Consider the following 113,032-nt stretch of genomic DNA (forward strand, 5'->3'; position numbering starts at 1 on the left):
AAGGCCGTGCCCTCCACGGGTCGGCATTGGGTCAGGCGGGAACCAGAGTGGGTGCGCTGGGAGCGCTCACGGTCGGTTCGTCGTGGAGCACGATGATCACGTCGGGCTCGGGCGCCAGATCCAGCTGGTTCGCGTCCACAAAGCCCAGGGGCTCACTCGGCACGTCCTGCGTGGCCACCGTCTGGGTGAACACATTGGCCTGCTGCTCGATGCTGGGGGTGGGCTCGGTGGTGGATGCCGACGGTTCGGTCGCCACATCCGTCGATGCCTGCACCGGCGCCGGCGTCGAATCCTGCACCGGGTCCTGCGCCACCACCCCGGTGTCCACCGGCGCCGCAGACGCTGCCAGCTCCTCCTGCACCCAGTCGGGAAGTTCCACCCCTTCGGCCGCAAACATCACGTCGCCCGCGGTCGTGGTGCCGCCATCGGTGAAGGTCACGGTGGTGGTGCCGAACACCACGTTGCCGTTGTTCAGCTCCGGGCTCCCCTCGCTTTGCATACCGATGCTCTCCACGCCCTGGTCCGTCAGCGACATCCACTCGCCCTCGTCCTGCACACCGTTGTTGTTGTGGTCCTGCAGCAAGCCAAACTGATCCCACTGTTCATCGCTGGCCGTCAGGCGACCATCACCATCGGTGTCAAACGCCGCCAACCCTTCCAGGTCGGTCCGCGCGCCGGGCTTGTAGCTCACGAAGCTGGTTTCGTCGGGGTCGGTGATGAGCCCGTCCCCGTCCTTGTCAAACGCCAGCACCGCGTCGGTGGGCGCCACCCAGCCGATGCGCTCGGGCGTGCCGTCCAGGTTCACGTCCATGGTGCGCATGGAGTAGTTGGGCGGCAGCAAGTCCAGGCCATTGCCGTTCATGTCCACCACGATGGGCGGGTAGCCGTTGTTGGCGTTGCCCCAGCCCACCGCTTGCACATTGATGGTGTAGGTGGTGGAAGCGCCCCGGCTGTCCGTCGCGGTCACCGTGAAGCTGTCCAGACCCGTGTAGCTCGTCACATCCGTCACGATGTACTGCCAGGCGGCGTAGGCGTTGTGCCCGTTGCTGCTGGCATCGCGGACCAGGTAGTTGGTGTTGGCGCCGTCCAGGTGGTCCGGGTCTACGCCCGGCAATTGCACCGTGGACCCCATGCCACTGTTGTAGCGGTCCCAATCGTAGGTGGGCTGGGCGCCCATGAGCTGGGCGCTGGACAGGTAGCGCGGCGTGCTCAGCGGCGCGTAGTAGTTGATGAAGACGTTGCCGTGGTCCGGTTTGTGGTTGAACTGCACGGTGAACGTCACCGCATCACCATCCGGGTCGTGGGCGTAGATGCGCCCATTGGCGCGCGTGCGGTCGCTGACGGGTTCGGTGCGCACAAAGTAGGGATCGATCCCCTCGTCCCAATGCGGGAAGTAGCCATACGCCAGGGTGGCGTTGGCCCGCCCCAGCCAGGCCGCGCCCAGAATGTCCACGCTGTCGATCACCGGCGCCCGGTTTTCGCGCTCCAGGTCGATGTGTGCCGTGGCCCAGGTGGTGCCGCCCTCGCCGTCGTTCGCGCGGTACTGGAAAGAAGCCGCTCCGTAGTAGTCGTGCTGGGGCGTGAACGTGACCACGCCGTTGTTGAGCGAAACCGTGCCATGGCTGGCGCTGCCCACCTGATCCACCTGCAGGCTGGTCAGGCCCGAGGCGTCGGGGTCGCTGTCGTTGCGCAGCAGCTCCGACACGTTGATCTCCATGCGCACGTCTTCGTAGCCCTGAAAGGCATCGTCCACCGCGACCGGGTTGACGTTGACCCGCTCGTAGTCAATGTCCACGTGGCCCACGGTCTCGCCCCCGTCCGGGTCGCGTACGGTGTACTCGAAGCTGCCGTATTGCGCGGGGTCCCAGTCGTCATAGCCCCCTGCGGGCACGAACTGGATGCGTCCATCGGGCAGCATCGTCACCGTGCCGTTCTCGGCGCCTCCCACCGCCACGATCTGCAGCCCGGCGGGGTTCTCCACGTCGGTATCGTTGGCCAGCAGGGCGGGCGCCGTGAAGGTGTAGGTGTTGTCGCGCTTGCCCAGCACCAGCTCGTCGTTCACCACCGGCAGATCGTTGACGGACGCGTAGTCCAGCGTCATGGTGGTGGTGCTCTCGCCCCCCACGCCATCGCTCACGGTGTAGCTGAAGCTGGCCTGGCCGTAGAAGTTGAGCGTGGGCGTGAAGGTGATGTGGCCTTGCGCATCCATGGCCACCGTGCCGTGGGTGGCGCCGCCCACGCTGGTGATGCGGAGCTCGTCGTGGGCGTTGTCCACGTCGTGGTCGTTGGCCAGCAGGTCGGCGGCCGACAGCGTGACCACCGTGTCCTCGTCAACGTCGGCCTGCTCGGCCTGCAGGCGCGGCGCGTCGTTCACCGGGGTGACGTCCAGCGTCACCGTGGCCAGGCTTTGCCCGCCCGCGCCATCGTCCACCAGATAGTCGAACTGCGCGGGGCCAAAGTAGTCGGCATCGGGAATGAAGCGGATGCGCCCGTCGGGCAGCAGCTCCACGCTGCCGTTCTGGGCACCCCCCACCTGGGTGATGCGCAGCTCGCCGTGCGCGTTGTCCACGTCGCTGTCGTTGGCCAGCAGATCGGCCTGGGTGTAGATCAGCACGTTGTCTTCCGCGATGACCGCCTCTTCACCCTGCACGTCCGGCGCATCGTTGACCGGCGCCAGGTTGAGCACCACCGTGGTGCTCACCTGCCCGCCCGCGCCATCGTCCACCCGGTAGTCAAACGAGGCCGGGCCGAAGTAGTTCAGGTCGGGTGTGAAGCGCACCTGCCCGTCGACGATTTCCACCGTGCCGTGCTGCGCGTTGCCCACGGCGCTGATGGTGAGCGTCTGCACGCCGGTCTGGTTCAGCGTGGGGTCGGTGTCGATGTCGCTGTCGTTGGCCAGCAGCACATCAAACGGGAAGTTCAGCACCACGTCTTCGTCGCTGCCCACCAGCTCGCCCTGCACCACCGGCAGGTCATTGACCTGCAGGATGCTGAGGTTGACCTCGGCGCGCACCTGCTCGTGCCCGTCGCTGACCCAGTAGGCGTAGCCGGCGGGGCCGTTGTAGTTGGGCGTGGGCACGAAGCGCACGCTGCCATCGGGCTGCAGGAACACCGTGCCGCCACTGGCCTCGCCCACGCGGCTGATGCGCAGGCTGTCGCCATCGATGTCGCGGTCGTTGCGCAGCAGGCTGCCGGCGGTGAAGAGCAGCTCGGCGTCTTCGCTGCCGCTGGCGCTTTCGCCCCGGGCCTCGGGCGTGTCGTTCACCGCCTGCACCAGGATGCTGGTGGTGCCGGTGTGCGTCAGGCCGTACATGTCCTGCACGGTGTAGCTGAAGGTGGCGATGCCGTTGTAGTTGGGGTCGGGGATGAAGACCAGCTCGCCGTTGAGGATGCCGACCTGGCCGTGTGTGGCCTCGCCCACCGAGATGATGCGCAGGCCGTTGAAGTAGTCACCGCTGCTGCCCCGGGGCACGGGGTTGGGCGTGCTGTCGTTGGCCAACAGGTCTTGCGCGCTGAAGCGCAGGCCCTGGTCTTCGGTGCCCTGGAGCTGGTCGCCCTGCGCGGTGGGGTAGTCCAGCACCAGGTCTTCGCCGGCCTGCAGCACGGCCGATGTGTCGCCGCTCTCTTGCGCGCCAAAGCCCGGGGGCAGCGCGCTGGCGCCGCCAGGGCCTGCATCGGTGGCCGCTGGCTCGCTGATGAGTTCGGGGGTTTCGGTGCGGGGCGTCTGCAGGGCGCTGTCCCCGTCTGTGCCGCCCTCGCTCGCGCTCACGCTGCCCGTGCTGCCCGTGCTGCCCGTGGCGGCGGGCCAAGTGGTGCCGCCGGGGGCGATGGTCTGGCCGTTGGCGTCGGTCCAGCCACCGGGGCTCGGGGGCGGTGCGAAGGGTTCGGCCTGGCGGTTGACCAGGAAGGAGCCGTTGATGCCCCAGTCGTAGGTGCTGTCGCCGCCGCCTTCGCCCTGGGTGTCCGCGCTGCCCTCGCCCGCATGGCTGATGAGGGGCAAGGCCCCGGCCCCCAGGGCCAGCGCCATGGCCGCGAGCTGGGCGTCGCTGAACAGGTTGTTGCCGTCCAGGCTCTGCACCATGCCGCTGGTGACGTTCACGCTGCCCCCACCGGCTCCGATGGGCACGAACACGATGGGGTTGCGCCCGCGTGGGATCTGCGGGCCGTTGGGGTTGGCCCCCATGGCCGCCGGGGCGGGCACGGTGTTGATCTGCCCCGCACCCAGGGTCTGCTCGGTCTGCTCGCTGCTGTTCTCGATGGTGTGGTCGTCGAACCCATACATCAGGAAGCTGTTTTCGTCGATGAGCACGTCCCCGCCGTCGCTGTCTTCTTCGCCGCCGTGGGTGTGGGCTTCGCTGTTGTCGTAGGTGCCCAGCGCGGTGGCGTACAGCACGGTGGCCACGCCGTAGTCCAGCTGCAGGATGCCGCCGGCCACTTCCTGGTACATCACGGGCGGCCAGTTCGGCTCCAGGCTCTGGCACAGCAGCAGGTAGTCGCGCATGATGTCGCTCTGCCCGGGCACGCTGTCGCCGTCCCAGGCCATGCCCGAGCTGTCGTACACGCGCTGGCGCTCGGTGCCGTCGGCCTCGGTCCAGCGCAGCACGAGCTGGCCGGCGCTGCCTTCGAAGTTGAAGCCGTCGGGATCGAAGTAGTAGCCCACGCTGGGCAGGTGTTGCGCGGCCGCCCCGGCCTGGGGCGCGCTCATGCCGGCTTGCTGGGCCATGTGGGCCAGGGCTTCGGCCCAGTGCGCGGCCGTGCTGCCCCCGCCTTCGTCGTCCTGTGTGGTGTTGACCACCACCTGGCCGTTGGCGTCGATGTGCACTTCGGCTTCGCCGATGCTGGGGTCGATGTCGGCGGGGAAGAGCGCGGAAACGATCGTGATCACCGCGGCAATGATCTGTCCGTACACCGGAATGAAGGCCGCTGCCGCGGCCACCGCGCCCCAGGGGTTCTCCTCGATGTTGTCCAGGGCGATGATCAGGTTGAGGATGGGCACCACCTGCCCCGCGCTCACGCCCAGGGACTGGCCGATGGCTGAGTCGGCAATGGCCGAACTCACGATGTTGCTGCCTTCGCCCAACAGGGAGCCCACGGCATTGCCGAGCTGGATGCCGCCGCTGAGGACTTGCAGGGCGTTGTCGTTCTCGATGCCGCCCACCAGGCTGATCAGGCCACCGAGCGCGCCCCCGGCGCCACCCAGGTTGCCCGGCAGGGCTCCAGCGCTGAGGTTGTCGATCTGGTTGTACAGGTTCACCAGGGTGTTGAGGCGCTGCGCGTCGTTGAGCTGGCTCCAGTTCTCCAGGCCCACCACCGAGTTCAGGAGGCTCAGGCCCGTATCGGCCTGCTGGAGCTGATCGAGTTCTTCCCGGCTCCACTGCTGCCCATAGGCATCGGTGATGACTTCTTGACCGGCCAGGTTGGTGAACACGGTGGTCTGGCCATAGCCTTCGCTGAGGTAGCCGACCACGTCACCCTCTTGGTTGGTGACCATGCTGGTGCCGTCGGGCAGGCCGATGACGTTGAGCGCGGCGGGGTCGAGCCCACTGCCCTGCAGGCCTAGGGTCAGTGCTTCGGTCTGGGCCTCACCCAGGATGTCGAGCACGCTGGGCCAGTCTTGCTCGGGCGCGGCGTCTCCCGCTGGCACCGGGGTGTCTCCCGCTGGCACCGGGGTGTCTCCGTAACCGTTGACGACCCCGCTATCGGTTGTCACGCCTTCTGCGCCATCGGCGATCACGGCGATGGGGTCTCCGGGTTCGGGTGGGGTGCCGATGTCGGGCAGCGGTTGGTTGAAGCTGTCGTCCGCGCCGGACCCTGGCGCGGGCGGCCCCATCTCGTCTGGCGACAGGGCCTCATGGGTCACCGGGTCGATGGCGATGCGCAGACCTGTGAAGCTGTCGAGGTAGTAGGCCTGTATCTCGATGACCTCGCCGCTGGCGCCATCGATGGTGCGCTCGGTGACGGTACGCCCGCCTTCTCCATCGGGCACGCTGGTTCTCATCAGGGTATTGCCCTGAGCATCGGTTTGCAGGTGGGTGATTTCTCCGGTGCGGGTGTTGGTGGTCTCGGTGCTGCCGTCTGGCCTGTGAATGGTCAGGTTGTCTCCCACGCGAACCGGCACGTTGAGTGTGGCGCCTGCGGGGATTTTGGTGACATCGTCGTACTGCGGATTGGCGGCAAGAAGGTCGTTGACCGTGATCGGATTGCCACTGTTCCCTTGAAGCAGAACGATGTCTGAGAGTGTTCCGCCTGGACTCAGGACAACGGTGTGCGCGCCGGTACCGTCAACGAAGGTATTGGAATCCGGGCGCGGCGGTGGAGTTGGCGTGGTTGGCGCTGAATTTTCACCCGTGTCTTGCGTAACTGGTTCTGAATGATGGAGCCCCTCATTGGAATAGTCGGCAGCATTCAGACCAGGAAGCGCGTGCGGGAGGGTTTCTTCTATAGGTGGGGTGACATGGGTTGTTATCGGCTTACCATTTTCATCCTCTCCATAGATATAGCCGCTCCCAATTGGAATTGCGCCCGGCCTCGGTGTGAACGTTTGATCGGTTACCGAGCCCAGAAGACGAACCTCTACGATAGCGCCGGTCTGAGGGTCTTTATAGGTATTAACCTGAAAGGTGCCACCACCAGTGGCATTTTCATAGTGAACAGACCCGGGTTGATAGCCGCTAATGCTAAGGTCATTTCTAAGATTGAATTCTGCGGGAGTGATATCTGGATCAATTCCATTTGCCCGAATCGTCCCCTTGACAACCTCAATTGCGATATCAGAATTCACAACCGGGAGAATTGGCCCACCCGAACCCATCCCCATATTAGGGTTTTTCGTATACACGAAAGTGAATGGCAATCCATCTTTGTCAGTTGACTGGAGGACCCAATATGGCGCACCATTTTCGCCTACATATGTAGGAGGCAAGTCAATCGCAGCACTAAAATCCGGGGCATTATTTTGAATATACTGGTCATAACCGGCACTTTGCCCCAAGTAGTTGGCCGCCAACGATGAAGCTACCGGACCAATAACGGCAACATACGGATTCGAACTGGCTCCCCATATAAGCGTACCAAGTATGCCCCCACCAGCAGAACCCAACGCCCCACCAGTTGCCACGTAAGTATTAACATCTCGTCCTTGAACCAAGGTACCAACGACGGTTGCCGCATCGTGGATATATCCAATTGGTGCCGCATTCGCCACGGTGGTGCCAACTGCGATGATCACATTTGACGAATGGCCATTATCAGTGAGCAAATCCAGCGGAGCAGTAGCGTCTGCAACGATATTGTTAGCGCCCTGAACAAGATCAAGCACTTGATCTTGAGTTTGCTCCGCGCTCAGTGCAGCATCCCCTCCAAGGACGTAAATTGGAGAGGACGAGGTTGACTCAGCCATTATGATGCCCTACCTTCTACTTGAGTAAACAATACTCGAACTGCATAACCAACGATGAGTGCAGCCAGCGCATATCGAAATGGCGCAAAAATGCCAAAGTATGTTTTATAAGCGCCCCCAATAAATCCCGTAGGCGGCAGAAACAACACAATCAACCCCACCAATAGCAAAATAGAGATATTAACTTTAAGGTTAAATATTCCATCGACCTTCTTAAGGATGCCCGCTTGATTAACGTCGTACAAAGCCATAGATTTTGCCGCAAGAAACACACTAGGAATCGTGAAAAATATCGAGACCAACAACTGAGAGTAGGGGACGTGGAATGCTCGATTTTGCACCTCATAGAACCAAGCTCCCGGAACAACTCTGCTCATAAATTCCGAAATGCCCCGCACAAACGACTGTGCAGACTCAACCTCTGAAATGGAAAGAAAGTAGACAGACAAGTGAATAAAAAAAATCACTACAGAAAATAATCCGCCACCCCACAATATTTTTCTATCGTAGGGAGTTTTTTTGATCATTTGTTTTTTCATCAGTCAATATCAAACAAGGTTGCACTATCAAACCAAATAGTCCCCAAATCAATTGGGAATCTGTAGAGGCATTCAAGCGCCAGCGCCACCGCGGGGGACCGCCAGCCTCTTACGGAGCCGTCGAGTATGTGCAAAGGTTTGCAATGATCTCCAGATGTTACAGAAGTAACATCTCACCCCTGTCAAACTTGACAGGGTCAGGTTGACATTCCGACAACTCCATCCCTGCGTTTCCCGAGCTCAGTCCGTTGATACCCCGGTCGTAGGCGTCGTCGCCCTCGCCTGCATTGCTGCCCGTCGCTGACCCAGTAGGCGTAGTCATAGAGGGTGGCGGCATTCGCCGGAGAAGGCTGTGACCAGCGGGGCCGATCAGGGCAAACCCTTATGTCGGCAGCAGCCGGCTGTTACCCCGGCCACCAACCGCGCTTCAACAATCGTCTCCCGATCCCCCCACACCACCAGGAGACTCCCATGGGCAAGAAACTGTTGATGATCTGCGGCGACTACTGCGAAGACTACGAAACCATGGTGCCGTTCCAGGCGCTGCAGGCGATGGGCCACACGGTGCACGCCGTGGCGCCCGACAAGAAGGCCGGCGACTTCATCCTCACCGCCATCCACGACTTCGAAGGCGCACAGACCTACAGCGAAAAGCCAGGCCACCGCTTCACGCTCAACGCCAGCTTCGCCGACGTGAAGCCCGAGACCTACGACGGTCTGGTGATTCCCGGTGGGCGTGGCCCCGAGTACCTGCGCATGCACGCCAGCGTGGTGGCGCTGGTCAAACACTTCACCGGCGGCGGCAAACCGGTGGCCGCCATCTGCCACGGCGCGCAGCTGCTGGCGGCCACGGGCGACATCAAGGGCCGCACCATCTCGGCCTACCCCGCCTGCCAGGTGGAGGTGGAACTCGCGGGCGCGATCTACGCCCACATCGCGGTGGACCAGGCCGTGACCGACGGCCCCTTCGTCACCGCCCCCGCCTGGCCGGCCCACCCGGCCTGGATCGCGCAGTTCCTGGCGGTGTTGGGCACGACAATCACACATTGATGCGCATCCCCCGTGTGAAGCCGCCGACCAGGCAGCTTCGTCCGCCAACGCAGGAGTGTCACCATGTGTGAAGTCTTCATCAGCGCCGACCCCGAGAGCTACGCCAGCCGCACCCGCTCGGTGCGGCTGCACGGGGTGGTCACCAGCATCCGGCTGGAAAACCTCTACTGGGACGTGCTCACCGAGATCGGCGAGCGCGACGGCATGGCGGTGGTGCAGCTGATTGAGAAGCTGTACGACGAGCTGGTGGCCGCGCGCGGCGGAGTGGGCAACTTCGCGTCCTTCCTGCGCGTGAGCGCGTTGCGCTACATGGCGCTGCAGGCGCACGATCGCATCCCCATGGACAACGCGGTGCCGATCCGCTCGCTGGACGCGCGCGCCGTGCTGCACGCGCTGCCCTCGCACTGGGCGCTGCCGCCCGCGACGGCGTCGGGCACGGTGGTGGCACTGCGGCGCAAGGGTTGACGCTGCCGCGGCGCGGCCGTCGGTGGGCGCAGGCGACACCCGGCGCTGTGCGCGCGGGCGGTGGGCCGCTACAGTGTGGGCGATCCGTCCCCCAACCCGCAGCCTGTTCCACCCCCATGACCCTCTGGAAAAAACCCCTCTCTGTCAAAGAACTCACCGCCATCCACGTGGGCACCGCCGTGCAGCACCTGGGCATCGAATTCCTGGAGGTCGGCGACGACTTCATCCGCGCGCGGGTGCCGGTGGACACCCGCACCAAACAGCCCTACGGCCTGCTGCACGGCGGCGTGAGCGTGGTGCTGGCCGAGACGCTGGGCTCGTGCGGCGCGGCCTACAGCTGCCCCGAAGGCCACCGCGCCGTGGGCCTGGACATCAACGCCAACCACCTCAAGGGCGCCACCAGCGGCTGGGTCACCGGCGTCACGCGGCCAGTGCACATCGGGCGCACCACCCAGGTCTGGCAGATCGATCTGACCAACGACGCGGGCGAGCTGACCTGCGTCTCGCGCATCACCATGGCGGTGCTGGCGCCGCGCTGAACCAGGCGGGGAGACATCGCCCGGGGTCCGGTCGTTTCGTTTTCTTTTTTTTGTCCGCTGAGGGAGAACACCGTGCATCTGTCTTTTGGTTCCGCATGGGCATCGGGCTTGAAGCCCGCATTTGTCGGGCTCTGCGCGGCCCTGGTGCTGGCGCTGGCCGCCTGTGGCGGCGGCAGCAGCGCCAGCACCGACACCGCCACGGGCGGCACGGGCACCGGCAACAGCAGCGCCCTGCCCACGCAATGCACCGGATCGTGCAACGCGGCCACCCCGGTGGCGCCCACCGTCTCCGGCACCGGGGGCGAAGGCAACGTCACCCTGTACAGCACGAGTGCGAGCAACGGCGGCGCCTGCGGCTACGGTTCCACGAACATCCAGTCCTACGCCGCCATCCACGCCAACGTGGCGGCCGGCGACGGCCAGGGGCCATGGCAGCACGGCAAGGTCTGCGGCCAGTGCGCCGAAGTCACCGTGCTCACCTCGCAGGGCCTCAAGACCACCACCGTGCGCATCGTGGACAAGTGCCCGGACGACCACTGCGGCATCGACCTGGGTGGCACCGCCCCCAGCGCGGTGATGGCCGACGGTTTCGGGCGCTACGCGGGCCAGTGGCGCTTCGTGGCCTGCGGCGGCCACCCCGGCGTGTCCGACGGCGCGCCCACGCTGAACGTCAAGGACGGCAGCAACCCCTGGTGGTCGCGCGTGCGCGTGCACAACCCCGCCACCGGGGTGGCTTCGATCGACTACCAGGACACCGGCAGTTCGGCGCAGGGCAGCTTCGCCTTCGACACCACCAACGTCGAGAACGCGTACGAGGTCCCCGTCGCTGCGGTGCTGCAGTCCAGCGCCGCGACGTTCCTGATCACGGTGAACTACGTCGATGGCACGAAGGCGACCGTGCAGCTCAGCCCCGCGCAACTCGGCGCGGCCAGCGCGAGCTACCCGCTCCACTGAGGGGGAATGAGGACGTCCGGCCGGGCGACCGACGCGGGCGGGTGGGACTGCAAGGCTTGACATTTTTCCCCGTTCGCGCCGATAAGCTGGACGTACAGTTCGATGAACCTCACCGACCCCGCCATGGACCCCAACCCGCTCTCGCACAACGACGACCTCGGCCACTACCTGTCCATCATGGTGGAGCAAGGGGCGTCCGACCTGTTCCTCTCCAGCGGCGCTGCGCCTTCGATCAAGGTACAGGGGGTGGTCAAACGCCTGTCCGAAGCGGTGCTCGACGCCTCCCGCGTGCAGCGGCTGGCCTATTCGGTCATGCGCGAGACACAGATCCGCGACTTCGAATCCACGCTCGAATGCGACCTGGCCATTACCATCGAGGGCCTGGGCCGCTTCCGTGTGAACGTCTACCGCCAGCGCGGCGACGTGGCGGTGGTGGTGCGGCACATCAACGCGCAGATTCCGACGCTGGAGTCGCTCAAGCTGCCGGCGGTGCTCAAGAAGCTGTCCATGCTCAAGCGCGGGCTGGTGCTGGTGGTGGGGGCCGCGGGGTCGGGCAAGTCCACCACGCTGGCCGCGATGCTCAACCACCGCAACCAGTCCACCAGCGGCCACATCCTGACGGTGGAAGACCCGATGGAGTTCGAACACGCCCACGGCAAATCCATCGTCGACCAGCGCGAGGTCGGGCTGGACACCCAGTCGTTCGACGAAGCCCTGCGCCACGCCATGCGCGAGGCGCCCGACGTGATCATGATCGGCGAGATCCGCGACCGCGAAACCATGCAACACGCCATGGCCTACGCCGAGACCGGGCACCTGTGCGTGTCCACCCTGCACGCGAACAACGCCAACCAGGCGGTGCAACGCGTGCTGAACTTCTTTCCCGAAGCCGCGCACCGCCAGGTGCTGATGGACCTGTCGCTCAACCTCAAGGGCGTGGTGGGCCAGCGGCTGATCCGTGGCGCCGTGGGCAAGCTGGTGCCCGCGGTGGAGGTGATGCTGCTCTCGCCCTACATCGCCGATCTGATCCAGAAGGGCCAGACCGACGAGATCAAGGAAGCGATGGCCAAGAGCAACGAGCTGGGCATGGCCACCTTCGACCAGTCGCTCTACGACCTGTACCAGCAGGGCGAGATCACCGCCGAGCAGGCGGTGGACAACGCCGACTCGCGCACCGACCTGTCGCTGCGCATCCGGCTGAACGCGGGCAAACGGCCGGACACGCAGGGCCTGCGCATCGACTGATCGCTCAGTCGATCTTCACGTACTCGTAGTCCACCGGCTGCTGGTTGATGCCCATGCGCGGAGGCGCGATCCAGCTGGCGTATGCACCGGCCTGGTGGCAGGGCTTCATGAGCGAGTGGATGAAAGCGATGTCGTCGCCGTTGGGCAACCACTCGTCCTTCAGCGCGGCCCAGCTCTCGGCGCCCAGCAGCTCGCCAGCGGGGCTGATGGCGTGGCCGGCGAACTCGCCGATCTTGCGGTTGAAACCCTTGTGCGGCTGGGTGAAGCGGAAGTGGATACCTGCTTTCTCGATGGCCTTGTTCCAGCGATCGATGCCGCCTTGGCAGTCGGCGATGTAGTCGTCGAGCAGGCGGCTGTTGATGGCGCGCAGCGCGGGCACGTCCTCGGTCACGAGGCGGCCGTCGACCACGCGGGTCACGGCGTAGGTGGCGTCCTGCAGCTGGTGGTCGTCGCCCGTGAGCTTGGCTTCGTTGAAGCGACCCTTGAGGCCAGCGCTGAAAGCGTCGGCGGCGTTGGACGAGATCTCGGAGCCGAACAGGTCGCGCGTCACGCTCATGTGGAAGTTGGCCTTGCGCTGCAGCAGCGGCAAGTCCACCACGCCCAGCTTGCGGATCGCTTCGGTGTCAAAGGGGTCGGTGATGCCGGCCTTGTTCATGGCGGCGCAGGTGGCCTCGATGGTGCGGCCCACGCCGGTCTCGCCCACGAAGAGGTGGTGCGCTTCTTCGGTCAGCATGAAGCGGCAGCTGCGGCTCAGCGGGTCGAAGCCGCTCTCGGCCAGCGCGGCTAGCTGCATCTTGCCGTCGCGGTCGGTGAAGTAGGTGAACATGAAGAACGACAACCAGTCCGGCGTGCGCTCGTTGAAGGCCCCGAGGATGCGCGGGTTGTCCTGCTGGCCGCTGCGGCGCTCCAGCAGAGCCTGGGCCTCTTCGCGGCCGTCCTTGCCGAAGTGCTTCACCAGCAGGTAGACCATGGCCCAGAGGTGGCGGCCTTCTTCCACGTTCACCTGGAACAGGTTGCGCATGTCGTACAGGCTGGGCGCGGTCTTGCCCAGGTAGCGCTGCTGCTCCACCGAGGCCGGCTCGGTGTCGGCCTGCACCACGATCAGCCGCTTGAGCAGCGCGCGGTACTCGCCCGGCACCTCCTGCCAGACCGGCTCGCCCTTGTGCTTGCCGTGCGGGATGGTGCGGCCTTCGACCTTGGGCGCCAGCAGGATGCCCCAGCGGTACTCGGGCATCTTCACGTAGCCGAACTTGGCCCAGCCGGCCGGGTCCACGCCCACGGCGGTGCGCAGGTACACGTCGGCTTCCTGGAAGCCGTCGGGCCCCATGTCCTGCCACCAGTCCAGGTAGCCGGGGTGCCAGCTTTCCAGCGCACGCAGCAAGGTGCGGTCCGAGGACAGGTCCACGTTGTTGGGAATGGCGTCGTCGTAGCTGACTTCCACGAAACGGTCGCTGTTCACCGATTCCGGGGCTTCGATCAAGGTGTCTTCTGAACTCATGGGGTCTCCTGGGTGGATTCAATGCACTTTAATGCCTTCTTCGGAGCAGGCGATGCGTACTATCCTGCTTATTTTCGGGCGCAGGTTTGCGCCAGATCAAATGCAGCCCAGAAATGGATACCGGGCGCCCGGGCCCCGCCCAGCCGTTACCCCGGTGGAAGTGTGAAGGCGCTCAGCGGGCCCGTTCGCAGCGGCCCTGCGCCGTCGCCAGGCCCCGGAAATCGCTGGTCCAGGTCAGGGTGGCGGTGTCGATCTGGATGCGCTCGTTGTCCAGCGCCGTGAGGATCAGCGTGCCCTGCACCGTGAACGTGTAGACCGGTATGCCGTCGATGTGCACGCTGCGCACGCGCTGCTGGTCGTAGGCAATCTCCACGCCGCGCAGCCAGGGCGTGCGCGCGGGCAGATAGACCGCCTCGCAGACCAGGCCGACGCGCTGCGTGCCTTCCCCCGGGCGGCCCGGTGCGTCAGCGATCTGGGCCGTGGCCTGGGCGCTGGCCAGCGCCAGTGTGGCCCAGAGCATCGGGGCCACCAGCGTGCAGCGCACCGCGTTCACTCGGCTGCCCCGCGCGCCAGGCGTTCGCTCTTCCAGTACACGTCGTCACCACCGTTCATGCGGTTGAGCACGCGCGCGAGCACGAACATCAGGTCCGAGAGCCGGTTGAGGTACTGGCGCGGGGTTTCCCGCAGGGTCTCGTCAAGCCCCAGCGCGACCACCGCGCGCTCGGCGCGGCGCGCCACGGTGCGGCACACATGGGCCTGGGCCGCCGCGCGGTTGCCCGCGGGCAGGATGAACTCCTGCAGGCGCGGCAGCTGCTCGTTGTAGGTGGCCAGCGCTTCGTCCAAGGCGAGCACCGCGTCCGACTTGAGCAGCTCGAACCCCGGGATGGAGAGCTCGCCGCCGAGGTTGAACAGCTGGTGCTGGATCTCCACCAGCAGCGCGCGCACGTCATCGGCCATGTCTTCGCACAGCAGCACGCCGATGTGCGAGTTGAGTTCGTCCACGTCGCCCATGGCGTGCACGCGCAGGCTGTGTTTGGACACCCGGGTGTTGTCGCCCAGGCCGGTGGTGCCCGCGTCCCCGGTGCGGGTGGCGATCTGCGTCAGGCGGTTGCCCATGGGGTCTCCTTCGTCGGTGGGGTGCGAATCCCGCATTGTGCGGGGGATTCGGCAGCCGTTACAGCGGGCTGGGAAATGTGTCTGAGGCAAGCATCCTGTCAGCGAGGCAACCGCAGGCAAAACCATTCGCCCTGCCGGCCTTTTTCCCTTGAAATGGGCCAGCCCGTCGCCTCTGGACGGGCTCACTTTCAACACTCAAGGAGCAAGATCCCATGTTCGACCGAAAACGAATCGCCCTGTTTGAAGCCCGCAGCGTCATGCTGTTCGCCACCCTCACGCTGGGCACGGCCGGCGCCACATTCGCCCAGGACTCCACACTGCCCGACGCCCCGGCCAACAACAGCGAAATCAGCGCCGCGTTCGCCACCGCCGACAAGGACGCCAGCGGCTCGCTCAGCCGCGAAGAGGCCAAGAGCCTGCCCGCCGTGGCGGAAAGCTTCGCACAGATCGATGTCAACAAGGACGGCGCCATTTCCATGGCCGAATTCATGCGGGCCATGAAGGGCTCCAAAGGCTGACGGCCTGAACCACCCCGGTACCGCGCCGGCCATCGGGGGCTCTGCGCGGGGCGGGTGTCGGTGCACAACCCCGGCGGTAAACTGGGCGGCCCCAGGATTGGCCCAGAACGGAGACCGCCATGAACGCCCCCGAAAACCTCGCCCATCTGACCCCTGAAATCCGGCAGCGCCCGGTACCGCCCGGGCTCATGGCCGCGCTGCAGACCCGTTTCGCCGCCCAGTGCTCCACCGCCCAGGCCGTGCGCGAACAGCATGGTCGCGACGAGTCGGTGTACGACGTGCCGCCACCCGCCGCGGTGGTGTTCGCCCAGAGCACGCAGGACGTGGCCGACGCGGTGAAACTGGCCGCCGCACACCGCGTGCCGGTGATCCCGTTTGGCGTGGGCTCCTCGCTCGAAGGCCACCTGCTCGCGGTGCAGGGCGGCATCAGCATCGACGTCAGCCGCATGGACCAGGTGCTGTCCATCAACGCCGAAGACCTGACCGTGACGGTGCAGCCCGGCGTGACGCGCAAGGCCGTGAACGAAGCGGTCAAAAGCGAGGGCCTTTTCTTCCCCATCGACCCCGGCGCGGACGCCTCCATCGGCGGCATGGCGGCCACGCGCGCCAGCGGCACCAACGCCGTGCGCTACGGCACCATGCGCGAGAACGTGCTGGCGCTCGAAGTAGTCACCGCCAGCGGCGAAGTGATCCGCACCGGCACGCGCGCCAAGAAGAGCAGCGCGGGCTACGACCTCACGCGCCTGATGGTGGGCAGCGAAGGCACGTTGGGCGTGATCACCGAAGTCACGCTCAAGCTCTACCCGCTGCCCGAAGCGATCTCGGCCGCGACCTGCTCGTTCCCCACCATTGAAGCGGCGGTGCGTACGGTCATCCAGGTGATCCAGCTGGGTGTGCCGATCGCGCGCTGCGAGCTGATCGACGCCAACACCGTGCGCATGGTCAACACGCACAGCAAACTCGGCCTGCGCGAAGAACACATGCTGCTCATGGAGTTCCACGGCTCGCCCGCGAGCGTGAAGGAGCAGGCCGAAACCGTTCAGGAGATCGCCACCGACTTCGGCGGCAACGAGTTCCAGTGGGCCACCACACCCGAAGAGCGCACCCGTCTGTGGACCGCGCGGCACAACGCCTACTTCGCCGCGATCCAGAGCAAGCCGGGCTGCCGCGCCATCAGCACCGACACCTGCGTGCCGATCAGCCGCCTGGCCGACTGCCTGCTCGACTCGGTGGCCGAGGCCGACGCCAGCGGCATCCCCTACTTCCTGGTCGGCCACGTGGGCGACGGCAACTTCCACTTCGGCTACCTGATCGACCCGGCCATCGCTGAAGAGCGCGAACGTGCCGAGGGGTTGAACCACCAGCTGGTGGCCCGGGCGCTCAGCCTGGAAGGCACCTGCACCGGCGAGCATGGCGTGGGCCTGCACAAGATGGACTTCCTGCTCACCGAGGCCGGCACGGGCGCGGTGGACATGATGCGCAGCATCAAGCGCGCGCTCGACCCGGACAACATCCTCAACCCCGGCAAGATCTTCACGCTCTGAGAGAGCGCTGTGCGGATGCTGCACCGCGTCTTGCGTGCGTCCCCCGAATGGGGTATCAGGGCAGCTTCGCCGCCCGCGCCATGGCCCGTCGCGAGGGCCGCAGCACACCCCGATTGGCTATACTTGAATACCAAATGTGTACCTGAAACACAGGGAGGTTGCCCGCCATGAACCGTTTGTTTTTTTCCCTGCTGCTGGTTGCTGTCACGGCCAGCGCGCAGACGCCCGAACCGGGCAGCACCGTGCGCATCTGCGACGCATCGGGCTGCTCCGACCGTCCACGCAACTCGTCCAGCTTCCAGGTGGAACCCAGCGACCCCGTCGCCGAGCAGCGTCTGGCCGCCCTCACCGTGCTGGCCGACAAAGACCCACGCGCGGCCTTCGACCTCGGCCTGCGCTATTTCCGCGGCGACGGCGTGGAAAAGAACAGCTACCAGGCCCTGCAGTGGATGCGCAACGCGGGCGAGCGTGGTGTGGTGGGCGCCCAGCTGGCGCTCGGTCGTTTCTATCTGATGGGGCTGGAGGAGATGGGCTCCGACCCCGCAGAGGCCGAAACCTGGTTGACCATGGCCGCGGCCAAGGGCAGCAAGGAGGCCAAAAAGCTGCTCGCGGAAGCCACGGCCGCCAAAAAGGACGAGCAGCGGTATTACCAGTGGCGGGAGGCGCACCGCAAATCCTGGGCCGGCTACTGGTACACCGGCTACACCTACTACTGGCATTGGGGGCCCAGCGGCTGGTACGACCGCTGAAGCCCTGCCCATTCACACACCTCAAGCATCCGTCCATCAAGAAAGAAAGTAGCTTCATATGAGCCATACCTCGACCACTCTCCGCTGGGCCGCTCTGGCCACCTCGCTGGCCCTGGCCGGCTGCGTCACCCCGGGTGGCGGCATCGTGTCCACCGGTGGCAGCCCCACCGCCACCACCGGTTCGGCTGGCGGCAGCACCAGCGTCAACGCCAACAGCGGCCTGGAGCGCTGCGATTCGCCGCTGGGCACGCTGGCCGTGGACGATGGTCGCGGCAAGGAGTGGTACGCCAGCTTCGGCGCCGCCACCCAGGTCACCACCATTGAGCCGCTGATCCGTCTGGCGGTGCAGCAGTCGAACTGCTTCGTGATCACCTCGATCGGCAACAACCGCACCGAGAGCAAGATCTCCGCGATCACCGACAAGCAACGCAACTCGGGCGAATTCCGCGCAGGCTCCAAGCAGCAAAAGGGTCAGCGCGTCGCCGCCGACTACTACCTGGAACCCGCCGTGATCATCGACAACGAGTCCACCGGCCAGCTCGCCGGCACGCTCGGTGGCCTGCTCGGCGGCCGCAACCGCAACCTGGCCGTGCTCGCTGGCGGCCTGGAGAGCAAGGCCTCCGTGGTCACCATGACCCTGCTGGACATCCGCTCGGGTGTGCAGATTGCCATCTCCGAAGGCAATGCCACGGCCACCAACTACGGCGCGGCCCTCGGCGCCTTCGGCCCCAGCGCCGGTGGCACACTCGGTGGCTTCTCACGCACCCCGGCCGGCAAGGCCACCGTGGCCGCGTTCACCGACGCCTACAACAACATGGTGATTTCGCTGCGCAACTACAAGGCACAGGAAGTCAAGGGCGGCCTGGGCCGCGGTGGTCAGCTCAAAGTCGGGAACTGAACCCCCACGCTCCGCCGCTGTGCGAGTCGCTGCCCCCCGAGGGGGCTGATCCGCCTTGGGGCGGCCCGGCGGCGGATCGTCGCCCCCCCTGCGCCGCTTCCCCCCAGGGGGACGATGCCCTTGGGCCGGCGGAGCCGGACCTTCGGCATCTGCTGAGGGGCTTCCCCTCCATCGAACAAGGCCTCCTTCTGGAGGCCTTGTTTTTTGGGTTGTACCTGGAATTGACTTGGGTCTGATGTGTCTCTTGCCCCGATGACTGGAAGCGCAATCGGCGCGCCAGTGTTTTGCCCAGAGGTGCCGACGATCCGGCTCCGCCGGTCAAAGGGCGCCGTCCCCCTTGGGGGAAGCCGCGCAGCGGCGCAGGGGGCTACTTCCTCAGTTTATCGATCAGCCCATTGAGCTCGTCGAGCGAACCGAACTGGATCGCCAGCTCGCCCTGCTCTTCCACCCGGCCGTGGCGCTTGACGCGTTTTTTTACCCGCACCTCCACCTCGGCGGTCAGCAGGTCCGACAGTTCTTCTTCGACGCGTTTGATGTCGCGCGATTTCTCTTTTTTCAGCTTCTGCGGCGCCAGTTCAAACTCGGCGCTGAGTTTCTTCACCAGGCTCTCGGCCTCGCGCACCGACATCTTTTTGGCCGCGATCTGGTTGCCGGCCGTGATCTGGGTGGCCTTGTCCAACGTCAGCAGCGCACGCGCATGGCCCATGTCCAGGTCGCCCGCCATCAGCATGGTCTGCACCGGCTCGGCCAGTTGCAACAGGCGCAGCAGGTTGCTCGCCGCGCTGCGCGAACGGCCCACGGCCTGGGCCGCCTGTTCGTGAGTGAGCCCAAACTCCTTTACCAGACGTTGTAAACCCTGGGCTTCTTCCAACGGGTTGAGGTCTTCACGCTGGATGTTCTCGATCAGCGCCATGGCCGCAGCGGCCTCGTTCGGCACATCGCGCACCAGCACCGGCACGCTGTCCAGCCCCGCGAGCCGGGAGGCGCGGAAGCGCCGCTCGCCCGCGATGATCTCGTACTTGCCAGCGTTCGGGCCATCGACCAGCTTGCGCACCAGGATCGGCTGCATGATGCCCTGGGCCTTGATCGACTCGGCCAGCTCGTACAGCGCGCCCTCGTCCATGCGCGTGCGCGGCTGGTAGACGCCCGCCACGAGCTCGGTCAATGGCAGGCTGGTCGGCGTCTGGTTGCGCTCGTTTTCCTGCGCGTCGGGCGAAGTGGCTTCCGCCACTTTGGGGCCCAGCAGGGCTTCGAGTCCGCGGCCTAGGCCTTTGGGTTTTTTGGTGACCATGGCATTTCCTGAGCGTCAGTGTTTGTTCTGTTGAGCTTGTGCGTGCAAGGAAGGTTGTCGGGCAAACCACCGACGGAACCAGGCACGCTGCAAGAAATAAGCGACACCAACCGCCAGCAGGACCAGCAGCCAGTTGGTTTGGGAGAAATCCGGTTGATCGGTGCGCACCGGCAGTTTGGTGGCTTCCACCAGGAATGCCACCTCCACCACAGACAGCGCCAACAGCCCGGGGCTGCTCCACAGGGGCAGGCGATAGGTCGTTTCAGTCCGCACAGCTGGGCGCCTGCGACGCAGGCGCAACACCACACCACACACGACGCCGGCCAGGATGGCCGCCAGAAAGAGCTTGCCAAAAAACAGGGCGACCGGAATACCGGTCAAAGACAGCACGCCCGCGAAGGCCTCGGCCACGACGGACACGATCCCGAATGTCGTGTCGAAAAATCCCGTGCGCGTCGAATTCACACCTGCGTGCGCCGGTGTCTTGTCGGACCACAGCTTCAAGCGCATGCGCCACCTTCCAACTCGGCCAGCAGCCCTCGTCCTTCAGGCCAAGCCCCCAAACCCGACTCGGCATTGATGTGCCCCCGCTCGCCAAGATCGACCAAGCGGGAGCCCCAACTCTCGGCCAGACCCTGCACGCGCTCGAAGCTGCAATACGGGTCGTTGCGACTGCCCACCAGGATGCTCGGGAACGGCAGGCGCTGACGCACGATGGGTGACCAGCTGGGCAGCACGCCGCGCAGTTCCTCGCGCTCGGCGTCACCGGGGGCGACCAGCAGCGCACTCTGCACCCGTGCAGTGCTGCGCGAGACCTCGGCCCAGGCGGCGGTCAGGATGCAGCCCAGGCTGTGGGCCACCAGCACCACCGGGCCATCGGTGCCCAGGATCACATCTTCCAGCCGCGCGATCCAGTCGCCGCGCCGGGGACGCATCCAGTCGTGCTGGTCCACGCGGCGGTAGCCGTACAAGGCTTCCCAGCGGCTCTGCCAATGGTCTGGCCCGCTGCTTTGCCAGCCGGGCAGGATGAGGACGTTGTCTGGTTTCACGTGAAACAGTCGCCGGTCACAGCGCCCGGATGCGCTCGACCATTTCGGTGGCGAAGGAGACGAAAGCCTGGCTCCCGCGCGCCGCCGGGTCGAACACCACGCCGGGCAGGCCGTAGCTCGGCGCTTCGGCCAGGCGCACGTTGCGCGGGATCACGGTGTCGAACACCTTGTCGCCGAAGTGGGCCTTGAGCTGGTCGCTCACCTGCATCTGCAGGGTGATGCGCGGGTCGAACATGACGCGCAGCAGGCCGATGATCTGCAGGTCGGGGTTGAGGTTGGCGTGCACCTGCTTGATGGTGTTGACCAGATCGGTCAGGCCTTCGAGCGCGAAGTATTCGCACTGCATGGGCACGATCACCCCGTGCGCAGCGCACAGGCCGTTGAGGGTGAGCATGGACAGGCTGGGCGGGCAATCCACCAGCACGAAGTCGTAGTCGGCGTCGACCGCTGCGAGTGCGGCTTTCAGGCGCTTGTCGCGCCGCTCCAGCTCCACCAGTTCCACCTCGGCCCCGGCCAGTTCGCGGTTGGCGCCAAGCACGTGGTAGCCACACTTCTCCGACAGCACAGCCGCCTCCGCCACCGTGGCGGACTCCAGCAGCACGTCGTACACCGTCAGTTCCAGGCTGCGTTTGTCCACGCCCGAGCCCATGGTGGCGTTGCCCTGCGGGTCCAGGTCCACCATGAGCACGCGCTGCCCCACCTTGGCCAGGCCGGCGGCGAGGTTGACGGTGGTGGTGGTCTTGCCGACGCCGCCCTTCTGATTGGCGACACAGAAAATCTTAGCCATGCATGGCCCCCAGGCAGGTCACTTCGGGTACCGCACCACCGCTCAAAGAGGCGCGCGCGGCTTGGGACGACCCGGCACCCCGCACGCCGTGGCGTGCTTTCATGGCGGCAGGGCTCATTTGGTGATGGCCAGCTTGATGCCGAAACCAATCAGGAAAATGCCGGCGAGTTTTTCCAGCGTGCGCGCGATCCGGGGGTTTGCCCGCATGCGTTCGGCCAGATGGTGCGTCAGCAGCACCACGATCAGGCCGTACAGAAAGGTGAGCACGGCGATGGTGGCGGCCATGGCGCCGAAGGTGAGCAGCCCCTGGTGGTTCGCCGGGTCGACAAACAGCGGGAAGAAGGCCATGTAGAACACGATGGCCTTGGGGTTGAGCAGGGTGATGGTGAGCGCCTGCTGGAAGTACTGGCGCGGGCGGATGTTGAGCACGGGTTTGGCGCCGGGCTTGGCGGTGAGCATCCGGAAGCCCAGCCAGGCGAGGTAGGCCGCGCCCAGCCATTGCACGGCGCTGAAGGCCGTGGGGTAGGCCGCGAGCAGGGCCGCCACACCGGCCACCGCCATCCACATCAGCACCTGGTCGCCCGCAATGAGGCCGAAGGTGGCCGCCAGCCCGCCGCGGACGCCGCCCTTGCCGGTGGAGGTGATGAGTGCGAGGTTGCCCGGGCCGGGAATGGCCAGGAACAAAACAATGGCGGCGACAAACGCGCCGTAATCTGCGATGCCGAACATGTGAAAACCCCGGGAGTTGAGGGGCTGAGTTTACGTGACTGCCCTGCTCTTCTTCTGTGTGTCTTTGCTTGCGTTGCGTTTTGCGTTGCGTTTTGCGCTCGCGGCGTGTTCGCAGAGGTGGTTGGTCCGGCTGGGATTGCTCCGGCCCACGCTCGCGGGCAGATGCTTTTGGCGTGCTGCCGGGCTGGCGTCAAGACCTGTTTTGCGCACCCGCTCTGTGGCAACCGCGAATCGGGCCTGCACCCTCCCACCCAAACCAACCACCCCCAGTGACAGAAGGGTCACCCAACAGGCGTCCAAAGGACGCCCACAACCGCCACTCACAGGACGGTAGTGGCCATTCGCGGCCGCCACAATAAGAGGCGTGTCAGCCCGGCGTTGACGAAGCGACGCCAGCGAACAAATCAGTCAGCCCGCGAGCGTGGGCCGGAGAACGCGCATGACGCCACCGGCCTGACGCGAGGTGCAACGAGCGAAACGCGGGGGAAGAGAAGGACTCAGACCGAAGGAGACGGACGAAGCCACACGATGCAACGCTCCGCATCCAGCCCCGGCACCACCAACTGTTCCACGTGAAACACCGCCACCGAAGCCGGCAACGCAGCGATCTCTTCAGAAGGATGTTTGCCCTTCATCGCCATCCACACCGCCCCCGGTTTCAGCGCCGGCGAAGACCAGGCCGTGAAATCCACCAGCGAAGCAAAGGCCCGCGAGCAGACCACATCGAAGCCGGCGCCCTCTTCCGCCCTCAACGATTCCACCCGCGCGTGCACACCCCGCAGGTTCGGCAGTTTCAGGGCAGCGGCCGCCTGCTGGATGAACGCGGCCTTCTTGCCCACCGTGTCCACGCACGTCACGTCGATCTGCGGACAGGTGATGGCGATCACCACCCCCGGCAGCCCGCCACCCGAGCCCACGTCCAGCAACTTCACCGGCTGACCGCCGGTCTGGCGCAGCAGCGGGCCGATGGCGGCCAGGCTGTCCAGCAGGTGGTACGTCATCATCTCGGCAGGGTCGCGCACAGCGGTCAGGTTGTAGACCTTGTTCCACTTCTGCAGCAACGCCAGGTAGTCCAGCAGCAGGCTCACCTGCTCGTCGCTCAGTTGCAAGCCCAGGGCTCGAAGACCGGAAGTCAGCACATCCTGGCTCATGCCTCGGCGCCTTCCACCGTCACAGTGGCAAAACCCTTGAAGCCGCCCTTCTTCAGGTGGATCAGCAGCAGCGAGATGCTGGCCGGCGTGATGCCCGAGATGCGCGAGGCCTGCCCCAAGGTTTCGGGCCGGTGTTTGGCCAGCTTCTGCCGTGCCTCGAACGAGAGCGCCGTCACCTGCAGGTAGTCCAGATCAACCGGCAGTTTCAGACCCTCGTAGTGCGACGCCCGCTCCACCTCATCCTTCTGGCGGTCGATGTAGCCCGAGTATTTGGCGGCAATCTCCACCTGCTCCACCACCGGCTCGTACAGCTCTCCCAGTGTTTCACGTGAAACCACCGGGCGGGCATCGGCGTCGTCGGCCCGGGCGGCCGGGTGGTACTTGCCACCGCCCATGCCCAGCAGATCGGCGTAACCCACGGCCGGGCGACGCAGCAGGTCGAACAGGTTGTGTTCGTGTTCAATCGCCTTGCCCAGCACCCGCTCGCTCTCCGCCGCCGGCAGGTTGCGCGGGTTCACCCAGGTCGATTTCAGGCGCTCGGTTTCCCGCGCCACGGCATCGCGCTTGCGGCTGAAGGCGTCCCAGCGCGCATCGTCCACCAAGCCCATCTGGCGACCGGCTTCGGTCAGGCGCATGTCGGCGTTGTCTTCGCGCAGCTGCAGGCGGAACTCGGCCCGGCTGGTGAACATGCGATAGGGCTCGGTCACGCCCTGGGTCACGAGGTCGTCCACCAGCACACCCAGGTAAGCCTCGTCGCGGCGCGGCAGCCAGGGCGCTTCGCCTTTCACCTGCAGCGCGGCGTTGAGCCCGGCGAACAGACCCTGGGCGGCGGCTTCTTCGTAGCCCGTAGTCCCGTTGATCTGGCCGGCGAAGAACAGGCCCTGGATCTGTTTCGTCTCGAAGCTGTTCTTGAGCGAGCGCGGGTCGAAGTAGTCGTATTCGATGGCGTAGCCCGGGCGCAGGATGTGGGCGTTCTCCAGCCCCGGCATGCTGCGCACCAGCGCGTACTGGATGTCGAACGGCAGGCTGGTGCTGATGCCGTTGGGGTAGACCTCGTGGGTCGTCAGGCCCTCGGGCTCCAGGAAGATCTGGTGGCTGTCCTTGTCGGCGAAGCGGTTGATCTTGTCTTCCACGCTCGGGCAGTAGCGCGGGCCCACGCCCTCGATCTTGCCCGTGAACATGGGGCTGCGGTCGAAGCCACTGCGGATGATCTCGTGTGTGCGCAGGTTGGTGTGGGTGATCCAGCACGGCACCTGCTTCGGGTGAGGTACCGATTGCCCCATGAAGCTGAACACCGGCACCGGCTGGTCGGGGTTCATGCCACCGGGCACGCCGTCGCCCGGTTGTTCCTGGCACTTGGAATAGTCGATGCTGCGGCCGTCGATGCGCGGCGGGGTGCCAGTCTTCAGGCGCGCCTGCGGCAGCTTCAGCTCCTTCAGCCGGGCCGACAAGCTGATGGCGGGCGGATCACCGGCGCGGCCGGCGGCGTAGTTGTTCAGGCCGACGTGGATCTTGCCATCGAGAAAGGTGCCTGCGGTCAGTACCACGGTGCGGCTGCGGAATTTGATGCCCACCTGCGTGACGGCGCCCACCACCCGATCGCCTTCGACCATCAGGTCGTCCACCGCCTGCTGGAACAGCCACAGGTTCGGCTGGTTCTCCAGCATGCGACGGATCGCGGCCTTGTACAAAATGCGGTCGGCCTGGGCGCGGGTGGCGCGCACAGCCGGGCCTTTGCTGCTGTTGAGGATGCGGAACTGGATGCCGCCCTCGTCCGTGGCCAGCGCCATCGCCCCGCCCAGCGCGTCCACCTCTTTCACCAGGTGGCCCTTGCCGATGCCGCCGATGCTGGGGTTGCAGCTCATCTGCCCCAGCGTCTCGATGTTGTGCGTGAGCAGCAGCGTGGCGCAGCCCATGCGCGCGGCGGCGAGCGCGGCCTCGGTGCCGGCGTGGCCACCGCCGACGACGATGACATCAAATTCTTGTGGGTACAACATGGTGAAAGCTCCAGGGCACGGCGGCTGGCGCGCTGCCCGACAATGCGGATGCGGTGTGTTTCACGTGAAACACCCGCCGCCCGGCCGGCGTCTGGCTCGGGCAACCCGCAATTGTCCCATCAATGCCCCTTCGCCGCCCACCCGTGCCCAGCACCACCCCACGCGCAACCGGCGAACCGGCGCTGGCCGCCCTGCCCGGCCTCGGCCCGAAGTCGCAGGCCATGCTGGCAGCGGCCGGCATTCCCGATCTGACCACGCTGCGGCGGCTGGGATCGGTGGCCGCCTACGCCCGGGTGAAGCGCAGCGACCCACGCGCCAGCCTCAACCTGCTCTGGGGGCTCGAAGCGGCGCTCACCGGCCTGCCCTGGCAGACCGTGGCACGCGAGCACCGCACCAGCCTGTTGCTGGCGCTGGACGCGCTGGAAGAATTCGGCGCGCCGAAGACACCACGCCGCTGAGCGCTGAACCGGGCGCCTTTCGCCCAGACCCGCACACCCGCCCGCGGCCAAGCCCGAAAACCCTCTGGCTCCGAGGCGGACACCCCAGCCCCACAATCGGAACATCCACGCGGCCCACCGGGCCGCCCATCGACGGCCCGCACCGCCGCGCGCACCACCAAGACCCACGCATGACCACCGCCACCCCCATCCCCCTCCTCGTTTTCGCCGGCAGCAGCCGCGCCCAGTCCTGGAACCGCAAGCTCGCCAGGGTCGCGGCCGACGCCGCCCGCGCCGCCGGCGCCCAGGTCACCCACCTGGAGCTGGGCGACTTCGATCTGCCGCTCTACAACGGCGACCTGGAAGCGCGCGGCATCCCACGCGACGTGATCCGCCTGAAGGAAATCTTCCACACCCACCCGGCCTGGCTGGTGGTTTCACCCGAGTACAACGGCAGCTACACCGGCCTGCTGAAAAACACCATCGACTGGGTGTCGCGCCCCGTCAAAGACGACCCGCTGTGGGCCAACGGCGGCAAGCCCTTTGCCGGCAAGGTGGTGGGCATGCTCTCGGCCTCGCCCGGCGCACTCGGCGGCCTGCGCAGCCTGAGCCACCTGGCGCCGCTGCTGATGAACCTGCAGTGCTGGGTGTCGCCCAAACAATTCGCGCTGTCCAAGGCTGGCGAAGCGTTTGATGCAGACGGACAACTGATCGCAGAGGCCGCCCGCACCAGCGTGCAAGGCGTGGTGGACCAAGTACTCAACGCCGCCCGCCGCTTTGCAGACTGAGACATCGGAGCGCGACCCACAACGCATGAAGTGACCCTCCCCAGGGCACCGCCGGGCCGGCTTCGCCGGACGGCCAGTGCCGCCCCCTCGGGGGGTCGCGCGCAGCGCGGCGGGGGTGTTCTGTCTAAGGCACTTTTGCGTGCAACAGGATCTGCTCGCCCAGCAGCTCGTAGTTGCCGCCGAAGTGGTGGTCGCCCTTGAGCTGCACCGGCGTCACCAGTTCGGTCGAGGTCGTGGGGCAGATGGTGTCGCGGTCGTCGCTGCCGTAGAGGCAGGTGGTGGTGGCGGCCGACAAGCTGGCCAGCTCGGGTTTGAGCCGCAGACCCAGGTGGTTGCGCACCACCCAGTTGGACAGTTTGAATTCGAACGAAGCCTTCTCGCCCGGCCCGATCAGCACCGTGTGCGCCACCAGGCTGCGGGACGCGCTGGACATGCGGTTCAGCGCGAACGGCAGCACGTCGGCCCCCTGGGAATAGCCGATCAGTACCACCCGGCTCTTCTTCCATTGCACGGCGTAGTGCCGCAACAGCCTGTCGAGGTCGCTGGCCAATCCCTGCGGCGTGCGTTGCTTCCAGAAATAGCGCAGCGAATCCAGCCCGACCACCGGCACGCCGCGAGTGGCCATGACGGCCGCCACCTTCTTGTCCAGGCCAGCCCAGCCGCCATCCCCCGACACCAGCACAGCAAACACGTCGGACGGCACGCTGGACGGCACCTCCACCAGCGGCAGGTCGGCGATGTCGCTGCCCGCGCCCTGCGGCTTGACCACCACCCCCGCCGCGAGCTTGCGGTAGGCGGCCTGGTAGGCCGTCAGCCCGCCCTTGCCGGACAGCACGCCGTGTTCGGTGGCCCCCGCCAGCGGCACCAGCTCGGCCCCGGGCACCTGGGCCACGAAGGCCTGGGCGGCCCCGGCCTCGCACACCTTGTCGTCGCTCCCGTGCAAGGCGATCCAGGGCGCTCGCAGCTTCTCGGCAGGCAACAAAGTGAGGGCACGCTTGTCGGCCTGCTGCCTGAAATGAACGCCCTCGCCTTTGCACAAGGGCTTGGCAAACACCAGCTCGGGGCAGAAACCCGCCGACAAGGCGCCGCCAAACGTGCCTTCGGGCGCCTGAGCGATCAAGGCGTAGGCCAGGCTGGCGCCCGAGCCCTGCCCCACCAGCAGCGGCGGGTAATAAGCCTTCAGACGCGCATAGCCTTGCAGGAAGTGCGACAGGTTCTCGAAATCGCCGTCGGGCAGCGCGCAGTCGCCGCCGTCTTTCTCCAGCAGGGCCAGCAGCTGCGGCGTGTTCACGCCCGCCACCACCGCGCCCTGCTCCACCAGCGGCCTGGCCAGCGCGGCCATGGCGGGCGTCCAGCCCGCTTCACCCGAGAGCAGGATGGCGAACGACTTCACCTCGCCCTTGGGCCGGTAGAGCGACACGTCCTTGAAGCGGCCGTGCGAGATTTTTTCCTGCGCCTGGACCAGACCCGGCGCGGTCAGCGCACAACAAAACGCCAGCAAGGCGGTGGCAAAGGTGTTCATTTGGACATGACCCGTCGGAAGCCGCCGGCGATCAAAGCGGCGATGTCGGTGAGGATGATGAAAGGCGCCAGCCCGCCCGGCGCGGTGAGGTAACGGGGCTCCCAGACCGGATCGAACTTCGCCTTGAAGGCGCGCAGACCCTGGAAGTTGTAGAAGTTCTCGCCGTGGTTGAACAGCAGGCGCGCCAGGCGCTGCCAGTTGGGCGCCAGCGGGTGCTGGGCCATGCCCGCCAGCGGCACCATGCCGAGGTTGAAGCGCTGGAAGCCCTGGGCCTGGAAGTGCAGGATCACCTGGGCAAACAGGAAATCCATCGAACTGCGCGGCGCGTCGGGCAGCTGGCGCATCAGGTCCACGCTGGCCTCGATCTTCTGGTCGGTGCACATCAGGGTGGCAAACGCCACCGCCCGCCCGGCCTGCCGCACCAGCGCCACCGGCTGGCCCAGCACGTAGTCGCGCTGGAACGCGCCGAGCGAAAAAGCCTTCTCGGCCGTGTTGTGGTCGTTCAGCCAGGCGTCTGAAATCGCCTGCAACTCGTCGAACACCGGCGCCGCCGCACCGGGCGCCAGCACCTCGAAACTCAGGCCTTCGCGCTGCGCACGCGCCACGCCGTGGCGCAGATTGGAGCGCTGCTTGCCCTGCAGGCTGAAGCCGGGCAGGTCCACCAGCGCGCACTCGCCCAGCTTGTAGACACGCAGGCCGGCGTCCAGGTAGACCGGCAGCGCCTCGGGGCGCACCTGGTAGAACGCGGCCCGCCCGCCGGACTCGCGGGCCTGCTCGACGAAGCGCCACACCAGCTCGGGCCACTCGCTCGCAGGCCCCACCGGGTCGTACAACGCCACCCAGGAGCGGCCGCGCCGCCCGAACATGACAAACGCGCGCTGCGACTCGGAGACCATCAGACTCTTGTCGCCCATCATCACCAGCCCCGCGCCCGCCACCCCTTGCGCACGCACGATGCGCGCCGCCTGGTCCAGATCGCTGGCGCTGGGCTTGATCAGCGCCGGGTGGGGCCGGCGCAACAGCTGAACCAGGGCGACGATGAGGGCCAGCAACGCCACCGCCACCATGGCCCGCAGCGAGCGCGGCGCGTGGCCATCGAAGGCGAACTGCCACCAGACCTGGTTCACGTAGGCGACGTCGCGGTAGACGAAAAACAGCAGGGCACCGGTGGCCGCCACCACCACGGCCACCGCGGCCAGCCAGCCGCTGGTGAAGGCCTGCGAAAACAGCGCCGCCTTGCGGTTGAACTGCCGGCGCGACAGCGCCAGGCTCGCCGTCAGCACGCTGAGCAACACCGCTTCGGACACCGCGATGCCCTTGGGCAGGCAGAGCACCAGACTCACCAGCGCCAGGATCAGGCCAGCCCACCAGGAGGCGTCGAGCCGCAGAAACATGCCCCGGGCCACGAACAGCAGCGCCAGCCCGATGATGCTGCCCAGAAAGTGCGCCGCTTCGACGATGGGCAGCGGCATCAGCTGCGCGAGCGCGGCGGTTGCGTCTTCGCTGGCCGGCGTCACGCCCGACACCAGCAGCATCACGCCGATCACGAAGGTGAAGGCCGACAGCAGCAGCGGCGACAGACTGGCCGCCGCCCGCACCACCGGCGTGGCGGCACCGCGCTGCAGCTCGGACAGCACCAGCAAGGTCAGCGCCAGCACCAGCGGCAACAGGTGGTAGACAGCGCGGTAGAGCACCAGCGCGCTCACCAGCTGGTGGGCGGGCACCTGGTGGCCCAGGGCCAGCAGCATCACTGCCTCGAACACCCCCAGGCCGCCCGGCACGTGGCTGATCACCCCCAGGGCAATGGCCAGCGCATAGAAGCCCACGAAGGCGGGGAAACCGATCGCTCCCTCAGGCAGCAAGACCCAGAGCGCGGCCGCGGCCGCCACCACGTCCAGGGCCGAGGCCAGCAGCTGCTGGGCCGCGATCGACGCGCTCGGCAGGCGCAGCGACCATCCGGCCAGACGCAGATCGTCACCACCGCCACGACACACCCCGACGAACCCCGCCGCCGCCAGCAGCACCGCCACACCCAGGGCCTTCAGCAGCCCGGCCGACAGCCCCACCATGGCCGCCACCGCACCGGCGCCCCACACCACCGCGGCCGCCCCCACCACCACGATGCCGACGCCAAAACCGACGGCGTTGAACGCGATGGCGCGGGAAATCAGCCCCGCCTCCAGCCCCGCCGCACCATACAGGCGCATGCGCACCGCGCCGCCCGTGAGCACGCCCAGCCCCATGGTGTTGGACAGCGCAAAGGCGATGAAAGAGGTCTCGGCCACCACGCGGTAGGGCAGCCGGGCGCCCGCGTATTGCAGGGCGGAGCGGTCGTACAAGGTCAGCGCCAGAAAGCTCAGCGCCGTGGCCAGCACCGACAGCAGCAAGGTGGCCGGCGGCGTGCCGCGCACCGCCTCGACGATGGCGCCGTAGCTGAGTTCGGCCATCACCTTGTGCGCCGCCTGCACCAGCAGCGCGCCCAGCAGCAGGGCCAGCGCGGCGTACAGCCACAGGCGCCAGCGCGTCAGTCGGGCGAGCAGCGTTTCAGGGGTGGGGATCTTCACGGTGTGGGCCAGGGCATCAAACAAATACAGGGGGTCATCGACACGCCCACCGCGATCTCAAGTCGGCGGCAGAGTGTAGCGCCCGGCCTGCGACGAACCGCTGACAATCGGTGCCATGCCAGCATCCCCCGCGCCCACCCTCGCCTGCCGCCCCGGCTGCGCCGCCTGCTGCATCGCGCCATCCATCAGCAGCCCCATGCCGGGCCTGCCGAACGGCAAACCCGCAGGCATGCCCTGCCCGCACCTGGACGAAGCTTTGCGCTGCCGGCTGTTCGGCCTGCCCGAACGGCCCAAGGTGTGCGGCTCACTGCCGCCGAGCCGGGAGATGTGCGGCGACACACGAGAACACGCCATCCATTTCCTGGAGCGCCTGGAGCAAGCCACAAGCCCATGACAAAGGCCCGCAGAAGCGGGCCTTTGTTGAGGACGTTCCGGAGCACGTGCCCGGACCCAGCACACGCCAAGGATCCGGCTCCGCCGGTCCAAGGGCGTGGTCCCCCCTCCGGGGGGAAGCCGCGAAGCGGCGCAGGGGGGTTACTGTTTAACGGCTTCCACCTGGATCACCAGGCGCACGTTCTTCGGGAAGCCCCAGTCCACGCCGTAGTTCGCGCCGAAGGCGGTGCGGTCGATGGTGGCTTCGAAGTCGCCGCCACAGACTTCGCGCTTGAGCATGGGGCTGTCGTAGCAGTTGAACTGGTTGGCCTTCATCGTCACCGGCTGGGTCTTGCCCAGCAGCGTCAGGTTGCCTTCAACGGAAGCGACCTTGTCGCCGTTGAACACGAACTTGCTCGACACGAACTGGGCCTTGGGGTACTTGGCGACGTCAAAGATGTCCGGGCTCTGCAGGTGCTTGTCGAACATGGCCGTGCCGGAGTTCACCGAGGTCATGTCGATGCTGATGTCCACCATGCCGGTCTTGGCGGCCTTGTCGAAGCTGACCTTGCCTTCTTTCTTGTCGAAGCGGGCGCGGTTCACGCTGGCGCCGAAGTGACCGATCTCGAAGGTGGCAAACGTGTGCGTCGGGTCGATCGCGTACTCGGCGGCCTGGGCGATGCCGGCGGTGGACAGAACGGCCGCAGCGGCCAGCAAGGACAGGGATTTGCGCATGGTTGAACTCCTAGGTTCGGGTTGGTTGAAAAGAACGATCAAAAAATCTCCGGCGCGCGTGTCCAAAACCCAGGATGCCGTGGAACCGGCTTTGCCGGGCCACAGGCATCGTCCCCTGGGGGAAGACGCGCAGCGGCGCAGGGGGGATCACAGCTTGCCCACGCCCGTGAGCGCAATCTTGAACTTCACCTGCACCTCGTCGGCCACCATCGAGGTGTCGGCCCACTCCTGCTCGCCGATGCGGAAGGACAGTCGCTTGATCGGGAAGGCGCCGGTGGCGGTGGTGGTGGCGCCGCTCTGGGCCAGCGTGACGGGCACCACCACGTCGCTGCTCACGCCCTTGATGCTGAGCTTGCCGGCCACTTCGTACTTGGTGGCGTCGATGCGCTTGATGCCGCTGGAGGTGAAGCTGGCCTTGGGAAACGCGGCCACGTTGAACCAGGTCGCCTTGGGCAGCTCGGCGTCGGCCTCGCGGCTGATGCTGGCGCTGCCCGTGTCCACCGTGAAGGCGATCTTGCTGGTCGCGAGCTTGGCCGGGTCGAATGCCACCTGGGCGCTGAAGCGCTTGAACTTGCCCTCGACCGGCACGCCCATCTGGCGGCTCACGAAGGCGATCTCGCTTTGCGCGGGCACCAGTTGCTGCTGGGCCTGGGCGCCCAGGGGCATCAGGCCGCTCAGAGCAAGCCCACAGACCAGGGGGAAGGATGTCGGGCGCAGAGGCATGTCGGGACTTTCAAAAACGGGGCATCAAAAAGAGGATGGCGTGGGCTTTGGACGCTCAGCGACCGCCCCAGCCCATGCGCAGCAGCAGGCCGTCGCGGTCCACGAAGTGGTGCTTGAGCGCGCCGGCCACGTGCAGCAGCACCAAGGCCGCCATCGCATAGGCCGAGAGCCGGTGCAAAGGCTTGAGCACGTCGGCCAGGGCCTCGCTCACGGGCACGAAATCGGGCAACTGCCACAGGCCGAACAGCACGATGGGGAAACCGGCGGCCGAGCTGTAGGCCCAGCCCAGCAGCGGCACGGCGAAAAACAGCAGGTAAAGCCCGCCGTGCGTGGCGTGGTGGGCCCCGCGCTGCCAGGCCGGCATGGCCTGGACAATGGTCGCGGGCAACGCGGGCGGGCGGTGCACCAGGCGCCATATGAGGCGCACTGCGGTGAATGTGAGCACCAACACACCAACCCATTTGTGCCAGCTGTAGAGTTTCAGGCGCTGGGGCGAAAACGGCAGGTCGGCCATGTACAGCCCCAGGGCGAACACCCCGATCAGGGCCAGGCCCAGCACCCAGTGCAGCACACGGGCGACGGGGTGGTAACGGAGGATGGCGGAGTCAGACATGCCGGGAGTGTAGGCACCCGGTCCGGCGCCAAGCGTCAAACCGCTTGAAGCCTGAATTCAAAAAATTCGAACGAACTTCCCTTTCCAGTTCGCATCTTCCGCTGCCACCGCGCTCCTACAATGCGCCATGCCCACCCCGACCCCGCCCGATCTGCTGTCGCTGTACCCGGCGCTGGGAGGGCTGCCCGGCCTGTTGCCCCGGCTGACGGTGATGCAGGTGCCCGCCGGCACCCAGCTGTTTCGCGAGAACGAGGCCTGCCAGGGTTTCCCAATGGTGCTCAGCGGCGAGGTGCGGGTCTCGCGCAGCGCGGCCAACGGGCGAGAACTGGAGCTTTACCGTGTCTCGCCCGGAGAGATGTGCCTGGTGTCGTCGGCCGGCCTGTTCGCGGACCAGCCGCTCACGGCGCGCGGCGTGGCCACCTGCGAAACCCGCCTGGCCCTGCTCTCGCCGGCGGATTTTCGCGCCGCGCTGACCGATGACCACTTCCGCGCCTACGTGCTGGGCCTCTTTGCCGCGCGCATGGCCGACCTCACCGGCCTGATCGAAGCCATCGCCTTCCAGCGGCTCGACAGCCGCCTGGCCAGCGCCCTGCTCGGCCACGGTCAGCAGGTGCGCGCCACCCACCAGGCGCTGGCCGACGAGCTGGGCACGGTGCGGGAGATCGTCACCCGCCTGCTGCACCGCTTCGAGCGCGAAGGTCTGGTCGAGCTCTCGCGCGAGTGCATCACCATCCGCGACAGCGCCGGCCTGCGCGCCGTGGCCGCGTACCAGTCGCGCTGATCCCCCGGCCAGTGCCGGCGCCGCCGCCCTCGCGTGCGCGCCGGGCGGACGGGCTTTGTGACACAGGTCACATACCGCCGCCCGCCCAACCGGTTCAATACGCCCAGCCCCACCGTGGCCAGCGCGCTGCACGGCGCCGCCCCGCGGTGGACCCGGTTCCCTTCTTTCACTGGAGTATTCCCATGAGCAAAAACGAAGGCGGCATCGACCGCATCCTGCGCATCGTCGCAGGCCTGGCCCTGATCGCCGCCGCCGCCACCGGCGCCATCGGCGTCTGGGGCTACATCGGCGTGGTGCCCCTGCTCACCGGCCTGATGGGCTGGTGCCCGGTGTACACGCTGCTGGGCTTGAACACCTGCGGTGTGAAGAAGTAGCTCCCCCCGCGCCGCCTGCGGCGTCACCCCCCTGAGGGGGGCATCACGAGTGGCCCGGCCAAGCCGGTTCCGCCGTGATCTGGCGTGAAGCCACTGCACGCCGGGCTGTCCGACTTGCGACACCCCGCCAGCCCTCTGCGCATGACCATGTCACCCACAGCCGCGCACCTCGACGCGGCCCAGGAGACACGGCATGCTCAACATCCCCTCGCTCAAAGACTCCGTCAACCCCGAAGAGTGGGCCTTGCGCTGCGACCTCGCGGCCTGTTACCGGCTGGTGGCGGCCTATGGCTGGAGCGATCTGGTCTTCACCCACATCAGCGCCAAGCTGCCCGACAGCGTGACCGGTGGTGAGCACCAGTTCCTCATCAACCCCTACGGCCTGATGTTCGACGAGATCACCGCCAGCAGCCTGGTCAAGGTCGACATGGCCTGCAACAAGCTGCTGGACAGCCCGTTCCCGGTCAACCCGGCTGGCTTCGTGATCCACAGCGCGGTGCACGAAGCCCGCCCCGACGTGGGCTGCGTGCTGCACACCCACACGCGTGCCGGCGTGTCGGTGAGCGCGCAAACGGCCGGCATTCTGCCGATCAGCCAGCAAAGCACGTTCGTGCTGGCCTCGCTGGCGTACCACGACTACGAAGGCGTGGCCTTCCGCCCCGACGAGAAGCCACGCCTGCAGGCCGACCTGGGCAGCGCGAACCACCTGGTGTTGCGCAACCACGGCCTGCTCACCGTGGGCCGGACCATCGCCGACGCCTTCCTCTCCATGTACACACTGGAAAACACCTGCCGCATCCAGATCGATGCGCAGGCCGGCGGCGGGGAGCTCTGCCAAGTGGACCCGGCCATCCTGGCCGGCATGGCCGACGTGATGCGCATCGCCACCGCGGGCCAGGGCGCGATGCTCGCGTGGCCGGCGCTGCTGCGCAAGCTGGAGCGGCTCGACCCGGGCTACCGCTGCTGACCGGAGGTGTCGACGAACGCGACCATGCCTTCCAGCACGGTGCGCAGCCTCACCAGTTCACGCGAATGGTTCAGCCGGGTGGACCAGGCCGCGATGCGTGACACACGCTGCAACCGTGGCAGCAGGTGGGCCAGGAAGGCTTGCAGGCTGGAGTGGCCGCGCTCGGCCGGATGCGCCGCTTCGTGCGCCTCGCGGTAGGCGTTGAGCACCGCCAGCACCGCCTGGGGCCCCAGCGGCTCCAGGAAACGGGCCAGCGACATCACCAGCTGCAGCGCGTCGTAGCGCTGCACCATCTCCAGCGACAGGCCGGGAAACAGGCGTTCCTCGAAGTCGATCCGGGCAAAACGCTGCCCGTCCCAGGTCAGGTTGCGGGCCTGCGCGCCGCCGTGCCACTGGCCGCGCGCGTGAAACACCGCCAGATCGGCGCTGGCCGCGCACATCAGGGGCAGGCGCTCGGCCTCGGGCAGGCGGTGCAGCAGGTGTTCCAGCGTCGTGCCCACGTCGCCCGTCACCAGCGATTCGCCGTCGAAAGCCACCACCGGAGGCACCTGCTCACCGGCCGCCGCCAGCGCCAGCAGGCGCTCATGCTCGTAGGCCAGCAGCGCCGCGCCGTCGGTCTGGCGCACCGCGCTCCAGGGCACGGGCACACCCACGAAATGCGCGAACAGGTAGGCCCCGAGCGATTGGCCCAGGCCACGCAAGGGCCGCCGTGCGGTCTTGGTCCAGGTTTTGAGGGGGGGAGAAGTGTTCAAGACCCGCGATTATCCTGAAATCGCTCCACCGGGCGGCATCTGACCCAGGCAGGGTCAACCGGCGTTGGCGTAGCGCCGCAGCTCCCAGCCGCTCACCTGCTGCGCAAAAGCGTCCCACTCGGCGCGCTTGAGGCGCAGGAACTGGTCACAGAACGCCACGCCCACCGCCTCGCGCAACACCGCATCGGCCTGCAGCGCGGCGAGTGCATCGTGCAGGTCGCGCGGCAGCCTGGGCGGCATCGTCGCGCCGCTGGCCTGGCGCTGGTACAGGTCGTCGTCGCAGGGCGGCGCGGCGGGCAAGGCGCTGTCGATACCGTCCAGCCCCGCCGCCAGCGTGGCCGCGAGTGCGGCGTACACATTGCACGAGGGGTCGGGCAGGCGCCATTCGATGCGCCCGGCCACGGTGCGCACGAGGCAGGTGCGGTTGTTGTCGCCCACGGTCTTCCACACCGGCGACCAGGTGGTGCCCGATGCGCTCTCGCTGCTGGCCAGGCGCTTGTAGCTGTTCACCGTGGGCGCGCAGAGCGCGGCCAGCGCGTCGGCGTGGTCGATCAGGCCAGCGGCGAACCGGTGGCCGGCCGTGCTCAGGCCCAGGGTGCCGGCCGGGTCGGCCATCACGGCCTTGCCCTGCGCGTCCGTGAGGCTGACGTGGAAATGCAGGCCGCTGCCCGGCGCGCCCGCCAGCGGCTTGGGCATGGTGGAAAACGTGCAGCCGTGCCGCGCCGCCACGGCGTGCGCCGTGAGCTTGAAGAGCTGGTAGCGGTCGGCCGCGGCCAGGGCCTCGTCGTGCCGGTAATTGATCTCGTACTGGCCGACGGCGTCTTCGTGGTCCATCTGCTGCAGTTCAAAACCCAGCGCCGTGAGGTGGCGGCGCATGTCGTCCAGAAAGCCGAAATTGCGGTGGATCGCCTTCAGGTCGTAGGACGGTTTGTCCTGCCGGTCGTCCGCATCGGCCACGCCCCAGCGGCCCTGCGGATCCTGTTTCAACAGGAAGAACTCGGGCTCGATGCCGACGTGAAAGGTCCAGCCGCGCTCGCGCAGGCGGTTCAGCTGGTGCTTGAGCAACTGGCGCGAGCAGGTGTCCAGCGGCTCACCGCCGGCAAAACCGTCGCACACCGCGTGCGCCACGCCGGGCATGAAGGGCAGCAGGCGCAGGCTTTCGGGCACCACACGCCCGTGGTACTCGCTGCGCGCGCCCCTGCGCGGCAGGCCCGTACCCCAGATGCTGGGTCCCGCGAAGCCCGCGCCGGTGGCCACCGCGTCGGGCAGCGCCTCCAGCGGCACCAGCTTGCCCTTCGGGCTGCCGTGCAGGTCGGTGAAGGTGGCCATCACCGAGTGGATGCCCTGCTCGCGCAGGCTGTTGATGCGTTGATCGAGGCTGGGCTGACCCATGCGGATTCCAGACACAAAAAAGCCGGGGCTTGCCCGGCGGAAGTGGAGGTGGCTCAGGCCAGCGTTTCGGCCATGGCGGCATCGAGAACGCCCAGGGCTTCGGCGAACACGCTGTCTTCGATGGTGAGCGGGAACAGGTAGCGGATCACGTTGCCGTAGACGCCGCAGGTCAGCAGCAGCAGGCCACGTTTCAGGGCCGCGGCTTGCACCTGCTTCGTGGTGTCGGCGTCGGGCGCGCCGGCCGCGTCCACGAACTCGCAGGCCACCATCGCGCCCAGGCCGCGCACCTCGCCGATGCGTGGGTATTTCGCTTTCGCTGCACGCAGGTGCGCCACCAGCTGGTCGCCCAGCCGCTGCGCGCGCTCGGGCAGCTTTTCTTCGGCCATCACGTCCAGCACCGCGTGCGACGCCGCAATCGCCAGCGGATTGCCCGCGTAGGTGCCGCCCAGGCCACCGGGCGCCGGGCCGTCCATGATGGCGGCTTTGCCGCTCACGGCCGACAGCGTGGTGCCGCCTGCCATGCTCTTGGCCATCGTCATGAGGTCGGGCGACACGCCGTAGTGCTCCATCGCAAACATCCTGCCGGTGCGCGCAAAACCGGTCTGCACCTCGTCGGCGATCAGAAGGATGCCGTGCTGGTCGCACAGCGCGCGCAGCCACAACACGGCATCCTTCTGGATCGGGTTGAAACCGCCCTCGCCCTGCACCGGTTCAAACACGATGGCCGCCACGCGCGACGGTTCGATGTCGCACTTGAACACGTGGTCCATGGCGCGCTTCGTCTCGTCCAGCGAGGCGCCTTCCGCAGGGAAAGGCACGTGGTAGATCTCGGGCGGGAAGGGGCCGAAGCCGGCCTTGTAGGGCTGGACCTTGCCGGTGAGCGAGACGGCGAACAGGCTGCGGCCGTGGAAGGCACCGCCAAAGGCGATCACGCCGCTGCGGCCGGTCGAAGACCGCGCGATCTTGATGGCGTTCTCGATCGCCTCGGCACCGGTGGAGAAGAAAGCCGTCTTGGCCTTGCCTTCGATGGGAACGATGGCGTTGATGCGCTCGGCCAGCGACACGTACTCGGCGTAGGGAACGACCTGGTAACAGCTGTGCGTGAAGCGCTGCAGCTGCGCCGCGATGGCGGCCTGCACCTTGGGGTGCACATGGCCGGTGTTGAGCACCGCGATGCCGCCCGCGAAATCGATGAAGCGGCGCCCCTCGATGTCCCAGAGCTCGGCGTTCTTCGCGTGGTCGATGAAGAAGTCGCCCATCACGCCCACGCCACGCGGCGTGGCATCGAGCCGGCGCTGGTGCCAGGCGGCGTTGGTGTGGTCAGTTTTCAGGTCATTCATGGCGTTCATGGGTGTCTCCTTCGAAGGAAAAAAGTGTCCGGTGCGAAGTGTCTTGTCCAAGGGCACCGCGGAACGGGCTTTGCCCGGCCGCCAGTGCCGCCACCCTCTGGGGGGTGACGCGAAGCGGCGCGGGGGGGGCCCAGTTACACGGGGCTATCGATCCGTATCCACGTGGTCTTCGTCTCGGTGTATTTATCGAAAGCGTGCAGCGACTTGTCGCGCCCCACCCCGCTCTGCTTGAAGCCGCCGAACGGCACGGTGATGTCGTCTTCGTCGTACTGGTTCACGTGCACCGTGCCGGCGCGCAGCGCGCGGGCCACGCCGTGCGCCTTGTTGATGTCGCGCGTCCACACGCCGGCCTGCAGGCCGTACACGCTGTTGTTCGCGGCGCGCACCACGTCGGCGGCGTCGGTGAAGCTCTGCACGGCCAGCACCGGGCCGAAGATCTCTTCGCGCGCGATCGTCATCTGCGGCGTCACGCCGTCGAAGATGGTGGGCTGCACATAACAACCGCCCGCCACCGGCGAAGCCAGCGCGCCCCCCGCGATCAGCTGCGCGCCCTCGCTCTGGCCGAGGCCGATGTAGCGCATCACGTTGTCCAGCTGCATCTGATCGACGATGGCGCCCATCACCGTGCCCTTGTCCAGCGGGTTGCCCGGCTGGTACTGCGGCACCAGCTTCAAAGCCTTTTCCAGGAACGCGTCCTTGATCGAAGCCTCGACGAACAGGCGCGAAGGCGCGTTGCAGCTCTCGCCCTGGTTGAAGAAGATGCTGCCCACGGCGGCTTCCACCGCACGGTCCAGGTCGGGGCAGTCGGCGAACACGATGTTGGGCGACTTGCCGCCGAGCTCGGTCCAGGCGCGTTTCAGGTTGCTCTGCCCGGCCATCACGTGGATCTGCTTGCCCACGCGCGTGCTGCCGGTGAAGGCGATGCAGTCCACGTCCATGTGCAGCGCCAGCGGCGAGCCGGCCTCGGTGCCGAAACCCGGCACCACGTTGAACACGCCCGGCGGGATGCCGGCGGCCAGCGCCAGCTCGGCCAGGCGTAGCGCGGTCAGCGGGCTTTTCTCCGACGGCTTCAACACCACCGAGTTGCCTGCGGCCAGGGCCGGCGCGATCTTCCAGGCCGCCATGATCATGGGGTAGTTCCAGGGCACGATGATGCCCACCACGCCCACCGGCTCGCGCGTGATCAGCGCCAGCGCGTTAGCGCCCGTCGGCGCGATCTCGTCGTACACCTTGTCCACCGCCTCGCCGTACCAGCGGATGCAGTTGGCCGCGCTGTTCACGTCCACGGCGCGCGCGTATTTCACCGGCTTGCCCATGTCCAGCGTCTCGGTCAGCGCCAGCTCGTCGGCGTGCGCCAGCAGCTGGTCAGCGAACTTGATCATCACACGCTTGCGCTGCGCGGGGGCCATGCCGCTCCAGCGACGGTCCTCGAACGCGGCGCGGCCCGCGGCCACCGCGGCGTCGATGTCGGCCTGACCGCCGCGCGCCACCTGCGTGAGCACGCGGCCGTCCACCGGCGAGATGCAATCAAAAGTCTGGCCGTCGCGCGCGGCCACGCGTTCGCCGTTGATGACGGCGCGGCCGTCGAAGCTGGGCTGGCTGGTATCGGTCATGGGAAAGCGTCCACTGCAGAAAAGTGGACCCATGCTACGCCGTTATTGCCACCGTTGCAGCATCCACTTCCGGTCCACATCGACCATCCACTGGGCCGCACACGGCGGCCGCAGGCCCAGGTCATCTGACACAATGCCAGCGGCCCCGGTGCTTCAAGATCTCTCGAAGACGCTGGTCGTTTTCGGGCTGTGGGGCATCCCCACGGCGACGATGCTTTCCTGGACACACGGCGCGCGATCCCGACCTGCGCCGCTGGCGCAGGACAGATAGCGCCAGACCTGCTGGTTGAAGCACCGGGGCCACCCTCTACGCCCGCTGTCCCTCCACCGATGCCCCCCGCACACCACCGCCGCTGGCTGGCCACCGGGCTGGCCCATGCCTTTCTGGCCGACCACGAGCAGCCGGGCGCCCGCACACCCGAGGCCTTGCTGGCGCGCGCCAAGGTGTGCCTGGGCTGCGAGGGCGCGGCCCCCGGGTGGCTGGCATCGCTGGCGCAAGCCGTCGCCATCCGCTGGGCACGGCAGGGGCTGATCGACACGGTCGACAGCCTCGCGCAGATGCTGCTGCAGCGCCCCGAATGGGCGCTCGACAAACAGGCCTTCGACGAAGGCGACGAGGAACCCAGCGACGACAGCGCCAACCGCCCCGAACCCGTGCCGGTGGGGCAATGGGCCGTGCGCCACTGGCTGCTGCGGCCAGCGCGCATGGCCGCGCCGCCCTGGGGCCTGCAGCACATCGACACACCGGACCTGCCCACCGCGGCCGACTGGGTCCAGTGGCTGGGCATCGAGCCCGACCGGCTGCTCTGGCTCACGCACCCGTCTCAGCACTGGCGCGAGGGCAGCGAGCGCCCGCACGCGACCGTGGCCCACCACTACCACCACCGCCTGCTGCCCAAACGCAGCGGCGGGCTGCGACTGATCGAAGCGCCCAAGTCCGAGCTCAAGCAGGTGCAGCGCCTGCTGCTCGACCGCCTGCTGGCCCAGCTGCCCACCCACGAAGCGGCCCACGGTTTCGTGCGCGGACGGGGCGTGCACACACATGCGCAGGTCCACGCGGCACAGCCCTGCGTGATCTCGTTCGATCTGCGCGACTTCTTCCCCAGCATCGGCGCGGCACGCATCCGCGCCTTCTGGCGCAGCTGGGGCTACCCCGAGGCCGCGGCCCGGATGCTGACGCAGCTGTGCACCACCCGCACACCCGTGGCGGTGCGGGAACGCCTGCGCGAAGCCCAGGCGCTGGACTTCAACGCCGCCAAACGGCTCGCCACGCCCCACCTGCCACAGGGCGCGCCCACCTCGCCGGCGCTGGCCAATCTGTGCGCCTTTGGCCTGGACCTGCGGCTGGAGGGCCTGGCCCACCGCTTTGGCGCGCGCTACTCGCGCTATGCCGACGACCTCGTGTTCTCCGGCCCGGCGCCGCTGGCCCAGCGCTTTCGCCAGCTCCACGCCTGGGTCGGCGCCATCGCCGCCGACGAGGGCTTTGCCCTGCACCCCGGCAAGCTGCGCCGCGCCTTGTCTCATCAGCAGCAGCGCATCACCGGGCTGGTGGTCAACGCGCAGCCCAACATCGCGCGCGCCGACTACGACTTGCTGCGCGCCGAGCTGCACCATGCGGTCCGGTCGGCCTCGGTGGACGCCCAGCAACGGGCCCATCTGCAAGGCCGCGTGGCCTGGGCTTGCCAGGCGCTGGCCCCCTCCCGGGTCGCCAAGCTGCAGGCGCTGCTGGCCCGGATTGCCTGATAGCCCCCGCGCTCCGCCGCTGCGGCCGCCGCTACACCGCCGTCTGCCAACGCAGGCCGTGGGGCAGCGAACGCGGGCCATAGAGAAAGTGCAGCACGCGGCGACGCCCCGTGCCCAGCGACTTCGACGACGCGTGCAGCAACAGCGGACGCATCACCAGGGCGGTGCCGGCCTCGGCCTCGCAGACGCATTCACCCAGGGCATCGCGGGTTGCGGTCGCGGCGTCCGGCGCCAGCACCCCCAGGGTGTGGGAGCCCGGCACCACGCGCAAGGGGCCGTCGCTGGAGGCACAGCAGTCCAGGTGCAGGCGAACGGCCACCAGTTGTTCCAGCACCGCGACGGGGGCCTGCACGAACACCGCCCCCTCCTTGTCCGCCCATCCCGACCAGCCGGCCCCCTCGACCCGCTCGGCCACCGGAATACTGAGGTCCTGGTGGAGCGGCACCAGCCAGTTGCGCGCGCTCGACTTCTCGAAATACGTGCACTGGACCGCCACGTGCCCAGGCGGAATCAGGCGCCCCAGATCGCCGTGCTCGCGAAGGCGCCTGGCCAGCGCTGCACACCAGTCGGCCGACAGCAGACAACGGGTACCGCCCGACGCGCCCACCCCCGGGTCGACGCTCTGAACGGCATCGCCTGCGAGGGCGGACAGCACACCGGGCACGCTGACGAACCCGTTGCGGGCAAACGACTCAACCCACATGCCGGTCAGGACGCGCGAAAGGTGCTTGGCACGAACCCTTCAGCCCGCGCCGAGGATCTGCCTGCACTCACTGGGTCGTCAGCGCCGCCAGCTCGGCGCGCGTGGCCGCCGCGATCTCGCGTTCGCGCTTGCGCGTCTGCCGCGCCACCCACACCGAGTACCCCACGATCACCACGGTGACGGTGGCGATGAGCAGCGTGGCGGCGGCGTAGATGGTGGGGTTGATGCCGCGCCGCGCGTAGCCGAAGATCACCTGCGGCAGCGTGTTCACCCCCGGGCCGGAGAGGAATTCGGAGATCACCACGTCGTCGAACGACAGCGTGAACGACAGCAGGAAGGCCGCCAGGATGCCCTGGAAGATGTTGGGCAGGGTGATCAGGAAAAACACCTGGAACGGCCGCGCGCCCAGGTCCATGGCGGCTTCCTCGATGCTGCGGTTCATCTCCATCAACCGGCTCTGGATCACCACCATGCCGTAGGCCATGCCCAGCAGGGTGTGGCCGAGGATGATGGTCAGCATGCCGCGCTCGGGCCAGCCCAGGGCGTTCTGCGCGCCCACCATCAGCAGCAGCAGCGACAGGCCGATCACCACCTCGGGCATCACCAGCGGTGCGTTCACCATGCCCGAGAACACCGTGCGACCGAGGAAGCGGCGGTAGCGCACCAGCACAAAGGCGGCGAAGGTGCCGAGCACGGCCGAAAGCACACCCGTGACCGCGGCCACCTTCACCGACAGCCAGAAGCCTTCGACGATCTTGCTGTCGCGCGTGAGCGCCTCGTACCAGCGCAGCGAGAAGCCGGTGAAGTTCGCGTCCTGCCGGGTGCTGTTGAAGCTGAACACGATCATGAAGAACAGCGGCAGGTACAGGAACAGGTAGACCGCCGCCAGCCAGAGCTTGCCGAAGTGTTTTTCAAGAAGCTGTTTCATTGCCAATCCTTTGCCAAATGCCTGGGAGGTCCGACGGATGCTTTGCGGGGATGCGGTGGAACCGGCTTTGCCGGGCCACTCGCATCGCCCCCTGGGGGGGTGACGCGAAGCGGCGCGGGGGGTTACTTTTCTTCGGCTGTGAAGTGGTAATAAATGGCCAGGGGCACGATGATCAGCAGGATCATCACCACCGCCAGCGCCGAGGCGCGTGGCCAGTTGTTGCTGGTGAACATCTCGTCCCAGACCACGCGGCCGATCATGATGTTTTCCGGCCCGCCGAGCAGCGAGGGGATCACGAACTCGCCCACGGCGGGAATGAACACCAGCATGAAGCCGGCGACGATGCCGGCCTTGGACAGCGGCACCGTCACCAGCCAGAAGGTCTTGAACGGCGAGGCGCCCAGGTCGTAGGCGGCTTCGAGCAGGCGAACGTCCATCTTCACCAGGTTGGCGTAGAGCGGCAGCACCATGAAGGGCAGGTACACATAGGTCATGCCCACCAGCATGGACACGTTGGTGTAGAGCATCTGGATCGGTTCGCTGGTGATGCCGATGCCCATCAGGATCTGGTTGAGCACGCCCTGGTCGGCCAGGATGCCCTTCCAGGCGTAGACGCGCAGCAGGAACGAGGTCCAGAACGGCAGCATCACCATCATCAGCAGCGCGGGCCGCACGCTCGGCGCCGAGCGCGCGATGAAATAGGCAAACGGGTAGCCGATCAGCAGGCACAGTACGGCGGTGCACAGCGCGTACCAGATCGATCGCAGGTAGGCCTCGATGTAGATCGTCTGGAACAGCTCGCCGCCCTCCACGTCGCGGAAGATGGTCCAGTAGTTCTCGTACTTCAGGCTCAGGATGCCCGTCACCGGGTCCCAGATCGGCTTGAACGGGTTGATGCTCTCGCCCATGTCCACGAAGCTGATGTACAGCAGGATCAGGAACGGCAAGAGGAAAAAGACGAACAGCCAGACGTAGGGCACGCCGATGACGAAGCGCTTGCCGGGCATGGGGAGTGACGAAGTGGCCATCAAGAGTCTCCAGAAACTTTCAACCTGTGAGCGCTACAACCTGAACCAAGGATGCGGTGGAACCGGCTCTGCCGGGCCACTCGCATCGCCCCCCTCCGGGGGGTGACGCGAAGCGGCGCGGGGGGCCGGGATTGAAGTCAATCCCGGAGCACAACTGCTGCCCCATCGTCCCACCAGAAATACACGTCGTCTTCCCAGGTGATGTCCGACAGGTCCTGGCGCGTGGTGTTGGCCTCGGTGATCTTCACGCGCGAGCCGTCGCTGGCCAGCACGATGTAGGTGTTGTACGAGCCGAAGTAGGCGATTTCCTTGACCCGGCCGGCGAACAGGTTGGGACCCACGTTGTCGGGCCGCTGCTTGCTGATCTCGATCTTTTCCGGGCGCACGGCGATCGACACCGGCATGTTCAGCGTGCCGCTCACGCCATGGCCCACGTGGATCTCGCCGATGCCGGTGTGCGCCGCGCAGTGGTCGGCCTCGTCCACGCTGAGCTTGCCGGCGAACAGATTCACGTTGCCGATGAAATCGGCCACGAACTTGTTGCGCGGGTGCTCGTAGATTTCTTCGGGCGTGCCCACCTGCAGCACGCGGCCCTTGCTCATGATGGCGATGCGGCTGGCCATGGTCATGGCCTCTTCCTGGTCGTGCGTCACCATCACCACGGTCACACCCACGCTCTCGATGATGTTGACCAGCTCGAACTGCGTCTGCTCGCGCAGCTTCTTGTCCAGCGCGCCCAGCGGTTCGTCGAGCAGCAGCAGCTTGGGTTTCTTGGCCAGGCTGCGCGCCAGCGCCACACGCTGCTGCTGCCCGCCCGAGAGCTGGTGCGGCTTGCGCTTGGCGTAGGGCGTGAGCTGCACCAGGGCCAGCATCGCGTCGGTGCGCTGCGCGATCTCGGCCTTGGGCAGGCCTTCGCGCTTGAGGCCAAAGGCCACGTTCTCCCAGATGTTGAGGTGCGGGAACAGCGCATAGCTCTGGAACATCATGTTCACCGGCCGGTCGTAGGGCGGCATGTTCGCCACGTCCTGCCCGCCGAGCAGGATGCGCCCGGAGGTCGGCTTTTCGAAGCCGGCCAGCATGCGCAGCAGGGTGGACTTGCCACAGCCCGAACTGCCCAGCAGGGCAAAGATCTCGCCCTTGCCGATGGAGAGCGACACCTCGTCCACGGCCACCGCTTCGTCGAAGCGCTTGACCAGTTTTTCCGTGACGAGGTAACCCTCTTCGTATGTGATGTTGCAGTGGGGTGCGGACATGCCGTCTCCTGGGGGTGGGTGGGCGCCAAGAAAAAGGGCTGTTCCTACACGTGGTACGAACAGCCCCAGGCTCGGGTCAGGTGGTGACCAGAACGTTCACTTGCCTTTTTTGAAGCTGTTGTAGGCGTTGGCCATGGCTTCGCGGGCTTCGTTGCTGAAGCTGCTCGGCGGGATCATCTTGGCGAAGTAGTCGGACTCGACAAAGATGGTCTTGTTGCCCGCGATCTCGGGGTTGATCTTGTCGATGGCGGCCTTGTTGCCGGTGGGGTAGCTCATCTCGTTGGCCATGGCCGCGGCATTTTCCGGGCGCAGGTAGAAGTCGATGAAGGCCGCGGCGTTGTTCGGGTGCTTGGCGTCCTTGGTCACGGCCATGGTGTCAAAGAAGATCAGCGCGCCGGTGCTGGGCAGCAGGGCTTCGATCACATCCTTGGAACCGTTTTCCTTGGCGCGCGTGGCCGCGATGTTGATGTCACCCGACCAGCCGATGGCCACGCAGGCCTTGCCGCCAGCGACGTCGTCGATCATGGTCGAGCTGAACAGACGCACGTCCTTGCGCACCTTGGCCAGCATGGCGCCGGCTTCCTTGTAGTCGGCCGGATCGTTGGAGTAGGCGTCCTTGCCGATGTAGTGCAGCGCCACCGGGATGATTTCCGTGGGCGAGTCCAGGTAGGCAATGCCACAGGACTTCAACTTGCTCGTGTACTCGGGCTTGAACACCAGGTCCCAGGCGTTTTCCGGCATGGCCATGCCGCCCAGGGCCTTCTCGACCTTGGTCTTGTTGATGCCCACGGTGGTGAAGCCCCAGGCCCATGGCACCAGGTGCTTGTTCTCGGGGTCCGCCTTGGTCAGGGTGGCCATGATGGCCGGGTCCAGGTTGGCCAGGTTGGGGATCTGGTCCTTCTTCAGCGGCTGCAGCAGACCGCCTTCGATCTGGCCCTTGGCGAACACGGTGCCGGGCACGACGATGTCGTAGCCGGTGTTGCCCGCCACCAGCTTGGCGTGCAGCGCTTCGTTGGTTTCGAAGGTGTCGTAGTTGACCTTGACGCCGGACTCTTTCTCAAAGGCGGCGACCATGCCTTCGGGGATGTAGTCGGGCCAGTTGTAGATATTCAGGACTTTTTCGTCGTCGTACACCGGGCCGGCGGGCGCGGCCGGGGCAGCGGGTGCGGCCGCCACCGGAGCGGGTTCCGCGGGCGCGGCCACCGGCTCTTCTTTTTTGCCGCAAGCGGCCAGCAGCATGGCCGAGATGGCCAGAACCAGAACGTGCTTTTTCATGGTGAGAGACACTCCAGAAAGATGAATTGAGATCCGACGGTTGACACACGGCAGCGGTCGGTATCGGAATGCCCTGCGGGCATGCAATTTACAGACCAGCTTTGTCCCCAGTCTGGGGCACGGAGCACTGTAACAAAGAATCCCTCAGGCGAGCTCGCCAGCGGAGCGCAAATCGTCGAGCGTGGCGTCCAGGCAGCGCACGATCAGCGCCATCATTTCGTCGATCTGCGCGTGCGTCATCACCAGCGGCGGCGCGATGATCATGCGGTCGCCCACGGCGCGCATGATCAGCCCGTTCTTGAAGCAGTGGCCCCGGCAGATCATGCCCACGCCCAGGTCGGCATCGAACATCGCGTTCGTGGCCTTGTTCTTCACCAGCACCAGGCCGGCAACGAAGCCGCAGGTCTCGGCGCCGCCCACCAGCGGGTGGTCCTTGAGTTCGGCGAAGCGCCGGGCCAGGTAAGGGCCGGTGTCGTCCTTCACCCGGCCCACCAGGTTCTCGCGCTCCATCAGCTCCAGGTTGGCCAGTGCCACCGCGCAGGCCACCGGGTGGCCGCTGTAGGTGTAGCCGTGGTTGAACTCGCCGCCCTTTTCGATCAGCACCCGGGCCACGCGGTCGCCCACCATCACGCCGCCGAGCGGGATGTAGCCACTGGTCACGCCTTTGGCGAAGGTCACCAGGTCGGGCCGGTAGCCGAACTTCTCGTAGGCGAACCAGTGGCCCAGGCGGCCGAAGGCGCAGATCACCTCGTCGGAAATCAGCAGGATGCCGTACTGGTCGACGATGCGCTGGATCTCGGGCCAGTAGGTTTCGGGCGGGATGATCACGCCGCCCGCGCCCTGCACCGGCTCGGCGATGAAGGCCGCCACCTTGTCGGCGCCCACTTCCAGAATCTTCGCTTCCAGCCAGCCCGCGGCGCGGCGGCCGAAGTCGGCCTCGCTCTCGCCGGGCCGCGCGTTCTCGAAGAAGTACGGCTGCTCGATGTGCGTGATGTTGGGAATGGGCAGGTCGCCCTGCGCGTGCATGCCGCCCATGCCACCCAGCGAGGCACCCGCCATGGTGCTGCCGTGGTAGGCGTTGTTGCGGCTGATGATCACCTTGCGCTGCGGCTGGCCCAGCAGGTCCCAGTAGCGGCGCACCATGCGCACGTTGGTGTCGTTGCTTTCGCTGCCGCTGCTGCTGAAAAAGACATGTTCAAAGCTGCGCCCGCCGACCTTGGGCGCCAGCGAGGCGAGCTTGGTCGCCAGTTGCACCGCCGGCACATTGGTGGTGTTGAAGAAGCTGTTGTAGAACGGCAGCGTCATCATCTGCTGGTAGGCGGCGTCGGCCAGCTCCTTGCGGCCGTAGCCCGCGTTCACGCACCACAGCCCACTCATCGCGTCCAGGATCTTCGCGCCCTCGGAGTCCCACACGTAGATGTTGTCGGCCCGCGTGATCACGCGCGCGCCACGCGAGGCCAGACCCGCGTGGTCGGTGAACGGGTGCAGGTAGTGCGCGCTGTCCAGCGCCTGGATGGCTTTCGTGTCCTGCTGCTCGGCGCGGCGAACCAGGGCAGGCGGGGCGATGAGGGTTGAGGGGTTCATGGTCGGTCCTTGGATGGCGTGTTCAAACGTGCAGCAACAAATGTTCGCGTTCCCACGGCGAAATCACCTTCATGAACTCGTCGAACTCCAGTTCCTTGATCTCGGTGTAGATGGTGATGAACTCCTTGCCCAGCACCTCGTGCAGGTCGGGTTCGCGGCGCAGCCAGTCCAGCGCTTCGCCCAGCGAGCGCGGCAGCGAGTACGGCGCCAGGTAGGCGTCGCCCTTCATCTCGGGCTTGGGCTTGATCTTGTTCTTCATGCCCAGGTAGCCGCAGGCCAGCGTCATGGCCATGGCCACGTAGGGGTTGGCGTCGGCACCGATCACGCGGTTCTCCACCCGACGCGCGGCCGGGCTGGAGATCGGCGAGCGGATGCCCACCGTGCGGTTGTCGTGGCCCCACTCGATGTTGATCGGCGCGGCCGTGTGGCGCGAGAGGCGGCGGTAGCTGTTCACGTAGGGCGCCACCAGCACCATGGCCGCCGGGATGTAGCGCTGCAGGCCGCCGATGTAGTGGTAGAAGGACTCGGAGGCCGTGCCGTCCTCGTTGCTGAAGATGTTCTTGCCGGTGGCCTTGTCCAGGATGCTCTGGTGCACGTGCATGGCGCTGCCGGGCTCGCCCGCGATGGGCTTGGCCATGAAGGTGGCGTACATGTCGTGGCGCAGCGCGGCTTCGCGCACGGTGCGCTTGAAGAAGAACACCTCGTCGGCCAGGCCCAGCGGGTGGGCATGGAAGAAGTTGATCTCCATCTGCCCCGCGCCCACCTCGTGGATCAGCGTGTCCACGTTGAGCTCCATCTTGTCGCAGTAGTCGTAGATCTCCTCGAACAGCGGGTCGAATTCGTTCACCGCGTCGATGCTGTAGGCCTGACGCGAGGTTTCGGCGCGGCCGCTGCGGCCGATCGGCGGCTTGAGCAGTGTGTTCGGGTCGGTGTTGCGCGCGGTCAGGTAGAACTCCAGCTCGGGCGCCACCACCGGCTCCCAGCCCTCGGCCGCGTACAGGTCGCAGATGCGGCGCAGCACGCTGCGCGGCGCGAAGGGCACCAGCTTGCCGTGGTGGTCAAAGCAGTCGTGGATCACCTGCGCGGTGGGGTCGGTGGCCCAGGGCACGATGCGCACCGTGGTCGGGTCCGGGCGCAGCTGCATGTCCTTGTCGGTCGGGTCCACCACGTCGTAGTACGGCCCGCTCTCAGGGAACTCGCCCGTCACCCCCATGCCCACGATGGCCTGGGGCAGGCGCATGCCGCGGTCTTCGGTGAACTTCTCGCGCGGCAGGATCTTGCCGCGCGCCACCCCGGTCAGGTCGGGCACCAGGCATTCGACCTCGGTCACGCGGTGCTCGTTGAGCCAGTTCTCCAGATCGTTGAAGCTGTTGACTTTTTGGGAGGCTGTCATGTGCCGGTTCCTTGTCGGTTCGAGGGGTTGTGCCGGATATGGGAATGCAGGGCAGGTTTCAGGCGCCGATGGTGGCGCGGCTGCGGGCCAGGTCGGCGGCCTGCAGGCGCAGGCTCTGGCGGGACCGGCAGGCGCGACCGAATTCCTCGAAGATCGCGGCGTAGAACGGGGTCTCCCAGCAGCGCCATTCGGGGTGGAACTGCACCGCGTAGGCGAAGGTGCGCGCGCCCTTCACGGCAAACGCCTCCACCACCCCGTCGGGCGCGTGGGCCATGGCCTGCAAACCGCTGGCCAGCCGGTTGATGCCCTGGCCGTGCAGCGAGTTCACCATCGTCTCGGGGCCGCCGGCCCAGGTCTCGAAGATGCTGCCGGGCTCGAAACGGATCGGGTGGCTCGGCGCGTACTGTTCTTCAAAGGGCGCGGTCTTGGGCTCGCGGTGGTCCATCAGGCCGGGCACCTCGTGCACACGCTGGTGCAGGGTGCCACCCAGCGCCACGTTGATCTCCTGAAAGCCCCGGCACACGCCCAGCAGCGGCACGCCCTCGTGCACACAGGCTTTCACCAGCGCCAGCGTGAGCGTGTCGCGCTCCAGGTCCAGCGGCAGGCTGGGGTCGGCCACGTCTTCGTCGAAATGCGAGGGGTGCACGTTGGAGGGCGAGCCGGTCAGCATCACGCCGTCCACCAGGGACAGCAGTTCGGGAATCTGTTCGGCGTCGGCCAGCGGGAACATGACCGGCTGGGCCTGCGCGCCGACCTTGACGGCGCGGGCGTATTTGTCGCCCAGCAGCAGGAAAGGCATCTGGTGCCCGTGGTCGCCCATGAGGCGGTGGTCGGCAGGCAGCCAGACCATGCAAGGCGGTTGGTTCATGGTGTCTCCAAACACGAAGTTTGATTCTGACCCGTAAATTGGATCACAATCAGGGCCAGTTCACACCACCTTATGGTGCCATTTCTTTACCCGAACCCGCCAACCCGCACCACCAGCTTTGAGGGGCATCCAGGATCCGGCTCCGCCGGTCCGAGATGCCGCCCCCCTCCCGCCGAAGGCGAGAGAGGGGGGTGACGCGAAGCGGCGCGGGGGGTGCTTGCTGCCCATGCTGTCTGAATTCCTGCTGACCGAGATGAACCGCCTGGGCGCGCAAGACGCCCTGCCCCTGCACCGCCAGCTCTACGAGGCACTGCGCCGCGCCATGCTCGACGGCAAGCTGGGTGCGGGCGAGCGCCTGCCCTCCAGCCGCGACCTGGCGCAGGACCTCGGGCTCTCGCGCAACACGGTAGTGGCGGCGATCAACCAGCTCAGCGTCGAGGGTTACCTGGCCAGCCGGGTCGGCAGCGGCACCTATGTGAACGAGAGCGTGCCCCGCGCCCTGCCCGGGCGCGCCACCCGCCGGCCGGGCGCCCCGGGCGGCAACGGCAGCGTGCCCACTGGCCGCCTCTCGACGCGCGGGCTGGCGCTGTCCACCACCTTCTGCGCCACCGAGCTCGAAGTCCAGCCCTTCACCCCCGGCATCGCCGACTTCAGCGCCTTCCCGCTCACGCTCTGGCAGCGCCTGCAGAACAAGCACTGGCGCATGACCTACCCGGACATGCTGGACTACAACGACTCCGGCGGCTACGCGCCGCTGCGCCGGGCCATTGCCGACTACCTGCGCGTGTTCCGCAGCGTGCAGCTCGACGCCGACCAAGTCATCGTCACCACCGGCACCCAGCAGTCGCTCGAACTCTGCGCCCGCCTGCTGGCCGACCACGGCGACACCGTGTGGGTGGAAGACCCGGCCTACTGGGGCGCGGTCAAGGCCTTCATGGCCACCGGCCTGGCCATCCACCCCGTGCCGGTGGACGACGAAGGCATCCATCCCGGCACAGCCGACGACGCGCACCCGCCCAAACTGATCTACCTCACGCCTTCGCACCAGTACCCCACCGGCGCGGTGATGAGCCTGCCGCGGCGCCACCAGTTGCTGTCCACCGCGCGCGCCCACGGCGCCTGGGTGCTGGAGGACGACTACGACAGCGAATACCGCTTTTCCGGCCCGCCCATCTCCAGCCTCGAAGGCCTGGACAACGACGGCCGCGTGTTCTACATGGGCACCTTCTCCAAGGTGCTCTACCCCGGCATCAAGCTCGGCTACCTCATCGCGCCCCGGCCGCTGGCGGCGGCCTTCAAGCAGGCGCACTACGACCTCAACCGCCCGGGCCAGATGCCGCTGCAGGCCGCGCTGGCCGAGTTCATCGAGATGGGCCACTTCAGCAGCGCGCTGCGCCGCGCGCGGCAGAACTACGGCGAGCGCCGCGCCGCGCTGCTCGACGCGCTCAAACCCGTGCTCGCTCCCGGCACCGAAGGCCCGTTCATCAGCGGCGCCGAACAGGGCCTGCACCTGTGCCTGCGCCTGCCCGCCACGGTGGACGACGCCGCGCTCGCCCAGCGCATCGCCCAGCAGGGCCTGACCGTGCGCCCGCTCTCGGCCTACTGCCTGGCGCGCCACGACCTCAAGGGCCTGGTGATCGGCTACGGCTACGCGCCGCTGCGCGAGATCCAGCGCTGCGGGCCGGTGCTGGCTGCGGCGGTGCGGCAGGCCCTGGGCACCCTCCCCGCCGAGCACTGACGCTCCCCGCAAAACCGGGGGCGTACGCCAGCGCACAGACCCCGGCGCCGGGGCGGCGCAGGCTCTGGGGTGACAACCCTTCTGGAGACACCTCATGACTTCCTTTCCAAGCACCCTGCTGGCCGTGGCCGGTATGGCCTTCAGCGCCCAGGCGGCCGCCCAGGCCACCTTCTACGAACACCCGGATTTCGGCGGCCGGTCCGTGCGAGCGAACCAGGAAATCAGCCGGTTCGACCGCTACAGCTTCAACGACCGCACCTCGTCCGTGGTGATCGTCGGCAACCGCTGGGAGGTCTGTGAGCACGTCGGTTTCCAGGGCCGCTGCGTGGTGCTGCGCCCGGGCGAATACCCCTCGCTCGCCGACATGGGCCTGAACGACCGCGTCTCCTCGGCGCGCGTCATCGCCCGCAACGCCCGCGTGGACGACGACCGCTACGCGCCGTTGCCTGGGCCATTGCCGGCCGCCACGCAGGTCACGTTCTATGAGCGCGAAGGTTTCGACGGCCGCTCCTTCACCACCACCGGCGCCATCCCCAACTTCCGCCGCTACGGTTTCAACGACCGCGCCTCGTCGGCCGTGGTGGTCGGCGAACGCTGGGAGGTCTGCGACGACAACCGCTACCGCGGTCGCTGCGTCGTGCTGCGCCCCGGGCGCTACCCGTCGCTCGAAGCGATGGGCCTGGACGACGAAGTCAGCTCGGTGCGCACCGTGCCGCGCAACGTGCGCATCCGCGACGACCGCTACGCCCCACCGCTCGAGGCCGCACCGGACGACGACGGCCAGATCACATTCTTCGGACGTGAGGGCTTCCAGGGCCGCTCCTTCACCACGGAAGAAGCCGTCGCCAACCTGGAGCGGGCCGGCTTCAACGACCGAGCCACCTCGGCGATCGTGATCGGTGAACGCTGGGAGGTCTGCAACGACACCCGGTTCAGCGGGCGCTGCGTCGTGCTGCGTCCCGGGGGCTACCCGTCGCTCGAAGCCATGGGCATGAACGACCGCATCTCATCCGTGCGCACCGTCGAAGGCCGCGGCCGCATCGACAACGACCGCTACGCGCCACCGCCACCGGCGGCGGTCTACGACGGCCGGCGTCGCCAGGGCGAGCGGCTCTTCGAAGCCCCGGTCACGTCCGTGCGGGCCGTGCTCGCCACCTCCGGTCAGCGCTGCTGGGTCGAGCGTGAGCAGGTCCAGAGCCAGGGCGGCAACAACGCCAACGTGCCTGCGGCCCTGGCAGGCGCCCTCATCGGCGGCATCCTGGGCCACCAGGTGGGCGGCGGCACCGGCAAGGACATCGCCACCGTGGGTGGGGTGATCGCGGGTGCCGCGCTCGGTGCACAGGTCGGTCGCGACGGACAGCCCGCCACGCAGGACGTGCGGCGCTGCGAAGACACCCCCGGCGGCGCGCAGCCCGCGTTCTGGGACGTGTCCTACAACTTCCGCGGCCAGGACCACCGCGTCCAGATGGCCATGGACCCGGGCAACACCGTCACGGTGAACGAACGGGGCGAGCCGCGCCAGCAGCAGTGACACTTTGAGGGCCGATGGCCCTCAAAGTGCGTCGCGCAAGCGGTACCACAGCATGCCCAGCGCCAGGCTCGGCGTGCGCAGCAGCGGCCCGCCGGGAAAGGCGTGGTGCTTCAGGCGGGCGAACACGTCAAAGCGCCCGGCCTGCCCCGCCACGGCCTCGGCCACCAGCCGACCGGCCAGCCCGGTGAGCGCCACGCCGTGGCCGCTGAAGCCCTGCAGGTAATAGAGGTTGTCGCCTAGCCGGCCGAAGTCGGGCGCGCGGTTCATGCTGATGTCCACGAAACCACCCCAGACGAACTCGACCGGCACGCCCTGGAGCGCCGGGAACACCGCACCCATGCGCCGCGCCATCACACCTTGGAGGTCGGGCGGCGTCATGGTGGTGTAGCTCACGCGCCCGCCGAAGAGCATGCGGTGGTCGGCGCTGAAGCGGAAGTAGTCGAGCACGAAGTTGTTGTCGCAGACCGCCGCGTTGTGCGCGATCAGGCGCTCGCACAGGGCCGGGTCCAGCGGCGCGGTGCCGATGATGTAGGTGCCCACCGGCATGATGCGCGGCGCGATCTCGGGGGCCACCTGCGGGCCGTGTTCGGGCAGCATGCAGTTGCCCGCCAGCACACCGAAACGCGCCCTCACCTGCCCGCCGGCGGTGCTCGCCACCAGCGTGGCGCCACGCTGCAGGCCGGTCACCGGCGAGCCCTCAAACATGCGCACCCCCGCGGCCTGGGCGGCGCGCGCCAGACCCAGCGCGTACTTCAGCGGGTGCAGGTGGCCCGAGCGCTGCTCGTGGAACGCGGCCACGTAGCGCGGGCTGTCGACGAAGCGCGCCACCTCGTCACCCTCGGCCCAGGCGCAGGGCACACCGCGCCGGTGGTGGTCGTCGCATTCCTCGCGCAGCGCGCGCGCCTTCTTCGCCGTCTCGGCCACGTAGGTGTAGCCGCGCTGCCAGTCGCAGCCGATCCCGTGCTCGGCGATACGCTGCTCGATCAGCTCCACCGCCTCGACCGACATGTCCCAGGCGCGCTGCGCATCGGCCGCGCCCAGCTGCTGCTCGAACGGCGCCTGCCCGCTCGCGTAGCCCACGATGGCCTGCCCGCCGTTGCGCCCGCTCGCGCCCGAGCCGATGCGGTCGGCCTCCAGCAGCACCACCGACAGGCCCCGCTGCGCCAGCTCCAGCGCCGCGCTCAGGCCCGCGAAGCCGCCACCGACCACCACCACGTCGGCCACCACCGTGCCCTGCAGCGGCGGGCAGGGCGCGGGCCGGTCGACGCTGGCCTCGTAATAGCTGGTCTGGTTGAGCTGGGTGTCGGAGCCGAGCAGGGAACGGGCGAACATGTCAAAAGACCCTCGTGTGAATGAAGGACCCACATGCCGAAAGCATGCCTGCCACCAGGGCACCCGTGGAACCGGCTTCGCCGGGCCACAGGGTGCGTTCCCCCTCCCGCAGGAGAGGGGGGAAGACGCGCAGCGGCGCAGGGGGGTGCTTCATCTCTTCGCGATTTGACCGCAGAGGTAGGCCCACACGAAGGTGGCGGCCGCGTTGGTCGTCAGCTCGGCGTGATCGTAGGCCGGCGCCACCTCGACGCAGTCCATGCCAATCCAGTTCAGATCGGCCAGCTCTTCGATGAAGCTCAGCACCTGCGAACTGCTGAGGCCGCCGGGCTCGGGCGTGCCGGTGCCGGGTGCAAAGGCCGGGTCCAGCACGTCAATGTCCAACGTCAGGTAACAGGGCCGCTGGCCGATGCGCGCGCGGATCGCGTCGATCGTGGGCCTCAGCCCGGCGCCGTCGAGCCCGCGCAGCGCGCGCGCCGTGAAGATCTGCCCGCCCTGGTCGGCCACGTACTCGCGCGCGGCGCGCACGCCGGGGGAGCGGATACCGATCTGCACCGTGTGTTCGGCGCTGATCAGGCCCTCCTGGATCGCTTCATAAGTCCAGGTGCCGTGGCCCGAGGGTTCGCCGAAATGGTCGGTCCAGGTGTCGCAGTGCGCGTCGAAATGCACGCAGGCCAGGGGCTCGCCATGTTTCGCACGGGCGGCGCGCAGCAGCGACAGCGTGACCGAGTGGTCGCCGCCGAGGAAGACGCAGTGGTGCTTCGCCATCAGCTCGGCCGCCTGCCGCTCGATGTGCGCACGCACCTCGGGCAGCGGCGAGGCGTTGGGCAGGCGCATGTCCAGCGCATCGCCCAGGTGGCCCAGCGGCGACACGTCGAACACCGGGTGGATGCCGTCGCACAGCATCAGGCTGGCCGCGCGGATCGCCTGCGGGCCGAAACGCGCCCCCGGTCGGTGCGTCACCACGCCGTCGAACGGCACACCGGCCACGGCAAAGGGCTGCGCGCCCAGCTCGGGCGCCCCCAGAAAACGGTTGGTGTTGTTGGCGTAGGCAAACTGTCCCGTGGCCATGTGGGTCCTTGCTGTGGCGATGCTGGAAAGTGGAACCATAAGATATCAACGATCCATCGCATCGATGGATCCAATTGAATGCCCCGGCCACCGTCCACCATCCCCCCGGGCGAGGCCCACAAACAGGGGGCCTCCGCGCGGCACGACGCCGCCGATCACCCTAGAATCGTGACGACATGCCCGACACGCCGTCCTCGCCGCTGCTCTCGCCCGACGCGGATTCGTGTGGGATCGGTGTGCTGGTGGTCGACGATCACGACCTGATCCGCCTCGGGCTGCGGGCGCTGCTGGGGCAACGCACCGACGTGCGCCTGCACGAGGCCCGCACGCTGCAGGAAGCGTTGGTGCTCTACCGCCGTGGCGACATCGACCTCGTGCTGCTGGACCTGCACCTGCCCGACGCGCACGGCCTGACCGGCCTGACCACCTGGCTGCAGCAGCATCCCCACGCACGGGTGGTGGTCCTTTCCGGGGACAGCGACCCTCAGATGGCGCAACGTGCGCTGGCGCAAGGGGCCGTGGCCTACCTGCCGAAGTCGGGCGACCTGCGGTGTGTGGTGGACCACCTGGCGCCGGGCGGATCGCGCGGCCTTCCGCGCGATGTCGCCGACACGCTGCCACCGCGCGCCGACGATCCCCGCTCACAGCTGAGCCCGCGGCAGACCCAGGTGCTCGACTGGCTGCTGGCCGGACAGGCCAACCGCGACATCGCCGCGCGCCTGCAGATCAGCGAAGGCACGGTCAAGAACCATGTCTCGGCACTGCTGCTGATCTTCGGCGTGCGCTCCCGGGCCGAACTCATCAGCACCCAACGCTGAGCGGCCGGGCACGATGGCCACGACCCCGCCGTCGATCCAGCAGCGGGTGATGCATGAGCAGGTGGCTGCGCTGTATGCGACCACCGCCAGCGCCACCATCGCCGACGTGATCGTGTCCTGGGCCGTGGCGCTGCTGTTCTGGTGGAAAAACGGCGACAGCATGGCCTTGGTCTGGATCACGCTGCACTCCTCGCAGCTGCTGCGCTATCCGTTCCAGGCCGCCTACTTCAAGGACCCGGCGGTGGCCGAGCGCACGGCGTTCTGGGCCCGGCGCCACCGCAACGAAATGCTGTGGTATAGCGGCACCTGGGCACTGGCGCCATGGCTGATGCTGCCCCGGGCCGACACCTCGATGACCGCAGTGCTGGTGCTGGTGGTGCTGGGCGTGACCAGCACCGGCATTCCCGCCGTGGCGCCGCGCTGGGCCTCGGTGCTGGGTTTTGCCCCCCCGATGGTGCTGGGGCTGATCGGCGCCCTGCTGTGGCAGGGTGGCGCGGTCGACCTGGTGCTGGCCCTGTGCTGCCTGGTTTACCTCGGCGTGTCGCTGTACATCGCACACAGCCAGCACCACCTGCTGGCCCAGACCCTGCAATCCCGGTTCGAGAAGGAAGCGCTGGCCCAGCAACTGGAGCAGCAGATGACGCTGACCCGGCAGGCGAGCGAGGAGAAGACCCGCTTTCTCGCAGCCGCCAGCCACGACCTGCGCCAGCCGCTGCACGCGATCGGCCTGTTCGGAGCCGCGCTGGAGCAGGCGCTGCGAGGGCAGCCGGCCCACCAGCACGCGCTGCGGCTGGAGGATGCGGTGCGCTCGCTGCACCACTCGCTTGGCGCGATGCTGGACATCTCGCGCCTGGACGCCGGCGTGATGGCCCCCGAGCGCCAGCCGGTGGCCTTGCGCGAGACCTTGTTGTCCATGCACCGCCTCTTTGCCGGTCGGGCGCAGGACAAAGACATCGCGCTGCGCATCCGCACCAGCGCGCTGCACGTGACCTCGGACCCCCAGATGCTGGAGCGCCTGCTGGGCAATCTGGTGGAAAACGCGATCAAGTACACCCACCAGGGTGGTGTCCTGGTGACGGCCCGCCAGCGCGGGCAGCGGGTGTGGATCGAGGTGGTCGACACCGGCCTGGGCATCGAGCCGGCGCAGCATGAGCTGGTGTTCCGGGAGTTCTACCAGGTCGACAACCCCTCGCGCGACCGCAGCCTGGGGATGGGCATCGGCCTGTCGATCGTGCGCCGCCTGTCCACGCTGCTGGAGCATCCGGTCAGCCTGAGTTCCCGGCCCGGCCGTGGCACCCGGTTCCGCCTGTCGCTGCCCCTGGCCCCCGCCGGCCTGCCCGCCGCCACACCGCCTGCCGCCGCCCCGACGGAGGGTGAACTGCCGCGCAGGGTGCTGCTCATCGACGATGAAGCCATCGTCACCCAGGGGCTGATGGCGCTCATGCACACGTGGGGGGTTGAGCTGCTGGCCGCTGCCGACGAAGGCGCCGCCCAGGAGGCCATGCGCCAGGCCGCCGAAGAACACCGGCCGGTCGACGTCATCCTGTCGGACATGCGTCTGCGCCACGGCGTCAGCGGCCTGGACGTGGCCCGCCGACTGCAGGCGGCAACGGCGCCGCCGCCGGTGCTGGTCATGATCACGGGCGAGACCTCACCCGAACACCTGCGCACCCTGGAACACACGGGACTGACGGTCCTCTTCAAACCGGTGGACCCGCAGCTGTTGCGGCATACCCTCATTGAGGGACGCCGGGTGGCCCACCATGACTTTCGACACTTCGCAGCGGGCGCCAGGTCCCATACCGTCGACCCCGGCACGCTGCAGCGGGATGAGGGTCAGTGACTGTTGCAGCTTCTCTGGCACTGACCCGTCACAGGAGTATCAACATGGCACGTTTCAATCGCTTTTCCAAACTCGGTCTGGTTGTGGGCCTGGTGCTGGCACAGGTAGCCGCGTACGCGGCGTTTGACACCCAAGGCAACACCGTCCCGGCCCAGTCTTCCGGCCTGCGGCTGCTGGTGCAGCCCGACAAAAAGGCCGGCGGATCGACCCTGGCCATGTTGCCGGCGTCGCCCATGTGCACCTATCTCGGCAAGCGCTGCGAGGGCGGCGACGGTTCGGCCTGCAAGGCCTACTTCGCCAACTGCTGAGCACACACCGGCAAAACCTGCACGCCTGCACGTTTTGCGAAGGCCCACTAGCATGAGCGTCCGCCGCCACCAGGTGGCGGCGTCACCTTCCGGAGACCCCATGCTCAAGCTCTATTACTCCCCCGGCGCCTGCTCGCTCTCACCCCACATCGCCCTGCACGAGGCCGGCCTGCCGTTCGAGGCTATTCCCGCGCCCACCAAGACCCACAAGCTGCCCGACGGCAGCGATTACTACCTCGTCAACCCGCTGGGCTATGTGCCCTTCCTCGCGCTCGACAGCGGCGAGACCCTGCGCGAAGGCCCGGCCATCGTGCAGTACATCGCCGACCAGGTGCCCGACAAACAGCTCGCACCGCCGGCGGGCACCATGGCCCGCTACCAGCTGCAGTCCTGGCTGAACTTCGTCAGCACCGAACTGCACAAGGGCTTCAGCCCGTTGTTCAACCCCGCTGTCCCGGCCGACGCCAAGCCGGTCTTCAAGGACCGACTGCTGCAACGCCTGACCTGGGTGGACGGCGAACTCGCCGGCCGGCAGTACCTGATGGGCGAGCGGTTCACCGTGGCCGATGGCTACCTCTTCACCGTGACCAACTGGGCCAAGCCGGTGGGCCTGGACATCGAGGGCCTGGCCCACCTCGCGGCCTACCGCAGCCGCGTGGCCGCGCGCCCGGCCGTGCAGGCGGCGATGAGCGCCGAAGGCTTGATCTGAATGCAATACGCCGCGTTCTTCCGCAACCTGAACCTGGGGCGGCCGAACTGCCCGACCAAGGCCCAGTTCGAAGACGCGTTCAGGGTGGCCGGTGCGGCGTCGGCCGCGTCGTTCCTTACCAACGGCACCCTGGTCTTCACGGTCCCCTCGGCCGGACGGGCGCGCAAGGTCTTCGCGGGCGCCTGCGAAGCGCTGCGCGACAGCTGCGGCCTGCGTGAGCCGGGCTACATCCGCAGCGTCGAGCACCTGGCCCGGCTGGTCGCCCTCGATCCCTTCTCGGCGGTGGACCGGCGCAGCGTCTACGCCTGCTGCGTGACCTTTCTGCACCCCGACAGCGCACCAGCGCCCGCCCTGCCGCTGGTGTCGGCGCGCGGCGACGTGCAGGTGCTGCAATGGACGGGACCGGAGGCGCTGAGCCTCAGTTTCAAGCCGGGCAAGTCGCCGGGCAGCCCCAACGCGTTTCTCGAAAAACTGCTCGGCCTGCCGGCCACCACGCGCAACTGGACCACGGTGGAACGCCTGGTGCACAAACACGCCGGACCGCCCGCCCGCTGAACGTGGGCCGGCCTGGCGGCCAAGGGCATGATCGAAAGATTCGGCCGCTCAGGCGGCGCAGGCGTCCTGCCAGAGGCTGTGCCGCTGGCAGGCCAGCACGTGCCCGATATCGGCCTCCAGGCGCCGTTGCCGCTCCAGGGTCAGGTAACCATCGGCCAGCATCAGTTGCACCAGCTCGAACAGCACGGTGTCGTCGGTCCAGGTCTGGCGTTCCAGCCAGCGCATGCCTTCCAGGACGTCCCTCAGGCCCGTGGCGTCCCCATCGTCGATGTTGAACAACGCGGCGCGCACCGCGTCGAAAAGCCGTGCGTGCGAACCGCCACCGTCCGCAGCGGGCGTGCCTTTGAGCGCCTGCATGAGGGACTGCAATACGCGGAGCAACCGGGCGTGCTGGTCCCAGATGTCGCGCATGGTTTGGAGCTGCATGGTGTTTCCTGTGGTCGGGTCTTGAAAAAGACAACCAAAGGATCACACAAAACGGCCGATTTGGCATTTACGCCTGTCAGTTGGGCACTTTGGTCCTAACTTTATCGGCCGTTTCGCCCAGAAAATCACGCCCGCCGTTGCGCGGGCGAGACGGGCTCAGCTTTCGCCCAACCCCACCGGCGCGGGCGCCAGCATTACGATGCGGGTGAACAGGCGGTCGAACTGCGGGTCGCGCGGGATGCGGCCGTTCAACGGGTCCTGGTTGGTCGCGAAGGCGGCGTTGAGCGCGTGCCAGTCGGCGTCGCTCAAGCTGTTTTCGGCCTCGGGCAGCACCACGGTTTCCTCCAGCCGCATGTGCTCCAGGTAGAACGCCACGTAGCGCGCCACCTCGTCTTCGAACGCCTGGCGCCGTGTGTCGCCCAGGTACTCCCAGGCCATCAGCAAGTGCATGAGCGCGCGCACGTTCTGCTCGCCCTGCATGTGGTCGCGCTCCAGCTGATCGATGGCAGCCATCACGTGCGGCGCCACGCGGGCCACGCGGGGAAACAGCAGGTCCGACTCCTTGGGGTGGTGGTGCTTTTCCGGAAACTCGTCGATGTAGAACAGCATGGCGCGCAGCACGTCGAAAAAGCGCTCGTGCTGCCCCCCCTTGCCTTCGGGGTCCGGACCGCGCTTGACCATCTGCGTGAGCGATTGCAGCATGGCCGCCAGCGTGGCGTGTTCGTCGCGGATGACGCGCAGGGCTTCGTGGTTCAAGACATGTCTCCTGATTCGCCGACCGATAGGTCGGTCATTGCGAGAGGCTGACTATCGCCGACGCACGCCCGGTGGTCCTTGATGCACGTCAAGAGCGAATGCCAACCCGCCAATCAACCCCTGCATTGAAGCACGTGATTACAAAAAGAAACGTTTTCGGGGCGTTAAAAATGCCCGATTTCCGCGTGCTTTTTTCCGCCCCGGCTGGGCCACGGTCAACCGGCGAAGCCCCCTTTGAACGCCAACGGTCCATCGTTTCGCTTCCGTTTCGTCCCTACACCGGCGGCTTCCAGCGCTTGAGCAGCAGGGCGTTGCTCACCACGCTGACCGAACTCAGCGCCATCGCCGCGCCGGCCAGCACCGGGCTCAGGTAGCCCAGCGCGGCCAGCGGGATCCCGGCGGCGTTGTAGGCGAAGGCCCAGAATAGGTTCTGCCGGATCTTGCTCACGGTGCGGCGCGAAATGTCGAGCGCGGCGGCCACCAGCATCGGGTCGCCGCGCATGAGCGTGATGCCGGCCGCGTGCATCGCCACGTCCGAACTGCCGCCCTGGCTGTGGCTCATGGCCAGGCCCACGTCGGCGGCGGCCAGCGCGGGCGCGTCGTTCACGCCATCGCCCACCATGGCCACGGTATGGCCTCCACCTTGCGTCGCCGGCGCGGGCCGCACTTCTGCGACGGGCTCGGGCTCGCCAGGCGCGTGGCCGCCTTCCACCGCGGCCAGCGCCGCCAGGCCCGGCGGGGCTTCACGCTCGCCCAGCTTGAGCCGCTGCACCACCGCCGCCTTGTCGCCCGGCAGCACCTCGGCGATCACCTCGCCGGCCTCGGCCCGCAGCCCCAGGGTCCTGGCCATGGCCAGGGCCGCGCCCCGGTTGTCACCGGACACCATGAACAGGCGCAGGCCCTGCGCCCGCAGCCCGGCCAGCGCCGCGGCCGCGCCGGGTTTGGGTTCGTCGGCGAACGCCAGCAGGGCCAGCGGCGCCCACAGCTTCGCGCCGTCCGGGCCGCCGTCGCCCTGCGCCGCGAGCACCGACACCGTGGCGCCTTCGTCCTGCAGCGCCTGCGCGCGCTCGGCCAGCGGGCCCAGGCTGGCGCCGAGTTCGCCCATCCAGCGCAGGCTGCCCAGCGCCAGCGGCGCGCCCTTCACGGTACCCAGGGTACCGCGGCCCGAGACCGCCTGCACATCCTGCGCCGCGTCGGCGGCCACCGTCAGACCCCGCGTGGCCGCCGCCTCCAGCACGGCGCGCGCCAGCGGGTGCGCGCTCTGCGCCTGCAGCGCGCTCGCGGCCTGCAGCACCGCGAGTTCGTCCACCCCCGCAGCCGCCTCGATCACCCGAAGGCGCGGGTGGCCCACGGTCAGCGTGCCGGTCTTGTCGAAGGCCACGGTGTCCACACGGTGCGCGATCTCCAGCGCCTGCGCGTCCTTGATCAGAATGCCGTGCTGCGCCGCCACGCCGGTGCCGGCCATGATCGCCGCTGGCGTGGCCAGGCCCAGCGCGCAGGGGCAGGCGATCACCAGCACCGCGACGGCGTGCAGCAGCGCCTCTTCCACCGGCGCGCCGGTGTAGAGCCAGCCCGCGAGTGTGACCAGCGCGATCACCAGCACCACCGGCACGAACACCGCCGCCACCTGGTCCACCAGGCGCTGCACCGGCGCCTTGGCGGCCTGCGCGTCCTGCACCAGCGCGATGATCTGCGCCAGCACGCTCTGCGCCCCCACGGCGCGCACCCGCAGCTCCAGCGAGCCTTCACCGTTGAGCGAACCACCGGTGACGAAATCGCCCACATCCTTGGTCACCGGCATGGCCTCGCCGGTCAACATGGATTCGTCGGCCTGCGAATGGCCCAGCAGCACCTCGCCGTCGGCGGCGAACCGTTCGCCGGGCAGCACACGGATCAGGTCGCCGGGCAGCAGCTCTTCCACCGGCACGTCGGTCAGCTCGGTGCGTTGGATCCCATCGGGTAAGAGGTGCGCTCGCTCGGGGCGCAGCGCGTGCAGCGCGCGGATGGCGCTGGTGGTCTGGCGCTTGGCTCGCGCTTCCAGCCATTTGCCCAGCAGCACCAGGGTGATCACCACCGCCGAGCCTTCGTAATACAGATGCACCATCTCGTCCGGCTCGGCGCGCCACCACAGCCAGGTGGACAGCGCCCAGCCCGCCGTGGTGCCAATGGCCACCAGCAGCTCCATGTTGCCGGTGAGTGCCTTGAGCGCGTGCCAGCCGGCCTTGTAGAAACGCGCGCCCAGCCAGAACTGCACCGGCGTGGCCAGCGCGAACTGCATCCACGAGGGCAGCATCCAGTGCTTTCCAAACAGGTCCCCCACCATGGGCAGGGCCAGCGGCGCCGAGAGCAACATACCGGCGAGCACCGGCAGCAGGTCCAGCGGAATGCCCATCCAGTGCTCGCCGACGTCGTCGTCCATGGCCTCCAGGGCGCGCGGCTCGTAGCCCGCGTCGCGCACCGCGCGGCGGATGCGCGCCACGGTCTCGGCGTCCTGCGCACCGCTCAGGGTGACGCGCGCCGACTCGGTGGCCAGGTTCACGCTGGCGGCGCTCACGCCCGGCTGCTTCTTCAGCACCTTTTCGACCCGGGACACGCAGGAGGCGCAGGTCATGCCGCCCACGCCCAGATCGAGCTGGTGCGAAGAGGAAGGGGTCGGGGCTTCTAGGGTTGCTGTGTTCATGGGATCTTTTCAAGCACACGCCGGGAACCGGCTCTGCCAGGCCGCTGGCGTGCTCCCCGTGGGAATACGCGCCGCGCGGTGCAGGGGGACTTCAAGGTCGCAGCATAAGCTTTCCCCCCATGGGAAGGTCAAGCGGCAAGGTGTATCGCGAGGTGTATCGTTCGGTGCTTGACCTTGACACGGTGTCAAGCCTGAAGATACCGTTCCCCCAACCAGGAGTTCCCCATGAACCAGATTTTTTCCGTGCAAGGCATGACCTGCGGCCACTGCGAGAAAGCCGTGACCACCGCCATCCGCACCCTCGACCCCCAGGCCGAGGTGCGCATCGACCGGGCCCAGAACCGGGTGGAGGTGCAGACCGAACAGCCGCGCGAGGCGGTGGCCGAAGCGATCCGCGAAGAGGGCTACACGGTGGCCGCATGAAAACGGACAGCGGTGTACTCGAACCCGTCGACGCGGACGACGCCACGCTGTCGGCCGTGAGCGGCTGGCCGGTCAACATCGGCACCGCCGCGCTGCTCAGCGGCATCTCGCCCAAGATGCTGCGCCACTACGAGTCGCTCGGCCTGCTGGCCGCGGTGACCCGCACCGACAGCAACTACCGCCAGTACAGCCTGGCCGACGTGCACACGCTGCGCTTCATCCGGCGCGCACGCGACATGGGCTTCAGCCTGGACGCCATCGCCGAGCTCGTGGGCCTGTGGCACAACCGCCGACGCAGCAGCGCCAGCGTCAAGCGCATCGCGCAGAAGCACCACGACGAACTGGCCCAGCGCATCGAGGCGCTGCAGGCCATGCAGCGCGCGCTGGGCGATCTGCTGTGCCACTGCCCCGGCAACGAGCGGCCCGACTGCCCCATCCTGGACGATCTGGCCCAGCTCTGAGGGTGTGTGCGACCCGGCCCCGGCGGGCTCACATCGCCGGTGGCCAGTGGTGGGTTTCGCCCTGCCCTTGTTCGCACCAGGTGTGCAGCGCGTCGTACATCACCATCCCATGGCCGAGCATCTCCTGGTCGTCGGCGAAGCGCTTCGACAGCCCGAGTGAAAACGCATACAGCCCCGCCGACTGCGGCGTGAGGTCCAGCTGCCCGGTGTCGGCGCCGCGCACGATCCCGGCGAGCTGCCGCAGGGCCGGCGTCTGCAAGGCGTAGCGCTCCAGGAAGGCATCAAAACTGCACAGCGGCCCCACATGGCTCAGCGCCACCCCGGGGATGTCGAACGGCGTGGCCCCGGTCTGCTCGGCCACCCGCAGCACCTCGGCCGCGGGCACGAACAGAAACCGCGCCTGCGGATCGATGAAACGCGCCACCAGCCAGGGACAGGCGATGCGGTCGATCTTGGGGCGCTCGCGGGTCACCCACAGTGAGCCCGCAGGCGCGGCCTGGGTCAGCGCCTGCACCGGGCACCCCGCCGCTTGCCAGTCGGCGAAACCGCCCTGCAGAAAGAACGCCGGCACACCCATGGCGCGCAGGGCCGCGGTCAGGCCCTGGCTGATCTCCATGCCGTGCGCGCAGTACAACACCACCGGGCCGGTGCTGGGTGACTGCACCACGCTGTCCTTCCAGTCCAGCCAGTGCGCCGGGTCGTGCCAGGCCGCACCCGCGATCTGGGCACCCGCCTCCACACGGGCCGCTTCCCGCCGCACGTCCAGCAGCACGGGCGCGGGGTTGCCGCGCAACAGCCGGGACAGTTCTTCCACCGATACAGCATCCATGGTTCACTCCTTGAAAAGGACCGATGCGCTCAACCCCACCAGCGCCACAACAGACCCAGCACCGCGCACGCCGCGATGACCTCCATCACTCCGCGCTTGAACCGCAGCAGCGCCACCGCCGCGCCCAGCGCGATCAGGGCCGAGACCGCGTCGAACGGCCCGGCGAAACCCTGGGGCCACAGCACGTGGTAACCGAAGAACAGCGTCAGGTTCGCGATCACGCCCACCACCGCGGCGGTGATGGCCGTCAGCGGCGCGGTGAACTTGAGGTCGCCGTGGGTGGACTCCACCAGCGGCCCGCCCGCGAAGATGAACAGGAACGACGGCAGGAAGGTGAACCAGGTCACCAGCGTCGCCGCCAGCGCGCCGGCCAGGAACAGCGCCTCGGGGCCGAAGACCGCCTTCACGTAGGCGCCGACAAAGCCCACGAAAGCCACCACCATGATCAGCGGGCCCGGCGTGGTCTCGCCCAGGGCCAGGCCATCGATCATCTGCACCGGCGTGAGCCAGCCGTAGTGCCCCACCGCGCCCTGGTAGACGTAGGGCAGCACGGCGTAGGCCCCACCGAAGGTGAGCAGCGCCGCCTTGGTGAAGAACCAGCCCATCTGCGTGAACGTGTGCTGCCAGCCCAGCATTACCGTCAGCAAGCCCATGGGCACAGCCCAGAGCAGCGCGCCCACCACCAGCACCGCCGCCAGCCGGCTCCAGCGGAACCGGGCGTGCGCCGGAGGCGGGGTGTGGTCGTCGATCAGCGCCGGGCCGTACGAGGCGCTGCCCTGCCCATGGCCGCCACCGGTGGCGAAGTGTTGTGGAGCCATCCGGCCCCCGACGTAGCCCACCAGGGCCGCGGCGGCGACGATGGCCGGGAACGGCACGTTGAGCGCGAAGATCGCCACCAGCGAGGCCGCCGCGATGCCCCAGAGCCAGCGGTTTTTCAACGCCCGCGAGCCGATGCGGTACGCCGCCTGCAACACGATCGCCGTCACCGCGGGCTTGATGCCGTAGAACAGCCCGGCCACCCAGGGCACATCGCCGTACGCGATGTAGACCCACGACAGACCGATCAGGATGAACAGCGAGGGCAGCACGAACAACACCCCCGCCACGATGCCGCCCCAGGTGCGGTGCAGCATCCAGCCGATGTAGGTCGCGAGCTGCTGCGCCTCCGGGCCGGGCAGCAGCATGCAGTAGTTCAAGGCGTGCAGAAAACGCCGCTCCGAGATCCAGCGCCGACGCTCCACCAGTTCCTGGTGCATCACGGCGATCTGCCCGGCCGGCCCCCCGAAGCTGATGAAACCGAGCTTGAGCCAGAAGGCAAAGGCCTGCCAGAAGCTGGCCGCCTCGGGGGACGCCAGGCCGGGTTCGGCGGTGGGGGTGGGCGAGGGGTTCATGGTGGGGGGGCGCCTGGGGTGAAACTGGCCAGCAGACCGTCGAACACGGCATGGGCCGTGGCCAGCAATTGATCGTCGTCGGTGATGGCGTCGCGCAGCCCGGCCAGCACGCTTTCCACGCCCGCCGCCTCGGGCGGCTGCACGCCACCGACGTCGAGGAAATGCACCAGCTGGCCCAGGCGCACCAGCGCCGGCTGCTCCAGCCCGAAGCTGGCCAGCAGCACCTCGAACGTGACGCGGGCCCCGACGTGGCTGAACCGGGCGCCATCGAAGTCAAAACCCAGCGCGTCGGCGGGGCAGTCCCGCGGGTCGGCCAGCCAGTGCAGGCGGGCCTGCCGGTCGATGAAGCGCTGGATCAGCCAGGCGCTGGCCAGCCGGTCCACCCAGGGCCGCTGCCGGGTGGCCCAGGTGCGGCCCTGGTGGTCGGCCAGCGCCAGCCGGGCAATGGGGCCTTCAATGGCTTGCGGCTCGTCGGGGGCCGCGGCGCGGGCGCAGGCCAGCTCCAGTTCCAGCACGGCGGCCTCGGCCTGGCGGCGGGCTTCGCCCGGGAAAAAGTCGATCTCGCCCAGGCTCCCCAGGGCCTTGCGCAGCTTGCGCGTCTGCTTGAGCGCATCGGGCGGGTCGCCTGCGCCCAGCGTCTGGCGCACCCGGGCCACCTCGGCGAGCAGGGCCGCGTAATCCGCGCTGCGGTCGAACAGGCCCCGGAAATCGGCCTGCGGCGGCTCCTCCATGCGCAGCACCAGGGCGGTCCCGCCGGCGTCGCGCACATCGGCCGCCAGGCCGTCGAGCGTGGCGCGGCAGGTGCCGGTCTCGGGCAGCACGTACACACCGTCGCGCAGCACCGCCGCGCCCGAGGCCTTGAGCGCCCGCCAGGCCCGCATGCGCACGGTGGTGTTTTCGGTCGGCAAGCTGGTGATGAGGGATATCCAAAACATTGTGTTTACTATTATTCATATTTGTAGAAAAGTAAACACATATTTTTCCCACGGGAAACGGAACAAATCTTTACAGAGCGGCAGCACAGCCGCACAAGGCAGAAACACGCGGCGACCACACTGGCGTCACTCCACAGCAAACACCGCATGTGGAAGCCCAGGTCCATCAACATCTCAGGAGTGATCATGAAAATGTTCCCGAAACGCGCCCTCATCGCCGCCGCCCTCGCCACCGCCTTTGTCGGCCTCTCGGCCACCGCCATCGCCCAGGGCGCAGCGGGTGACATGCCCAGCGACATGCGCGCCCAGCACATGGCGCAACGCGCAGAAGCCACCACGCCCAGCGCACAACAGCCCGAGCAACGCCATGCCCAGCGCCTGGAGCGCATGCAGAAACGCATCGCCGAGCACCAGGCCAAGCTCAAGGCCGAACTCAAGCTCAGCGCAGACCAGGAAGCCGCCTGGAACGCCTTCGTGGCGCGCACCGCCCCCGAGCCCCGTGGCCCCATGGCCGGCGCCCGCGAAGACTGGTCCAAGCTGACCACGCCGCAGCGCCTGGACAAGATGCAGGCGCTCAGGGCCGAGCGCGACGCGCAGATGGCCAAGCGCATCGACGCCACCAAGAGCTTCTACGCGGCCCTCACGCCCGAGCAGCAAAAGGTGTTCGACGCCCAGAGCCACGGTGGTTTCCGCCACGCCGGCCTGAAGGGTGAACGCGGCGTGGGTCACCACGGTGGCGGCATGGGCGGCCACCACGGCAAAGGGGGCATGAGTGGTATGAGCTGCGACAGCCCGGCCCAGCCGCGCAGCTGATCGCCCGCCCACCTCCTCTCGGCTCCACAGCCCCGGCATGCCGGGGCTGTTTCACTTGACCTGAGTCAATCCGCACCGCGTGGCCAGCCGATAAGCTGCCCCGCCATGGACTTCGACCTCATCATCATCGGCGCGGGCCCCGCCGGCCTGTGCCTAGCGCGTGCGCTGCGCGGCAGTGGCCTGCGCACCTGCCTCATCGAACAGCAGCCCCGCGAATCGCTGCAAGACCCCGCTTTCGACGGCCGGGAAATCGCCCTGACCCAGCACAGCGCCGAACTGCTGCGCCAGCTCGGCATCTGGCCGCTGCTGGGCGAGGCCCACATCGCGCCGCTCAAGGACGCGCTGGTGCTCAACGGCGGCTGCGGCCCGAACCAGGCGCGCATGCTGATCAGTCACCGCCTGAGCCCGCGCTCCGAACTCGGCCACCTGGTGGCCAACCACCACATCCGCCGCGCCGCCTTCGCCGCCGCGCTGGCCGACACCGCCGGCGACGGCCCGCCCCCCGAGCTGCGCTGCGGCGAACAGGTCGTGCGCATCCACACCGACGCGCACGCCGCCCAGATCACTCTCGGCAGCGGCCAGACGCTCAGCGCCCGGCTCGCCGTGGCCGCCGACAGCCGCCACTCCAGCACGCGCCGCGCCATGGGCATCCCGGCCGACATGCACGACTACGGCCGCACCATGCTGGTCTGCAACATGACGCACGAGCAGCCCCACCACGCCACCGCCTGGGAGTGGTTCGACCACGGCCAGACGCTGGCGCTGCTGCCCATGAACCCCTGCCCCCAGACCGGCCAGCACCGCTCCTCGGTGGTGCTGACCCTGGCCAGCCACGAACTGCAGCCCCTGCTGGACCTGGACGAAACGGCCTTCGGCCAGGCCATGACGCGGCGCTTTGGCCAGCAACTCGGCGCCATGCGCCTGTCCAGCACGCGCCACGCCTACCCGCTGGTGGGCGTGTGGGCACGCCGCCTGGTGGCGCAGCGCTTCGCCGCCGTGGGCGACGCCGCCGTGGGCATGCACCCGGTCACGGCGCACGGCTTCAACCTCGGCCTGCGCAGCATCGACACCCTGGCCACCGCCCTGATCGCGGCGCACCAGCAGGGCCAGGACATCGCCTCGCCCGCCCTGCTCGACCGCTACCAGCAGACCCACCAGCGCGCCAGCCGCGGCCTGTACCTGGCCACGCACGCGGTGGCCACGCTCTACACCCGCGAACAGACGCCCGCGCGCTGGCTGCGCCACGCCATGGTGGGGCTGGGCGAGCGCTTCACCCCGTTCAAACGCGCCATGGCCGCCAGCCTGACCGGCCTGGCCTGAACACGCCTTTTCGCCCACGCCCGCTGTACGAAAACTTCACGCGGGGCGCATGATCTCCAGCCAGAACGATCCCCCACTGCCCCAGCCCGGCCCCCGGGTCGCCTGACGACCCCCGGGCGCGTGCACCACCGGCGCGAGAGCCCCATGGACAAACACTACCTCACCCCCCTCTTCCAGCCCGACACCATCGCGGTGTTCGCGGGCAAGTCCGACGAGCCCGACACCCAGACCCCCCAGGCCCGGGGGCTGCTGGCCGCGTTGCGCGCGCAGCGCTTCAAGGGCACGCTGGTGTTCCTGGACATCCACACCACTGGCACCCTGGCCGATCTGGCGCAGACCCGCGCCGACCTGGCCATCATCGCCCTGCCCCCGCTGGAGGCCATCGCCGCGCTGGAGGTGGCTGGCCGCATCAAATGCCGCGCCGCGCTGGTCATCGGCAGCGGCACGCCGGCCCTGGAAGCCGCTGAAATGCACCGCGTGGCGCGCCGCCACGGCATGCACCTGCTCGGGCCCAACAGCCTGGGCCTGCAGCGCACGCGCTGCCTGCTCAACGCCAGCGTGGCCGGGCCGCTGGCCGCGCCCGGACCGCTGGCCCTGGTGTCGCAGTCGGGCGCGCTCACCGCCTCCATCCTCGACTGGGCCACCGAAAACGCCGTGGGCTTCTCCACCGTGGTCTCGCTCGGCCCCAACACCTCGGTGGACATCGCCCAGGTGCTCGACTTCCTCGCCTCCGACGCCCAAACGCACAGCATCGTCGTCTATCTGGAAGGCATTTCCAGCGCCCGGCGCTTCATGAGCGCGCTGCGCGCCGCCGCCAACGCCAAGCCGGTGATCGTGCTCAAGGCCGGCCGAAAGCCCGCCGGCAACCTGGCCGCGCAGACCCACAGCGGTGCCATCGTCGGCGCCGACGACGTGTTCGACGCCGCCCTGCGCCGCGCCGGTGCGGTGCGCGTGCGCTCCTTCGTCGAGCTGTTTTCGGCCTCCAAGTGCCTGGCCTCGCGCTACCGCCCGGTGGGCAAGCGCCTGGCCATCGTCACCAACGGCGGCGGCCCCGGCGTGCTCGCCGCCGACTGGGCCAACGAAATCCAGCTGGAGCTGGGCAAGCTCTCGCCCGAAACCGCCCAGGCCCTCAAGCCCCAGCTGCCCGCGCTGGCCTCGCTCACCGACCTGATCGACCTGTCGGAAGAAGCCAACGCCGAGCACTACCGCGCCGCGATCGACGCCGCCGGCCACGAAAAAGCGGTGGACGGCATCCTGGTCGTGCATTCGCCCAAGGCCGGCATCGACCCCACGGCGGTGGCCCAGGCCATGGCCGAGCTGAAGAAACGCCTGGGCAAACCGCTGCTGTGCTGCTGGATGGGCAGCGCCTCGGTGGCCGCCGCGCGCGAGGTGCTGGCCAGCGCCGCCATTCCGAGCTTTCGCACGCCCGAGGCCGCCGTGGGCGCCTTCGGCAACATCGCCAGCTTCTACCAGAACCAGCAGCTGCTGCAGCAGACCCCGCCGCCCCTGTCCACCCTGGCCAAACCCGACATCGAGGGCGCGCGCCTGCTGATCGAAAACGTGCTCACCGAGCGGCGCAAGGTGCTCACCGAGATGGAGTCCAAGTCCCTGCTCTCGGCCTTCCACATCCCGGTCACCCAGACCATCCTGGCGCGCAGCGCCAACGAAGCCATGATGATCGCCACCCAGCTGGGTTACCCGGTGGCGCTGAAGATCGACTCGCCCGACATCAGCCACAAGAGCGACGTCAACGGCGTGGCGCTCAACGTGCTCAACGCGGTCGGTGTGCGCGACATCTACAACACCATGATCCAGGCCGTCACCAAGGCCCAGCCCGGCGCACGCATCAACGGCGTGACGATCCAGAAGATGGCGCGCAACAAGCGCGGACGCGAACTCAACGTGGGCCTGGTCACCGACGACCCCTTCGGCCCGGTGATCGCGTTCGGTGCCGGCGGCACCATGATCGAGCTCATCAACGACCGCGCCATGGAGCTGCCCCCGCTCAACCAGTTCCTGGCGCGCCGCCTGATCGACCGCTCGCGCGTGGCCGAAACCCTGGGCGAGTGGCGCGGCGCCAGCGCGATCAACCGGGACGCGCTGGAACACGTGCTGCTGCGCGTCTCGGAAATGGTCTGCGAGCTGCCCCAGCTGCGCGAGATGGACATCAACCCCATCATCGTGGACGAATCGGGCGCCGTGGCGGTGGACGCGCGCATCGTGATCGACAGCGCGCCGGCCACGGCGCGCAACTACGCCCACCTGGCCATCCTGCCCTACCCGGCGCGCTACGAGCAGATCTGGCCGCTGCGCGGCGGTGGCGAATACACCATCCGCCCGATCCACCCGGACGACGCTCAGATGCTGCAGGACCTGGTGCAGAACCTGTCGCCCGAGAGCCGCTATTTCCGTTTCGTGTCCTCGCTCAAGGAACTGCCCGCGTCCATGCTCTCGCGCCTGACCCTGATCGACTACGACCGCGAAATGGCCCTGGTAGCCATCCACCGCAGCCGCCAGGCCGATGCCGACGGCGGGATCGTGGAGACCGAACGCGTCGTCGGCGTGTCGCGCTACATCACCAACCCCGACAAATCGAGCTGCGAGTTCTCGCTGGTGGTGGCCGACGACTTCAACGGCAAAGGCCTGGGCTCGCGCCTGATGCTCAGCATCATGGAAGAAGCCCGCGACAAGGGCCTGACCGAGATCGAGGGCCTGGTGCTGGCCAACAACCCCGGCATGCTCAAACTCATGAAGGGCCTGGGCTTCACGGTCAAGACCTTTCCCGAAGACGCCGACTTCAAACTGGTCACCCACAGCCTGTGAAACCGGGCCGGCCGGGTGACCGCGCCGGAGCACCGTGCCTTGCAACCGCCCACCGGGCGGTTTTTCTTTGTCCCTTGCTATCTCTCTATCTTCTTTAATTCAAATTAGTAGCAGTAGTAGAAGGGCCCGTTTTCTGTGGACAAGGCGCTTTTCCCGTAGCGCGACAAGCACTTGGCGACCGTACAAGCGTGTGCAAACCGCCCCGCTGCCCAAATCCCGAAACGGGGACAACCCGGCCTTGGGTGCCTCATCTGTGGATAACGAAAGGCTTGTTAAAAAGTTAATCACAGGGTTGTGATCAAGCTCCGGGCGAAGGCCTGGCCAAGCGGGCCCGACACCAGCTCCCAAGCACCCAGCCGCTGCTTTCTGCCGCCAGCACACGGCCGAACCTCTTGGGCCACGGTCAGGACGGCTGGCAGGTCCAAAGAAGGCCCCCACCCCCACGGAGCACCCGGAAAGACCACCTGGGGGCTTCCAGCCGCTGGTTTGGACCAGTTTGGACCATGGAAACAGGTCCCGAAACCCGTTCCCAACCCTTGACCAGGCCCGAAACATCTACAACCCCTGGAAAACCGCCTCACCCGTTGACCGCCAGGCCATGAGTCGGTCGGGCCGGCATCCCGGGTGCCCCAACGAGGGAGAGTCCGGTTTCCGCGGCTGTTCTCTTATCTCTTATTTCCAATTATTCAAATTAGTAGCAGTAGTAGAAGGCCCTGTTTTCTGTGGACAAGGCAGGTTTTTCCTAGCGCGACAAAGACTTGATGACCGTACAAGCGTGTGCAAACCGCCCCGCTGCCCAAATCCCGAAACGGGGACAAGTGTCGGTTTTCCACTGTTTCTGTGGATAACACATGGTTTGTTAGAAAAATATCCACAGGGTTGTTGTTAACCTTGAGCTGGGCAAGACTTCAAACGCCCGCTACGCATCAAGCGGTGCGACTCAGGGCACCGCCGGGCCGACTCTGCCGGACGGCCAGTGCCGCCCCCTTTGGGGGTCGCGCGCAGCGCGGCGGGGGCTATCTCAAACTCAGCTGGGCGAAACCCCAGGTCATGCCCAGGCCGTGCAGCAGCGTGGCCGCCACGGTGAGGGCGAGTGCCGGTTTCAGCCGCTGGGGTTGCCGGGCATGCCACAGCAACCAGACCAGCGCCGCCAGCGACAAGGGCAGCGACACCAGGCCCCAGAGCGCCTGGGTGGGCGGGATCAACAGCCAGACACTGGCCACCAGCCACAGGTGGGCGCCCACCACCAGACCCCCGTAGAGGGCGCTGGCGCCCACCGGCCCGAGCCGCACCACCAGGGTGCGTTTGCCCACCCGGGCATCGGCCGCCGCGTCGGGTATGCCGTTGATCACCAGCAGCGCGGCCACCATCAGCGCGAACCCCGCAGCCACGCTGGCCGGGATCACGAAGAACTGGCGCCGCTGCACATAGTCGGCGCCGATCACCACCAGGAACCAGGTCAGCGCCACCGTGAGCTCACCCAGCCCACGCGACATGAGCTTGAGCGGTGGTGCGGAGTAGGCCCAGGCCAGCAACAGACCGGCCATGCCCAGCAGCAGCACACCGCCTCCGGTCTTCACCGCCAGCAGCAGGCCGGCCGGCACCAGAAACAGCAGCAGGGACTTGGCCAGATCGGCCGTTTCACGTTCGCTCACCACGCCGCTCTGGATCAGCCGCGAGCCGCCGGTGAAGGGAAAGATGCCCTGGGTGTTGGCCGCGTCCGCGCCGTTGCGCGCGTCGTGCAGGTCGTTGAGCACGTTGCCAGCGGCGTGGGCCAGCACCGCCAGCGCGGTGGCCCCCAGCGCCAGCGGCACGTCAAACCCGCAACCGCAGGCCGCTGCCGTGGCCGTGCCCAGGGCACAGGCCACCACCGTGAGCAGCAGAAAGGCCGGGCGCGTCATGCGCACCAGCAGGCCCAGGCGCGCCAGCCGGGTCGGGGGTGGGTTGGGGGCATTTCTCATACAGGGGCCAGTATGCACCGGCGTCCCCGGTTCGGGGCCGGTCCGATGGCCCGGGCGGCTGGGCCGTGTGGCGTGAAAACACGTGTGCTGACAGCTCTCACAGGAGGTCACGCGCCCCTCTTGGGGGCCTGGGGGGTGGCTGGTAAACTGCCCGCTTTATAGGGCCTGGCAGCGGCTGGCCCCGATCGGCCCCCGTACTGCCCCATGTCCACCACCCTCAGCGCCAGCGCGCCCTCCACCTTCGAGATCAAGAGCGCCAACCTGCCACTGGTGGCCCTGCTGCTCAAATCCGCCGATCTCACCCGCCTGAGTGCGGAGTTCGCCCAGCGTTTTGGCGACGTGCCCGATTTCTTCGACCACGATCCTCTGGTGGTCGATCTGTTTCCCCTGCAGGTGTTCGAGCCCGGCGCCGCGCTGGATGTGGGGGCCCTGTGCGCGCTGTTGCGCCAGTACCGCCTGAACCCGCTGGCCGTGCGCGGCGGCAACGACGAACAAATGGCCCTGGCCCTGGCCGCCGGCCTCACGCCCGCGCCCGAGGCCACCGTGCAGCGCCCGGCGCCGGCCGCACCCATCACCGCGGCGGCACCCCTGCCCGAACCGGTTGCCCAGCCACAGCCAGCGCCCGGTGCCCTGGTCATCGACAAACCCCTGCGCTCGGGCCAGCAGGTCTACGCGCGTGGCCGCGACCTGGTGGTCATGGCCATGGTCAACCCCGGTGCCGAGGTGATCGCCGACGGTCACATCCACGTGTACGCGCCGCTGCGCGGCAAGGCCATCGCCGGCGCGCGCGGCAACGTCGACGCCCGCATCTTTGCCCTGTCCATGGCGCCCGAGCTGATCTCCATCGCCGGCATCTACCGCACCAGCGAAGTGGCCCTGCCCGAGGCCATCCAGGGCAAGCCGGCCCAGGTGCGCCTGGTGCCCGGCCCCGATGGTGACAAGCTCGTGATCGACCCACTGTCCGTCTGAGCGTCGGAAAGGTCTTTCGTCCATGCCCGCCCCGCACGCCCGAAACACACCGCCGTTCTGATACCGGCACCCACCCGCTCCTGTTGCCTTCCGTCTCCACCCCGATCCTGAAAGACCCCTCACCATGACCAAAATCGTTGTCGTCACCTCCGGCAAAGGCGGGGTTGGCAAGACCACCACCAGCGCCAGCTTTTCCACCGGCCTGGCCCTGCGCGGCCACAAGACCGCCGTGATCGATTTCGACGTCGGCCTGCGCAACCTGGACCTGATCATGGGCTGCGAGCGCCGCGTGGTGTACGACCTGATCAACGTGATCCAGGGCGAGGCCAACCTGAACCAGGCGCTGATCAAGGACAAGCAGTGCGACAACCTGTACGTGCTGGCCGCCAGCCAGACCCGCGACAAGGACGCGCTGAGCCAGGAAGGCGTGCACAAGGTGCTGACCGATCTGGCCGCCATGGGCTTTGAATACATCGTCTGCGACTCGCCCGCCGGCATCGAGACCGGGGCCCTGATGGCCATGCACTACGCCGACGAAGCGCTCATCGTGACCAACCCCGAGGTCTCCAGCGTGCGCGATTCCGACCGCATCCTGGGCATGCTGGGCAGCAAGACGCAGCGCGCCATTGAAGGCAAGGATCCCGTCAAGGAACACCTGCTGATCACGCGCTACAACCCCGGGCGCGTGGCCGACGGCCAGATGCTCAGCCTGGAAGACATCCAGGACATCCTGCGCATCCAGCTCATCGGCGTCATTCCCGAGAGCGAAAACGTGCTCACCGCGTCCAACCAGGGCACGCCCGCGATCCACCTCAAGGGCACCGACGTGGCCGAGGCCTATAGCGACGTGATCGACCGCTTCCTGGGCGCCGAAAAACCCCTGCGCTTCATCGAGGCCGAGAAGGCTGGCTTCTTCAAGCGCGTGTTCGGAAGGAAGTGAGCATGTCCTTCCTGTCCTTCTTTCTGGGCGAGAAAAAGAAGACCGCCAGCGTCGCCAAGGAGCGGCTGCAGATCATCCTGGCGCACGAGCGCAGCGGGCGCAATGCCTCCGAGCCCGACTACCTGCCCGCCTTGCAGCGCGAGTTGGTGGCCGTGATCGGCAAATACATCAAGATCAATCCGGACGACATCAAGGTCATGCTGGAGCGCCAGGACAACCTGGACGTGCTCGAAGTCAAGATCGAACTGCCCGACCGCAAGTAAAGCCGTCGCCGGACAGCGGTGTTCAAGAAGGTGCTTCCTGGAGCACCGCCGCGGTGTCGGCCAGCGAGGGCATGCCCGCGATGGCGCCGCTGGCGCGCACCGACAGCGCCGCGGCCGCGTTGGCCCAGCGCAGGGCCAGCTCCAGCGGTTCACCGCGCGCGAGCGCGGCCGCAAGCGCCCCGTTGAAGGTGTCTCCGGCGCCGATCGTGTCCTTCACCGTCATCGAATGGCCGGGCACGGTGTGCACCGGCTGGCCCTTTCGGTAGAGCGCCGCGCCCTGCGCACCCAGAGTCACCAGCACCGCGGCCACGCCCTGGGCCAGCAGGGCCTGGGCCGCGCGCCCACGGTCCCCCTCGATGCCGCTGAGGGTGGCGAGTTCGGTTTCATTGGGTGTGAGCAGGTCCACCAGCGCCGCCAGCTCGGCCGGCAGAGCACGCGCCGGCGCGGGGTTGAGCACCGTGGTGACCCCAGCGGCCCGCGCCAGGCGGAAGGCTTCCAGCGTGGCCGCCAGCGGCACCTCGAACGAGGCCACCAGCACCCGGCTGGCCGCGATGGTGGCCGCCGCGCCCTGGATCTGCCGGGCATCCAGGCCCGCGTTGGCCCCGGGGCTGACCACGATGCTGTTGTCGCCATTGGGGTAGACCAGGATCTGCGCCACGCCGCTGCTCTCGCCGGCCACCTGCCGCACGTGGGTGGTGTGAATGCCCTCGTGCCGCCACAGCTGCATGGCCATGTCGCCGAAGGCGTCCTGCCCGATGCGGGCCACGATGTGCACCTGCGCCCCCTGGCGGGCCGCGGCCACCGCGGCGTTGCTGCCTTTGCCGCCGGGGCCGATGGAAAAGCCGTGGCCCATCAGGGTTTCGCCGCGCGCGGGCGGGCGCCCGGCGTGGGAGGTCAGGTCGGCGTTCCAGCTGGCGATGAGCACGACCCGGCCGCTCATGGCAGTCCATACCCCATGGATTGCGGCAACCACAGCACGATCTGCGGAAACAGCGTCAGCAGCAGCACCAGGCCCAGCAGCATGATCAGGAAGGGCCAGCCTTCGCGCAGCATGTCCTTGATGGGAATCTGCGTCAGCGCGTTGGTGACGAACAGCAGCATGCCAAAGGGCGGCGTGATCAGGCCGACCATCATGTTGACCACGATCAGCACCCCGAAGTGCACCAGGTCCACGCCCACGGCCTTGACCGCCGGCAGCAGCATGGGCACGAACACCAGCAGCATGACGGCGGTGTCGAGGAAACAACCCAGGACCAGGAACACCAGGTTCACCACCAGCAGGAAGGCCACCTGGCTGAGCGACTGCTCGGCCACCCACTGCGCCAGCGCCTGCGGCACGCCTTCGGCGGTGAAGGCGTAGTTCAGCATGAAGGCGCCCGCGATGATCAGCGTGATCACGGCGCTGGAGCGGGTGGACTCCAGCATCACCCCCCACAGGCTGCGCCAGCTCAGGGCGCGGTACACCAGTCCGGCGAGCACCAGCGCGTGCAGCGCGGCCACCGCCGCGGCTTCGGTGGGGGTGAAGGCGCCGCTGTAGATGCCGCCCAGCAGCACCACCGGCAGCGACAGCGGTAGCGCACCGCGCCACAGCACCGAAGGCCAGTCCTTCAGCGGCACGGGTTCGTCGCGCGGCATGTGGCGGCGGGTGGCGATGATGTGCACCGTGATCATCAGCACCACGGCCATCAGCAGGCCCGGGAGCAGACCCCCCAGGAACAACGCTCCGACCGAGGTGCCCGAAACCAGGGCGTAGATCACCAGCGGGATGGAGGGCGGAATGATGGGGCCGATGGTGGCGCTGGCCACCACCACGGCGCCGGCGAAACCGGGCGCGTACTCGGGCTTCTTGAGCATCTGCCGGATGGTCACCAGGCCGGGGCCGGCCGCGTCGGCGATGGCGCTGCCGCTCATGCCCGAGAACACCACGCTGACCAGGATGTCCACCTGGGCCAGGCCGCCGCGCATGCGCCCGACCAGGATGCGGCAGAAATCGAAGATGCGCTCGCTCACCGTGCCCGCGTTCATGAGGTTGGCCGCCAGGATGAACAGCGGCACCGCCAGCAGCACGTAGCTGTTGTACATGCCGTTGAGCACCTGTTCGGCCGCCAGGCCCATGTCCTGCTTCGTGGCGGCCAGGTAGGCCACGCCACTGAGCAGCATGGTGAAGCCGATCGGGGCGCGCAGCACCAGGCCCAGGGCCAGCACCAGCAGCAGGGTCCAGAGTCCGAGGGTCATGCGTCGTCTCCATCGCCGCGCAGGGCCCGCCAGGCGATCCAGCCGTAGCGCACCACCACCGCCGCCAGCATCAGCACGAAGGGCAGGAACACCCACATGAAGGACAGGCCCAGCACGGGCGTGCCTTCGCGGTCCATGAACCGGATGTAGTCCCAGCTGCCGGGAATGGCCACGGCGGCCAGCACCGCCAGCATCGTGCTGCCCAGCACCCGCATGGCACGGCGCTGGCGCGGCCCCACGCTGTTGTAGGCCAGGTCGAACATCACGTGTTCGCGGGCCTTGACCATGAAGGCGCTGGCCCACAGGATCACCCACACGTAGAGGATCACCGCCAGCTCGTCCGTCCAGGGCAGGGGGCGGTTGAAGCCGAAGCGCGCCGTGATCTGCACCAGGAACACACCGAACAGCGCGGCAAAGAGGGTGGCCCCGACGACATCGGCGGCGCGTTGCAGCCAGCGTCGCATGCGCGCTTACTGGGTGGCGTTGATGCGGTCGAGCAGACCGGCCGGCCAGGTCTTGGCCAGGTCGGACTTCAGGTAGGTCTGCTGCACGTGGCTGCGGAAGGCGGCCAGGTCGGGGGTGACGACCTGCAGGCCCTGCTGCTTGAAGAAGTCGACGATCTGCGCCTCTTCCTTCAGGCGGTTCTCATTGTTGAAGGCCGCCGCCGCGGCCGCCGCGTCGCGCACCTTCTGCTTCTGCGCGGCGCTCAGCGCGTTCCAGGTCTTGTTGGACAGCGACAGGAAGATGCCGTCCACCAGGTGGCTGGTGAGCACCAGCTGTTTGGTCACCTCGTAGAACTTGGCCGCGCGCACCGTGGGCAGCGGGTTGTCCTGGCCATCGATGGTGCCGGTCTTCAGGCCCAGGTAGACCTCGCCGAAGGCCAGCGGCGTGGCGGTGGCGCCCAGCGCCTCGCCCAGGAACAGCCACTCCTTGCTGCCGGGCATGCGCAGTTTCACGCCCTTGAGGTCGGCCGGCGTCTTCACCGCGCGCGGCTCGCGCAGGTTGAGCTGGCGCGTGCCCAGGTAGATGGTGGAGAGCACGGTCACGTCCATCTTGTCGGACACCAGCTTGAACAGCTCGTTGCCGATGGGGCCGTTGAACACCTTCTGCTGGTGCGCCGGATCGCGGATGACATAGCCCGCGGTGAAGACGGAGAACTCGGGCACCAGCTTGGCGATGTCGAAGGCCGAGATGGTGGCCAGTTCCAGGTTGCCGCGCGCCATGGCGGCCGGCTCCGCGCCCTGTTTGAACAGCGAGGCGTTGAGGTTGATCTGCACGTCGAATTCACCGGGCGCGCTCTTGTCCAGCGATTCCTTGAACACGGTCCACATCCTGGCGTGCCAGTCGTCGGCCACGGCGGGGGTGGAAATGCGCATCGGGACCCGGGTCTGGGCCTGTGCGCTCAGCACGGTGCCGCCCAGCAGCACGGCGCTGGCGGTGGCGGCCAGCAGGCCGCGGCGCAAGATGGATGGGGTCATGGGTGTCTCCTCGGGGTGCGGGTGGAAGGAAAAGGGGGCTCAGTCGCGGCTCGCATCCAGGCCGAAGGCCTGCAGGCGCTGGCGCAGTTCGGCCTGTTCGGTGGCCGACAGGGCCACCAGCGGCGGGCGCACCCGCAGCCAGCCGGCGTGGCCCTCGCGTTCGGCCATCACGCCCTTGAGCGCGGGCATGAGCGAAAAACCATCGAAAACGGTGAGCAAGGCCTTGACCCGCGCGAGGTCGCGCCCGGCGTCGGGCCCGTCGGGCTGTGTCACCAGCCGGTGCACCAGGCGCGGTGCAAAGTTGGCCAGCCCGCTGATCGCGCCGGTGCTGCCCAGGCGGCCCAGCGCCGGCAGGTCCGGCTCGAACCCGACGTAGACCGTGATCGGGGGCATGAAGGCCTGGGCCAGGCCCACCGAATGCACCTGGTCGCAGCCGCTGTCCTTGATGCCGGCGATGGTGTCCGGGTACTGCGCCAGCAGGCTGCGGATGACGCCGTGCGAGAGGCCCACGCCGGCCACCTGGGGGATGTGGTACAGGTACAGCCGCAGGCGCGGGTCGGCCACGCGGTCGATCAGCCAGCGGTAGGCGTCGACGATGCCCTGGTCGCTCACGCCCTTGAAGAAAAAGGGCGGCAGCACCAGGCAGCCGTGCACCCCCAGCCCCACCGCGTGTTTCGTCAGCGCCACCGTGTCGGTGACGGCCGCACAGCTGGTGGAGACCATCAACCGCTGCGCCGGCACGCCGCGCGCCACCAGCGCTTCGACGGCGGCCATGCGTTCGGCCACCGAAAACGACGGGCCCTCGCCGGTGGTGCCGAAGGCGGTCACACCTCCGCAGCCCGCGTCCAGCAGCGCCAGGGCGTGGCGGGCAAAGGCGTCGTGGTCGATGTCCAGCGACGCGGTCAGTGGGGTCAGCATCGCGGGCCAGATGCCGCGAAAGGCGAGGGTGTGGGCAGGTGTCATGGGGCGTCCAGTTGGGAGGATGACCAGGGCAGCGCCGGGCGCGGCAGCCCCAGCACGCGCCGGCGCGCGCTTTCGATGTGGTGGCCCAGGCGCTCGGCCACAGCGGCGGCGTCGCGCCGGCGCAGGGCTTCGATGAACCACAGGTGTTCCTCCATCGCGGCCAGCAGGATGTCGGCCGCCAGGCTGGAGTGCTCGAACTTGATCAGGCGCACGCGCAGGCTGTTGATGCGGTAGGCCTCGGAGATGAGCTCGTTGCCCAGGGCGTCGATCATGTGTTCGTGCAGGCCCCAGTCGACCTGGGTGGCCTCGGCCAGCAAGGCCTCGTCGATGGGGCCGGCGCGCGCGCGGCGCACGATGGACAGGTGTTCGGCCTCGATGCGTTCCAACTCGGCGTCGCTCGCGCTGGTGGCAAATCGCACCGCGGCCTCGCGCTCCAGCAGCAGGCGCAGCTCGAAGGCGTTCTTGATCAGTTTCAGGTCCACGTTGGCGATCTGCAGCCCGCGCTGGGGCACGGTGTGCAGCAGGCCCTCGGCCTCCAGGCGCGGGATCAGTTCGCGCACCGCGCCCAGGGGCATGGCCAGCAGCTGCATCAGCTCGCGCTGCGAGATGAACTGGCCGGGCCGGATCTGCGCCCGCATGATCTGCTGGCGGAAGTTTTCATAGGCCTGCGCCCGCAGGTTGGGCGCACGCACGGCGGCCGTGGGCGGTGGTGGCTGGTGCGAAAGCATGCGGATGTTCACTGGTTGCTCACTAACATGTTAGTTCGACAACAGGTAGCCGTTCACTGGTGGAAACCCTGAAGCCCGCCGGGCGCAGTGCTGGCCCGCCCGGCAGGCCCCGGCCTGTCTATGATGGCCCCATGCTGATCGAAACCCTGGGCGCTGCCCGAGACATGGGCCGCCTCAACACCATCCTGGGCGTGCTCATCCGCCACGGCTTCGGCGACAGCGTGCGCCGTCTCGGCCTGGCCGACCGGCTCGAGCGCGCTGGTCACGCCCTGAAGTGGAACCACGCCGCCGACCTCGCGCGCCTGGAACCGCCGGTGCAGGTGCGCCTGGCGCTGGAAGAACTCGGCCCCACCTTCGTCAAGCTCGGCCAGATCCTGGCCGGGCGCGCCGACCTGTTTGGCCCCGACTGGATCGCCGAATTCGAAAAACTGCACAGCCAGGTGCCGGCCGTGCCGCTGGACGAGCTGCGGCCCCAGCTGCGTGAAGACCTGGGCGACGAGCCCGAGGTCGTTTTTGCCCGCTTCGACGTGGAGCCGCTGGCCGCCGCGTCGATCGCGCAGGTGCACCGCGCCCAGCTGCACGACGGCACCGAAGTCATCGTCAAGATCCGCCGCCCCGGCATCACCGACACCATCGAAGCCGACCTGCGCCTGCTCGCGCGCCTGGCCGTGCTGGCCGAGGCCGAACTGCCCGCGCTCAAACCCTACCGCCCGCAGCAGCTGGTGCGTGAGCTCGCCCGTTCGCTCCGGCGCGAGCTGGACCTGGCCAGCGAGTGCCGCAGCGCCGAGCGCATCGCCAACAACCTGACCAGCCTGCCCTGGATCGTGGTGCCCCGGGTGCACTGGGCCCACACCAAAGAGCGCGTCAACGTGCAGGACTACGTGGGCGGCGTGCCCGGCAACCAGATCGCCCTGCTGGAAACCAACGGCTACGACCGCAACCTGCTGGCCCGGCGCGGCGCGCAGGCCGTGCTCAAGATGATCGTGCAGGACGGCTTCTTCCACGCCGACCCACACCCCGGCAACGTGTTCTATCTGGAAGGCAACCGCATCGCCTTCATCGACTTCGGCATGGTCGGGCGCCTCTCGCAGCGCCGCCGCGAGGAGCTGCTGAACCTGCTGCTCGGCCTGGTCGAACGCAACCCCCAGACCGTGGCCGACGTGCTGCTCGACTGGACCGGCGACGAACACGGCGTCAACCTCTCGCTGCTCGAAACCGAGATCGAGACCTTCGTCGACCAGTACCACGGCACCCCGCTGGCCCAGCTCAACCTGGGCCAGATGCTGGCCGACGTCACCACCATCCTGCGCGAACACCACCTGGGCCTGCCCACCGACATGGCCCTGCTCATCAAGGCTTTCATCACGCTCGAAGGCATGGGCCGCAGCCTCGACCCGGCCTTTCACATGACCACCGAAGCCCTGCCCATGCTGCGCCAGGTGCTGCGCGCGCGTTACCGGCCCAAGGTGGTGGCCAACCGCGCCTGGCAGACCCTGCGCCGCACGCTCGCCGTGGCCGAACAGCTGCCGCACGACGTCTCGCGCCTGCTGCGCAACGCGCGCCGCGGCCGGGTGCACGTGGGCATCGAACTCGCGCACCTCAAGCGCGTGGGCGACCAGATCGACCGCGCCGCCAACCGCCTCACCATGGCGCTGGTGATCGCCGCGCTCATCATCGGCTCGTCCATCGTCATGACCGTCAAAGGCGGCCCCACCCTGTTCGGCCTGCCCGCCTTCGGCTTCATCGGCTTCGCCAGCGCCTTCGTGGGCGGCCTGTGGCTGGTGCGCGCGATCTGGCGCAGCAGCAAGGGGCGGGATGTGGGGGAGGACTGAGCGAGCACGGCAGGGGGCAATGGCGATGCTTCACACGTGCACGTTTTTCCACATCGTGGTACATTAACTGGTTCGCCTTGGGCGACCAGCCGCGTCTGGGTTTCACGACCTTGACGCACCGCCCCCGGCAGAGGGGCCGCTGGTCCAGCCCCTCCATCGCGAGCCGCGCCAGCCCCGAACCCTTTCCAGGTCGGCGCCGTCGCAATCTTCTCCCTGCTGTTGCCGATGCCCCTGCCGTGGCTCGTGCTCCGGTTCTGGCTGGTGTTCCCGACACCGGGCCGGCGCCGGGTGATTCAGTCGGGCACCCCGGCGCTTGGGGCTGCCAATGTGTTTTTCGGGCGTTTTCCTGCTGTGCGGTCCACGAGACCGCGGCGTTCCGCCCTTTGATGTTTTTGATGATTCATACGATTTCCACGACCACAACAACGAAGAGACTGTCTCCTCTCACCCTGGGCAAGTACCGCATCGCGGCTTGCCCCCGGCCGCTGCCGTGCGGCCGTTTTGCCGCCCAGGTGTCCATCGCCAGCGGCTCGGGCAGCGCCAGCACCGACCGTGTCATGCGCTTCCACGATGATTTCCCCACACACGACGCAGCGGCGCATTACGCCGTGGCGCAAGGCATCGACTGGGTGAACGACGCGTTGCGCGCTTGCGTGCGCCCGTCCGCCTCGGTGACGATGCTGCCGTCTCCCCAGATCTGTATTTGAAGCAAAGGAGCCTCACATGGCCAAGGAAGAACTGATCGACATGATGGGCATCGTCAACGAGGTGCTGCCCGACACGCGCTTTCGCGTGACGCTGGACAACGGTCACCAGCTGATTGCCTACTCCGCCGGCAAGATGAAGAAGAACCACATCCGCATCCTTGCGGGTGATCGGGTGTCTCTCGAACTCTCGCCCTACGACCTGACCAAGGGCCGGATCAATTTCCGCCACATCGAGGGCCGCGGCCCGATGGTGCCGCGCAAGCCGCGCTGAGCACCGGGGCCACCGGCCGGGCCCCGTGCCCGGCCTGGCCTCACATGCCCATGCCGCCGTCTACCGGCAGGCCCGCGCCCGTGATGAAGCGCGAGGCGTCGGAGCACAGGAAGACCACCGCGTCGGCCATGTCGCTCACCGTGCCCAGGCGGCCCAGCGGGGTTTGCTCCACGATGGCCAGCACGGCCGCATCGGGCGATTCGAACAGCCCCGCGCTCACCACGTCACTGGCGAGCTTCATGCCCATGTCGGTGGGCACGAGGCCGGGGTAGATGCAGTTCACGCGCACCCCGTAGCCCAGTTTGCCGGCCTCCATGGCACCCACGCGAGTGAGCCGGTCCACGGCGGACTTGGTGGCCGAGTAGCCGGCAATGGCGGGAAACGCGATGGTGGACGCCACCGACGACACATTGACCACCACACCACCCTGCCCGGCCAGGCCGCCGGGGCGCATGGCGCGAAATGCGTGCTTCATGCCGAGCGCGGTGCCGACGATGTTCACGTCGAGCATGCGGCGCAGCGCATCGGGGTCGATCTCGGTCACCAGGGCGGTGACCTCGATACCGGCGTTGTTGATCAGGATGTCAAAGCCCCCGAACGCCGCGTGCGTGGCGCTCACGGCGGCCAGCCAATGGGCTTCGTCGCTCACGTCCAGATGAACGAACGCGGCCTGGCCGCCGGTGGCCTTGATGGCACGGGCGGTTTCCCGGCCCTGCTCTTCCAGCAGGTCGCCGATCATCACCGCGGCGCCCGCTTCGGCCAGGGCCTGCGCCATGCCGGCGCCCAGGCCCCGGGCACCGCCGGTGACCAGGGCCTTGCGGCCCTTCAAATCGAACTGGGACATTCAACGCTCCTGTGAGGTGGGTGGACAAGGGCCCGGCCTGGCGCCAGGCCGCCGCCACTCTATCCACCTCCCGCGCGAGCGCTGCGCCCTCCCCTGTCGAGCCTGACACCGGGCGGCGCCGGCCCGCCCTGGCCGTTCAGCCCCTTATTGGCCCCTCATCAGCCCTGGCGCTTGGCCCGCCGCGCCCGTACCGCCGCGGCCAGGCCTTGCAGCACCGGCACGGTCTGCTCGAAGCTGATGCAGGCGTCCGTCACGCTCACGCCGTGCTGCAGCGGCTGGCCGGGCACGATGTCCTGTCGGCCTTCTTGCAGATGGCTCTCGATCATCACGCCGGTGATGCGCGCGTCGCCCGCCGCGATCTGCTGCGCCACGTCGGCCGCCACCTCGATCTGCTTGCGGTGCTGCTTGCTGCTGTTGGCGTGCGACACGTCGGTCATCACCTGCTCGCGCAGGCCGGCCGCCTTGAGCAGCGCGCAGGCAGCGTCCACGTCGGCCTTGGAATAGTTGGGCGCCTTGCCGCCGCGCAGGATCACGTGGCAGTCGGCGTTGCCGCGCGTCTCGAAGATCGCGGCCTGGCCCATCTTGGTCATGCCCATGAAGGCGTGCGGTGCCTGCGCAGCCTGGATGGCATCGCTCGCCACCTTGATGCCGCCGTCGGTGCCGTTCTTAAAACCCACCGGGCACGACAGGCCGCTGGCGAGCTGGCGGTGGCTCTGGCTCTCGGTGGTGCGCGCTCCGATGGCGCCCCAGCTCACGAGGTCCGAAATGAACTGCGGCGAGAGCAGGTCCAGGAACTCGGTGCCCACCGGCAGGCCGATGGCCAGCACGTCCAGCAGCAGCTGGCGCGCCAGCTCCAGGCCTTCGTTGATGGCGAAGCTGCCGTCCAGGTGCGGGTCGTTGATGTAGCCTTTCCAGCCCACGGTGGTGCGCGGTTTTTCGAAGTACACGCGCATGACGATCAGCAGGTCGTCGGCCAGGGCATCGGCCTGCGCCTTGAGCAGGCGCGCATAGGCCAGCGCCTGGTCGTGGTCGTGGATGGAGCACGGCCCCACCACCACGATCAGCCGGTCGTCCTGCCCGTGCAGCACGCGCGAGAGCGCGGCGCGACTGCTCTCCACCAGCGCCAGCGCCTCGGGCGGCGTGGGCAGCCATTCCTGCAGCAGCGCGGGCGTGATGAGCGGGCGCACCGCGCCGATGCGCAGGTCGTCGATGCGGGTGGTGTCGTGGGTGGACAGCGGGGTGGCGGAGCGGAGGGCGTGCGTGGTCATAGCCCGGTATTGTCGCGTGGCCGCTGGGGGGGTTATCTCAAGGGCGGCGGAAAGCGGTGCGCTGACGTACCCAGTAACTGCCATTCAAACGGTCCAGCCGCACCGTGCCGCCAGTGGACGGCGCGTGCACGAAGCGGTCTTCGCCCACGTAGATGCCGGCGTGGAACGGCCGGCCGCTGCCAAAGATCACCAGGTCGCCGGTGCGCAGATCGCGGTTGCTCACCGGCTGGCCGAAGTCCGACAGCTGGGCCACCGTGCGCGGCGGCGCGACGCCGGCGCGGCTCTTGTACACGTAGCCGATCAGGCCGCTGCAGTCGAAGCCACCTTCCGGTGTGTTGCCGCCGTAGCGGTAGGGCGTGCCCACCAGGCCCAGCGCATGGATGGCGATGTCGCTCGACTGCTCGGCCGACAGCGCGCGGTAGACCGGCCCGCGGGTTGGCGGCGCGCTGCCGCAGCCGGCGAGCAACAGGGTGGTGGTCAGGGCGAGGCAGGGCAGGACACGGCGCATGGGGGTCAAGCGTAGCGGATCGCCACGCGAAGCGCGGCGGGGGTGCTTATCTCAAGTCGTGGCCACCGCGCGGGCCCGGAAAAACTTCGGTAACGCCGCGCGCGTGCAGGCCTGCAGCGCCATCAGGAAAGCGTGGTCGGGCTCGGCCACGCCGTGGCGCGCGCGCAGATCGTGCTGGATGCGACCCAGCAGCTCGTGGGCCATTTCGGCGTCGGCCAGGGCTCGGTGCGCCTGGCCCGTGCGGGGCAGCTGGAAGTGGTCCACCAGCGTGCCCAGCTTGTGGCTCGGCGCTTCGGGGTAGAGTCGGCGCGAGAGCAGCACCGTGCAGGCAAACGGCTGGCACGCGGGCAGCCCGGCGCGCGCGAGCTCGGCCACCCAGTAGCGGCGGTCGAACGAGGCGTTGTGCGCCACCATGGGCACCTCGCCGACGAAGCGCGCCGCCTCGGCCATCACGCGCTCCGCCGGCGGCGCGCTGGCCACCATGGCGTTGGTGATGCCGGTGAGCTGGGTGATGAAAGGCGGAATGCGCACGCCGGCGTTCATCAGGCTCTGGAACCGGTCGACCACCCGGCCACGCTCGGTGAGCACAATGGCCACCTCGGTGGCGCGGTCGCCCATGCCGGGCGAGATGCCGGTGGTCTCGAAGTCGATGACGGCGATGCGGGACATGGGCGAAAGCCGCTCAGGCCTTCTTCAGGAACTCCGACTTCAGCAGCATGCTGCCCAGCTCGGTCTTGCAGTCCACGTTGTGGCCGTCGGCGCCATCCACCAGGCGGATGCCCTTGATCTTGCTGCCCTTCTTGAGCACGCTCGACGAGCCCTTGACCTTCAGGTCCTTGATCAGGATCACCGAGTCGCCATCGGCCAGCGGGTTGCCGTTGGCGTCTTTCACCACGCCGTCGCCGGCCTCGTCGTCGCTGGCGGCGGCCTCGGCCAGCGGCCACTCAAAGGCGCAGTCGGGGCAGACGAAGTTCTCGCCGTCGGTGTAGGTGTTTTCAAGGCCGCATTGCGGGCAGGCGGGGGCGGTGTGGGGCATGATGTTGTCGAGCCAGAAGCCGGGCTCTGGCGCTTGGGGGCAAAACCGGTATCTTAGAACGCCACTTCACCCCCCCATATGGAGGCGTTTGGGCGCCCAGCCGTTCAGGCCAACACAGTGGCGCCCTTGAGCAGCGTGGCGACCCCCGCCAGCGCGGCACGCCTCGTGCTTGTTCTCCGGCATGGACCCCGCCACGCCCGTCACCCCCATCCCCACCGCCCACTCCTGGTTCGACGACATCCACGCGCTCATCGCCGGCTCGCTCTTCGTCGCGCTGGGCATGACCATGTTCGGCCACGCCGGCCTGCTCACCGGCGGCGTCGCGGGCGTGGCCTTCCTCGCCAGCTACGCCAGCGGCCTGGCCTTCGGCCTGTTCTTCTTCCTGTTCAGCCTGCCGTTCTTCGTGCTCTCCTGGGTCCGCCTCGGCCCGGTGTTCACCTTCAAGAGCTTCGGCGCCGTCGCCCTCGTGTCCGCCTGCACCACGCTGGCGCCCAAGGTGGTGCGCTTCGAGCTGCTCAACCCCTGGGTCGCCTCGGTTTTAGGTGGCTTCCTGATCGGCTTTGGACTGCTCGCCCTGCTGCGCCACCAGGCCAGTGTGGGCGGCGTCAACATCCTCGCGCAATGGCTGCAGCAGGCCAAAGGCATGAGCGCCGGCAAGGTGCAGATGTCGGTCGATCTGGTCGTCGTGCTCGCGGCGTTCTGGGTGTTGCCACCCATCCAGGTGGCGCAATCGGTGGTGGGCGCGGTGGCCATCGGCGCCATCCTCGCGCTCAATCACCGGCCGGGGCGGTATCTGGGGGTCTGAGCGGGTTGTTGGCTGGTCCGGAGGCCCGTTGGATTGAAAGTGGGATCGCTAATCGCGACTTCATTCCATGAGGTTGTTTTTCATGAGCAAAGCGCAATAGCTTTCCCCCTGAGGTTCTCGAACACGCTGTTCGTGTGGTGTGTAAGCACCGAGGCAAATGCCAGCCCCTCATTGAATGTGTGATGCGCAACCAGAAAGAAGCTTTAAAGAATGTTGGCTGATCAGCATCGACAGACTCACGTGGCAACGGGCACCGCAGATGGCCTTCCAAATCTGGCCAAAACGGTCGCTGAGAACTTGCGCCCCCATGCAACTGACGGCCGCTCGATCCACCGCTCGCTGATCCAGGCGAGGGGCCAGGTCAGGAGTAGCGAGATCAGTCCCACGAGCAAACCCGCTTCCAGTGCGTATGTTTTGGTCCATGTCATCGCGTCGGTAAACGCCCACAGTAAATAGAGGACCGGGACGTTTAGTAAGTAGAGGCTGAAACTGATGCGACCGAGTGCCTGTGCACATCGCCCCTCCAGCAGCGCCGCAAGAGAGCCTCGTTGGCCATAAAGAAGGCCCGCGACAAGAAAGGCTGCTGAAAGTCCCATGGATACCAACGCGATCAGCGAAGAATGCGGATGAAACGTCCGGCAAAAAATAAGAACCACAAGGGCCAGCCACCATGATGACGCCGGCGCTTGTTGAATTAGAGGGCGCAATAGAGGTTCTGAAGCTAGCATGCCTGCCATGAAGGCAAACAGGTAGGCGTGCATATTCGGCAGGTTGAACGCCAAGCGAGAGAACTCCAACGCCAGCATTGCATAAATGAATGCCATGACCAGTCCGGGCAAGCCAAGGTATCGGCGCAATAGCCAAGCGGCCAAAACGAACGGAATCACCAACACTTCAGCCTGAATGGTCGCGCTCGGTCCGTGCATGGAGATTTTCAGAAGTAAACCGTTCTCGATGACTTGCCAAAATTGAAATTGAGGATAGCCGGGGATGCCGATCATGCCCATGGCGTAATACAGCACCAGACAAGCGATCAGTGGGGGGTATAAGCGCAGAATTCTGGCACCAGAAAATGCCATGCATGTAACCAGCCACCGCTCTTCGTTGCGCCGTTCGAGTGACCGGCATAGAACGGCACCACTCAATACGAAAAAAACATACACCGCCGTCTCGCCGTTCAATAGAACGAGTGCCAGTTTGGTCAAGGCATCGCGGAAGTTTGACGCAACTTGAAGAGGTGGATATAGAACTCGATTGATTAAAGAAAGATCATTGTGGAGGATTGCATGGTAAAAAACCACGGCTGCTGCCGCAAAGCCTCTTAGACCATCCAGCGCATGTGATCGCCCAACCGGACTTTTATCTTCAAGAATCATTGCTTGCATAGTCCCATTGCATGAAATCATGACTTGAAGCGTGGAGGTGGAAAGAGTGCGTCGTGGCAGGTGAGCAGCCGGCTGGTTTGTTCCAACAGCGTGCCCATCGCGCTGGCGTTGACCCTCTCTTGATGAGATCGCCCAGAAAGTAGCGTATCAGACCGAACAGATTGCCATCACGGTGGACGGTTTTGCCGATGGCGCCTGGGTGGGGTGCTTTGCATCTGCGGACCTTACGCGGTGACAGGTGTTGCACTTCAGACTTGAACCCGTCCTTTCCATTTTCGGCTGGCTGCAGAGCGCGCTTCCGTATGAGCCAACCAAGCTGAACCTCAAGACCCATTTGCAAACTATGGCCGTTGGCGAGCGGCCCACCACTACCCTGGAAGCCACAGACCAGACCACCCGCTGTCTCTCGAGCAACGCCATGGCATCACAATGGCGTGTGTCCAGCAAATGGCCGAAGCTGCCTTGCACGTTGGGCATCTCGAAGACGACCTATGACGAATCTCACGACCCTGTATCGACCCACCGGACCGGAAGAACTCGAGGCGCTCAACGAGAGCATCGTCGGCTCGATTGAGGTCATCGCCGAGTTCACGGCATGACCGAGCCGCCTTTTCCCATGCGGCCCTCGCATTCAACAGGCTCCCGCCGTTTGGGTGTGGCGCTTCTGTTGTGTGCTTTCGCGGCACTCGTTGGCGGGGCGTTCATTTTGTGGCCGGTGTGTGTTCCGCTGTCCGCGGAACAGGTCGCAGCATCTCAACCGCCCATCTCGGAGCGCAATGACACCTACCTGTTCGGGCGCATGTTTCAGCAGGACGCCGGGCAGTGGTACCAATGCAAAACCCGCATCGCCAGAGCGTTGTTCTTCTAGCCACGACGTCCGCGTCACATCACTTCACTTCGGTCGCGAACTGCTCCAGTGGCCGGCGCACTTTCTTCAGGTTCACCAGCCAGTCGCCTTCGTCGGCGCGGTAGCCCAGCGGCAGGATCGCGACGCTGCGCAGGCCGCGCTCGCGCAGCTTCAGGATCTCGTCGAGCTTGGCCGGTTCGAAGCCTTCCATGGGCGTGCTGTCCACTTCTTCGAAAGCGGCGGCGATCAGGGCGGCGCCCAGGCCGATGTAGGCCTGGCGCGCGGCGTGCTGGAAGTTCACTTCGGCGTCGCGCGGCGGGTAGGTCTTGAGCAGCAGCTGGCGGTAGTTTTCCCAGCCTTCGTTGGTGCCGCCGCGCTGCTCGTTGGTCAGGTCGAACATGTGGTTGATGCGCTCGGGCGTGTAGTTGTCCCAGGCGGCGAACACGAGCAGGTGCGAGCCGTCGGTGATCTGCGCCTGGTTCCAGGCGATGGGCTGGATCTGCTCGCGCACGGCCTTGCTGGTGACGACGATGATCTCGTACGGCTGCAGGCCGCTGGAGGTGGGCGCCAGGCGTGCGGCTTCGATGATGCGGTCCACCTTGTCTTGCGGCACGGCCCGGGTGGCGTCCATCTTTTTGGCGGCGTAGCGCCATTGCAGCTTGTCGAGCAGGACGGGGGCGTGGGTGGGTAACGACAGGTCGCTCATGGGGTTCTCCGTTTTTGAGGGGGGCGCCGACACAGCGTGGGCGGACGCGTCATCTTGCTGCATCGCAGCAAATGTTGCCGACTGTCGCGCAGAAGACAGCGTGGTGCCGCCCCGAATGGCGGGCGCTCAGCGCGAACCGGCGGGATCGGGTATACGCCGCATCGCGATCGCGTCAAACGGGCACTTCAGCGCGCACTTCGCGCAGCCGGTGCAGCCCGGCGCATCGTGCAGGTGAGCGGACTTCTTCCAGTTCTCCACGGCCAGCGACAGCACATGCGGCGGGCACGCCGCCACGCACCAGCCGCAGCCCGTGCAGCGAGCGAGATCGATGGCCGGCAGGGCCTTGGGGGCGGTAGCCATGCGGCGCATTGTGGGCCACAGCGCGGGAGTGCGTCGCCGGTTTATCGCCGCAAATCGAACGTCTGGTGTGTGATCTTCGGCAGTGATTGAGCGCCACATCGAATGCACCCTGCGCCAGCGCCTTGGCGCCGTCGTGCCGGCCGTGGTGCTGTTCGGTCCGCGCCAGGTGGGCAAGACCACGCTGGCGGCCCTGCTCACTCCCCCGACTTGAAGCTGCGCGGGAACACCGTGGGGTGGTCCCGCCCGCGCAGGCGGTAGCCCATGGCCGCACGGCCGTGGTCGCCGGTGACCATGCCGGCCTCTTCCAGGTAGTCCGCATCCAGCATGCGCTTGCGAAACGCGCTCTTGTCCAGCGGCCGGCCCAGCACCACCTCGTACACCCGCTGCAGCTGCGGCAGTGTGAAGGGCTCGGGCAACAGGAAGGCGGGCAGCGAGGTGTATTCCACCTTGCTGCGCAGGCGCTCGATGGCGGCACCCAGGATGGTGTTGTGGTCAAAGGCCAGGCGACGGCGCGCGGCCTGGTCGCAGGGCAGCCACTCGGTGATGGTGGTGGCGTTGTCGTCGACCGCCTCGGGTTTCGGGATCAGCGAAAAGTAGGCATGGGTGGTGGACCAGCCGCGTGGGTCGCGCCGCGCGTCGCCCCAGCTGCCCAGTTGCTCCAGGTAGGGCGCTGCCACGCCGGTCTTGTCGCGCAGCTTGCGCTCGGCGCAGGCCAGCAGCGAGGCGTCGCGGTCCACGTCCACGAAGCCGCCGGGCAAGGCCCAGCGCGCCGGGAAGGGCTCGCCGTCGCCCTCGGGTCGGCGCACCAGCAGCACGCGGAGTTGATCGGCCATCACCGTGAAGATGACCACGTCGACCGTGACCAGAGGCCGCTCGAAATCCGTTGCCTTGAAAACCACACGCGGGTTGGACATGTCTTGACACCCCTTGATTGAGTTGTACTATACAACCCATGAAAGTTGCACAGTGCAACTCATAAACCACAACACGCATTCACCCAACCCTTTCCCCTACCATCAACCCAGGAGGACCCCATGAACCGCCAGATCACCCTGTTGATCATCGACCCGCAGAACGACTTCTGCGACCTCCCCGAGGCCTGGCGCGCGCCCGACCCGGTGCGCAATGCCCTGGCGGCTCCCGCGCTGCCCGTGAGCGGCGCGCACGCCGACATGCAACGCCTGGCGACACTCATTGACGCGGGTGGTGCAGGGATCTCCAGCATCATCGTCACGCTCGATTCGCACCAGCGCTACGACATCGCCCATCCCACCTTCTGGCGGACCGGTGCGGGCGAAGCGGTGAGCCCCTTCACCGCCATCACCGCCGCACAGGTGCGCGCCGGCAGCTACGCGCCGCGCGACCCCGCCGCGCTCCCGCGCACCCTGGCCTACCTCGACGCGCTGGAGCGGGCCGGCCGCTACACGCTCATGGTGTGGCCGGTGCACTGCGAGATCGGTAGCTGGGGCCACAACGTGCACCCCGCCGTGAGGGCCGCCTACAACCGCTGGGAAGACCAGTGCCTGGGCGTGGTGCAGAAGGTCATCAAGGGAACCAACCCCAGGACCGAACACTACAGCGCCCTGCAGGCCGAGGTGCCCGACGTCGCCGACCCCGACACCCAGCTCAACCGCGATCTCATCACGCAACTGGACGGGGCCGATCTCATCGTCATCGCGGGCGAAGCCAGCAGCCACTGTGTCAAGGCCACCACCGAGCACATCGCGCAATACCTGCCTTCCCGCGAACTGGGCAAGCTGCTGCTGGTCAGCGACGCCATGAGCCCGGTGGCCGGCTTCGAAGCGCAGGCCCAGGCCTTCCTCGACGACATGCGGCGCCAGGGCGCCCGCAGCGCCACCTGCGCCGACGTCCTTCCCCTGCTTCTGGCCAACGCCTGAACGCACCGAACACCGGAGCCCCCATGGAACCCGTCATCACCAGCCTGCTGGACACCGACCTCTACAAGTTCACGATGTGGCAGACCATGCTGCACCGCCACCCGCAGACGCAGGCCGAATACAGCTTCGTCTGCCGCAACCAGCCCGCCTACCCGCTGGCCGAGCTGCTGCCGCAGGTGAACGCCGAACTCGACGCGCTGTGCGCGCTCAGCTTTCGCGAGGACGAGCTGGCCTACATCGGCGGACTGCGCTACATCAAGAGCGACTTCGTCGACTTCCTGCGCATCTTCCGTTTCCAGCGCAACTTCATCGAAGCGCGCGCCGAGGGCGAGCAACTGCGCATCGTCGCGCGCGGCCCGCAGGTGCACGTGATGGCGTTCGAGATCTTCGTGCTCGCCATCGTCAACGAGCTCTACTTCCGCCGTTTCGATCGGGCCGCCGCCGAGGCCGAAGGGCGTCGTCGCCTGCAGGTCAAGCTCGACCAACTGCGCGCCCTGGGCAACGAGGCGCCGTTGCGCCACCCCTTCGAGCTGTTCGACTTTGGCGTGCGCCGGCGCTTCTCGCGCCGCTGGCAGCGCGAGGTGGTGGCCGCGTTCCAGACCCAGGCGCCACAGTTCTTCAAGGGCACGTCCAACGTCTTGCTGGCGCGGGATCTGGGTCTGGTGCCCATCGGCACCATGGCGCACGAATACCTGCAGACCTACCAGGCCCTGGGCGTGCGTCTGCGCGACTTCCAGAAGGCCGCACTCGAAGACTGGGTGCAGGAATACCGGGGCGACCTCGGCATCGCGCTCACCGACGTGGTTGGCATGGACGCCTTCCTCGCCGACTTCGACCTCTACTTCGCCAAGCTCTTCGACGGCCTGCGCCACGACTCGGGCGACCCGCTGGTGTGGGCGAACAAGGCCTTGGCCCACTACGAGAAGCTGCGCATCGACCCACACACCAAGCGCCTCGTGTTCTCCGACGGCCTCACCATCGACAGCGCGCTCGCGCTCTACCACGCGCTGGGCAACCGCACGCAGCTGGGCTTCGGCATCGGCACCCACCTGAGCAACGACGTGGGCCTCACGCCGCTCAACATCGTCATGAAGCTCACCAGCGCCAACGGCCAGCCGGTGGCCAAGCTCTCCGATTCGCCAGGCAAGACCCTGTGCGACGACCAGACCTTTCTCGCCTACCTGCGCCAGGTGTTCAAGGTGCCCGCCCTTCAGGAGGCCGCATGATCAAAGTCACCCTCGCCCAGCTCAACGTCACCATCGGCGACATGGACGGCAACGTGCGCAAGATGATCGCCGCCGCCCAGCGCGCGCGCGACGAAGCGGCCGATCTCGTCGTGTTCTCCGAGCTTTCGCTCACCGGCTACTACCCCGGCGACCTGCTCGATGAACCGCACTTCATGGCGCGGGTGGCCGCGGGCTTCGCCGCACTGCTCCAAGCCTCGCGCCAGATGCCCGCGCTGCACTGGGTGGTGGGCCTGCCCGCGGTGCACAATGGTCCGGGCAAGCCGCTGCGCAACGTGCTGCGCGTGCTGCGCGGCGGCGAGGTGCTGCTCGAATACGCCAAGCAGCTGCTGCCCACCTACAACATCTTCAACGAGCGCCGTCATTTCGAGCCTGGCCCCGACGTGGCCAAGGTGCTGCGCATCGGCGCCGCGCAGGTGGGTTTCATGATCTGCGAAGACGGCTGGAACGACGACGGCAGCGCCTACGCCGTCAACCCGTTTGACCGCCTGCGCGACGCCGCGCCCGACCTGGTGATCTCCATCAACGCCAGCCCGTCCCACATCGGCAAGCGCGAGCAGCGCCACCAGATCTTCGCCGCCGCCAGCCACCGCAACCAGCTGCCCATCCTGTACGTGAACCAGGTCGGTGGCCACGACCAGCTGGTCTACGACGGCGCGTCCTTCGCCGTGGAGCCCAAGGCGGGCGTGGTGTTCGAAGCGCGCCGCTTTGAAGAAGACGTGACCACGCTGCGGATCGACGCCCACGGCTTCAAGGCCGCCGACGGCGAACCCCTGCCCGCCGTGGCCAGCGATGGCCTGCCCACCATGGCCTTCTACCGCCAGCAGATCGTGCTCGGCCTGCGCGATTACGCACGCCGCTGCGGCTTCACGCAGGCGGTGGTCGGCTCCTCCGGCGGCATCGACTCGGCCATCACCCTCGCGCTCGCGGCCGAAGCCTTCGGACCGGATCGCGTGACCGCCATCACCATGCCCTCGGTGTTCTCGTCGGCCGGTTCGGTGGACGACTCGCAAACCCTGTGCGAGGGCCTCGGTGTGCGCCTGTACCGCCACCCGATCGCCGACCTCGTGCAGGGCTACAGCGCCGGTTTCGAGGCCGCCTTCGGCGCGCCGCTGCAGGGCCTGGCGCTGGAGAACCTGCAGGCCCGCATCCGCGGCACCATCCTCATGGAGTACTCCAACACCTGGGGCCACCTGCTGCTCACCACCGGCAACAAGTCGGAAATGTCGGTCGGCTACTGCACGCTGTATGGCGACACCAACGGCGGCCTCGGCCTCATCGGCGACCTCTACAAGACCGAGGTCTTCGCGCTCGCGCGCCACCTCAATCAGGCCGCGGGCCGCGAAGTCATTCCGCAGGCCATCATCGACAAGCCGCCCTCGGCCGAGCTCGCGCCCGACCAGAAGGACACCGACAGCCTGCCACCCTACGAGGTGCTCGACGAGGTGCTCAAGCACCTGATCGAAGGCCACGGCCTGGCCTGCGACGAGCGTGAACAGGTCGAGGCCTTTGTGGCCCAGCTCGTGCACCGGCCCGACGGCGCCGCGCTGGTGGACCGTGTCCGCCGAATGGTCGCGCGCAGCGAGTACAAACGCCGCCAGGCCCCGCCCATCATCCGCGTGCGGGCCCGCGCCTTTGGCTCGGGCCGTCAGATGCCCATCGCCGCCCAACACTTCTGAACGACATGAACGTCATCGCACAGAAATACACCGGCGCCGTCTGCATCGGCCGTTTCCAGGGCCTGCACCTCGGCCAGCTCGCGGTCATCCGCCGCGCCCTGCTGCTCGCGCCGCGTGTCGTCGTCGTCATCGGCTCGGCGTTCCAGGCGCGCACGCCCAGGAACCCGTTCACCTGGCAAGAGCGCGTCGAAATGATCCGCCTGGCCTTGTCGGAGGACGAGGCCGAACGCGTGGGCTTCGTGCCCGTGCGCGATTACTTCGACGGACAACGCTGGGTGGTCGCGGTGCGCCAGGGTGTGCGGGCGCAGCTGGGCGACCTGCCCGCGGGCCAGACCGTGCTCGTGGGCCACCGCAAAGACGCCACCAGCGAGTACCTGAGCGACTTTCCCGGCTGGCTGCTCGACGACGTGGGCAGCCAGGGCGACATGCATTCCAGCACCCTGCGCGACGCCTTCTTCGGCGCCGTCGGCCAGCCCCTGGAGCCCGCGCTCGCGGCCATGGTGAGCCAGGCGCCGCCCTCCACCCTCGGCTTCCTGCGCGCCTGGGCACAACTGCCCTGCTACCGAGAGCTCGCGGCCGAGTGGGCCAACCTGCGCACCGAGCGAGCGCTGTGGGCCAGCGCGCCCTACCCGCCCGTGTTCGTCACCGTGGACGCACTGATCGAATGCGCGGGCCACGTGCTGCTCATCGTGCGCGGCCGCGCACCCGGCAAAGGCCTGTACGCGCTGCCCGGCGGCTTTCTGGAGCAGCGCGAGACGGTCTACCAGTCGGCCCTGCGCGAGCTGCAGGAAGAGACCGGCCTGCACCTGCTGCCCGGCGACATCGCGCACGCGCTCAAGGGCGTGCGCGTGTTCGACCACCCTGATCGCAGCCAGCGCGGCCGCGTCATCACCCACGCCCACCACTTCGATCTGGGCGCGCGCCGCCTGCCCGAGGTGAGCGGCAGCGACGATGCGATGTCCGCCAGCTGGGTGCCTATTGCCGAGCTCGCCGCCCTGGAAGACCGCTTCCACGACGACCACTTCCACATCCTAGACAGCTTCCTGGGCCTGACCCCGTGACGCACGCCCATCCCCGCGTCGGCCTGCAAGGCATCCGCCGCCGGATCGTCTACGTCGGCCTGTACGAGTTGTTCGCCATCGCCATCTCCAGCGCGGGGCTGGCGCTGGGCTCGGGCAGCAGCGTCGAGCGCGCGGGCGTGGCCGCCATCGCCTCGACGCTCATCGCCGTGGTGTGGAACGTGGTCTACAACGCCGTCTTCGAGCGCTGGGAAGCGCGCCAGACCGTGCGCGGCCGCAGCTTCCGGCGCCGCGCCGCCCACGCCATCGGCTTCGAGCTCGGCTTCATCATCACCCTGGTGCCGCTGTTCGCCTGGTGGCTGCACATCGGCCTGTGGCAGGCGCTGGTGCTCGACATCGGCCTGTCCGTCTTCTTCCTCGTCTACACCTTCGTCTTCAACCTCGGATTCGACAAGGTGTTTGGCCTGCCGGCCTCGGCGGTCTGACCTGGCCGCACGAGGGGCCGCGGACCCCTGCGCGCCGGCCAGCAATAGACGTCCCCCATGGAAGGGGCGCTAACCGCCCGCGTTCATCAAGGCGAGGGATGACGCCACCCGATGGCGGCTCCAGCATGCACCAGCCGCTCCAGCCGGGGCGGCCCGACCCCAACCCGCAGGAGAACCCCATGGCAACACAGACTGTCGTCCGTCCCAGCAAGAAAGTCCCCCAGGTGCGCGAGCTGCGCGTCGCGCTGCCCAGCGACATGCCCTTCGACAAGATCGTCGACGTGCTCAAGCAGACCCTCACCATCCCCGAGCTTCCGGGCATCAAAGGCTGCCGGCCCTGCCTCTCGGGGCTGGACCGCTTTGTCTTTGAAGACATCGTCAACGGCCGCTTCCGCTGAACGCCGGGGAGCCGCCATGCAAGCCTTGCCCAAGCTCGGCGTGGGCGTGGCCTTCCAGGCCCCGCTCAAAAGCCTGATCGAGCAGCCTGGCGGCGACTTCGACATGGTCGAGGTCGTTCCGGACATCCTCTGGACCGACCTCGGCCCGGGTCAGCGCCCGCGCTACCTGGACGACACCGAACACCTCGCCTGGCTCGACGGCGTCGCCCGCACCCTGCCCGTGATCCCCCATGGCATCGGCATGTCCATCGGCAGCGCCGCTCACTTCGATGCGCAGCACCTGGCCCAGCTGCAACGCTGGCACCAGCGCATGCGCTTCCCCTGGCACAGCGACCACCTGGCCTTCCACATCGCCGACCACGGCGGCAATGCCGTCAATGTCGGGATCACCCTGCCCCTGCCGCGCGACCAGGCCACCCTCGATCAACTCAAGCCCCGCGTCGCCCGGGTCAAGGCGGCGGTGCCCACGCCATTCCTGCTGGAAAACAACGTCTATTACTTCGACATCACCGATGCCGAGATGGACGAAGCCCGCTTCCTCAACGCGCTGTGCCACCAGTGCGGCTGCGGCCTGTTGCTCGACCTGCACAACGTCTACACCAACGCCGTCAACCACGGTTTCGACGCCTTCGCGTTTGTCGACGAACTCGATCTGCGCCAGGTGGGCGAGATCCATGTGGCCGACGGCATGATGCTCGATGGCTTCTACCTCGACGCCCACAGCGGTGCCGTGGCCGACCCGGTGTGGGCCCTGCTCGAACACGTGCTCCCCCGCTGCCCCAACGTCGGTGCCGTGGTCTTCGAGCTCTTCGGCTCCTGGTTCGAGGTGGTGGGCGAAGAGCGCGTGCGCGCCGATCTGCGCCGCCTCAAACGGCTGTGGCAACAATGCCAGGCGCCACAGCCCAGCCGCCCCGCGGCCAAGCCCATGCGCGCTCGCCGCGTGGCCGAGTCGGAGACCCTGCCATGAGCGCCGCCCGGCCGTTCCGAAGGCGCTCAGCCCCGCAGTGCGCAGCACGGAGGGTCGTCCCGTGAGCGCCGCCAGCTTCCAGAGCCTGATGGCACAACTGGTCATCGACCCTGCGTTTCGCCATCGCGTGCTGGCCAGCGGCTTTCCTGCCGATGCGGACCTCAACGCGCGCGAGCGCCAGCGCCTGCAGCACATCGCGGCCAGCCCCGGCCTGGACATCAATCACACGCTCCACAAAGGTTTCCGGTTTGGCAAGCTGCGGGCCCTGCTGCCGCTGACCTGCGCCCTGCTGCAGGGCACCCGGCTCAACGCCGCCATCGCCCGGTTCTGGGCGCTGCACCCGCCGCGCAGCTTCTACTTCCTGCCCGAAGCCATCGAGTTCTGCGACTTCCTGCTCGCGCAGCCCACGCACTCGAAGTACCTGCACGAAGTGGTCGGCTTCGAGCGCGCTCACCTCGAACTTCAGCGCGCACGAACCGACGAGCCACCCCCGCAGACCGTGCACTTTCAGCACGACCCCAGCAAACTGCTGGGCCCGCTCGCGCAAGGCAAAGTCCCCCTGGGCGTACCACTGCAGACCTGCACCGCCGTCGGCACGCTCGACGGCCAAGGCCAGGCCCAGTGGGTGCTCCAGTCTTGATGCAGCATGGGGGCCCGGCCCCGGGGGACAATCACCCACACCAGCGGGCAGCCGGCCCGCGCCCGGCGTGCCCCCCGATGCGAACATGAGCCCCAACCCACCAGACACCACCCTCACCCGCCACCTGCGCATCACCGGCCGCGTGCAAGGCGTGGGCTACCGCTGGCACATGACCGACGAAGCCCGGCGCCTGGGCCTCACGGGCTGGGTGCGCAACCGGCGGGATGGGAGCGTGGAGGCCGTGGTGAGCGGACCGGCTGGAGCGGTGCATGCGCTGATTGAGTGGGCGAGGCGTGGGCCGAGCCTGGCTCGGGTGGACGAGGTGGTGGTAGGGGATGCCGAGGGGGCGTTCGAGGGCTTTGAGCCGCGGGAGACGGTGTAGACCTGCTGGCGCCACCTATGATGTGGCCACCCAGCAGAGGGAGGGCTGCGCACATGGCAAACACCCACCCCGACACCGACACACTGGCCACCTCCTGACGTCGCCATCCTTCCGCACATGAACCTCACCGAACAACAGTTCTTCAACGATCTCGAAAAGAAACTCTGGACCGCTGCCGACAAGCTGCGCTCCAACCTCGACGCCGCGGTCTACAAGCACGTCGTGCTCGGCCTGCTCTTTCTCAAATACGTGTCGGACGCTTTCGAAGAGCGCCAGAAGGAGCTCAAGGCCCAGTTCACCGACCCGGCGCACGACTACTACATGAACCCGGCCGAGTACCCGGGCTCGTACGACGAAGACCTGGCCGCCGAGCTGGAGGTACGCGACTACTACACCGAGAAGAACGTCTTCTGGGTGCCCATCGAAGCCCGCTGGCCAACCCTGGTGCAGTGTGCGCAACTGCCGCCCAAGAGCGACCTGCCCTGGCTGGCACCCAAGCGCGATGCCGATGGCCGCTACCTGCGAGACGGCAACGGCGAACTGGTGCTGGTGCCCGAGAAGATGCGCACCGTCGGCTGGCTCATTGACAACGCCATGGAGGCCATCGAGCGCGAGAACGAGAAGAAGCTCAAGAACGTGCTCAACAAGAACTTCGCGAGCACCGAGCTGGAGTCCGCCAAGCTGGCCGACCTCATCAACCTGTTCTCCGACACCAACTTCCACGCAACCGAATACCGGGGCCAGCCACTCAACCTCCAGGCCAAGGACATCCTGGGCCACATCTACGAATACTTCCTCGGCCAGTTCGCGCTGGCCGAAGGCAAGAAGGGCGGCCAGTACTACACGCCAAAGGCCATCGTCAGCCTCATCGTCAACATGCTCCAGCCCTTCAAAGGCCGCGTGTACGACCCGGCCATGGGCTCCGGCGGCTTCTTCGTGCAGAGCGAGGAATTCATCGAACAGCACAGCGGCAAACCGGCGAACAATGGCAAAGCGGGCGTCGGCAACAAAGCCAGCGGCCAGATCAGCGTCTACGGCCAGGAGAGCAACCCCACCACCTGGAAGCTCGCGGCCATGAACATGGCCATCCGCGGCATCGACTTCAACTTTGGCGGTGGCCATGCCGACACGCTGTTGAACGACCTGCACCCCGACCTGCGGGCCGACTACGTCATGGCCAACCCGCCCTTCAACATGAAGGAATGGTGGAACGCCAAGCTGGAAAAAGACCCGCGCTGGATCGCCGGCACCCCGCCCCAGGGCAACGCCAACTTCGCCTGGCTGCAGCACATGCTCTACCACCTGGCGCCCACCGGCAGCATGGCCCTGCTGCTGGCCAACGGCTCCATGAGCAGCAACACCAACAACGAAGGCGAGATCCGCAAGCGCCTGGTGGAAGACGACTACGTGGAATGCATGGTGGCCCTGCCCGGCCAGCTCTTCACCAACACCCAGATCCCGGCTTGCATCTGGTTCCTGACGCGTGACAAAGCCAACGGCTTCAACCTCAACAAAAAGAAGCGCGACCGACGCAAACAGTTCCTCTTCATCGACGCCCGCCAGATGGGCTACATGAAAGACCGCGTGCTGCGCGACTTCACCCAGGCCGATATAGACAAGATCGCCGACACCTTCCACGCATGGCAGCAAGGCGAGGGGTACGAAGACGTCAAGGGCTTCTGCTGCTCAGCCAGCCTGGACGACATCCGCAAACACGAGCATGTGCTGACCCCCGGGCGCTATGTGGGCGCCGAAGACCAGGAAGAAGATACCGAAGCCTTCGCCGACAAGATGGCGAGGCTGACCGCGCAACTGGCGGAGCAGTTCGCGGAGAGCTCGAAGCTGGAGGGCGAGATCAAGAAGAACTTGGCGGGGTTGGGATATGCTTTTGAAGACTGAGCCGCTTGCATCCATGTGCGAAGCAGTCGTTGACTGTCCCCACTCGACTCCAGTTTGGACGGACTCTGGATATGTCGTTCTCCGAAATCAGAACATCAAGGACGGTCGCCTCGATCTATCCGCTCCCAGCTATACGGACGAAGAGCACTTCAAGCATCGGGTTCGACGGATGGCTCCACGAGCGGGTGACATAGTTATTACACGGGAAGCACCCATGGGCGATGTGTGCAAGGTCCCGGAAGGTCTCACCTGCTGTCTGGGTCAAAGGCAGGTGCTGCTTCGCCCAAAGGTGGGGGTCAACTCGGACTATCTGCTCTATGCGCTGCAATCCCCCTTTGTGCAGGATCAGATCCGTTGGAACGAAGGAACGGGTTCGACCGTAAGCAACATCCGAATTCCTGTCCTGGAAAAGATTGAGATTCCCAGACTGGGTTCTAGCGAGGAGTCCATCGCAGATGCTCTGCGATCACTCGATGCAAAGATCGACGTCAACCGCCGCATCAACCAAACCCTCGAAGCCATGGCGCAAGCCATCTTCAAGTCGTGGTTCGTCGATTTCGACCCCGTCAAAGCCAAGATCGCCGCCAAGGCCGAAGGCCGCGACCCGCTGCGCGCGGCGATGACCGCCATCAGCGGCAAACCCGACGCCGAACTCGACACCCTGCCCCCCGACCAGTTCGCCTCCCTCGCCGCCACAGCCGCGCTGTTTCCGGATGAGATGGAGGACTCGGAGCTGGGCGAGATTCCGAAGGGGTGGCTTTGGGAAACTTTCGGAACCATTGCTGAGCTATCCAAGGGCTCAGTGAACCCGCTGCTCTCACCTGAACGGGTATTTGAGCATTACAGCTTGCCGGCGTTTGACGCAGGCAAACAGCCAGTTGTCGAGGAAGGTGCTCAGATCAAGAGCAACAAGACAAAGTTTGCTCGTGGGTCAGTTTTGCAATCAAAGCTCAACCCGCATATTCCGCGCGTTTGGTTTCCGCTCAGGGTCAGCGAAAACGCGGTCTGTTCGACAGAGTTCCTACCCTGGATAGCCAAGGAGCCAGCGTCGCCGTCTTTCTTGTATTGCTTACTGACTTCGGACCTCTTTGGGGTACAGGTTCGCAGTCTGGTCACAGGGACTTCCAATAGTCATCAGCGAGTCAAACCTGATCAGGTCTCTGGCTTGCTTGCGGTTGTACCGCCCAAGGATCTCCTGAGCGCATTTACAAAAACAGTCGACCCTTTCTTCGAACGCGTCGAAAGCGGAACAAGCCAAATGCGAGATCTTGCGGGTTTGCGGGACGCTCTACTCCCGAAGCTTTTGTCGGGTGAATTGCAAGTCCAGAGCATCGAACCGGAGGTCGCAGCGTGAGCGAAGCCATCGAACCGCCAGTCGCTGATGAGACTGCTACATCCGGCGACTACTTCGCCAAGATTCCACTCTGGAACGCGGATGGTCAGACCAAGCGCTTCGAGGTCATGGCCGATGAACTGAGCGGACGCATTCCGGTGACCCGGCTGGAAAGCTGGCGCGACTTCACCCAACTGTTGGAAAGCGACTTCTTTAACCGCCATGGTGTGCAACTGGTCTTCCGTGGACACCGTCGGCACGACTGGGGCCTGATGCCCACGCTCGGGCGGGTGACCACCAATGGGATCATCACCGAGGTACTGGCCGATGATCAGTTGGACCGCTTCAGGCGCGCAGTGCGTGGTCGACTCAGCGACACGGCCTTGGTGGACGAGCCGGACGAGTTGTGGTCTGTGGGGCAGCACCATGGCCTGATGACGCCGCTGCTGGACTGGACCTACTCACCCTACGTGGCTCTGTTCTTCGCCTTCCACAAGGAAGACGACAAGGACGAAAAGGACAACCCCTACCGCGCGGTGTACGTGCTCAACAAGAGCTTTCTGGCCGAGAACGAGGCCGAGACGGAGATCCGCGTGTTCGAGCCGCGCAAGGACCACCATGGCCGGCTGGTGAACCAGGCGGGGCTGTTCACCTTCTCGCCCTACGACGCGACGCTGGAGAACAAGCTGACCGATGTGCTGGCCGATGAAGACGGGTTTACCGACGAAGAGCTGCGCTCCGCGTCAGAGGAAGAACAGCCCGAAATCCTGGCGCGCTACATCTGCAAAATCTACATCCGCAACGAAGAGCGCGACGCCTGCGTGCGCCATCTGCGGCGCATGAACGTGCACCACGCCAGTCTGTTCCCCGACCTGATCGGTGCGTCGGACTACTGCAACATCCTCACGGCCGAGGCGGCAGGTGCGGATGCAATTCGACGAGCTGGACAGAAAGAGGCCAGTCTGGCCAACACTGCGATTGCTAGCAGCTTCATGGATGCTGTCGCGATACCTGCGGCACCTTTGTCTGCCCTAGAGAGCATTCAGACGGTCTTGAAGGAGACTGCAGGCGCTCAGCAAGTTGAGCCTGGGCGACTGGCAATAATTGCCGAAGAGCTAGCAAAAGCCATCGAGCAGAACAAAGTAGTGGATTGGGAAACGCGGGATGCGGTTCAGGCTCGATTGCGCAATGTGGTCCGCGTGGTATTGCGGAAGTACGGCTATCCCCCCATGTTGCGTGAGCAGGTTGCGCAGCAGGTGATGGAAATGGTTCGACAGGATTCAGCCTGAAAGGGTGGTGATGATCGATTTCCAGCACCTTGAAGACCTCGCGTGCCTGCGCGAGTCGGTCTCTCTCGAATGCAAGCTGGCCAACGGCCGCGATGGCAAAGGCGTGCTGCCAGACGACTTCTGGCCCACCTACAGCGCCATGGCCAACACCGAGGGGGGCGTGGTGATTCTGGGCATGCGCGAACGCAAGGCGCACTTTGAGCCAGCGGGCATAGCGAACGCCGACAAGGTGCGGGCCGAGCTGTTCAACAACCTCAACAACCGTCAGAAGGTCAGCGTCAACCTATTGAGCGACGCCCATGTGCGCGAGTGGTCGGTTGAAGGCAAGACCTTGCTGGTGGTGGAGATTCCCCGCGCGGGGCGCCAGCAACGGCCGGTGTACCTGACCACCAACCCGCTGAACGGCAACACCTACCGCCGCCTGAACGAAGGCGACCGACCGCTCCCGGACGAAGACGTCAAGCGCATGCTGGCCGAGCAGGTGGAAGACAGCCGGGACAGCCGCATCCTGCCGCACTTTGGCCTGAAAGACCTGGACGCCGACAGCCTGAAGGCCTACCGCAACATCTTCCGCGCCGACAAGCCCGACCACCCCTGGCTGGCGCTGGACGACGAGGGCTTCTTGCGCATGCTGGGCGGCTGGCGCGAAGACCGCGCCACGGGCGAAGCGGGTCTGACGGTGGCCGGTCTGCTGATGTTCGGCCAGTGGCCGTCGATCAGCGAAGCCTTGCCACACTATTTTTTGGACTACCAGGAGCGCCCGGCCGACTACGCCAGCAGCGTGCAATGGCTGGACCGGGTGGTGCCCGACGGCACCTGGTCGGGCAATGTGTTCGACTTCTACCGTCGGGTGGTGACGCGGCTGACGGCGGATCTGAAGGTGCCGTTTGTGCTGAAAGACGGCGTGCGGCAGGACGACACGCCCACGCACAAGGCACTTCGCGAGGCACTGGTGAACACGTTGGTGCATGCGGACTTCACGGGGCGCATTTCCGTGTTGGTGGTGAAGGAGCCCGCAGGGTTCAGCTTTCGCAACCCGGGCGATCTGCGGGTGCCGGCCTCGCTGGCCTTGCAAGGCGGCGTGAGCGACTGTCGCAACCGAACGATGCAGCAGATGTTTCTGATGATCGGCCTGGGCGAGCGGGCGGGCTCGGGCATGTCGCGCATCTTGCACGGCTGGAGGGACCTGGGTCACACGGTGCGGCTGGCTGAGCACTATGAGCCGCAGGAACATTCGGTGCTGGAGATGGGTTGGGCGAGCGCCACGGTTACCCCGACAGGTACCCCCGAAAGTTCGGGAGAAAGTTCGGGAGAAAGTTCGGGAGAAACTACGGCCCGGATTCTTTCCCTGCTTTCACAGAACGCCAAATTAACCGTGCCGAACGTGGCCCAACACTTGGGTTTGACGACCCGGGCCGTGGAAAAGCAACTGGCCAAACTGAAAGAACAAGGCCGGTTGCGCCGCGTCGGCCCGAACAAAGGCGGCCACTGGGAAATTCTGGAGCCTTGAGATGCTGAACGAACAACAACTCGAAGACCTGTGCATCGGCTGGTTCCAGCAGACGGGCTGGCAGTTCGCCCACGGGCCAGATATGGCCCCGGAAGGCGACCGACCAGAAAGAGCCGACTTCCGGCAGGTCATCCTGCGCGACCGGTTGTTGGCGGCCCTGGCCCGCATCAACCCCCAGATTCCGGCCGTGGCGCTGGAGCAGGCGGTGCACACGCTGCAGACCGTGAGCGAGCCCATGCTGGTGGTGCGCAACCGGGCGGTGCACCGGCTGCTGCTGGGTGGGGTGGATGTGACGTTTGCCAACCCCCATGGCGAAGGCAAGAAGACCGACCTGGTCAGCATGATCGACTTTGCCAACCCCACGAACAACGAGTTTCTGGTGGTCAACCAGTTCACGGTGTCGGGCAGCAAGCAGCCGCGCCGGCCAGACCTGGTGGTCTTCATCAACGGCCTGCCGCTGGCGGTGATCGAGCTCAAGAACCCGGCGAACGAGCAGACCGACATCTGGGACGCGTTCAACCAGTTGCAAACCTACAAGGACGAGACGGCGGACTTGTTCAATTGCAACGCGGCGCTGGTGATCAGCGACGGCTGGACGGCGCGTGTGGGCGCACTCACGGCGGATGCCGAGCGCATGCTGCCCTGGCGCACCATCGCCAATGAGGACGACCGCCCGCGCCTGCAGATGGAGCTGGAAACGCTGGTGCGCGGCTTCTTCAAGCCCGAGCTGTTTCTGGATTACGTGCGGTACTTCGTGCTGTTTGAGCAGGACGGCGACAGCATCGTCAAGAAGATCGCGGGCTACCACCAGTTTCACGCGGTGCGCGAGGCGGTGCGCGCCACGGTGATCGCCGCGCAGGACGCCGACAAGGGCTTGCTGGAGGTGCGCGAGGAACGCGCTACCTACGGCAAAGAGGTGCAACCCGGCTCGCGCAAGGCGGGCGTGGTGTGGCACACGCAGGGCTCGGGCAAGAGCATCACCATGGCCTGCTACGCGGGCAAGTTGCGGCAGCAACCTGAAATGAAGAACCCCACGCTGGTGGTGGTGACCGACCGCAACGACCTGGATGGGCAACTGTTTGCCACCTTCAGCGCGGCCAGCGACTTGCTGCGGACCAACCCGGTGCAGGCGACGGGGCGCGACGAGCTGAGGGACATGCTGGCCTCGCGCGAGGCGGGCGGCATCATCTTCACCACGGTTCAGAAATTCGCGCTGCTGGAGGGCGAAGAGGCGCACCCGCTGCTGTCGGACCGTTCGAACATCGTGGTGATGTCGGATGAGGCGCACCGCAGCCAGTACGGCACAAAAGGCCGGCTGGACACCAAGACCGGCAAGTACGTGTTTGGTTACGCCAAACACCTGCGCGACGCGCTGAAGAACGCCACCTTCATTGGCTTCACCGGCACGCCGATTGCGCTGGAAGACAAGGACACCCGCGCGGTGTTTGGCGACTACGTCAGCATCTACGACATCCAGGACGCGGTGGATGACGGCGCCACGGTGCCGATCTTCTACGAGAGCCGGCTGGCCAAGCTGGACGTGAAGCAGGCCGAGATCGACGCGCTCAATGTCTTGGTGGACGAAGTCGTCGAAGACGAAGAAGACGCCGCCAGCCGCGAGAAGACCAAGAGCGAATGGGCTGCGCTGGAAAAGCTGGTGGGTGCCGAGCCGCGCCTTCGGCAGGTGGCCACGGACTTGGTGGAGCACTTCGATGCGCGCATCAGCACCATCGAGGGCAAAGCCATGATCGTGTGCATGAGCCGCGACATTTGCGCGCAGCTCTACAACGCCATCGTGGCGTTGCGCCCGGACTGGCACAACGCCGACCCGGAGCAGGGCTCCATCAAGATCGTGATGACCGGCTCAGCGGCAGACAAGGCGCTGCTGCAGCCACACCTGTACACGCACAAGGTGAAGAAGCGGCTGGAAAAGCGCTTCAAAGACCCGAAGGACCCGCTCAAGCTGGTGATCGTGCGAGACATGTGGCTCACGGGTTTTGACGCGCCTTCTTGCCACACCATGTACGTGGACAAACCCATGAAGGGCCACAACCTGATGCAGGCGATTGCGCGGGTAAACCGGGTGTTCAAGAACAAGCCCGGTGGCCTGGTGGTGGACTACATCGGCATTGCCGGCGAACTGAAGGCCGCGCTGAAAACCTACACAGAGTCAAAAGGCAAAGGCGACCCCACGCACAACGCCGCCGAGGCGCTGGCCGTGCTGCTGGAGAAGATGGACATCGTGCGCGGGCTGATGCACGGCTTTGACTACAGCGCCTTCGAGACCGATGCGGTGCCGCTGCTGGTGCCCGCGGCCAACCACCTTCTGGGCCTGAAAGACGGGAAAACGCGGTTTCTGGATGTGATGACCGCGGTGAGCAAGGCGTTCTCGCTCTGTGGCACGCTGGACGAAGCCAGCGCCCTGCGCAGAGAGATTGCTTTCTTTGCAGCGATCAAGGCGGCCATCACCAAGTTCACCACGGTGGACAAGAAGCGCACCACGGAAGACAAGAACAGCGCGCTCAAACAGATCCTGGACAACGCCATCGTGGCCGATGGTGTGGCCGACATCTTTGCGTTGGCCGGGTTGGACAAGCCTAACATCGGGTTGCTGTCGGACGAGTTTCTGGAAGACGTGCGCCAGATGAAGACGAAGAATCTGGCCGTGGAGTTGCTGGAGAAGCTGCTGCGTGACGAGATCAAGGCCCGCGCGCGCAACAACGTGGTGCAGGAAAAGAAATACGGCGACCGGCTGTTGGAGACGCTGCGCAAGTACCACAACCGGGCCATTGAAACCGCGCAGGTCATCGAAGAGCTGATCCAGATGGCCAAGGAATTCCAGGCCGTGCTGGAGCGTGAGGCCGCACTGGGCCTGACCCCGGACGAAATCGCTTTCTACGACGCGCTGGCCAACAACGAGAGCGCGGTACGCGACTTGGGTGACGACATTCTGAAAAAGATCGCCGTCGAAATCACCGAGAAGCTACGCAACAGCACCTCGGTGGACTGGCAAGTGCGCGAGAGCGTAAGGGCTCGGTTGCGTATCCTGGTGCGTCGAACACTGCAGAAGTGGAAGTACCCGCCCGACCAGCAACCTGAAGCCGTGGAGCTGGTGCTGAAGCAGGCGGAGTCGCTGTCGAATGAGTGGTCGAAATGATGCTGGACACCCAAATTGAGTGAACCGAATCCACAAGAAACTCGGACCGCAGGATCAGCCATCGCTGCTGACAGCCAAGACGCAGGCCAGCTCAATCACAACGCCCGTTCAATGCGGTTGCCGAAGTGGACTTGGCAAGGATTCCTGACGGTGACTTCCGTCTTGATGGGGGCTTCTGCGGTACTTCTTCACCTGATAGGCAGTGCGATTCACCAGACGTATTTGTCGCAGTGGGGAATCGATGCTGGGCAGTTTCCCAAGTCGACCGACTGGCTGGTGATTCAGGGCTATTACGGCATCTGGAGCGCCTTGGGCATAGCCTTCACCGCACTATTGAAGAATGCGCCATGGGTGATCCTGTCTGGAATAACCGTCGCGCTGTATCTCGCGATCGTTTTCGGATCTTGGAGTCCGTTCGGGACCCGGGTGGACACACCGAATCGGGTCTCAAAGTGGCCAGGCTGGGCGCGCCGGTTTTTCCTGATTTCAGTCGTGGGTGGGGTGATCGCTGCGGCCCTGCTGCCCATCACCCTTGTCTTGTTCTTGTTGGCAGGCATTCCTGCCGTCATTGGGAAAGGCATTGGAGAAGAGGTTGCTGTGAAACAGGCCCAAGACTTCGCCACAGGATGCGCTGCATCGAAAGGTGCATGCATTCGCCTTTTGAAGGAGGGCAAGTTGATTGGCGAGGGTTACCTGATTGACAGCTCTTCGTCGCACATCGCTTTTCTGGACGTGTCGCTGAAGAAGGCACGCGTCATTGCCAGAGACGGTCTTGAACTTCAAGCCACCCGATTGCCAACGCCACAGTGACGCATGGTTGCCATGCAGAAAACAAAAAGCCATAAGCGGGTGGTTCGCTTATGGCTTTGACAGTAAGTCTTTAAAAATCAAAGACTTACTTCTTTCTGCAAACCGTTGGGAGAGGCGGTCTGCAGAAAGGTTTGCAGAAACGATCAGACGTCTATGTTCCCCGCCCTCAGCGCGTTCGTTTC

105 protein-coding genes and 1 pseudogene (1 of these 106 cut by a window edge) are annotated in these 113,032 nt (G+C 67.0%); 51 read left to right on the top strand and 55 right to left on the bottom strand.

The genetic code is table 11. The annotated features are described in order from the left end of the window. Positions 1-31: 31 nt before the first annotated feature. Positions 32-6,118: a tandem-95 repeat protein gene (locus tag HTA01S_RS26160; protein ID WP_157572050.1), complete on the bottom strand. Its 6,087-nt coding sequence runs from the start codon at positions 6,116-6,118 to the stop codon at positions 32-34. A 1,280-nt stretch (positions 6,119-7,398) separates the two neighbouring features. Beyond that, positions 7,399-7,938: a hypothetical protein gene (locus HTA01S_RS25225; protein ID WP_157572051.1), complete on the bottom strand. Its 540-nt coding sequence runs from the start codon at positions 7,936-7,938 to the stop codon at positions 7,399-7,401. Between the two features lie 471 nt (positions 7,939-8,409). Here HTA01S_RS25225 and HTA01S_RS10320 point away from each other — a divergent pair, with 471 nt between their 5' ends. The 5 genes from HTA01S_RS10320 to HTA01S_RS10340 all read left to right on the top strand — a co-directional run bounded on the left by HTA01S_RS10320 (position 8,410) and on the right by HTA01S_RS10340 (position 12,191). Beyond that, the gene (locus HTA01S_RS10320) at positions 8,410-8,988 is read left to right on the top strand and encodes a DJ-1/PfpI family protein (RefSeq protein WP_068170417.1); all 579 of its coding nucleotides are present in this window, start codon (positions 8,410-8,412) and stop codon (positions 8,986-8,988) included. Positions 8,989-9,051: 63 nt separating this feature from the next. Then, a complete protein-coding gene (locus HTA01S_RS10325) occupies positions 9,052-9,453 on the top strand; it encodes a ribbon-helix-helix domain-containing protein (RefSeq protein WP_068170421.1) in 402 nt (133 codons plus the stop codon). 116 nt (positions 9,454-9,569) lie between these two features. Continuing rightward, on the top strand, positions 9,570-9,992 hold the full coding sequence (locus HTA01S_RS10330; protein WP_068170423.1) for a hotdog fold thioesterase: 423 nt from the start codon (positions 9,570-9,572) through the stop codon (positions 9,990-9,992). Between the two features lie 108 nt (positions 9,993-10,100). Further along, entirely contained in the window at positions 10,101-10,946 is an 846-nt protein-coding gene (locus tag HTA01S_RS10335; protein ID WP_068170425.1) for an expansin-like protein, read from the top strand. 123 nt (positions 10,947-11,069) lie between these two features. Then, a complete protein-coding gene (locus HTA01S_RS10340) occupies positions 11,070-12,191 on the top strand; it encodes a PilT/PilU family type 4a pilus ATPase (RefSeq protein ID WP_068170813.1) in 1,122 nt (373 codons plus the stop codon). Between the two features lie 4 nt (positions 12,192-12,195). Here the strand turns inward: HTA01S_RS10340 and boxB are convergent, their stop codons facing one another. The 3 genes from boxB to HTA01S_RS10355 form a co-directional block, all read right to left on the bottom strand. Beyond that, the gene (gene boxB, locus HTA01S_RS10345) at positions 12,196-13,632 is read right to left on the bottom strand and encodes a benzoyl-CoA 2,3-epoxidase subunit BoxB (RefSeq protein ID WP_068170811.1); all 1,437 of its coding nucleotides are present in this window, start codon (positions 13,630-13,632) and stop codon (positions 12,196-12,198) included. 229 nt (positions 13,633-13,861) lie between these two features. Continuing rightward, complete coding sequence (locus tag HTA01S_RS10350; protein WP_068170428.1) at positions 13,862-14,242, bottom strand: hypothetical protein; 381 nt, start codon at positions 14,240-14,242, stop codon at positions 13,862-13,864. Beyond that, positions 14,239-14,805 carry a cob(I)yrinic acid a,c-diamide adenosyltransferase gene (locus HTA01S_RS10355; protein ID WP_068170436.1) on the bottom strand — a complete coding sequence of 189 codons (567 nt, stop codon included), beginning with the start codon at positions 14,803-14,805 and terminating at the stop codon, positions 14,239-14,241. The genes HTA01S_RS10350 and HTA01S_RS10355 overlap by 4 nt, the downstream gene beginning before the upstream one ends. 212 nt (positions 14,806-15,017) lie before the next feature. Between HTA01S_RS10355 and HTA01S_RS10360 the strand changes: the two genes are divergently transcribed. The 4 genes from HTA01S_RS10360 (at position 15,018) to HTA01S_RS10375 (ending at position 18,514) form a co-directional block, all read left to right on the top strand. Further along, entirely contained in the window at positions 15,018-15,323 is a 306-nt protein-coding gene (locus tag HTA01S_RS10360; protein WP_068170438.1) for an EF-hand domain-containing protein, read from the top strand. 119 nt (positions 15,324-15,442) lie between these two features. Beyond that, positions 15,443-16,867 (top strand): FAD-binding oxidoreductase, encoded by a 1,425-nt coding sequence (locus HTA01S_RS10365; protein WP_068170440.1) that lies wholly within the window; start codon positions 15,443-15,445, stop codon positions 16,865-16,867. A 167-nt stretch (positions 16,868-17,034) separates the two neighbouring features. Beyond that, positions 17,035-17,616 carry a tetratricopeptide repeat protein gene (locus tag HTA01S_RS10370; RefSeq protein WP_068170442.1) on the top strand — a complete coding sequence of 194 codons (582 nt, stop codon included), beginning with the start codon at positions 17,035-17,037 and terminating at the stop codon, positions 17,614-17,616. A 58-nt stretch (positions 17,617-17,674) separates the two neighbouring features. Then, complete coding sequence (locus HTA01S_RS10375; protein WP_068170444.1) at positions 17,675-18,514, top strand: hypothetical protein; 840 nt, start codon at positions 17,675-17,677, stop codon at positions 18,512-18,514. A gap of 367 nt (positions 18,515-18,881) precedes the next feature. Here the strand turns inward: HTA01S_RS10375 and HTA01S_RS10380 are convergent, their stop codons facing one another. The 7 genes from HTA01S_RS10380 to mnmG all read right to left on the bottom strand — a co-directional run bounded on the left by HTA01S_RS10380 (position 18,882) and on the right by mnmG (position 25,518). Further along, complete coding sequence (locus HTA01S_RS10380; protein WP_068170447.1) at positions 18,882-19,805, bottom strand: ParB/RepB/Spo0J family partition protein; 924 nt, start codon at positions 19,803-19,805, stop codon at positions 18,882-18,884. Between the two features lie 15 nt (positions 19,806-19,820). After that, positions 19,821-20,315, bottom strand: coding sequence for a hypothetical protein (locus HTA01S_RS10385; protein ID WP_068170450.1), 495 nt, complete (start codon positions 20,313-20,315; stop codon positions 19,821-19,823). After that, positions 20,306-20,854: an RBBP9/YdeN family alpha/beta hydrolase gene (locus HTA01S_RS10390; protein WP_068170452.1), complete on the bottom strand. Its 549-nt coding sequence runs from the start codon at positions 20,852-20,854 to the stop codon at positions 20,306-20,308. The genes HTA01S_RS10385 and HTA01S_RS10390 overlap by 10 nt, the downstream gene beginning before the upstream one ends. Positions 20,855-20,870: 16 nt before the next feature. Continuing rightward, on the bottom strand, positions 20,871-21,641 hold the full coding sequence (locus HTA01S_RS10395; RefSeq protein WP_068170455.1) for a ParA family protein: 771 nt from the start codon (positions 21,639-21,641) through the stop codon (positions 20,871-20,873). Positions 21,642-21,755: 114 nt separating this feature from the next. Beyond that, positions 21,756-22,370 (bottom strand): LysE family translocator, encoded by a 615-nt coding sequence (locus tag HTA01S_RS10400; protein ID WP_068170456.1) that lies wholly within the window; start codon positions 22,368-22,370, stop codon positions 21,756-21,758. A 497-nt stretch (positions 22,371-22,867) separates the two neighbouring features. Next, the gene (rsmG, locus tag HTA01S_RS10405; RefSeq protein WP_068170459.1) at positions 22,868-23,521 is read right to left on the bottom strand and encodes a 16S rRNA (guanine(527)-N(7))-methyltransferase RsmG; all 654 of its coding nucleotides are present in this window, start codon (positions 23,519-23,521) and stop codon (positions 22,868-22,870) included. Continuing rightward, the gene (gene mnmG / locus HTA01S_RS10410; protein WP_068170461.1) at positions 23,518-25,518 is read right to left on the bottom strand and encodes a tRNA uridine-5-carboxymethylaminomethyl(34) synthesis enzyme MnmG; all 2,001 of its coding nucleotides are present in this window, start codon (positions 25,516-25,518) and stop codon (positions 23,518-23,520) included. Before mnmG ends, rsmG begins: the two co-directional genes overlap by 4 nt. A 122-nt stretch (positions 25,519-25,640) precedes the next feature. On the opposite strand from mnmG, the gene HTA01S_RS10415 reads away from it, so the two are divergent. Together HTA01S_RS10415 and HTA01S_RS10420 are read left to right on the top strand one after the other, a co-directional pair. After that, complete coding sequence (locus HTA01S_RS10415) at positions 25,641-25,976, top strand: TfoX/Sxy family protein (RefSeq protein ID WP_068170465.1); 336 nt, start codon at positions 25,641-25,643, stop codon at positions 25,974-25,976. A 170-nt stretch (positions 25,977-26,146) separates the two neighbouring features. Next, entirely contained in the window at positions 26,147-26,743 is a 597-nt protein-coding gene (locus tag HTA01S_RS10420; RefSeq protein WP_084236010.1) for an NADPH-dependent FMN reductase, read from the top strand. A gap of 124 nt (positions 26,744-26,867) precedes the next feature. Here the strand turns inward: HTA01S_RS10420 and HTA01S_RS10425 are convergent, their stop codons facing one another. Further along, positions 26,868-28,265: an AcvB/VirJ family lysyl-phosphatidylglycerol hydrolase gene (locus HTA01S_RS10425; RefSeq protein ID WP_068170468.1), complete on the bottom strand. Its 1,398-nt coding sequence runs from the start codon at positions 28,263-28,265 to the stop codon at positions 26,868-26,870. Further along, positions 28,262-30,853, bottom strand: coding sequence for a bifunctional lysylphosphatidylglycerol flippase/synthetase MprF (gene mprF / locus HTA01S_RS10430; protein ID WP_218017333.1), 2,592 nt, complete (start codon positions 30,851-30,853; stop codon positions 28,262-28,264). Before mprF ends, HTA01S_RS10425 begins: the two co-directional genes overlap by 4 nt. 91 nt (positions 30,854-30,944) lie before the next feature. Between mprF and HTA01S_RS10435 the strand changes: the two genes are divergently transcribed. After that, the gene (locus tag HTA01S_RS10435; RefSeq protein WP_068170471.1) at positions 30,945-31,223 is read left to right on the top strand and encodes a YkgJ family cysteine cluster protein; all 279 of its coding nucleotides are present in this window, start codon (positions 30,945-30,947) and stop codon (positions 31,221-31,223) included. Between the two features lie 140 nt (positions 31,224-31,363). Here HTA01S_RS10435 and HTA01S_RS10440 read toward each other — a convergent pair whose 3' ends face one another. The 3 genes from HTA01S_RS10440 to HTA01S_RS10450 form a co-directional block, all read right to left on the bottom strand. Beyond that, complete coding sequence (locus HTA01S_RS10440) at positions 31,364-31,936, bottom strand: YceI family protein (RefSeq protein ID WP_068170474.1); 573 nt, start codon at positions 31,934-31,936, stop codon at positions 31,364-31,366. A 147-nt stretch (positions 31,937-32,083) separates the two neighbouring features. Then, entirely contained in the window at positions 32,084-32,659 is a 576-nt protein-coding gene (locus HTA01S_RS10445) for a YceI family protein (RefSeq protein ID WP_068170476.1), read from the bottom strand. Positions 32,660-32,714: 55 nt separating this feature from the next. Further along, positions 32,715-33,272 (bottom strand): cytochrome b, encoded by a 558-nt coding sequence (locus HTA01S_RS10450; protein WP_068170478.1) that lies wholly within the window; start codon positions 33,270-33,272, stop codon positions 32,715-32,717. Positions 33,273-33,399: 127 nt separating this feature from the next. Here HTA01S_RS10450 and HTA01S_RS10455 point away from each other — a divergent pair, with 127 nt between their 5' ends. From HTA01S_RS10455 to HTA01S_RS10465, 3 genes are all read left to right on the top strand, one after another. Continuing rightward, positions 33,400-34,053, top strand: coding sequence for a Crp/Fnr family transcriptional regulator (locus tag HTA01S_RS10455; RefSeq protein WP_068170480.1), 654 nt, complete (start codon positions 33,400-33,402; stop codon positions 34,051-34,053). A gap of 182 nt (positions 34,054-34,235) precedes the next feature. Next, positions 34,236-34,427, top strand: coding sequence for a YgaP family membrane protein (locus HTA01S_RS10460; RefSeq protein WP_068170482.1), 192 nt, complete (start codon positions 34,236-34,238; stop codon positions 34,425-34,427). A gap of 193 nt (positions 34,428-34,620) precedes the next feature. Beyond that, positions 34,621-35,394, top strand: a complete 774-nt coding sequence (locus HTA01S_RS10465; protein WP_068170484.1) for a class II aldolase/adducin family protein — start codon at positions 34,621-34,623, stop codon at positions 35,392-35,394. Here HTA01S_RS10465 and HTA01S_RS10470 read toward each other — a convergent pair. From HTA01S_RS10470 to HTA01S_RS10485, 4 genes are all read right to left on the bottom strand, one after another. Beyond that, the gene (locus HTA01S_RS10470; protein WP_157572053.1) at positions 35,382-36,146 is read right to left on the bottom strand and encodes a BUD32 family EKC/KEOPS complex subunit; all 765 of its coding nucleotides are present in this window, start codon (positions 36,144-36,146) and stop codon (positions 35,382-35,384) included. The two genes, HTA01S_RS10465 and HTA01S_RS10470, sit on opposite strands and share 13 nt — an antisense overlap. A 54-nt stretch (positions 36,147-36,200) precedes the next feature. Continuing rightward, entirely contained in the window at positions 36,201-37,538 is a 1,338-nt protein-coding gene (locus HTA01S_RS10475) for a type III glutamate--ammonia ligase (protein ID WP_068170490.1), read from the bottom strand. A gap of 53 nt (positions 37,539-37,591) precedes the next feature. Next, a complete protein-coding gene (gene gabT / locus HTA01S_RS10480) occupies positions 37,592-38,887 on the bottom strand; it encodes a 4-aminobutyrate--2-oxoglutarate transaminase (protein ID WP_084236011.1) in 1,296 nt (431 codons plus the stop codon). 134 nt (positions 38,888-39,021) lie between these two features. Further along, positions 39,022-40,500 carry an aldehyde dehydrogenase gene (locus HTA01S_RS10485; RefSeq protein ID WP_068170492.1) on the bottom strand — a complete coding sequence of 493 codons (1,479 nt, stop codon included), beginning with the start codon at positions 40,498-40,500 and terminating at the stop codon, positions 39,022-39,024. Between the two features lie 330 nt (positions 40,501-40,830). On the opposite strand from HTA01S_RS10485, the gene HTA01S_RS10490 reads away from it, so the two are divergent. Continuing rightward, positions 40,831-42,243, top strand: a complete 1,413-nt coding sequence (locus tag HTA01S_RS10490; RefSeq protein ID WP_068170495.1) for a reverse transcriptase family protein — start codon at positions 40,831-40,833, stop codon at positions 42,241-42,243. A 31-nt stretch (positions 42,244-42,274) separates the two neighbouring features. On the opposite strand, the gene HTA01S_RS10495 is transcribed toward HTA01S_RS10490, so the two are convergent. From HTA01S_RS10495 to HTA01S_RS10530, 8 genes are all read right to left on the bottom strand, one after another. Then, positions 42,275-42,946: a phytanoyl-CoA dioxygenase family protein gene (locus tag HTA01S_RS10495; RefSeq protein ID WP_068170498.1), complete on the bottom strand. Its 672-nt coding sequence runs from the start codon at positions 42,944-42,946 to the stop codon at positions 42,275-42,277. Positions 42,947-43,013: 67 nt separating this feature from the next. Continuing rightward, on the bottom strand, positions 43,014-43,874 hold the full coding sequence (locus tag HTA01S_RS10500; RefSeq protein ID WP_068170502.1) for an ABC transporter permease: 861 nt from the start codon (positions 43,872-43,874) through the stop codon (positions 43,014-43,016). A gap of 122 nt (positions 43,875-43,996) precedes the next feature. Continuing rightward, positions 43,997-44,902 (bottom strand): ABC transporter permease, encoded by a 906-nt coding sequence (locus HTA01S_RS10505; RefSeq protein ID WP_068170505.1) that lies wholly within the window; start codon positions 44,900-44,902, stop codon positions 43,997-43,999. A gap of 137 nt (positions 44,903-45,039) precedes the next feature. Further along, positions 45,040-46,155, bottom strand: coding sequence for an ABC transporter ATP-binding protein (locus HTA01S_RS10510; protein WP_068170506.1), 1,116 nt, complete (start codon positions 46,153-46,155; stop codon positions 45,040-45,042). Positions 46,156-46,251: 96 nt separating this feature from the next. Next, entirely contained in the window at positions 46,252-47,430 is a 1,179-nt protein-coding gene (locus HTA01S_RS10515; RefSeq protein ID WP_068170507.1) for an extracellular solute-binding protein, read from the bottom strand. A gap of 144 nt (positions 47,431-47,574) precedes the next feature. After that, positions 47,575-49,014 carry an aspartate aminotransferase family protein gene (locus HTA01S_RS10520; RefSeq protein ID WP_068170525.1) on the bottom strand — a complete coding sequence of 480 codons (1,440 nt, stop codon included), beginning with the start codon at positions 49,012-49,014 and terminating at the stop codon, positions 47,575-47,577. A 22-nt stretch (positions 49,015-49,036) separates the two neighbouring features. Continuing rightward, the gene (locus tag HTA01S_RS10525; protein ID WP_068170530.1) at positions 49,037-50,407 is read right to left on the bottom strand and encodes a glutamine synthetase family protein; all 1,371 of its coding nucleotides are present in this window, start codon (positions 50,405-50,407) and stop codon (positions 49,037-49,039) included. Between the two features lie 58 nt (positions 50,408-50,465). Beyond that, positions 50,466-51,275, bottom strand: coding sequence for a gamma-glutamyl-gamma-aminobutyrate hydrolase family protein (locus HTA01S_RS10530; RefSeq protein ID WP_084236012.1), 810 nt, complete (start codon positions 51,273-51,275; stop codon positions 50,466-50,468). Between the two features lie 226 nt (positions 51,276-51,501). Between HTA01S_RS10530 and pdxR the strand changes: the two genes are divergently transcribed. Together pdxR and HTA01S_RS25750 are read left to right on the top strand one after the other, a co-directional pair. Then, positions 51,502-53,013 carry a MocR-like pyridoxine biosynthesis transcription factor PdxR gene (pdxR, locus tag HTA01S_RS10535; RefSeq protein WP_068170828.1) on the top strand — a complete coding sequence of 504 codons (1,512 nt, stop codon included), beginning with the start codon at positions 51,502-51,504 and terminating at the stop codon, positions 53,011-53,013. Positions 53,014-53,107: 94 nt separating this feature from the next. Further along, positions 53,108-54,544, top strand: a complete 1,437-nt coding sequence (locus tag HTA01S_RS25750) for a beta/gamma crystallin-related protein (protein WP_218017334.1) — start codon at positions 53,108-53,110, stop codon at positions 54,542-54,544. Between the two features lie 21 nt (positions 54,545-54,565). Here the strand turns inward: HTA01S_RS25750 and HTA01S_RS10545 are convergent, their stop codons facing one another. Beyond that, on the bottom strand, positions 54,566-55,876 hold the full coding sequence (locus tag HTA01S_RS10545; RefSeq protein ID WP_068170533.1) for an NAD(P)/FAD-dependent oxidoreductase: 1,311 nt from the start codon (positions 55,874-55,876) through the stop codon (positions 54,566-54,568). Positions 55,877-56,026: 150 nt separating this feature from the next. Next, the gene (gene speB / locus HTA01S_RS10550) at positions 56,027-56,944 is read right to left on the bottom strand and encodes an agmatinase (protein ID WP_068170536.1); all 918 of its coding nucleotides are present in this window, start codon (positions 56,942-56,944) and stop codon (positions 56,027-56,029) included. A gap of 176 nt (positions 56,945-57,120) precedes the next feature. Here speB and HTA01S_RS10555 point away from each other — a divergent pair, with 176 nt between their 5' ends. The 5 genes from HTA01S_RS10555 to HTA01S_RS10575 all read left to right on the top strand — a co-directional run bounded on the left by HTA01S_RS10555 (position 57,121) and on the right by HTA01S_RS10575 (position 61,177). Further along, a complete protein-coding gene (locus tag HTA01S_RS10555; protein WP_068170539.1) occupies positions 57,121-57,762 on the top strand; it encodes a response regulator transcription factor in 642 nt (213 codons plus the stop codon). A 13-nt stretch (positions 57,763-57,775) separates the two neighbouring features. Next, a complete protein-coding gene (locus HTA01S_RS10560) occupies positions 57,776-59,605 on the top strand; it encodes an ATP-binding response regulator (RefSeq protein WP_068170543.1) in 1,830 nt (609 codons plus the stop codon). Positions 59,606-59,649: 44 nt separating this feature from the next. After that, positions 59,650-59,913: a hypothetical protein gene (locus tag HTA01S_RS10565; protein WP_068170545.1), complete on the top strand. Its 264-nt coding sequence runs from the start codon at positions 59,650-59,652 to the stop codon at positions 59,911-59,913. Positions 59,914-60,013: 100 nt separating this feature from the next. Further along, a complete protein-coding gene (gene gstA, locus HTA01S_RS10570; RefSeq protein WP_068170548.1) occupies positions 60,014-60,622 on the top strand; it encodes a glutathione transferase GstA in 609 nt (202 codons plus the stop codon). Continuing rightward, a complete protein-coding gene (locus HTA01S_RS10575) occupies positions 60,623-61,177 on the top strand; it encodes a DUF1697 domain-containing protein (RefSeq protein ID WP_068170551.1) in 555 nt (184 codons plus the stop codon). It begins immediately after the preceding gene. 48 nt (positions 61,178-61,225) lie between these two features. Here HTA01S_RS10575 and HTA01S_RS10580 read toward each other — a convergent pair whose 3' ends face one another. The 3 genes from HTA01S_RS10580 to HTA01S_RS10590 all read right to left on the bottom strand — a co-directional run bounded on the left by HTA01S_RS10580 (position 61,226) and on the right by HTA01S_RS10590 (position 65,039). Continuing rightward, positions 61,226-61,603 carry a hypothetical protein gene (locus HTA01S_RS10580; protein WP_068170572.1) on the bottom strand — a complete coding sequence of 126 codons (378 nt, stop codon included), beginning with the start codon at positions 61,601-61,603 and terminating at the stop codon, positions 61,226-61,228. A gap of 156 nt (positions 61,604-61,759) precedes the next feature. Continuing rightward, complete coding sequence (locus tag HTA01S_RS10585) at positions 61,760-62,359, bottom strand: hemerythrin domain-containing protein (protein ID WP_068170574.1); 600 nt, start codon at positions 62,357-62,359, stop codon at positions 61,760-61,762. Between the two features lie 274 nt (positions 62,360-62,633). Beyond that, complete coding sequence (locus HTA01S_RS10590) at positions 62,634-65,039, bottom strand: heavy metal translocating P-type ATPase (protein ID WP_068170576.1); 2,406 nt, start codon at positions 65,037-65,039, stop codon at positions 62,634-62,636. A gap of 225 nt (positions 65,040-65,264) precedes the next feature. Between HTA01S_RS10590 and HTA01S_RS10595 the strand changes: the two genes are divergently transcribed. Next, positions 65,265-65,462 (top strand): heavy-metal-associated domain-containing protein, encoded by a 198-nt coding sequence (locus HTA01S_RS10595; RefSeq protein ID WP_068170578.1) that lies wholly within the window; start codon positions 65,265-65,267, stop codon positions 65,460-65,462. After that, positions 65,459-65,923: a Cu(I)-responsive transcriptional regulator gene (gene cueR, locus HTA01S_RS10600; protein ID WP_068170580.1), complete on the top strand. Its 465-nt coding sequence runs from the start codon at positions 65,459-65,461 to the stop codon at positions 65,921-65,923. The genes HTA01S_RS10595 and cueR overlap by 4 nt, the downstream gene beginning before the upstream one ends. 28 nt (positions 65,924-65,951) lie before the next feature. On the opposite strand, the gene HTA01S_RS25970 is transcribed toward cueR, so the two are convergent. The 4 genes and pseudogenes from HTA01S_RS25970 to HTA01S_RS10615 all read right to left on the bottom strand — a co-directional run bounded on the left by HTA01S_RS25970 (position 65,952) and on the right by HTA01S_RS10615 (position 69,078). Continuing rightward, a complete protein-coding gene (locus tag HTA01S_RS25970) occupies positions 65,952-66,401 on the bottom strand; it encodes a chromate resistance protein ChrB domain-containing protein (protein ID WP_068170833.1) in 450 nt (149 codons plus the stop codon). A gap of 57 nt (positions 66,402-66,458) precedes the next feature. Next, positions 66,459-66,752 (bottom strand): annotated as a pseudogene (locus HTA01S_RS25975) (rhodanese-like domain-containing protein); the annotation flags it as partial. 29 nt (positions 66,753-66,781) lie between these two features. Next, positions 66,782-68,143 (bottom strand): chromate efflux transporter, encoded by a 1,362-nt coding sequence (chrA, locus tag HTA01S_RS10610; protein WP_084236014.1) that lies wholly within the window; start codon positions 68,141-68,143, stop codon positions 66,782-66,784. Then, positions 68,140-69,078, bottom strand: a complete 939-nt coding sequence (locus tag HTA01S_RS10615; RefSeq protein ID WP_068170582.1) for a chromate resistance protein ChrB domain-containing protein — start codon at positions 69,076-69,078, stop codon at positions 68,140-68,142. The genes chrA and HTA01S_RS10615 overlap by 4 nt, the downstream gene beginning before the upstream one ends. A 186-nt stretch (positions 69,079-69,264) precedes the next feature. Here HTA01S_RS10615 and HTA01S_RS10620 point away from each other — a divergent pair, with 186 nt between their 5' ends. From HTA01S_RS10620 to HTA01S_RS10630, 3 genes are all read left to right on the top strand, one after another. Continuing rightward, positions 69,265-69,891, top strand: coding sequence for a Spy/CpxP family protein refolding chaperone (locus HTA01S_RS10620; protein WP_169804765.1), 627 nt, complete (start codon positions 69,265-69,267; stop codon positions 69,889-69,891). Between the two features lie 105 nt (positions 69,892-69,996). Continuing rightward, positions 69,997-71,211, top strand: a complete 1,215-nt coding sequence (ubiM, locus tag HTA01S_RS10625) for a 5-demethoxyubiquinol-8 5-hydroxylase UbiM (protein WP_068170587.1) — start codon at positions 69,997-69,999, stop codon at positions 71,209-71,211. Positions 71,212-71,355: 144 nt separating this feature from the next. After that, entirely contained in the window at positions 71,356-74,034 is a 2,679-nt protein-coding gene (locus HTA01S_RS10630) for a bifunctional acetate--CoA ligase family protein/GNAT family N-acetyltransferase (RefSeq protein WP_068170589.1), read from the top strand. 1,016 nt (positions 74,035-75,050) lie between these two features. Here HTA01S_RS10630 and HTA01S_RS10635 read toward each other — a convergent pair. Continuing rightward, a complete protein-coding gene (locus tag HTA01S_RS10635) occupies positions 75,051-75,995 on the bottom strand; it encodes a prenyltransferase (protein WP_218017335.1) in 945 nt (314 codons plus the stop codon). 204 nt (positions 75,996-76,199) lie between these two features. On the opposite strand from HTA01S_RS10635, the gene minC reads away from it, so the two are divergent. The 3 genes from minC to minE all read left to right on the top strand — a co-directional run bounded on the left by minC (position 76,200) and on the right by minE (position 78,167). Beyond that, positions 76,200-76,964, top strand: coding sequence for a septum site-determining protein MinC (minC, locus tag HTA01S_RS10640; protein ID WP_068170591.1), 765 nt, complete (start codon positions 76,200-76,202; stop codon positions 76,962-76,964). Positions 76,965-77,088: 124 nt separating this feature from the next. Beyond that, positions 77,089-77,904 carry a septum site-determining protein MinD gene (gene minD, locus HTA01S_RS10645; protein WP_068170594.1) on the top strand — a complete coding sequence of 272 codons (816 nt, stop codon included), beginning with the start codon at positions 77,089-77,091 and terminating at the stop codon, positions 77,902-77,904. Positions 77,905-77,906: 2 nt separating this feature from the next. Continuing rightward, complete coding sequence (gene minE, locus HTA01S_RS10650) at positions 77,907-78,167, top strand: cell division topological specificity factor MinE (RefSeq protein ID WP_068170598.1); 261 nt, start codon at positions 77,907-77,909, stop codon at positions 78,165-78,167. A gap of 22 nt (positions 78,168-78,189) precedes the next feature. Here minE and HTA01S_RS10655 read toward each other — a convergent pair whose 3' ends face one another. The 6 genes from HTA01S_RS10655 to HTA01S_RS10680 are packed head-to-tail and all read right to left on the bottom strand — an operon-like array spanning position 78,190 to position 83,571. Further along, the gene (locus tag HTA01S_RS10655) at positions 78,190-79,107 is read right to left on the bottom strand and encodes a ribokinase (protein WP_068170600.1); all 918 of its coding nucleotides are present in this window, start codon (positions 79,105-79,107) and stop codon (positions 78,190-78,192) included. Next, positions 79,104-80,402: a TRAP transporter large permease gene (locus HTA01S_RS10660; protein WP_068170603.1), complete on the bottom strand. Its 1,299-nt coding sequence runs from the start codon at positions 80,400-80,402 to the stop codon at positions 79,104-79,106. Before HTA01S_RS10660 ends, HTA01S_RS10655 begins: the two co-directional genes overlap by 4 nt. Continuing rightward, positions 80,399-80,866 (bottom strand): TRAP transporter small permease, encoded by a 468-nt coding sequence (locus HTA01S_RS10665; protein WP_068170604.1) that lies wholly within the window; start codon positions 80,864-80,866, stop codon positions 80,399-80,401. Before HTA01S_RS10665 ends, HTA01S_RS10660 begins: the two co-directional genes overlap by 4 nt. Positions 80,867-80,872: 6 nt before the next feature. Beyond that, positions 80,873-81,880: a sialic acid TRAP transporter substrate-binding protein SiaP gene (locus tag HTA01S_RS10670; protein ID WP_068170607.1), complete on the bottom strand. Its 1,008-nt coding sequence runs from the start codon at positions 81,878-81,880 to the stop codon at positions 80,873-80,875. A 39-nt stretch (positions 81,881-81,919) separates the two neighbouring features. Then, positions 81,920-82,843 (bottom strand): dihydrodipicolinate synthase family protein, encoded by a 924-nt coding sequence (locus tag HTA01S_RS10675; RefSeq protein WP_068170609.1) that lies wholly within the window; start codon positions 82,841-82,843, stop codon positions 81,920-81,922. Then, positions 82,840-83,571 carry a GntR family transcriptional regulator gene (locus HTA01S_RS10680; protein ID WP_068170842.1) on the bottom strand — a complete coding sequence of 244 codons (732 nt, stop codon included), beginning with the start codon at positions 83,569-83,571 and terminating at the stop codon, positions 82,840-82,842. The genes HTA01S_RS10675 and HTA01S_RS10680 overlap by 4 nt, the downstream gene beginning before the upstream one ends. Positions 83,572-83,702: 131 nt before the next feature. Between HTA01S_RS10680 and HTA01S_RS10685 the strand changes: the two genes are divergently transcribed. From HTA01S_RS10685 to infA, 3 genes are all read left to right on the top strand, one after another. Further along, positions 83,703-85,403, top strand: coding sequence for an ABC1 kinase family protein (locus HTA01S_RS10685; protein WP_068170611.1), 1,701 nt, complete (start codon positions 83,703-83,705; stop codon positions 85,401-85,403). Between the two features lie 395 nt (positions 85,404-85,798). Further along, positions 85,799-86,110 (top strand): hypothetical protein, encoded by a 312-nt coding sequence (locus HTA01S_RS10690; RefSeq protein ID WP_157572054.1) that lies wholly within the window; start codon positions 85,799-85,801, stop codon positions 86,108-86,110. A gap of 16 nt (positions 86,111-86,126) precedes the next feature. After that, on the top strand, positions 86,127-86,381 hold the full coding sequence (gene infA / locus HTA01S_RS10695; RefSeq protein WP_056265133.1) for a translation initiation factor IF-1: 255 nt from the start codon (positions 86,127-86,129) through the stop codon (positions 86,379-86,381). 40 nt (positions 86,382-86,421) lie between these two features. On the opposite strand, the gene HTA01S_RS10700 is transcribed toward infA, so the two are convergent. From HTA01S_RS10700 to HTA01S_RS10720, 5 genes are all read right to left on the bottom strand, one after another. After that, entirely contained in the window at positions 86,422-87,225 is an 804-nt protein-coding gene (locus tag HTA01S_RS10700; protein WP_068170615.1) for an SDR family NAD(P)-dependent oxidoreductase, read from the bottom strand. A 158-nt stretch (positions 87,226-87,383) separates the two neighbouring features. Beyond that, positions 87,384-88,493 carry a 3-deoxy-7-phosphoheptulonate synthase gene (locus HTA01S_RS10705; RefSeq protein ID WP_068170617.1) on the bottom strand — a complete coding sequence of 370 codons (1,110 nt, stop codon included), beginning with the start codon at positions 88,491-88,493 and terminating at the stop codon, positions 87,384-87,386. A 37-nt stretch (positions 88,494-88,530) separates the two neighbouring features. Further along, the gene (locus tag HTA01S_RS10710; protein ID WP_068170619.1) at positions 88,531-89,001 is read right to left on the bottom strand and encodes a C40 family peptidase; all 471 of its coding nucleotides are present in this window, start codon (positions 88,999-89,001) and stop codon (positions 88,531-88,533) included. Between the two features lie 51 nt (positions 89,002-89,052). Beyond that, positions 89,053-89,670 (bottom strand): 3'-5' exonuclease, encoded by a 618-nt coding sequence (locus HTA01S_RS10715; protein WP_068170621.1) that lies wholly within the window; start codon positions 89,668-89,670, stop codon positions 89,053-89,055. 13 nt (positions 89,671-89,683) lie between these two features. Next, positions 89,684-90,037 carry a zinc ribbon domain-containing protein YjdM gene (locus tag HTA01S_RS10720; protein ID WP_068170623.1) on the bottom strand — a complete coding sequence of 118 codons (354 nt, stop codon included), beginning with the start codon at positions 90,035-90,037 and terminating at the stop codon, positions 89,684-89,686. A gap of 181 nt (positions 90,038-90,218) precedes the next feature. Here HTA01S_RS10720 and HTA01S_RS10725 point away from each other — a divergent pair, with 181 nt between their 5' ends. Then, on the top strand, positions 90,219-90,842 hold the full coding sequence (locus tag HTA01S_RS10725) for a YitT family protein (protein WP_068170846.1): 624 nt from the start codon (positions 90,219-90,221) through the stop codon (positions 90,840-90,842). A gap of 236 nt (positions 90,843-91,078) precedes the next feature. Here HTA01S_RS10725 and HTA01S_RS10730 read toward each other — a convergent pair whose 3' ends face one another. The 3 genes from HTA01S_RS10730 to HTA01S_RS10745 form a co-directional block, all read right to left on the bottom strand. Further along, positions 91,079-92,227 carry an acyltransferase family protein gene (locus tag HTA01S_RS10730; protein WP_169804766.1) on the bottom strand — a complete coding sequence of 383 codons (1,149 nt, stop codon included), beginning with the start codon at positions 92,225-92,227 and terminating at the stop codon, positions 91,079-91,081. A gap of 887 nt (positions 92,228-93,114) precedes the next feature. Next, complete coding sequence (locus HTA01S_RS10740) at positions 93,115-93,780, bottom strand: nitroreductase family protein (RefSeq protein WP_068170631.1); 666 nt, start codon at positions 93,778-93,780, stop codon at positions 93,115-93,117. Positions 93,781-93,906: 126 nt separating this feature from the next. Beyond that, the gene (locus HTA01S_RS10745) at positions 93,907-94,140 is read right to left on the bottom strand and encodes an ATP-binding protein (RefSeq protein ID WP_068170850.1); all 234 of its coding nucleotides are present in this window, start codon (positions 94,138-94,140) and stop codon (positions 93,907-93,909) included. A gap of 82 nt (positions 94,141-94,222) precedes the next feature. Here HTA01S_RS10745 and HTA01S_RS26165 point away from each other — a divergent pair, with 82 nt between their 5' ends. Next, a complete protein-coding gene (locus HTA01S_RS26165) occupies positions 94,223-94,351 on the top strand; it encodes a hypothetical protein (protein ID WP_279338444.1) in 129 nt (42 codons plus the stop codon). On the opposite strand, the gene HTA01S_RS10750 is transcribed toward HTA01S_RS26165, so the two are convergent. Beyond that, positions 94,335-95,054: an NUDIX hydrolase gene (locus HTA01S_RS10750; RefSeq protein ID WP_068170634.1), complete on the bottom strand. Its 720-nt coding sequence runs from the start codon at positions 95,052-95,054 to the stop codon at positions 94,335-94,337. The two genes, HTA01S_RS26165 and HTA01S_RS10750, sit on opposite strands and share 17 nt — an antisense overlap. Positions 95,055-95,174: 120 nt before the next feature. On the opposite strand from HTA01S_RS10750, the gene HTA01S_RS10755 reads away from it, so the two are divergent. From HTA01S_RS10755 to HTA01S_RS10825, 15 genes are all read left to right on the top strand, one after another. Beyond that, a complete protein-coding gene (locus HTA01S_RS10755) occupies positions 95,175-96,038 on the top strand; it encodes a cysteine hydrolase family protein (protein WP_068170637.1) in 864 nt (287 codons plus the stop codon). Between the two features lie 23 nt (positions 96,039-96,061). Further along, complete coding sequence (gene pncB, locus HTA01S_RS10760; RefSeq protein ID WP_068170640.1) at positions 96,062-97,264, top strand: nicotinate phosphoribosyltransferase; 1,203 nt, start codon at positions 96,062-96,064, stop codon at positions 97,262-97,264. After that, positions 97,261-98,961: an NAD+ synthase gene (locus HTA01S_RS10765; RefSeq protein ID WP_068170642.1), complete on the top strand. Its 1,701-nt coding sequence runs from the start codon at positions 97,261-97,263 to the stop codon at positions 98,959-98,961. The genes pncB and HTA01S_RS10765 overlap by 4 nt, the downstream gene beginning before the upstream one ends. A gap of 5 nt (positions 98,962-98,966) precedes the next feature. Beyond that, entirely contained in the window at positions 98,967-100,022 is a 1,056-nt protein-coding gene (locus HTA01S_RS10770; RefSeq protein WP_068170645.1) for a bifunctional nicotinamide-nucleotide adenylyltransferase/Nudix hydroxylase, read from the top strand. Positions 100,023-100,045: 23 nt separating this feature from the next. Beyond that, the gene (locus HTA01S_RS10775; protein ID WP_068170852.1) at positions 100,046-100,465 is read left to right on the top strand and encodes a PACE efflux transporter; all 420 of its coding nucleotides are present in this window, start codon (positions 100,046-100,048) and stop codon (positions 100,463-100,465) included. Between the two features lie 179 nt (positions 100,466-100,644). Continuing rightward, positions 100,645-100,863: a hypothetical protein gene (locus HTA01S_RS25535; RefSeq protein WP_169804767.1), complete on the top strand. Its 219-nt coding sequence runs from the start codon at positions 100,645-100,647 to the stop codon at positions 100,861-100,863. A gap of 16 nt (positions 100,864-100,879) precedes the next feature. Further along, complete coding sequence (locus HTA01S_RS10785) at positions 100,880-101,830, top strand: DUF692 domain-containing protein (RefSeq protein WP_068170651.1); 951 nt, start codon at positions 100,880-100,882, stop codon at positions 101,828-101,830. A 61-nt stretch (positions 101,831-101,891) separates the two neighbouring features. Beyond that, positions 101,892-102,470: a hypothetical protein gene (locus HTA01S_RS10790; protein WP_068170654.1), complete on the top strand. Its 579-nt coding sequence runs from the start codon at positions 101,892-101,894 to the stop codon at positions 102,468-102,470. Between the two features lie 85 nt (positions 102,471-102,555). Further along, a complete protein-coding gene (locus HTA01S_RS10795) occupies positions 102,556-102,852 on the top strand; it encodes an acylphosphatase (protein WP_068170658.1) in 297 nt (98 codons plus the stop codon). Between the two features lie 117 nt (positions 102,853-102,969). Beyond that, positions 102,970-104,751, top strand: a complete 1,782-nt coding sequence (locus HTA01S_RS10800; RefSeq protein ID WP_068170660.1) for a class I SAM-dependent DNA methyltransferase — start codon at positions 102,970-102,972, stop codon at positions 104,749-104,751. 13 nt (positions 104,752-104,764) lie between these two features. Further along, on the top strand, positions 104,765-106,105 hold the full coding sequence (locus HTA01S_RS10805; protein WP_068170662.1) for a restriction endonuclease subunit S: 1,341 nt from the start codon (positions 104,765-104,767) through the stop codon (positions 106,103-106,105). Beyond that, positions 106,102-107,373 carry an FRG domain-containing protein gene (locus HTA01S_RS10810; protein ID WP_068170666.1) on the top strand — a complete coding sequence of 424 codons (1,272 nt, stop codon included), beginning with the start codon at positions 106,102-106,104 and terminating at the stop codon, positions 107,371-107,373. The genes HTA01S_RS10805 and HTA01S_RS10810 overlap by 4 nt, the downstream gene beginning before the upstream one ends. 10 nt (positions 107,374-107,383) lie before the next feature. Next, on the top strand, positions 107,384-108,883 hold the full coding sequence (locus tag HTA01S_RS10815; protein ID WP_068170670.1) for an RNA-binding domain-containing protein: 1,500 nt from the start codon (positions 107,384-107,386) through the stop codon (positions 108,881-108,883). 1 nt (position 108,884) lies between these two features. After that, on the top strand, positions 108,885-112,040 hold the full coding sequence (locus HTA01S_RS10820) for a type I restriction endonuclease subunit R (protein WP_068170673.1): 3,156 nt from the start codon (positions 108,885-108,887) through the stop codon (positions 112,038-112,040). A gap of 15 nt (positions 112,041-112,055) precedes the next feature. Next, a complete protein-coding gene (locus HTA01S_RS10825) occupies positions 112,056-112,850 on the top strand; it encodes a hypothetical protein (protein WP_157572055.1) in 795 nt (264 codons plus the stop codon). Between the two features lie 143 nt (positions 112,851-112,993). Here HTA01S_RS10825 and gyrB read toward each other — a convergent pair whose 3' ends face one another. Next, positions 112,994-113,032, bottom strand: partial view of a DNA topoisomerase (ATP-hydrolyzing) subunit B gene (gene gyrB / locus HTA01S_RS10830; protein ID WP_174545187.1) — the final stretch only. The gene runs 2,598 nt beyond the window's last position; 39 of the gene's 2,637 nt are visible here — the last part of the coding sequence; the start codon falls outside the window, past its right edge — the gene reads right to left on this strand; it ends in the stop codon at positions 112,994-112,996.

The organism is Hydrogenophaga taeniospiralis CCUG 15921, from assembly GCF_001592305.1.
Classification (GTDB): Bacteria; Pseudomonadota; Gammaproteobacteria; order Burkholderiales; family Burkholderiaceae_C; genus Hydrogenophaga; species Hydrogenophaga taeniospiralis.

Coding starts and splice junctions, on each gene's coding strand:
- HTA01S_RS25225 (WP_157572051.1), bottom strand. CDS start 7,938: ATGAAAAAACAAATGATCAAAAAAACTCCCTACGATAGAAAAATATTG.
- HTA01S_RS10320 (WP_068170417.1), top strand. CDS start 8,410: ATGGGCAAGAAACTGTTGATGATCTGCGGCGACTACTGCGAAGACTAC.
- HTA01S_RS10325 (WP_068170421.1), top strand. CDS start 9,052: ATGTGTGAAGTCTTCATCAGCGCCGACCCCGAGAGCTACGCCAGCCGC.
- HTA01S_RS10330 (WP_068170423.1), top strand. CDS start 9,570: ATGACCCTCTGGAAAAAACCCCTCTCTGTCAAAGAACTCACCGCCATC.
- HTA01S_RS10340 (WP_068170813.1), top strand. CDS start 11,070: ATGGACCCCAACCCGCTCTCGCACAACGACGACCTCGGCCACTACCTG.
- HTA01S_RS10355 (WP_068170436.1), bottom strand. CDS start 14,805: ATGGGCAACCGCCTGACGCAGATCGCCACCCGCACCGGGGACGCGGGC.
- HTA01S_RS10360 (WP_068170438.1), top strand. CDS start 15,018: ATGTTCGACCGAAAACGAATCGCCCTGTTTGAAGCCCGCAGCGTCATG.
- HTA01S_RS10365 (WP_068170440.1), top strand. CDS start 15,443: ATGAACGCCCCCGAAAACCTCGCCCATCTGACCCCTGAAATCCGGCAG.
- HTA01S_RS10370 (WP_068170442.1), top strand. CDS start 17,035: ATGAACCGTTTGTTTTTTTCCCTGCTGCTGGTTGCTGTCACGGCCAGC.
- HTA01S_RS10375 (WP_068170444.1), top strand. CDS start 17,675: ATGAGCCATACCTCGACCACTCTCCGCTGGGCCGCTCTGGCCACCTCG.
- HTA01S_RS10380 (WP_068170447.1), bottom strand. CDS start 19,805: ATGGTCACCAAAAAACCCAAAGGCCTAGGCCGCGGACTCGAAGCCCTG.
- HTA01S_RS10385 (WP_068170450.1), bottom strand. CDS start 20,315: ATGCGCTTGAAGCTGTGGTCCGACAAGACACCGGCGCACGCAGGTGTG.
- HTA01S_RS10395 (WP_068170455.1), bottom strand. CDS start 21,641: ATGGCTAAGATTTTCTGTGTCGCCAATCAGAAGGGCGGCGTCGGCAAG.
- HTA01S_RS10400 (WP_068170456.1), bottom strand. CDS start 22,370: ATGTTCGGCATCGCAGATTACGGCGCGTTTGTCGCCGCCATTGTTTTG.
- rsmG (WP_068170459.1), bottom strand. CDS start 23,521: ATGAGCCAGGATGTGCTGACTTCCGGTCTTCGAGCCCTGGGCTTGCAA.
- mnmG (WP_068170461.1), bottom strand. CDS start 25,518: ATGTTGTACCCACAAGAATTTGATGTCATCGTCGTCGGCGGTGGCCAC.
- HTA01S_RS10415 (WP_068170465.1), top strand. CDS start 25,641: ATGCCCCTTCGCCGCCCACCCGTGCCCAGCACCACCCCACGCGCAACC.
- HTA01S_RS10420 (WP_084236010.1), top strand. CDS start 26,147: ATGACCACCGCCACCCCCATCCCCCTCCTCGTTTTCGCCGGCAGCAGC.
- HTA01S_RS10425 (WP_068170468.1), bottom strand. CDS start 28,265: ATGAACACCTTTGCCACCGCCTTGCTGGCGTTTTGTTGTGCGCTGACC.
- HTA01S_RS10435 (WP_068170471.1), top strand. CDS start 30,945: ATGCCAGCATCCCCCGCGCCCACCCTCGCCTGCCGCCCCGGCTGCGCC.
- HTA01S_RS10440 (WP_068170474.1), bottom strand. CDS start 31,936: ATGCGCAAATCCCTGTCCTTGCTGGCCGCTGCGGCCGTTCTGTCCACC.
- HTA01S_RS10445 (WP_068170476.1), bottom strand. CDS start 32,659: ATGCCTCTGCGCCCGACATCCTTCCCCCTGGTCTGTGGGCTTGCTCTG.
- HTA01S_RS10450 (WP_068170478.1), bottom strand. CDS start 33,272: ATGTCTGACTCCGCCATCCTCCGTTACCACCCCGTCGCCCGTGTGCTG.
- HTA01S_RS10455 (WP_068170480.1), top strand. CDS start 33,400: ATGCCCACCCCGACCCCGCCCGATCTGCTGTCGCTGTACCCGGCGCTG.
- HTA01S_RS10460 (WP_068170482.1), top strand. CDS start 34,236: ATGAGCAAAAACGAAGGCGGCATCGACCGCATCCTGCGCATCGTCGCA.
- HTA01S_RS10465 (WP_068170484.1), top strand. CDS start 34,621: ATGCTCAACATCCCCTCGCTCAAAGACTCCGTCAACCCCGAAGAGTGG.
- HTA01S_RS10475 (WP_068170490.1), bottom strand. CDS start 37,538: ATGGGTCAGCCCAGCCTCGATCAACGCATCAACAGCCTGCGCGAGCAG.
- gabT (WP_084236011.1), bottom strand. CDS start 38,887: ATGAACGCCATGAATGACCTGAAAACTGACCACACCAACGCCGCCTGG.
- HTA01S_RS10485 (WP_068170492.1), bottom strand. CDS start 40,500: ATGACCGATACCAGCCAGCCCAGCTTCGACGGCCGCGCCGTCATCAAC.
- HTA01S_RS10490 (WP_068170495.1), top strand. CDS start 40,831: ATGCCCCCCGCACACCACCGCCGCTGGCTGGCCACCGGGCTGGCCCAT.
- HTA01S_RS10495 (WP_068170498.1), bottom strand. CDS start 42,946: ATGTGGGTTGAGTCGTTTGCCCGCAACGGGTTCGTCAGCGTGCCCGGT.
- HTA01S_RS10500 (WP_068170502.1), bottom strand. CDS start 43,874: ATGAAACAGCTTCTTGAAAAACACTTCGGCAAGCTCTGGCTGGCGGCG.
- HTA01S_RS10505 (WP_068170505.1), bottom strand. CDS start 44,902: ATGGCCACTTCGTCACTCCCCATGCCCGGCAAGCGCTTCGTCATCGGC.
- HTA01S_RS10510 (WP_068170506.1), bottom strand. CDS start 46,155: ATGTCCGCACCCCACTGCAACATCACATACGAAGAGGGTTACCTCGTC.
- HTA01S_RS10515 (WP_068170507.1), bottom strand. CDS start 47,430: ATGAAAAAGCACGTTCTGGTTCTGGCCATCTCGGCCATGCTGCTGGCC.
- HTA01S_RS10520 (WP_068170525.1), bottom strand. CDS start 49,014: ATGAACCCCTCAACCCTCATCGCCCCGCCTGCCCTGGTTCGCCGCGCC.
- HTA01S_RS10525 (WP_068170530.1), bottom strand. CDS start 50,407: ATGACAGCCTCCCAAAAAGTCAACAGCTTCAACGATCTGGAGAACTGG.
- HTA01S_RS10530 (WP_084236012.1), bottom strand. CDS start 51,275: ATGAACCAACCGCCTTGCATGGTCTGGCTGCCTGCCGACCACCGCCTC.
- pdxR (WP_068170828.1), top strand. CDS start 51,502: ATGCTGTCTGAATTCCTGCTGACCGAGATGAACCGCCTGGGCGCGCAA.
- HTA01S_RS25750 (WP_218017334.1), top strand. CDS start 53,108: ATGACTTCCTTTCCAAGCACCCTGCTGGCCGTGGCCGGTATGGCCTTC.
- HTA01S_RS10545 (WP_068170533.1), bottom strand. CDS start 55,876: ATGTTCGCCCGTTCCCTGCTCGGCTCCGACACCCAGCTCAACCAGACC.
- speB (WP_068170536.1), bottom strand. CDS start 56,944: ATGGCCACGGGACAGTTTGCCTACGCCAACAACACCAACCGTTTTCTG.
- HTA01S_RS10555 (WP_068170539.1), top strand. CDS start 57,121: ATGCCCGACACGCCGTCCTCGCCGCTGCTCTCGCCCGACGCGGATTCG.
- HTA01S_RS10560 (WP_068170543.1), top strand. CDS start 57,776: ATGGCCACGACCCCGCCGTCGATCCAGCAGCGGGTGATGCATGAGCAG.
- HTA01S_RS10565 (WP_068170545.1), top strand. CDS start 59,650: ATGGCACGTTTCAATCGCTTTTCCAAACTCGGTCTGGTTGTGGGCCTG.
- gstA (WP_068170548.1), top strand. CDS start 60,014: ATGCTCAAGCTCTATTACTCCCCCGGCGCCTGCTCGCTCTCACCCCAC.
- HTA01S_RS10575 (WP_068170551.1), top strand. CDS start 60,623: ATGCAATACGCCGCGTTCTTCCGCAACCTGAACCTGGGGCGGCCGAAC.
- HTA01S_RS10580 (WP_068170572.1), bottom strand. CDS start 61,603: ATGCAGCTCCAAACCATGCGCGACATCTGGGACCAGCACGCCCGGTTG.
- HTA01S_RS10590 (WP_068170576.1), bottom strand. CDS start 65,039: ATGAACACAGCAACCCTAGAAGCCCCGACCCCTTCCTCTTCGCACCAG.
- HTA01S_RS10595 (WP_068170578.1), top strand. CDS start 65,265: ATGAACCAGATTTTTTCCGTGCAAGGCATGACCTGCGGCCACTGCGAG.
- cueR (WP_068170580.1), top strand. CDS start 65,459: ATGAAAACGGACAGCGGTGTACTCGAACCCGTCGACGCGGACGACGCC.
- chrA (WP_084236014.1), bottom strand. CDS start 68,143: ATGAACCCCTCGCCCACCCCCACCGCCGAACCCGGCCTGGCGTCCCCC.
- HTA01S_RS10615 (WP_068170582.1), bottom strand. CDS start 69,078: ATGTTTTGGATATCCCTCATCACCAGCTTGCCGACCGAAAACACCACC.
- HTA01S_RS10620 (WP_169804765.1), top strand. CDS start 69,265: ATGAAAATGTTCCCGAAACGCGCCCTCATCGCCGCCGCCCTCGCCACC.
- ubiM (WP_068170587.1), top strand. CDS start 69,997: ATGGACTTCGACCTCATCATCATCGGCGCGGGCCCCGCCGGCCTGTGC.
- HTA01S_RS10630 (WP_068170589.1), top strand. CDS start 71,356: ATGGACAAACACTACCTCACCCCCCTCTTCCAGCCCGACACCATCGCG.
- HTA01S_RS10635 (WP_218017335.1), bottom strand. CDS start 75,995: ATGAGAAATGCCCCCAACCCACCCCCGACCCGGCTGGCGCGCCTGGGC.
- minC (WP_068170591.1), top strand. CDS start 76,200: ATGTCCACCACCCTCAGCGCCAGCGCGCCCTCCACCTTCGAGATCAAG.
- minD (WP_068170594.1), top strand. CDS start 77,089: ATGACCAAAATCGTTGTCGTCACCTCCGGCAAAGGCGGGGTTGGCAAG.
- minE (WP_068170598.1), top strand. CDS start 77,907: ATGTCCTTCCTGTCCTTCTTTCTGGGCGAGAAAAAGAAGACCGCCAGC.
- HTA01S_RS10655 (WP_068170600.1), bottom strand. CDS start 79,107: ATGAGCGGCCGGGTCGTGCTCATCGCCAGCTGGAACGCCGACCTGACC.
- HTA01S_RS10660 (WP_068170603.1), bottom strand. CDS start 80,402: ATGACCCTCGGACTCTGGACCCTGCTGCTGGTGCTGGCCCTGGGCCTG.
- HTA01S_RS10665 (WP_068170604.1), bottom strand. CDS start 80,866: ATGCGACGCTGGCTGCAACGCGCCGCCGATGTCGTCGGGGCCACCCTC.
- HTA01S_RS10670 (WP_068170607.1), bottom strand. CDS start 81,880: ATGACCCCATCCATCTTGCGCCGCGGCCTGCTGGCCGCCACCGCCAGC.
- HTA01S_RS10675 (WP_068170609.1), bottom strand. CDS start 82,843: ATGACACCTGCCCACACCCTCGCCTTTCGCGGCATCTGGCCCGCGATG.
- HTA01S_RS10680 (WP_068170842.1), bottom strand. CDS start 83,571: ATGCTTTCGCACCAGCCACCACCGCCCACGGCCGCCGTGCGTGCGCCC.
- HTA01S_RS10685 (WP_068170611.1), top strand. CDS start 83,703: ATGCTGATCGAAACCCTGGGCGCTGCCCGAGACATGGGCCGCCTCAAC.
- HTA01S_RS10690 (WP_157572054.1), top strand. CDS start 85,799: ATGATTCATACGATTTCCACGACCACAACAACGAAGAGACTGTCTCCT.
- infA (WP_056265133.1), top strand. CDS start 86,127: ATGGCCAAGGAAGAACTGATCGACATGATGGGCATCGTCAACGAGGTG.
- HTA01S_RS10700 (WP_068170615.1), bottom strand. CDS start 87,225: ATGTCCCAGTTCGATTTGAAGGGCCGCAAGGCCCTGGTCACCGGCGGT.
- HTA01S_RS10705 (WP_068170617.1), bottom strand. CDS start 88,493: ATGACCACGCACGCCCTCCGCTCCGCCACCCCGCTGTCCACCCACGAC.
- HTA01S_RS10710 (WP_068170619.1), bottom strand. CDS start 89,001: ATGCGCCGTGTCCTGCCCTGCCTCGCCCTGACCACCACCCTGTTGCTC.
- HTA01S_RS10715 (WP_068170621.1), bottom strand. CDS start 89,670: ATGTCCCGCATCGCCGTCATCGACTTCGAGACCACCGGCATCTCGCCC.
- HTA01S_RS10720 (WP_068170623.1), bottom strand. CDS start 90,037: ATGCCCCACACCGCCCCCGCCTGCCCGCAATGCGGCCTTGAAAACACC.
- HTA01S_RS10725 (WP_068170846.1), top strand. CDS start 90,219: ATGGACCCCGCCACGCCCGTCACCCCCATCCCCACCGCCCACTCCTGG.
- HTA01S_RS10730 (WP_169804766.1), bottom strand. CDS start 92,227: ATGCAAGCAATGATTCTTGAAGATAAAAGTCCGGTTGGGCGATCACAT.
- HTA01S_RS10740 (WP_068170631.1), bottom strand. CDS start 93,780: ATGAGCGACCTGTCGTTACCCACCCACGCCCCCGTCCTGCTCGACAAG.
- HTA01S_RS10745 (WP_068170850.1), bottom strand. CDS start 94,140: ATGGCTACCGCCCCCAAGGCCCTGCCGGCCATCGATCTCGCTCGCTGC.
- HTA01S_RS10750 (WP_068170634.1), bottom strand. CDS start 95,054: ATGTCCAACCCGCGTGTGGTTTTCAAGGCAACGGATTTCGAGCGGCCT.
- HTA01S_RS10755 (WP_068170637.1), top strand. CDS start 95,175: ATGAACCGCCAGATCACCCTGTTGATCATCGACCCGCAGAACGACTTC.
- pncB (WP_068170640.1), top strand. CDS start 96,062: ATGGAACCCGTCATCACCAGCCTGCTGGACACCGACCTCTACAAGTTC.
- HTA01S_RS10765 (WP_068170642.1), top strand. CDS start 97,261: ATGATCAAAGTCACCCTCGCCCAGCTCAACGTCACCATCGGCGACATG.
- HTA01S_RS10770 (WP_068170645.1), top strand. CDS start 98,967: ATGAACGTCATCGCACAGAAATACACCGGCGCCGTCTGCATCGGCCGT.
- HTA01S_RS25535 (WP_169804767.1), top strand. CDS start 100,645: ATGGCAACACAGACTGTCGTCCGTCCCAGCAAGAAAGTCCCCCAGGTG.
- HTA01S_RS10785 (WP_068170651.1), top strand. CDS start 100,880: ATGCAAGCCTTGCCCAAGCTCGGCGTGGGCGTGGCCTTCCAGGCCCCG.
- HTA01S_RS10795 (WP_068170658.1), top strand. CDS start 102,556: ATGAGCCCCAACCCACCAGACACCACCCTCACCCGCCACCTGCGCATC.
- HTA01S_RS10800 (WP_068170660.1), top strand. CDS start 102,970: ATGAACCTCACCGAACAACAGTTCTTCAACGATCTCGAAAAGAAACTC.
- HTA01S_RS10805 (WP_068170662.1), top strand. CDS start 104,765: ATGTGCGAAGCAGTCGTTGACTGTCCCCACTCGACTCCAGTTTGGACG.
- HTA01S_RS10815 (WP_068170670.1), top strand. CDS start 107,384: ATGATCGATTTCCAGCACCTTGAAGACCTCGCGTGCCTGCGCGAGTCG.
- HTA01S_RS10820 (WP_068170673.1), top strand. CDS start 108,885: ATGCTGAACGAACAACAACTCGAAGACCTGTGCATCGGCTGGTTCCAG.